Here is a 115,343-nt window from a genome sequence, read left to right on the forward strand (position 1 = left end):
GACGATCCAACGACGTTCCCAGGCGGACCAACAAGTGATCCAAACGATCCATGCGATCCGATAGGTATCAATACCACGGACAGCGATGGTGACGGACTTACAGACTGTGAGGAGACAACGGGTATCGACGATCCGAGTACACCAGACGATCCAACGACCTTCCCAGGTGGACCGACAAGCGATCCGAACGATCCATGCGATCCGATAGGTATCAATACCACGGACAGCGATGGAGATGGTCTTACAGACTGTGAGGAGACTACTGGTATCGACGATCCGAGCACACCTGACGATCCAACGACCTTCCCAGGTGGACCGACAAGCGATCCGAACGATCCATGTGATCCGATAGGTATCGATACAACGGACAGTGATGGAGATGGTCTTACGGACTGTGAGGAGACAACGGGCATCGACGATCCGAGTACACCAGACGATCCAACGACGTTCCCAGGCGGACCAACAAGTGATCCAAACGATCCATGTGATCCCATAGGTATCGATACCACGGACAGCGATGGTGACGGACTTACAGACTGTGAGGAGACTACTGGTATCGACGATCCGAGCACACCTGACGATCCAACGACCTTCCCAGGTGGACCGACAAGCGATCCGAACGATCCATGTGATCCGATAGGTATCAATACCACGGACAGTGATGGAGATGGTCTTACGGACTGTGAGGAGACTACTGGTATCGACGATCCGAGCACACCTGACGATCCAACGACCTTCCCAGGTGGACCGACAAGCGATCCGAACGATCCATGTGATCCGATAGGTATCAATACCACGGACAGTGATGGTGATGGTCTTACAGATTGTGAGGAGACAACGGGCATCGACGATCCGAGTACACCAGACGATCCAACGACCTTCCCAGGCGGACCAACAAGTGATCCAAACGATCCATGTGATCCCATAGGTATCGATACAACGGACAGTGATGGTGATGGTCTTACAGATTGTGAGGAGACAACGGGTATCGACGATCCGAGTACACCAGACGATCCAACGACCTTCCCAGGTGGACCGACAAGCGATCCGAACGATCCATGCGATCCGATAGGTATCAATACCACGGACAGCGATGGAGATGGTCTTACGGACTGTGAGGAGACAACGGGCATCGACGATCCAAACACACCAGACGATCCAGCGACCTTCCCAGGCGGCCCGACGAGTGATCCAAACGATCCATGTGATCCAATAGGTATCGATACCACGGACAGCGATGGTGACGGACTTACAGACTGTGAGGAGACTACTGGTATCGACGATCCGAGCACACCTGACGATCCAACGACCTTCCCAGGTGGACCGACAAGCGATCCGAACGATCCATGTGATCCGATAGGTATCGATACAACGGACAGTGATGGAGATGGACTTACAGATTGTGAGGAGACAACGGGCATCGACGATCCGAGTACACCTGACGATCCAACGACGTTCCCAGGCGGACCAACAAGTGATCCAAACGATCCATGCGATCCGATAGGTATCAATACCACGGACAGCGATGGTGACGGACTTACAGACTGTGAGGAGACAACGGGTATCGACGATCCGAGTACACCAGACGATCCAACGACCTTCCCAGGTGGACCGACAAGCGATCCGAACGATCCATGCGATCCGATAGGTATCAATACCACGGACAGCGATGGAGATGGTCTTACGGACTGTGAGGAGACAACGGGAATAGATGACCCTGGAACACCTGAAGTTCCGACTGGTCCGAGTGATCCAAATGATCCATGTGATCCAATAACTACTGGATGTGAAGCTTCGATTAGGGTTACTAAAGTAGCAGATGTAAGAGGTACCTCTTTAGGAGATAGGATTGATTATACTATAGAGGTTGAAAATACTGGTGATTTTGTTTTAACAGGAATTTCATTAACAGATACTTTTACTGACGCGAATGGTAATATCATATCATTAACCGAAGAACCAACATTTGTGGATGCTAGTTTAGGTAGCTTAGAAGGTACATTGTTAGTTGGAGAGATAGCAACTTATAGTGCAAGCTTTACAATAGATCAAGCTGCTATTAATGCAGGGGGAGTGAGTAATAGTGTTGTAGCTATTGGTACAAATACTGGTATTGGAACCGTGTCAGATGTTAGTGATGACGGTGATGATTTGGATGGTAACACTTCTGATGATCCAACATTTACAGAGTTAGGTTGCTTACTTGTATTTAATGAGTTCTCACCTAATGGAGATGGTGTAAATGATACGTTAATTATTAACTGCATTTCAAACTTCCCTAATAACAAGTTAGAGGTTTATAACAGGTGGGGTAATTTGGTTTATGAGAAACAAGGTTACAATAATGACTGGGATGGGACATCCAATGGAAGAGCTACTGTAAACGCAGACGAGAAACTACCACCCGGTACATATTATTATGTTTTAGACTTTGGAGATGGCTCTAAACCTAAAGTTGGATGGTTATATATAAACAGATAGTAAACAGTAAACGACTAATAAAGATTAAAAAAATGATACAGAATTCATCATTCTTAAAAGGTTTAAGTTTAGTAGTGTTTACTGCACTATTAAGTTTGGAAACAAATGCACAGCAAGACCCGCAATATACGCAGTATATGTATAATACAATGAGTGTGAATGCGGCATATGCAGGTCAACGAGATGTTTTGAGTGCTACCGCTCTCTATAGAACACAATGGGTTGGTATTGACGGCGCGCCTAAAACCATTACATTCGGCATTCATTCTCCATTAAAAAATGAACGATTAGGTTTGGGGCTTAATATTGTAAGTGACCAATTGGGGCCTGCAGAGGAGACCAATATTGATGCAAATTTTTCTTATACAATTCCAGTAAATGATTCTGGAGATTTAGAACTATCCTTTGGAGTGAAAGGTGGCTTGCATATTCTTGATACAGATTGGAGTAAAGGTTTATTTCAAAATCCTGATAGGTTGTTTAATGAGAACATCAATTTAATATCTCCTACATTAGGAGCTGCAATGTATTTGCATTCAGATAAATGGTATCTGGGTTTATCTGTTCCAAATATGTTAACCACAGAGCATTACGATGATTTTCAGGAGTCAATCGCAACAGAGCGTCTTCATTATTTCTTAATAGGAGGATATGTGTTTGATTTAAGTGATAGAACTAAGCTAAAGCCTGCATTTTTAGTGAAAGGTGTATCTGGAGCGCCATTAATAGCAGATTTATCTCTAAACGCATTGTTTAATGATAAGTTGACAATAGGTGCAGCTTACAGATGGGACGATTCTTTTAGTGGGCTTGTAGGATTTCAATTGAGTAGAGGTTTATTTGTAGGGTACGCATATGATGCGACTACTACAGCATTGAATAATTACAACAGCGGAACCCATGAGATAATGCTAAGATTTGAATTACAACAAATAGGTAGAATTTTATCACCAAGATTCTTCTAAAAAGCTACTGATATGAAAAAAAGAATATACATATTTTCTATTTTAACCATTTTTGTATTTGGGCTTACTCATGCTCAAAAAGGTAAAGTTTCAAGTGCAGTAAAGCAGTATGATAAGCTTGCATATATTGATTCTAGAAGTACGTTATTGGAATTAGCCAATAAAGATGAAGTATCGCCAGAAGTGATAGAAAAACTGGCAAACACCTTTTATTTTAATTCTGAAATGGAAGATGCTGCCAAATGGTATGCAAAACTTATTGAAGTTAACGCTCAAACCAATCCTGAAAATTATTTTAGATATGCCCAGGCATTAAAAGCACAGGAAAGGTACAAAGAAGCGGACGAAGCACTTAGAACTTTTGCAGCCTTGAGACCTGATGATTCCAGAGGTGTGGAGTTTTTAAACAATGCAGATTATCTTGAAGCCATTGCAACTATGTCTCAGGATTATGCGCTATCTAATTTGGATATTAACACCTCATTTTCTGATTTTGGAGCGTCTTTGCATAATGGGAATTTAGTTTTTGCATCATCTAGAGATCAAGACGAGAAACTATATAATTGGAATGCACAACCATTTTTAGATCTATTTGAACTTGATGCTGAAGGTAATGTTCAAGAAATAAAGGGTGATATCAATACCAAATATCATGAGTCTTCAACAGCTTACACGAAAGATGGTAAAACGGTGTATTTCACGAGGAATAATTTTTTTAACGGTAAGTTTAAAAAGAATAGTGAAAACACCCACGCACTTAAGATTTATAAAGCTACTATGATTGATGGTGAGTGGACGGATGTGGAATCTTTACCATTTAACGATGACGAATATAGTGTAGCTCATCCTACTCTAAGCGTAGATGAAAAAAAGCTGTACTTCGCTTCAGATATGCCAGGGACAAAGGGAAGGTCCGATATTTTTATGGTCGCTATAAATGAAGACGGGACTTATGGAGCTCCAATGAATTTGGGACCAAAAGTAAACACAGAAGGAAGAGAGAACTTTCCTTTTATTAGCGAAAAGGGAATGCTATACTTTTCGTCAGATGGTCATCAAGGTTTGGGAGGCTTAGACGTTTTTATGATTGAAGCGGCTAATATGAAGTCAGATATATTAAAAAACATGGGAAAACCTATTAACAGCCCTAAAGATGATTTCGCATATATCATTAATGAGTCTACCCGTAAAGGCTATATTTCTTCAAATAGAAAAGGAGGAAAGGGAGATGATGATATCTACAGTTTCGAAATTCCAGATTGCGAATATGATATAATAGGTACAGTTATAAATAAAAGAACAAAGGAAATTTTGGGTAATGCGGATGTTGTGCTTAAAGATGAAAATAATAATGTTTTAGAGTCTGTTAAAAGTGACAGTAATGGGAAGTTCCAATTTAACCTTAGTTGTAAAGAGCAAACATATATTGTAGAAGCTCAGAAAGAAAAATTTGAAGACGATTTTACTGATTTTACAGTAGAAACTGGTAACGGAGAAGATTTAAAATTACAATTGGCTTTAGAACCAAGTGCAGCAAAAATTGGTACAGATTTGGCTTTGTTATTAAATTTAAATCCAATTTATTTTGATTATGATAAGTCCTTTATTCGACCTGATGCAGAGATAGAGTTGGCTAAGGTTATTAAATATATGAAGGAGTATCCAACTGTAAAAATAGATGTTAGATCTCATACAGATTCTAGAGGTAGAGATGCTTATAACATGTCATTGTCGCAACGTAGAAATACTTCTACTAAAGAATATATCATAAATAAAGGAGAGATTTCTGCTGGTAGAATATCTGGAGACGGTTATGGTGAAACGAGATTAACTAACCGCTGTTCTAACGGTGTAAAGTGTTCTAAAACAGAGCATCAGGCAAACAGACGTAGTGAATTTATAGTAATTGAAAATTAATATTAACCATCAACCTAAAAAGGCATCTAAATTTATTTAGGTGCTTTTTTTATTGAACTCATTTTGAAAAACGGGTAAAGCAAGTAATTTTTTGTTCGTATTTTTGCTAAACTATGAAAGAAGAAAAAGTAATTCTTGTTAACGAACAAGATGAACAAATAGGATTAATGCCTAAGATGGAAGCTCATGAAAAGGCGTTATTGCATCGTGCATTTTCGGTCTTTATTTTTAATAGAAATAACGAATTAATGCTGCAGCAACGAGCCCTAGACAAATATCATTCTCCAGGGCTTTGGACAAACACATGTTGCAGTCATCAAAGAGATGGAGAATCAAACATTGAAGCTGGGAAACGCAGACTTCAAGAAGAGATGGGTTTTGTTGTAGATTTAAAAGAATCCATTTCTTTTATTTATAAGGCACCTTTTGATAATGGATTAACTGAGCACGAGTATGACCATGTTTTGTTGGGTAATTATGATGGTACGCCAGAGATAAACCCTGAAGAGGTGGCAGATTGGAAATGGATGCCTTTAGAAGAAGTTAAGGTGGATATTTCATTACACCCAGAACGATATACCGCTTGGTTTAAAGTTATTTTTGATAAATTCTACCAACATATAAATGTAAATTCATGAAAGTAACAGTTAGTAGAAAGGCACATTTTAATGCGGCGCATCGGTTGTATAGAAAAGATTGGAGTTTTGAAAAAAATGACACCATTTTCGGAAAGTGTAACAACCCTAATTTTCATGGGCATAATTATGAATTAATAGCAAGTGTAACAGGAGAAATTGATCCTGAAACAGGTTATGTTATTGATATGAAGGTGCTAAAAGACATTATTAAGAGTGAAGTTGAAGTAGCCTTCGATCATAAGAATCTAAATTTGGAAGTGCCTGAATTTGAAAACTTAAATCCTACGGCTGAAAATATAGCGGTGGTTATTTACAATAAAATGAAATCAAAACTGGATTCAGATTTGGATTTGGAAATAACCTTATATGAAACACCGCGTAATTTTGTGACCTATTCTGGAGGCTAAGTATGAATAATGAGACATTATACCCTATAAAGTTTACCCCGATTTTAAAGGAAAAAATATGGGGAGGTCAAAAATTAAGAGAAATACTTAACAAAAACTCAGAGTCCTCAAACATAGGGGAAAGTTGGGAGATAAGTGACGTTGAAGGAGATACTTCAATAGTTTCAAATGGTTTGTTAAAGGGAAAATCACTAAAAGATTTATTATTAAAATTCAAGGGAGATATTTTAGGGGAAAAAAATCATGAAGTTTTTGGCGATAAGTTTCCTTTGCTCATAAAGTTTATTGATGCGAAACAAGATTTATCCATACAATTGCACCCAAACGATGAAATAGCAGCAAAACGTCACAATTCATTTGGAAAAACTGAGATGTGGTACGTAGTTCAGGCGGATGAGAACTCCAATTTGATAGTAGGTTTCAATCAAAAAGTAACTCCGGAAATATATTTAAAGCATCTTAAAGAAAAAACGTTAACCGAGATTTTAAATTTCGATAAAGTATCCGAAGGAGACACTTATTTTATTGAAGTAGGACGTGTTCATACAATTGGAGCAGGAGTTATGGTTGCTGAAATTCAACAAACAAGCGATATCACTTATAGAGTTTACGATTGGGATAGAGTAGATGACGAAGGAAACAAAAGGGAGTTGCACAATGATTTAGCAATAGACGCTATAGATTTTGATATGCCTGATAATTTTCGTGTGAATTACTCAAAAGAAGAGAATATTTCAAATGAAATGGTAAGCTGTCCTTATTTTAATACAAGTTATTTAAAGGTTACTGAAACTTTGGATAAATTAAATAACAAAGATTCGTTTTTTATTTACATGTGTACTAGCGGAGAAGTAGAGATTGAAGCAAATGGTTTTACAGAAACTGTAGCAAAAGGAGAAACAATATTGTTGCCTGCTGCTTTAAAATCTTATCAAATTCGCTCTAAAAATGCTACATTATTGGAAGTATATGTTTAGATTTACAATTAATTAAAAAATATAATTATGGCAAGTGTAAGAGACCTTAAAAAGGATATAAATTATGTGTTGGGAGATATTATAGAAGCTGTTTATGTATGGGAATATGAGAATACTGATAAGGACACAAAAAAGAGCGAAGCAATTATAGATGAAGCTATTGAAACGTTTGACGAGTTAATTGCTAAAGTAAATGATAGAAGTGTAGAGAATAAAAAAGCACATTTTAAAGCTATTAACGAAGAGTTGGAAAATAGAGGAAAAGCATTAATTGAAAAGATTAACAAGCTAGGATAGCTTTTTTTCATATAATTCTCGTAAGCCAATAGTGGCTAAAAAAGCCTTAAAATTAAGTTTTAAGGCTTTTTTTGTTCTGCTTCATTTTTCTTTCGTGCTTCTAAAAACTTGCGTAGTTCCTTACCATATTTAGAATCTTTAATTTTTGGGGTTAAGGATTTATGTATAGTATCTAATAAATGGTTGTTGGCATCGTAAATTTCGGATAAAGCAAGATAAGCCGCAACTTCACTATCGCTATGGTTTAAGGCAAAGTTTACCGTTTGCAGATATCTGTTTCTTATAAGGCTGACCTGCTTTTTTTCTACACTATTTATTGCAGCGGTATCTCCGCTTTTTCCAGCTTCAAAACTTTCTTTTATCAAATCTAAATTCCTGTTGTTTAAACGAGACATTAGCTCCTGATAATCTTCTAAGACTTTTTGGTGCTCAGAACCTTTAATTTTCGCATCTGTTACAAAATTTTTCAAAGAAGTATTAATTTCAATAATACCTTTATCAGCAAAAAAGCTAATTCTATCCTCTTCTTTGGAGTTTTTATCAAGGTCTAAAAATAACAAATCTGGTTCGTCCAAATCAGCATACAATTCAAATTCAGAATTGCCGTTTACAACAATGGAATCCACAGTTACCATAACCGTATCTATTACTCGTTTTAGATATACAGTTCCTTTTTTTAAACCTTTTATATTGGTTTTTACTATTAAGTCCTTCGGAGTTTCAGAACACGCGAATAGTGATAAAATAATAAACAGAATGCTGAACTTTTTCATAAAAAATAAAGTGTAATTTGGTGCGCAAATATCTTAATAATTATTAAAAATATACTAACCTCCAGCGGCAATTTTCATGAGTTCTGCACATAGCATGGCACCATAGGTTCCAACAACATAACCAAAAACGGCTAATAGCACTCCAACTGTAGCTAAAGATGGATGAAATGCCGCGGCAACAACAGGAGCAGACGCTGCCCCTCCAATATTTGCCTTACTTCCAACAGCTAAAAAGAAATATGGTGCTCTTATAATTTTTGCAACAAGAAATAATAATCCAACATGAATGGCCATCCAAACTAGTCCAACGAAAATCAGCCCTGGGTTTTCCAAAATTTTAGTTAAATCCATTTTCATTCCGATACTTGCAACAAGAATGTAAATGAATACACTGCCAATTTTGCTTGCACCAGCACCTTCATATGTTTTAAATTTTGTGAACGACATTAAAATCCCAAGAATTGTTGCTATGGTAATCATCCAAAAAAATTGTGAACCGAAAGAAGACATGGCCGAAGATTTATCTCTAACAGCCTCAAAATTTGTTGTTAAAAATTCAGAAATATTATTTGCTCCAAAATGTGCAACGCCTACAATAGTAAATGCAATACCAAGAATAACCATTAAATCACTTAAGGAAGGGTTTCTTGAAATTTTATCAGCATAAGATGAGACACGCTCTTTCAAAACCTCAATGGCGCTATTATCAGCTTTAAGCCATTGGTCAATTTTTTCAGATTTACCAATACCCAATAGCAAGATGGCCATCCAAATATTGGCAACAACTATATCTACTATTACCATTCCTGCGTAGTTATCGGTATTAAACCTATAAATTTCGAGCATTGCCGCTTGGTTTGCACCACCACCAATCCAACTACCTGCTAATGTAGCTAAGCCTCTCCATACAGCATCAGGACCTGCGCCGCCAACGGTTTCTGGAGATACCATAGAGATCAATAAAATAGCAATTGGCCCCCCTATGATTACGCCAACTGTTCCTGTTAAAAACATAATCAATGCTTTTGGCCCCAAATTATAGATGGCCTTTAAATCTATACTTAATGTCATTAATACCAGTGCGGCAGGAAGTAAGAACCTACTGGCTATGTAATATACTTGAGACTGGTGTTCTATAATATCTCCTGCTTCATTTGTTGAGGTCCACTCTGGAGCAATGATACCTAGCGTGGTTAATGCACCTGGTAGCATATAGGCCATAAGGAGCGCAGGTATGTATTTGTAAAACTTTTTCCAAAATGCATTGGAGCTTGAGGATGTGTAGAATACAAATCCTAATGCCAGCATCAAAATCCCAAATACTATAGTGTCTTGGGTAAATATTGGTTGATTTTCCATATAAATCTGTCTTAGAAGATTCTAAGATAAATAAAATAAAAAAGGTACAAATAAAACTTTGGCACAGTAGTTGGTACGTACTAGATAGTTACACTTCAATTATAAGTTTATTGAGTGGTTACTTTAAACTTTTGAATTGTAATTTCATATTTTGGTTGGTTAGTTAGTAAAAAAGCACCTATTCTTTAGGTGCTTTTTTTATGCTCAAAAAACTAAAAACAATGTATTTCGTCGATAATATGCATTACATCGACGAAGTGTGTTAAAAAAATGTGTATTTCATCGATTATTTATGTTTTTTGTCGTTGTAATTTAAATCGGTTTTTATATTTGACTCGTACTAAATAACATACTTTTTAGTTCAATGGATTAATTAATTAATATTTGCGTTATGTTGTTGATGTGGAGACCCCAAATCTAGCACATAATATAAAAGCAAATTAAGAAAGAACCGAGTTTGAGGGAACTCGGTTTTTTTGTGGAATAATTCGAAATGTTAGGTTAATTCTAGGACCTATTTCACGTTTTGTTTTAGGAATTTGATGCAACCAATTTTCTTGTGTAAACCCCTGCATTAACAGTACACTTCCGTGTTTTAGTATCATCTTTTCTTTTAATAATTTGTTCTTTTTATGCTTAAAATGAAATGGGCGTTCTTCCCCAAATGTTACTGATGCAATTACCGGGTTTTTTCCAAGTGATTTTTCATCATCCGCATGCCAACCATTACTATCTTTTCCATCACGATAAAGGTTCGCTAAACAGCTTGTAAAATTGATATTTAATTCGCTTTCTATGAGATGTTTAACCTTTAAAATGTCCTTTTCAAAAACATGAGGATACATGGTAATATTACTATAGGAATAAGGTTCTTCATTTGTAGCAAAAAAAGAGGTTAATCTTGGTTGATTATACACTTTTCCAAACACTTTTATTTCATCTTGTTGCCAATTGATTTCAGCTTTTAAATTTTTAAAGAAAGTGTCTGCTTCATTTTTACTGAAAAAGTTGGGATAATATGTAACATCTGCATCCTTTAGGTTTAAATTTTTGGCATTCAATAGTCGCATGGTTTTTATTTTCTAAATTAGCATAAATCGTTTTGTAAATGAAACTAAGGCTATCTTTTTTATTTTTATTAAATACTTTTTTTGGTTTTTGCCAATTGCCAGAAGGGTTTGTTTATGCAAATGACCTAATCCCCGAATTAAATGTGGAACTTCGATATTTAGGAACCAATAATTTTGTTGGTAGACCAATAGAAGGTTACAATAATAATTGCCTCATTTTAACTGAAGAAACCGTAGAGGCTTTAAAAAAGGTTCAAAAAGAATTAAGAAAGAAAAATTTGGGATTAAAGGTTTATGATGGTTACAGACCCCAGCGAGCTGTTAACCATTTTATACGATGGGCAAAAAACCTGAATGACACCATAAATAAAGCACAGTTTTATCCAGATGTCAGGAAAATAGATTTGTTTAAAGAGGAATATATTGCATCCCGTTCTGGCCATACAAAAGGTAGTACAATAGATATCACAATAATCGATTTAACCACCAAAGAAGAATTAGATATGGGCAGTGCTTATGATTTTTTTGGTAAACAATCTTGGATAAATTACAGTAATATTTCAAATGAACAAAAAACGAATAGGCAGTTATTGCAAAGAGTCATGTTAAAATATGGTTTTAGAAACTATCCCAGAGAATGGTGGCATTTTACTTTAAGAGAAGAACCGTTTCCTAATACGTATTTTGATTTTCCAATAGAATAAAAAAACTGCTTTCAACAGAATCGAAAGCAGTTTTTTAAAGTTTGGTTTAGTTGAAGTTTTATTCTTTGTCCAAATCTTTAGTCATATTAAACCCTATAAATAATCCAATTCCCGCCATTAAGAAAATGGTTGCTGGATACACAGCATCTTCATCCAAAGTGGTGTAATTCTCCAATAAACTAGCAATAAAAACCCCTACACCAATCCCCATAAGCAAGAGTGCTAGATTTAAAATAAGCACTTTCCAGATTGGAGCCGTTTGCGTTTTTCCCTTTACAAAAATACTGGCGTCTGCACCTTTTTCTATTAAAGCCAACCGCTCTTTGTTCCTTGTTGAAAAATACAAATAGAATACACCGAAAATAGCTGCAAAAATTACTGGTATTATAATTAATTCTGATCCCATAACTGTTTGTTTTTAATTGATTAATTTTAATGTGTTCATTGGTTATGACGACAACTTCTCAATTATGGTTACACTTTCTTTTAAATATTTTATTAAAATACCTGTAACCAAGGTTATTAAATTGTCGTCTATAAAACAAATGACCATTAACAACGACCAACACATCATCAATCAAATTCTTGAAGGAGACGTTCAAGCATTTTCAATTCTTGTAGATAGGTATAAGAATCTCGTGTTTACGTTGGCCTTAAGAATGCTAAAACATAGAGAAGATGCCGAGGAGATATCTCAGGATGTGTTTATAAAAGTATATAAGTCGTTGTATAAGTTTAAAGGTGATTCTAAACTATCGACATGGATTTATAAGGTTACATACAATTCATGTTTAGATGCTATTAAAAGACAAAAACGTAAACATCAAGAGGTGAACATTGATAAGTATGATGCTTATGATATTGAAGTTATTGATGACGCTCTGGAAAAACTAGTGCAAATTGATCGAGAGAATGCGATAAAAACATGTATTGAAGCATTGGCCAGTGAAGATAGTTTTATACTCACATTATACTATTATGGAGAATTATCTTTAGAGGAAATATCAAAAATTACCGGCTTAAAAGCTAATAATATAAAGGTGAAATTACACAGAGCGAGAAAACGATTAGCTATTATAATGAAACAAAGGTTAGAACCTCAAATAATGCAGTATTATGGAAAATAAAAAGGATGAGCATTTAGATAAGCTTATGCAAAGCGTTTTTTCTGAAATTAATACAGAAGAGTTGGCTCCTGATTTTACTTTTGAAGTCATGTCTAGAATTGAGGCTGAGACAAAAAAAGAATTAGTCTACAAGCCTTTGGTGCCAAAAGTTGTTTGGGTAATAATTTTAGCAACTTTGTTATTTTGGGTGGGATACTTATTTAAGCATCATTTTGTTAGTGATTCAGGATGGTTTTCAAGCCTCGATATTACTGGTTTAGTTCCAAGTTTTCAACTATCAAAGTCAGTTACTTACACAGTGCTGTTGTTTGCTTTGATGATTTGCATTCAAGTGCCTTTGTTAAAATATTATTTTGATAAGAGGTTTGAGGTTTGACACTCTAAATTTAGTTTCTAACCCAAACTCCAGATTTTTTACCGATATCTTTCCTTTTTTTAAATTCGATGGGAATGGCCGTGTCATAATTACGCACTACAAAATGTAGATGCGGTTTTGTTGTATAACCCGTAAAGCCTGCAATACCTATAGGTTGTCCAGCTTCAACGTAATCATTTACTTCTACAAGCGTACCATTAGTGTCTAGATGGACATAGTAGGCAAATGTGGCATCGTCGTGAACAATGACGATCTGATTAGCTTTATCTCTGAAACTTTTACCGCCCCGTTCAGTAAAATGAGACACAACTCTTACAACATATCCGTTGCGAGCAGCGACTATGGTATCACCAATTGGAATTTTAAAGTCTATGGCATATTTAGATTGAACCGAACGATGGGAAAACTTACCATTAAACCCTTGCATGATTTTGTAACGCTTTCTTTTTTGAAACGGAAGTTCGTAGAGATGTTTTTTAATAGAATCTTTATGTAGGCGCTTTCCAAAAGAGTAGGATAGACCTATGTAATCCGAAGTTTCAAAAGTACTATCGTTCTCAAAGAGACGTTTAGGAATATTTACAACGTTAATAAGAGAGTCTTGAGGTTTGCACAAAGTCTCCCCCTCCAAAAATCGGATTTCAGAATCTTTTTTATGTGTAATTTTTAGTGTGATAGGAGCGTAGGTTTTATTTACAAAATTAAAGGTAGTTGCAGTATCACTTTTTATTTTAGAAAATTTAATATCCTGACCATTACTTTCAAAAAATAAAAGTGCAATCAGGATACTAAACATTACTCTTCTCATGATTTCTGAAAGTTCTGCTAATCCTCAACCAAAACCCAATCACCTTTGGCAATTAAAGGTTCGGCTTGTTTGTATTTCAGTGTTTTGTTTTCACCGTTTAATACATGTTTTATCGTAACACGATCATTACGCCCAATTTTTGGTCTGTCGCGAACAATGGTTTCCACTACTTGTTGTTGCTGGCGTTGGGTGTTTCCTGCAGCTCTACTTTGTGCAGAACGCTCATCTAAATTGGGGATTTCCTCTTTTGAAGTTTCTACCTTTTCACGTTTTCTTGCTCTGGCTTCTTGAATAGTATCCTGGGTTTCCTGAGGCAATTCACCTTTAAATAAGAAGGAGATGACATCTTTATTTACATCATCAATCATGGCCTTAAACAATTCAAACGCTTCAAACTTATAAATGAGTAATGGATCTTTTTGCTCGTGAACTGCTAACTGAACGGATTGCTTTAATTCATCCATTTTGCGCAAATGTGTTTTCCATGCATCGTCAATAATGGCGAGTGCGATGTTCTTTTCAAAATCAGTGATTAACTGTTTACCGTTGGTTTCATACGCTTTTTGTAAATCAGTCACTACATTTAAACTCTTAACGCCATCCGTAAATGGTACCACAATGCGTTTAAATTTATCACCTTGATTTTCATGTACATTTTTTATCACAGGGAATGCAATTTCAGCATTGCGCTCCATTTTCTCTCTGTAACTTTCAAATGCAGCTTTATAAATTTTTGAAGTGATGTCTTGTGCAGATAATTTTCCAAATTCTTCCTCGGTTATCGGAGAACTCATGGAGAAGTAACGAATCAATTCAAATTCAAAGTTTTTGAAATCGTTTGCACCTTTATTAGTTTCAGCAATGCCTTCAGAAGTATCAAAAATCATATTTGCTAAATCTACACGAAGGCGTTCTCCGTTCAGGGCATTGTAGCGACGTTTGTAAACAACCTCTCGTTGTGCGTTCATCACATCATCATACTCTAATAAACGCTTACGCACACCAAAGTTGTTTTCCTCAACTTTTTTCTGAGCACGTTCTATGGACTTTGAAATCATGGAATGTTGAATCACTTCACCTTCCTTTAACCCCATACGGTCCATCATTTTGGCGATACGCTCACTACCAAATAAGCGCATCAAATTATCTTCAAGAGATACATAAAATTGAGAACTTCCTGGATCTCCTTGACGTCCAGCACGACCACGCAACTGTCTATCTACACGACGCGAATCATGACGCTCGGTACCTACAATGGCTAAACCTCCAGCTGCTTTTACTTCATCACTTAATTTAATATCTGTACCACGACCCGCCATATTGGTTGCAATGGTAACCTGACCAGATTTACCGGCTTGATCTACAATTTCAGCTTCTTTTTTATGTTGTTTTGCGTTCAGGATATTATGCGGAATCTTTCGAATACTCAACATTTTTCCTAATAATTCCGAAATCTCAACCGAAGTAGTACCTATTAATACCGGGCGACCAGCTTGTGATAATTTGGTGACTTCATCAATAACAGCATTGTATTTTTCACGCTTGGTTTTATATACTAAATCCTCTCTATCATCACGTGCGATTGGACGGTTGGTTGGAATTTCAACCACATCCAATTTATAGATTTCCCAGAATTCACCTGCTTCAGTAACCGCTGTACCCGTCATACCAGATAGTTTGCGGTACATTCTAAAGTAGTTCTGTAAGGTAACGGTAGCAAAGGTTTGTGTAGCATCTTCAATTTTCACATTTTCCTTGGCTTCAATTGCTTGATGTAATCCATCAGAGTAGCGACGACCGTCCATGATACGTCCCGTTTGCTCATCAACAATCATTACCTTATTATCCATCACCACATATTGGGTATCTTTTTCGAATAGGGCATAAGCTTTTAACAACTGATTGAGGGTGTGTATGCGTTCTGATTTCACACCAAATTCCTTAAATAGCTCCTCTTTAAGTTCAGCCTCTTTTTCTTTTTCCAGATTTTGTTCCTCAATTTTAGCGATTTCAATACCTATTTCAGGCATTACGAAGAAATTAGGGTCGTCCTTTCCAGAAATATATTCAATACCCTTATCCGTCAGCTCAATCTGATTGTTCTTTTCTTCAATAACATAGTATAATTCCGCATCTACCTTAGGCATTTCACGGTTATTATCCTGCATGTAGAAGTTTTCGGTTTTCTGCAATAATTGTTTTACACCTTCTTCTGATAAAAACTTAATTAACGCCTTGTTTTTAGGCATACCACGATATACTCGTAACAATTGGAAACCACCCTCTTTAGCATCACCTTCCTTAATTAGTTTTTTTGCTTCTGCTAAAACTCCAGTTAGATATTTGCGCTGTACGGCAACAATATCATCAACTTTAGGCTTTAATTCGTTAAATTCGTGACGATCGCCTTTCGGGATTGGTCCAGAAATAATCAATGGTGTACGAGCATCATCTACCAAAACAGAATCCACCTCATCCACGATGGCATAGTGGTGCGGACGTTGTACCAAATCGTCTGGCGAGTGCGACATGTTATCACGCAGATAATCAAAACCAAATTCATTATTAGTTCCGTAGGTGATATCGGCGTTATATGCTTTTCTTCGTGCATCAGAATTTGGTTGATGGTAGTCAATACAATCTACACTCATGCCATGGAACTCAAAAATAGGAGCCATCCACGCGCTATCACGTTTTGCAAGGTAATCGTTAACTGTTACCAAATGCACACCTTTCTCGGCAAGCGCATTTAAATATACAGGTAGGGTTGCCACAAGTGTTTTACCCTCACCTGTTTGCATCTCTGCAATTTTACCTTGGTGCAAGGCAATACCACCAATCAATTGTACATCGTAATGCACCATATCCCAAGTAATGGGTTTTCCGGCAGCATCCCACGAGTTTGCCCATATAGCATCATCACCATCAAGGGTTACATACGTTTTTTCGCCAGATAAGGTTCTGTCAAACTCATTGGCTTTTACTGTAATTTCGGTATTATTTACAAAACGTTTAGCGGTTTCTTTAACTACGGCAAAAGCCTCAGGCAAAATAGCATTCAAAACACCTTCGGTTACCTCGTAAGCATTATCTTTAAGTTTATCAATTTGCTCATAAATATCCTCACGAATATCAATATCTTCTGTGTTTTCCGCCTCTTCGGTAAGCTTAGAGATTTCAGCATCAATATCAGCTGTTGCCTCTGCAATTTTGGCTTTAAATTCTGTAGTTTTTCCTCTCAATTCATCGTGAGACAGGGCTTCAAGGGCACTTTCAAACGTTTTAATTTGATCAACAATTGGCGAAATCGCCTTCACGTCTTGTTTCGATTTGTCTCCAACAAATACTTTTAAGACCGAATCTAAAAATCCCATACTGTAAGTTTTTATATTTTAACTAGGAAAACCCTAGGTTTTATCATTTCTATATGCGCTTTTAAAAGCGACTTTCAAAGATACATTTTGTTCTACTTTTTTCTGCTGTGTAGGACAAAAAAAAAGCCTCAAATCGAGACTTTTTTATCTGTGCTGCATGCTTTATTTCTAATATTCATCTTCATTCCAAAGATAATCCTCATCCGTTGGATAATCAGACCAAATTTCCTCAATAGAATCATAAGAGTCTCCTTCATCTTCTATCGACTGTAAGTTTTCAACAACTTCCAAAGGCGCTCCGGTTCTAATTGCGTAATCTATCAATTCGTCCTTTGTTGCTGGCCATGGTGCATCACTTAAATACGATGCTAATTCTAAAGTCCAATACATTTCTTAATGTTTAATTTTTTGCAAAAATAATTTTTTAGTTTAAACACACAAGAAAAAAGTGAAATATTTAATCATTAATTAAAAGAACGTATCTCTTAGTACATAAAACAGTAGAAATTATTCTTGCTACGTTAATAATAGCGCAACATAACAGCTTTTTTAATAATTTTTTGGGCGTTACCCACAAGGGGTCGGGCTTTCCGTTAAAAGTTTTGGCTCGATGCGCGCCTCGCCAAAAGCTACCACTACAATCCCTAACGCGAAGACAATTACGTCTATTAGCTGTAAATTTCGGATTTAAAAAGACTTTATGTCTTCTCAGGAATCCATTTAATTTCATTTGCTTGTAAGTCAGATGACAATTTCCGTGCCAACACAAAAAGGTAGTCAGAAAGGCGGTTTAGGTAAGTTAGCGCATTGGCCTCAAAAGGCTCGAGTTCGTATAACGCAGAAGCTAATCGTTCTGCACGCCTACAAACACAACGTGCTATATGACAGAATGACACCGTTTGATGGCCACCGGGCAATACAAAATGCGTCATAGGTGGTAAGGCATCATTCATAGTATCCATTTCCTGCTCTAGAAGTTCAATATCTGCAGCTTTTATTTTTTCAATGTTTAAACGTTCTTTTCCATTTTTCAGAATAGCTTTTTCTGGGTCAGTTGCTAAAATTGCTCCAACAGTAAAAAGTTTATCCTGTATAATCATTATCAATTCTTGGTAATGCTTATCAATATCCTGATCGCGAATTAACCCTAAATGAGAGTTTAGTTCATCTACAGTACCGTAGCTATCAATTCTAATATGATGTTTTGGCACACGCGTGCCACCAAAGAGCGCTGTTGTACCTTTATCTCCTGTTTTTGTGTAAATTTTCATTTTTCTTTTCTAATTCTTTTTTTAAAACCTTTTTAAACTTCTTATTGTTTAGTATCACAAACAAAAGTCCTATTATAATTGCTATAACGGTCCAGTTTAAATGCATTATTCAAATTTAAGATAAATCTAATTAAAGGACTAATTGCAAAAGTATTTTGGAACTGGAGTAAATCATTGCTTGGTATTATATTTTTCCATGCAATTTTTTAAACATATCATCTTTATGCCTTATTTCTTTCCTCTCGCTCTTTCTGTTTGGAATCATCTTGATGATAAGAAAAACCCACAATGAAGGAAATATCATTTAAATTTATTCTTGTTCTTCCTTTTACTAAAACCATCCTTAAAGGAGCGTCTTTTTTTGGTTGGGTTGCCAACAAAAAGTGCTATTACAATAAAGCCAATAATTAACAACAGTAACATAAGTAAAGGTTTATTTAAAGTTAAGAATTTAAGAATGTTTTTACAGGAAAAAAAATTACATTTGTTACTACAGCTATTAACAACCAATCTAACATGAAGAAAACTCTACTCTTTATAATTATTGTTTTATTGAGCCTTCCAACATATACCCAGTCATATGTAGGTTTCCTTACGGATAACTATAGTGGTGTAAATGCCACCATATTAAACCCTGCAAGCATTACAAACTCTCCATATAAATTAGATATAAACCTTACTGGAATCAGTGCTTTTGGAAGTAATGATTATTTTGGGGTTAATTTGTTCGATACGTTTAAGGACGGCTATAGTTTTGATTTGGAGTCTACCAAATCCCCTTCAAGTGATAATAGAGCTTTAGGAAATATGGATGTTTTGGGGCCTTCATTTATGTTTAATCTAAATGCAAAAAGCACGATAGCGTTTTTTACCAGAGGTAGAGTTTTTGTTAATGTTAACGAAATTGATGGGGCAACAATGCTATCCATTGATGACGATACAACTAAGGATTATAATATTAACGAAGAAAGTTTTAATGGTGTAGCTCATGCCTGGGTAGAGTTTGGTGTATCTTACGCGAGAACTATTTTAAGCAATAACCGTAATCGATTAGATGGTGGATTTTCTGTAAAATATCTAAAAGGTTTAGGCAATGCCTATGCATACGGAAAGGATGTAATCTTTACCTATGATGCTGACGGAACTGATCTTGGAGGTGGAGAAACAACAGGAAGTATCTCTTCTTCTGGAACTTTAAATTTAGCGCGTTTTGATGAATTTGATAGTGATGATTATGACTATAAATCTCCAGATAATTCAAGTGGATTTGGATTTGATATTGGACTGACATACCAATGGAACCCGAATAGTTTTAGCGATGACGAGGTAAACGATTACAAGCTAAAGATAGGTGTGAGTGTGACTGATATAGGTTTTATTAATTATAAAAATGGAATTAGGGAAATATATAGTATCAATAATACTAATGTAAGTGAGGAGGACTACCGGAACTCTGAAAGCATTAATGATTTCCTGAATAGCTTTTATAATAGACTTGAAGGCGATACTGGTTATAAAATTGATCTCCCAACCGCTGTACACGTAAATTTAGACTGGAATTTGAACTCTAAACTTTTTTTGAATTTAAATACTGATATTTCAGTGATGTCAAAAAGTAGAGTTACTGCAAATCGTATTGCTAGCACAGTGTCGTTAACCCCTAGATATGAAAGCAAATGGTTTAGCTTTTACCTGCCGCTAAGTGTTGTAGAGCGTAATGGTTTTAGAATGGGTGCTGGATTTAGAGCAGGTCCGTTGTATGCCGGTTCTGGGTCTATTATTTCAGCTTTTGCAAGTGATAATAACCAACAAGCGGATGTTTACGCTGGCTTGAAAGTTCCAATTTATAAAAACACACCTAAGGACAGAGACGAAGATGGCATTGTGGATAAAAAAGATGAATGTCCAGAAGAATTCGGACCAGAGGAAAATAATGGTTGTCCTTGGGGAGATAAGGACGAAGACGGTATTTTGGATAATGAGGACGCGTGCCCTGAAGAAGCTGGTGAAGTAGAAAATAATGGATGCCCTTGGAAGGATTCAGATGGTGACGGTGTTTTAGATAAAGACGATGAATGTATGTTTGAGGCTGGCACTATTCCAAATAAAGGTTGTCCTGAGGAGGAAGTTACTGTAGAGGTTCAAAAAACACTGAATGCTTTTGCAAGAACTATTTTGTTTGATTCTGGAACAGCTCAAATTAAAGATGAATCTAACGCAGTACTTTTAGAAATTGTTGAGATTCTTAAGCAATATCCAAGTTCTGGCTTTACTATTGAAGGACATACAGATAGTACTGGTGGAGATGATTTGAATAGGGAATTGTCAGAATTAAGAGCAAATTCAGTGAAAAACTTTTTAGTGAAGAATGGTATAGACCCAAACAGGCTACTAACGGTTGGTTATGGAGAAAGTAAACCAATTATGAGTAATAAAACACGCTACGGAAGATCCAGAAATAGACGGGTTGAGATAAACTTGATAGACTAATTAGGGTTTATACTCTAATTTTAAAATGTTCTTTGGCTTGTTCTCTTCTAAAAAACACAATGCCCCAGTAAAAGGTGTCGACTGTTACGGTTACTTTTTGATGTTGCTTAATGGTTTTCCATGCTTCCGTCATGTCATTGGTCCAATAGATGTCATCGAAAATAAAAACAGAGTTGTTGTGGGCTTTGGGAAGTAAACTTTCAAAATATTCCAATGTTGCTTGCTTGGTATGGTTACCATCAAAGAATATTAAGTCATACTGTTTTGATTCTAGTTGCTTTATGGTATCGCCAATATTCCCGGTAATAATATTGATATTATCTAACCGTAAAACTCTAAAATGCTTTTTAGTGTAGTCTGATAATTTGGGACAACCTTCAATAGTATCAATTTTTGCTTTGGGATTACCGTGGCTCATAGCTTGAGTAGCAAAACCAAGAGAGGTGCCAAGCTCTAAAATGTATTTTGGTTTAAAATAATTTACCATTCTGAAAAGTAGTTTTGCTCTATGTATTGTGGTGCCAGCATTTTTTGCTATTTCTGAAATTTTTCTTTCTGAGGATGTAACTTTTTTGCTTCCAGCTCCAAAATCAGTAACATTGATTTTTAATTTCACATTTCGAATTCGCTTAATAAAATCTTTTATGTTTCGATATTCTCGATATTTAGTTTTGTCATAAAAACATTTTGTAACCAAATTATAAACAAAAGGTGAGTGCACACCGTGTTGGTTGGTGGACTTAAAAAGGAATATTATGTATTGTTTGATTTGGTACAGCATTATGGGGAACTAGATAAGAGACGTAATTAAGGCTAATAACATAATCATTACAAACCAAAAAATATACCCATATTTCTTTATTTTTCTAGCTTGATAGAACTTTTTCTCAAAACCATGTTTTTTGAAACGTTCCATTTCAGATTCTGAAAAATGATGATCTCTCCCTTTAGAAAGGGACAGAAAAAGGAAAGTAAGCCATTCTTCCGCGGTAAGAGGCATTTCTTTTCTCAACTCTTGAAAAACTTTATACTGTTTGTAGTCAACCTCACTCTTTTTCATTTCCTCTTCACCTAGTTTTCTTGATTGAAGTTCTACTTCGGCTTTTTTAGCAAGCTCATTGTTCTTCGAGTTTCTTATGGTATCTAGAAGTTCAACATTTGTATATCGATATATTTTCTTGTCAATCATAAATACTTCAGTCTTCCAACTTAGCCGATAATTCAAACCAGCGCTCTTCCTTAGACTCTATCATTTCAATAATATGTTGTAATTCTTCAGAAAGTGTATTTATTTCCTCTTGAGTTAAATCAGGATTATTAAACTTATTTTCTAACTCTTTTTTGTCAAAAGCTAAAGCGTTCAGTTTACTCTCAATATTTCTCAGTTCCTTTTCCTCGTTAAACGACAGTTTTGAAGCTTCGTTTTTTTTCCAAGACTGTTTTTCTTTTTTATCTTCTGTTGTTTTCGCAATTACAGGTTGGCTATCTTCGTAAGTTCTGTAATCACTATAATTCCCAGGGAAATCGTCAATAACACCTTCGCCTTTGAATACAAACAGATGGTCTACAATTTTATCCATAAAATAACGGTCGTGTGATACCACGATAATGCATCCGGGAAAATCTAATAGGAAACTTTCCAAAACGTTTAAAGTCACAATATCCAAATCGTTGGTAGGTTCATCTAAAATCAAAAAATTTGGATTTTGAATTAAGACTGTACATAAATATAGGCGTTTGCGTTCGCTGCCACTTAGCTTTTCAACAAAATCATATTGCTTTTTTCTGCTGAAAAGAAATCGCTCCAATAATTGTTGAGCACTAATCTGGCGTCCCTTTTTTAAAGGGATATAATCTCCAAACTCCCTTATAACATCAATTACTTTTTGTTCTGGCTTTATAGTAATACCACTTTGGGTGTAGTAACCAAACTTTACAGTTTCCCCTTTTACTACCTTTCCAGCATCTGGTTTGTCCACTTGTGTTAAAATATTCAGGAATGTAGTTTTTCCTGTGCCGTTTTTCCCAATAATTCCAATACGCTCGCCTTTTTTAAAAGTATAATCGAAACTATTTAAAATCACCTTTTCTTTAAAAGCCTTGGAAACTTTATGGAATTCTAGAATTTTACTTCCTAGTCGCTCCATGTTAAGCTCCAATTGTATTTGATGCTCTTTTCGTCTCTGGTGGGCTATATGTTTTATTTCAAAAAAATCATCAATTCTTGACTTTGATTTTGTGGTTCTTGCTTTTGGTTGACGCCGCATCCATTCCAGTTCTTTCTTAAAAAGTTGTTTGGTTTTACCTGCTTCGGCCTCTTCTCGTTCTTTACGTTCTTGCTTTTTTTCTAGGTAATAAGAGTAGTTGCCTTTATAACTGTAAAGTATACCATTATCTAACTCAATAATTTCATTGCAAACACGCTCTAAAAAATAACGATCGTGCGTTACCATGAAAAGTGTAATGTTTTCCTTGGCGAAAAATTCTTCCAGCCACTCTATCATTTCTAAGTCTAAATGGTTGGTGGGTTCATCTAAAACCAATAAATCCGGTTTATTGATAAGTGCATCAGCGAGTGCCAATCTTTTTTTCTGACCTCCAGATAGCGTGCTCACCTTTTGCTCTAAGTTTTCAAGCTTTAATTTGAAAAGTATTTGCTTATAAAGTGTCTCAAAATCCCATGCTTGGTGGCGTTCCATGGCATCAAACGCTGCTTGATAATTCTCTGTGTTTTCTGGGTTTAAAAGTGATTTTTCATAATTTGAAATTACTTTTAAAATAGGATTTTCACTTGCTAGAATAGTGTCCTCAACTGTTAGCGATTTATCAAACTTTGGATCTTGCGATAAAAAGGAAACCTTAATGTCTTTCCTGTAAATAATATTGCCAGAGTCTGCTACATCTTCACCAGATAGAATGTTTAAAATAGAGGTTTTTCCGGTGCCATTTTTGGCTATGAATGCTATTTTTTGATCTTTATGGACACTAAATGAAATATTTTCAAAAAGTGTGAGTTCTCCATAAGACTTAGATATGTTTTCAACAGTTAAATAATTCAACGCGTATATTTTTTGAAAAATTGGATAAAAAACCAAAAAATCCGATTAAAGTTTTATTATTCACGATGAAAGGTTATATTTGTCGTATCTCAAACCCCATGGAATGAAGCAATTTGTTTGGTTTTATCTGCTAATTTTTGGCCTCTTTTTTAATTCATGTATTACCAATAAAGACCTTGTTTATTTGCAGGATAAAGGTACAACTGTTGATAATTCTGCGCAAATACAAAGTATGGCCACCCCATATAGGGTTCAAGTTAATGATATTCTTAGCATTAGCATTAAATCTACAGATAGTGAGCTTAAGAAATTGGTTGAGATTTTTCAACCTACAGAGCAAGCAAATGGATTTATAAATGCACAAAGCTTATATTTTAGCGGTTTTACGGTAGATTTACATGGTAATATAGAGTTTCCGATATTGGACAAAATCAATGTTCTTGGTTTTACTACGGATGAGATCGAGGGGAAGGTAAAACGGGCGCTTTTAGATAAATATTTAAAAGACGTATCTAAAATATTTATTACTGTAAAATTAGCAGGTTTAAGATATACCGTTACAGGTGAAGTTAATGGAGGAGGAGTGCTTACTTTGTTTCAAGACCGAGTAAATATCATAGAAGCACTCGCAAATGCAGGAGATATACGTGATACTGGAGATAGAACTGATGTTATGGTAATTAGACAATATCCTGACGGTCAAAAAATCCATCATATAGATTTAACCGATAAGGCTGCGATGAATTCACCATATTATTATATTAAGCCAAATGATATGATATTGGTAAAACCTCTTAAAAGAAAGGCTCTTGGAGCGGGACAAACGGCTTCACAAACTTTCACGACTATAGCTAGTGTATTCTCTGTTTTACTCTCAGCATATCTTTTAACGCAGAACTAATACAAGCTATGAACGACGAATTTGATATAATAGACTCTGGTCCAGCATTCGACATTAAGGCGTTCCTTTTTAAAGCACTTAGTTATTGGAAATTATTCGTCATTTGTGTTGGTATAGGTGTTTTTATAGTATATCAGCAAAACATACGCAAACAACAATCTTACAGACTGAGCACTAAAATTTCTTTAGAGGAGGATAAAAACCCTCTTTTTTCTTCAAACACTAGCCTTACATTTAATTATGGTGGAATTTCAGGAAAAGTGCAGACTATTATAAATACACTGCAGTCTAGAAGCCTTCATGAGCAGATAGTTGAAAATTTACAGTTTTATGTAACTTACCTGAAAGAATCGCGTTTTCGTAAAGATGATATATACAAGGATGCTTCCTTCAGATTTGAGATAGATACTGCGGCATATCAAGTTTTGAATTCACCAATTAAAATAAGCTTTAAAGATAGTAAGCAATTTGATTTAGAGTTTGATTTTGAATCCAATACTATTACGACACAAAAATATTCTAACCAATCGCTTAAAACGCAAGATGTTTCTTTGGGAGTTTCTACAACAACCCATAGCATAGGCGAATTTATAAATCTGCCCTATTTTAAAGGGCAAGTTACGTTGGCTGAAGATAGAACTGTAAAATCTGGCGATGTTTATTTTATTAAGCTTTTAAGTTTTGATGCTGTTGTGGCAACATATCGTGGAAAGTTAGCAATCGGTAATCCACGGAATTCTTCAATTATTAACTTGAGCATGGTAGACAATAATACCAAGAAGATTGAAGATTATTTAAATGAGACAGTTAGGGTATTGACAAAAGAGCAATTGGAAAGAAAGAACCAATTTGTTACCAATACCATTAACTTCATTGATAGTCAGTTGAGTAGAGTGAAAGATTCATTGGTAGGCAATTCAAATGCCCTGAATAGTTACCGTTCTAAAATGGGTATTTATAATTTGGATCAAGAAAGCGAATTAATTACACAGAAACTATCAGATTTAGAATTGCAGCGTGATGATATCAATCGTAAAAAAGCGTATTATACCAGTTTAAAATCATACTTAGAAACCAGTAAATCGTTTACTGAACTACCTGCACCATCTGTAGCAGGAATAGATGATGCTAACATATTGAGCAATATCTCAAAAATTAATGCATTGTCAGTTCAAAAGGCAAAATATGAAGCTACGGTTAAACCTGGAGCCTCAATTTTTGATGAGTTGAATTTACAGATAGATGGCTTAAAACAAGTGCTATTAGAAAATATTAAATCCTCAACCGCTGGACTCGATAGGGAACTAGGGGTTGTTAATGGAAAAATATCAAGGGAGAAAGCACAATTTAGCAGGTTACCAAAGGATCAACAGAATTTGTTGGATATCCAACGACAATATCTATTAAATGAGAAAACTTACAATTTATTCTTATCGAAAAGAGGTGAAGCTGATATCATAAAAGCAGCTACGGTATCCGATATTATATGGATAGATTCTGCAAAAAATACAGGGGCACAACCTATCGATTTAAAATTAAGTTCAAGATATATTTTTGCTGTTTTAGGTGGATTATTGCCTCCATTTTTGCTTGCACTTTTAGTTACTTTCTTTGATACTAGAATTCATAATCCGCAAAATCTAGATAGTCTCACAAATATTCCGATACTGGGGATTATAGGAAAAAATAATCTTGACAATAATTTAGTGGTTCATAGAAAGCCAAAATCTGCAGTTTCAGAAGCGTTTAGGGCAATAAGATCCAGTTTGCAATATATGTATAAACAGCATGATGTTGATAGCACCAAAACAGTTATGGTGACCTCATCGGTAAGTGGCGAGGGTAAAACATTTTGCTCTATAAATATTGCCACAGTATTTGCTTTAAGCGGAAAAAAAACAATACTAGTCGGTCTCGATTTAAGGAAACCTAAGATTTTTGGCGATTTTGATATTGAAAATGACATTGGTGCAGTAAATTATTTAATTGGTCAGAAAACATTGGATGAGGTTACTCAAAAAACAAAAGTTGAAAATCTTGATGTAATTACATCTGGTCCCATTCCACCAAACCCCTCGGAGCTTTTGATTAATGAGAGGATGGACGTGTTAATGCAAAACTTAAAAGATAAATACGATTATATTGTATTGGATACGCCTCCTGTTGGTTTAGTTGCTGATGCTATTGAATTGATTCAATATGCCGACGCGTCGTTGTATGTTGTTAGGCAAGATTACACCAAGAAAGAAATGCTTAATCTTATTAACGACAAGCATAAAAAAGGAGAAATTAAAAATTTAAGCTTGCTATATAACGGTTTCAATAAAAAAGGGCGATACGGCTATGGGTATGGCTACGGTTACGGCTATGGGTATGGGTATGGGAATTACACCAATGGTTATCATGAAGATGAAAAAAAATCATCTTTTTTCAATAAAGTTGTTGCGTTCCTTAATCCTTTTAAATAAAGTCACTCCAATTAAAAAGGTGTAAATCTTGAAAAACGAAAATTCAAATTCAGAGTGGTTATATACTATTTCTCCCAAGGGGAAGTTTGTTGATTTTAATTTTAAGGAGATTTGGCGCTACAGGGATTTATTGTTTTTGTTCGTTAAAAGAGACGTTATAACATTATACAAGCAAACCGTCTTAGGTCCGCTTTGGTACTTAATTCAACCTTTAATTACATCTGTAATTTTTACGATAATTTTTAACGGTATTGCTAATATTGATGTTGGTTCTAATGTGCATCCATTTTTATTCAATTTGGCAGGTGTAACTATATGGAATTATTTTGCTGAATGCTTAAAGGGCACAAGTGATTCTTTTAAAAAGAATCAAAATATATTCAGCAAAGTTTATTTTCCAAGGGTAATTATGCCAATAACGGTCGTTATTTCTGGCTTATTAAAATTCGTCATTCAGTTTTTAATATTTATTTGCTTTTACCTGTTTTTTGCGTTTCGGGATAAAGCAGGAACTATTGATTTTAGTGCTCTTGTACTGTTTCCATTTCTTGTGCTGTTGATGGGATTGTTAGGTTTGGGTTTAGGAATGATAATTTCATCCATGACAACAAAATACAGAGATCTTACATTTTTAGTAAGCTTTGGTATTCAGTTGTTGATGTATATATCTGCAGTAATGTACCCCATTCAGGATGCAGTTGAAAAAATTGAAAATAATTTTCCAAAATCAGCCTCTTACATCAATCCATTAATTGAAAACAATCCTTTAGCACATATAGTTGAAACGTTTCGCTTTATATTTTTTTCCCAAGGAGAGTTTTCAACTCAGGGCATTTTAATAACTTTAGTTGTTACCATGGGTATTACATTATTTGGGTTGGTTATATTTAACAAAACAGAGCGAAGTTTTATTGATACCGTATAAATATTATGGCTGATATTATTTTAAAAGTTGAAAATATATCAAAGCAGTACCGACTAGGATTAGTTGGTACAGGCACTATTAGTCATGATTTAAATAGATGGTGGTATAGAATAAGAGGAAAAGAAGATCCTTATTTAAAAGTAGGTGAGAGCAACGACAGAAGCACTAAAGGAAATTCTGAATACGTATGGGCATTACAGGATATAAATTTTGAAGTTGAACGTGGAGAGGTTCTGGGCATTATCGGCAAAAATGGGGCAGGAAAATCTACATTGCTTAAAATACTTTCAAAAGTTACAAGTCCTACCACTGGAGAGATAAAAACTAAAGGTCGTATAGCCTCATTACTTGAGGTAGGTACAGGGTTTCATGGCGAAATGACAGGCAGAGAGAATATCTTTTTAAATGGTGCTATTTTAGGTATGACAAAAAAGGAAATTGCTTCTAAAATTGATGAAATTATAGAATTTTCTGGATGTCAAAGATATATTGATACACCTGTAAAACGATATAGTTCTGGTATGACGGTAAGATTAGCCTTTGCTGTGGCAGCTTTTCTAGAACCTGAGATTTTAGTAATTGATGAGGTTTTGGCAGTTGGAGATGCTGAGTTTCAAACCAAAGCCATTGGCAAGATGCAGGATATTAGTAAAGGCGAAGGAAGAACAGTTTTGTTTGTGAGTCATAATATGGCATCCGTAAAGAAACTTTGTACTCGTGGTATTTTACTGGAGCATGGAAAAATAAAATTCTCTGGAGAAATAGATGAGGTGTTGAGTATATACCAAAAAGCGCAAACGTCAACTAAAGATTATTATGTCAAAGAAAGTTCGAAAGAGCTTTTTCTGGAGATGGTGAAAATAAAAAACGAAACTACTGCCTTTTACAGTAAAGAAGATATTCCTTTTGAATTGAAAATTCAAAGTAAAACATCGGATATAAGAAATAGATTTCTTCTAATTCGGGTTTTAAATAAACTAGACCAAGTTGTTTTAACTTGTGAAGCTCCGTTGAAAGAGAAAAATATTTACGAATTTAAGATTCCATCAGGTACGCTTGTGAAAGGAAATTATAAGCTAAATTGTATTATCTATCAACCAGCCGTGAGTCAGTATGACAATGTACAGGAATGCTGCGAGTTTCAAGTTTTAGATAATATTAAAGAATATGCACATCTGGAGAAGTTTGATATTGGTAATATGTATGTTCCAAAAAACTGGATACAATGATGTTGAAACGACTTTTAAAAAAACTTTTAAAACCATTCGTTAATAAAAACGAAAAAGGAACCCCTTCTGTTTTTACAAAAGATATCTTAAAAAACAGTAAGTTTCATATTGGAGAATATACTTACGGCAAGCCTTCCGTACTTTTTGAGAATGATGATGTAAATTTAACTATAGGGAAATTTTGTTCCATAGCTCAAAATGTAACCATATTTTTAGGAGGCAATCATAGAACAGATTGGGTAACAACATATCCGTTTAGCGTTTTAAATTCTGATTTTCCAAAAGGAAAAAATATCTCTGGTCATCCGGCTACTAATGGAGATGTTATTATTGGTAATGATGTATGGATTGGTAGAAATGCCACTATAATGTCTGGAGTTAAAATAGGAAATGGTGCCGTAATTGGTGCAGGAGCAGTTGTTACTAAAAATGTAGGAGATTATGAGGTATGGGCAGGAAATCCATCAGTTTTCATCAAGAAAAGATTTGATGACCGGACTATTGAATACTTGCTAAATTTAGAATGGTGGCATTGGGATATTGCAAAAATAAATGAGAACCTACATCTATTATGTTCAACAAATATAGAAGTTTTAAAAAATAGCTAGGTGAGTAATTTAAATACATCATATATAGGTTTAAGGGATGATCTTGTAAAGTATATTGAAGGTTCTCATCTCAAAATATTAGATGTAGGATGCGCTACTGGAACTAACGGAAAATATCTTTTAGATCAAAAAATTGCAGCAATGGTAGTTGGTGTGGAGTATAACGACCTTATGGCAAAAGATGCATCAAAGTACTATGATGAGGTGTTTGTAGGAGACCTAAATTCAGATGAATTTGTAGAACGTATAACCAAGCAGAAGGTGAAATTTGATTATATTCTATTTGGTGATGTTTTAGAGCATTTAATCAACCCTTTAGATGTTCTTAAAAAATTAAAGACTCTGCTCAATTCTGACGGGAAGGTTATTATTTCGGTACCTAATATTGCTCATTTAGAGCTTTTTATTCAGGTGTTTGTAAAAGGCACATGGCCAAAAAATAAGCGCGGTATTTTTGATAGTACGCACTTAAGATGGTTTACAAAGTACGATATTCACCAGTTAGTTAAAGATGCGAATTTGAATGTAATCCAATATGAGCCCAAGTTAAGGGCTAGAGATGCCATTGGCTCGAAATTTGGATTCTGGACGAAGATTTTAAGGTGGGTAAAGAAGGATTGGGTCACCTTTCAACATATTTTAGTCTGCGGTCATGTTAAATAAAGTTGCAGTAATTATCGTTACTTACAATGGCATGCAGTGGATACCAAAAACATTAGCTTGCATTCCTGAGAAATACCATATCATTGTAGTAGACAACAATTCTTCTGATGATACGGTGAGCTATATTCAGCAGCATTATAAAACCATTTCTCTTTTTCCACAGCAAAAAAATTTAGGATTTGGTGGAGGAAATAACCTAGGAATAAAATACGCTATTAAAAAAGGGGCAGATTATGTTTTTCTTTTGAATCAAGATGCCTATTTGAATTCGAATACCATAGATAGTCTTGTAAAAATGCATAAATCAAATGCAAACTATGGTATTTTAAGCCCGATACATTTAAATGGTATTGGAAATGAGTTAGACTGGAATTTTTCAACATACCTTGAAGATAAACATGTAAACGAGATTAATATAGCAGGATTCAACACTGAAGAAAAGCATAAAAATAGTGTTTATGAAGTACCGTTCGTTAACGCTGCTGCATGGTTATTGCCCCTTGAAACTTTAAATACAGTTGGAGGATTTGATCCTATATTTTTCCATTATGGCGAGGATAATAACTATTGCCAAAGAGTGTTGTATCATAATTTAAAGATTGGCGTTGTGGCAAGTACATTTGTAAGACACGATAGAATAAACCAAGAGCTTAATCCTAAGATTGCTCTGGAAGATGCTTTAAAAAAGCGCGAAAAGCAGCTCAAGGTAAATTGGGCAGATATAACTGAAAACAAGCTTTTTGAAGTATCTCAACGGAAAAAAAATCTTTTTAAAAAGTTTATGATTTCGTTAATAAAATTCAATTTTAAGAACGCGAAGCATAAGTGGGCAGAGATTAAACTGATTAATAGAATAGTGCCGCAAATTAAATTAAGTAGACAGAAAAACGTTGTTAAAGGAAGACTCTATATCGATGAATAATCCTTTGGTATCCATCATCATACCTGTGTTCAATAAGAGTGATTTGGTTATCGAAACCTTTAAAAGTATAGTTAATCAAAGCTATGCCAATTGGGAGTGCATTGTGGTTGATGATGGTTCATCGAAATATGATTTCAATCAGATATCTGAATATACTCAATTAGACCAAAGGTTTTCATTACATAAAAGACCATCAGATACACAAAAAGGAGCAAATGCCTGCAGAAACTTTGGCTTGTCTATTTCAAAAGGAAGATATATTCAGTTTTTTGATAGCGACGATTTAATGCTGCAAGATTGCCTGATAGGAAGAGTTCGTGCTATTCAAGAATTAAGCCTTGACTTGGTGATTTTTTCTATGGGTATACATAAAAACGATGGGTTTGTGAACGACGATACACCTGATGTTATTGTTGATGACTGGGAAGCGGCATTAAGCGCATTTATTGGTAAGGATAGATTACCTTGGAATTTACAGCGCACACTTTATAAATCTTCCTTATTAAAGGGTGAAATAAGTTTTAATGAAGCTTTATCAAGATTTCAAGACGTAGAATTTAATATTAGGCTCCTAAGTCGTTTAAAACCAAAGTTTAAAATTTTCACTGAAGTAGATTGTGTATATAGAAGGGCTAGCGCAAGTAATCCAAGGACACCAGATTTTAATCAAAATGTATTTAATTCTATTCCTGTTTTTTTAGATTCAATTTATTCTGAAATGCCTAAAGGCGTTTTGAATGAGAATGTATTAAACCTTCAAATGTGGTTATTTAATTTGATAGCGTTATATGCAGATAAATCAATAAAAACAAGTCAGTTAGATGATTTGATTCGTGTTTCTGAAAATAAATTGGAATTAAACTCTAAACAGAAACAAATACTAAGGTTGCTTTTTATCAGTAAAACAAAATTAAAAGGAATTAAAGGTGTGGTAAGACTAAATTCTTATCTTAGAAAAAAGTATATAAAGTTGCAAATAAGATGATATTTAATGCGTTTTTAGGCGTGAGAATACAATGAAAAAAATTATTAGGATAATAAGAGAGCAGATTAAACTACAGCGAAAATCTTATTTACAATTAAAGGAATTGGAGTGGGCGCATATTTACCACGATAGTATAAGAGGCAAAAAAGCTTTAGAAAATTTGCCATTAAATATTGGAAGATGGGCAGGCAATTATGCATTTTTTTATGTGCTACACAGAATACTTTCAGATTTTAAACCAAAGAGTATATTAGAGTTTGGTTTAGGTGAATCAACAAAGTTTATCTCAACATTTATTGATGATACTATGATAGAATGTGATCATTGTATAATTGAACATAATGAAGAATGGAAAGCTCTTTTTAATGAGAAATTTAGTTTATCAAATCAATCTGAAATCAAAGTTTTAGAGTTAGTAGAGAAATCATATAAAGGTTTTAACTACAAGAGTTATAACACTATTGAAAATCAGATAAACAAAACATTCGATTTATATATTGTGGACGGACCATTAGGAAGTCCAAGATACTCTAGATTTGATATTGTGAGTTTAGCTAAACGGTTTAAACAGGATGATCAATTTATTATCATGTTTGATGACTATGAGCGGCATTCTGAAAAAGAGACAGCACATGAGTTAATTGACGTATTGGAGAAAAACAATATTTCTATAAAAACTAAAGAATTTATTGGTAATAAAAGTGTACTCGTGATAGCTACTAGCAAGTATAAGTATGTAACTTCAGTATAAATTGAAAACTCAATTAATTTCAGTTATAATACCCATTTACAATAGGGAATCTATAGTAAAACCTACTTTAGAGGCTATTTTGAATCAGACATATAAAGATTGGGAATGTGTAATTGTGGACGACGGTAGCACTGATGAAACAGAAAAAATTATTTTAGACTATTGCTCAAAAGATAAGAGAATACAATTTTTTAAAAGACCAAAGCATCTTAAAAAAGGTGCAAACAGTTGCCGAAACTATGGATTTACAGTAGCCAAAGGCGAATACATTAACTGGTTTGATAGCGATGATATTATGAAGCCTGAATTTATTGAAACAAAGGTAAGGTCGTTTAATCCAGAATATGATGCCGTAGTACACCGAAACAATTATGCAAATTACCAACTCACAGCCTTTAGGGATAGTAAGTTTGAATATGAAAACCAGAAAAGTATGTTCTATAACTACGCCATGGAATTGATAGAACTGCAGACCTGCTGTTTCATGTGGAGGCGAAGTTTCCTTAAAGGGAAAATGCTATTTGATGAAAATATAATGCGCTATCAAGATAATGAGTTTCACATACGAATGTTAGCTTTAAAGCCAAAGTTAAAAATTATAGATACAGTGCTGGCGACAATTAGAAGTGGAGATGGACATGAAAGTCAAATTAGTGCAAAGATTAATATAACCAAGAAAAAGCTGTATGATGTATTTTATTATCGTTACCAATGCTTGAAATTAGCAAAAGATCACATCTTGGATGCCGATGCTAATTTTAATAAAACCATTGCAAAAAAAGCGCTTTGGGCGTTTTATGCGGGTATCAAATTTGAAAAAAGTATGGTAAAAAGATTAAAAGATTACATTAAGCATTATTTAAAACTACAGTATGTATATGCAAGTCCGCAATTAAATCTAATAGATGCTTTAAAATCTCAATTATACATCCTTAAAATCATATTGTTTAGATAATGGTATCCATCATCCTCCCTATATATAATAGAGCGCATCTAATAGAGGAAACCCTAAATTCTATTAAGTCCCAGATTTTTAAGGATTGGGAATGCATTATTGTTGATGATGGCAGTACGGATACTACCGTTAAAAAAGTAAACTTGCTAATTCAGGATGATAATAGGTTTAAATTATTTGAAAGACCTAATAATATAGCAAAAGGCCCAAGTGCATGCCGAAATTTTGGCTTTACAAAAATTAAGGGTGACTACTTACAGTTTTTTGATAGCGACGATATTATGCATCCAGATCACCTTAATTTAAAAATCAAAGCTATTGAAAAAAATGATGTAGTGGTTTGCAAGTTAAGGGCGTTTTCAGGAGCTTTCAATAAAAGTATTTTTTCTGAAGATGATAAATCCTCCAACCTCGTTGAGCCTGAAAACCTGTTTGAAGCATTTGCTACAGGAGTATTTCCTATGATGATGGTAGCGCCACTTTGGAAAACCTCTAGTATACAATCGTATTTTCCAATACGAGATGATATGCATATTCTAGAAGATCATGAGTTGTATGCGCGGGCCTTATTTCAAAAAAAATCTTTGGCAATTATTAATAGGGAACTCATTTATTATAGGGTAGGAGAGCAATCATCAACCAATAGTTTTTATTCTAATGTCGATTATGGTTTAACGTCGTATTTTAAAGCTAAAAATACTGTTCTAAAACTATCGCAATCAAATCCTGTTAAATTATCTGTTTTAAAAATGACACTTGGGTTTTTTAGGCAAGCTCTTGCAGAGCGAAACTTCGTAGCAGCAAGTAAATGTTTAAGTTTTATCAAAGAAAAAAAACTATGCTATAATTTTGTTTTGAAATTAAAGTACTTTCGAATTCACTTTTTCTATATCATATTTAAAGTAATTCGCAAGGGCGATACTAAATTTAAACCTTTATTTAAGCTATAATGAAGATTTTAATGGTAGCCATTCCCAATCATCATTTTTTTCAATGGGTAAACCAGCTGAAAGACTCTGGTTTTGAGGTGTTTTGGATTGATGCAAATGACGATGGGGTAGTATCACACAGGATACCATGGGTAAAACAAGTTAAGGGATGGAGGCTTAATTGGGATTATCCATTACGATTGACTTTAAAAAAGAGAGTTCCTGGATTGTATAAATTTTTGCAAAAATTTAATGAAAAAAGTCTAGCGACTGCTATCGGTGAAAGTATTTCATCCGTTAATCCAGACATTGTACATTGCTTCGAAATGCAGCTCACGGGCTTTTCCATTCTACCAATTATGAAGGGAAATAATATACCTTTTATCTATTCCTCTTGGGGAAGCGATGTGTACTATTATAAGAAAAGAGGAACAACAGATAAGGAAGTAGAAGATTTTATGAAGCGGGTGGACGTATTAATTTCCGATTGCCATCGGGATGTAAAAGCACTTAAGGATTTAGGTTTTGACAAAACATCCTACGTCTTTCCTGGTAACGGTGGCATTACTGTGGATACCACAAAAATTAAAGCACAAAAAGATAGAATTATCATCCTTTTTAAAGGGTATCAGTATGATGCTGGTGAAGCTCTGCAAATTGTAAAAGCCATAGAATTACTGAATTTAGAGCTAATTAAGAATGTTGAGTTTCATGTATATAGTACAGATAAAGAACTAGAAAATTATATCAAAGCCTCTCACGTTTTTAATCAACTATCTTATGTTATCCATCCAAGGCATGAAAGACTTAAAAATGAAGAATTATTAATGCTTATGGGGAAAAGTATCATTCATTTAGGCAATAATCTTTCCGATGGTATGCCTAATGCACTTTTAGAAGCTATGGCTATGGGAGCATTTCCCATCCAATCTAATCCTGGAGGGGCTACTGCCGAAGTTATAGAGGACGGAGTTAATGGTTTCTTAATTGAAAACCCTTTGGATTTTAAAGCAATTTCGAAATTAATGGAAGATGCCTTAAGCGATTTGCAACTAAGACAAAAAGCACAAGATTATAATGTTAGATTTATTGAAAATAATTATAAACGTGCTACCTTACAGCCTAAAATAATTCAACTTTACAAAGACACGATAGTATAAGGCTTAAGCTAAATGGAAGTATCTTTTTTAATAGTTACAAAACATAGGGCGAAAGATTTGGCATTTACGCTAGATAAACTAAAAGCTATTGTTGACACCTCACAACATGAAGTCTTAGTGTTTGTTGATGGGTGTACAGAAACTGAAGCTATAATTGATGATTATGATTGGGTAAAATGGACGGTTTCGCAAGAAAGTATCAGTGCATCTCCTGCACGAAATTTATTGTATAAGAAGGGAAAAGGCAAAGTTTTTATCGGTTTAGATGATGATGCCCACCCTATAAGTGCAGATTTTATTAATTCGGTTTTTCATTGTTTTGAACAAGATGCTAATCTGGGGATTATTGCGTTTCAAGAAGTGAGAGGTTTGTTTAAATCTGATGCAGTGGCACTAGAGAACTCAAAACAGTTGGAGTCTTATTACACTAACGATTTTGTAGGTTGTGGGTTTGGTATAAAGAAAAGTGTCTATGAGCTCACCAGAGGTTTTCCCAATTGGATGGATATTTATGGAGAAGAATCAGTGGTAGCTCTAGAAGTTTTAGATTTGGGGTACACTATTTTTTACCAACCAGAAATAAAAGTTAACCACAGAGTGGATGTTCAATTAAGAAAAAAGAGAGGTAGAAATTATTACAGGTTTCAGCGTCAACTAAAAAATAGTATCAATTTTTATATTGTATATTATAAAAATCCATTAAAAAAAATAGCAAAAGTACTTTGGCATAACTTTGTTAAATATGCCTTGAAAGACACCACATATTTTATGGATTATTTTAAGGCAATATTTAAAACCATTTTAGGTTTACCAAAAGTTTTAAAACACAGAAAACCTGTAAAACCTGAAACCATACAAAAAAAACTAAACTCGCAAGGTCTAAAATATTGATAAAAAAGAAGTTAATGCTAGTAAAAATTTGCAGATACTATCCCTATCCTGATATAAAACGACAAACTCCAAAGCAATCTTTTAAATGGAAACATATTACGTTTACCGAGGAAGATGTAAAGGAGTGCGATTTTTTGGTGATTCTAGACTATCCAAAAACTGATGTAAAGGTAAAAGTAAATCCTGATAATATCTTGCACTTATGTTTAGAGCCAGCAAATGAGATTTCAAAATACCGTCAATATGCAAATAAGAAGGTATCCGTAATTTATAATCAAATAAACCAAGGAGGGAAATATGTATTGGCGCAACCGGCACTACCTTGGCATTTAGACCAAGATTATGATTATTTTAAACAATTAAAGCCTAAAGATTTACAGAAAGAAGACAAAATAGTTTGGGTCACCAGCAACCAGCGCACATCTATTCAGCATAGTAAAAGGATGGATTTTCTAGAATCTATTTCAGATTTGCCTTTTGTACATTTATTCGGAAGAGGCATTAAGGAAGTAGATAGCAAGTGGGATGTGATGAAATCTTCAAAATATACCATTGCCTATGAAAACTTTCGCAATGATTATTACTGGACAGAGAAAATAGCCGATTGCTTTTTAAGTTACAATGTGCCTTTATATTTTGGATGTGAGCGTATTGAAGACTATTTTCCTGCAGAGGCTATAATCCAAATTGATCCAAAGGATAAGCATATCAAACAGTTTTTAAAGGAAACAGTGAATTCTAAAACTTATGAGCATAAATTGGAAGCTATTAAAGAGGCTCGAGAACTTGTTTTAGACCATTACCAAATGTTTCCATTTATTACCAATCAAATTGATGCAATACTATCAAAAAGAGGTGCGAATTCATGTGATAAAAAAGAATTAATCCACCTCAAGGGCGGTAATGCATATTATGATAATTACCCAAAATCGCTGGATGTTAAAAAATTCATTAGAAAAGTAAAACGCAAATTTAAACAATAGAAACACGTTCTTTAAATGCTGTTCAACTCCATAGATTTTGCTATTTTTCTGCCTATAGTGTTTCTGCTATATTGGTTTGTAGCCAATAGAAATTTAAAGCTGCAAAATATAGTATTGGTTTTGGCTAGCTACATATTTTATGGCTGGTGGGATTACCGATTTTTAGCGTTGATAGTTTTTAGCTCTTTGGTAGATTATGGTATTGGACTAAAGTTAAAAAAAGAAGAAAAGCTTACCACGAGAAAAACCTTATTATGGACTAGCATTCTAGTAAATCTCGGGTTCTTAGGCTTTTTTAAATACTATAACTTTTTTGTAGACAACTTTGTAACAGCATTTTCATTCTTAGGTCAAAGCATTCAACCCAATACGCTTGATATTATTTTACCTGTTGGAATAAGTTTCTATACATTTCAAACGTTAAGTTATACCATTGATGTGTACAAACGAAAATTAGAGCCTACCCAAGATTTCGTCTCGTTTTTGGCCTTTGTTAGCTTTTTTCCACAACTAGTTGCAGGTCCTATTGAGCGTGCTACAAATTTATTGCCTCAGTTTTACAAAAAGAGACATTTTGATTACTCCGAAGCTGTAGATGGCTGTAAGCAGATACTTTGGGGTTTGTTCAAAAAGGTTGTAATTGCTGATAGCTGCGCGGAATATGCCAACCAAATTTTTAATAGTTCCTTTGAATATTCTGGGAGTACATTGTTTTTGGGAGCATTGTTTTTTACGTTTCAAATCTATGGTGATTTCTCTGGCTATTCTGATATAGCTATAGGCACAGCGAGATTATTCGGTTTTAATTTAAAACAGAATTTTGCCTTTCCATATTTTTCAAGAGACATTGCTGAATTTTGGAGACGGTGGCATATATCTTTATCTACTTGGTTTAGGGATTACTTATACATCCCACTTGGCGGAAGTAGAGGTAGTAGTTGGAGCAAGGTTAGGAATACTTTCGTAATTTTTATTGTAAGCGGTTTTTGGCATGGTGCAAACTGGACATTTATAGCTTGGGGATGTTTAAACGCCCTTTACTTTTTACCATTGATGCTTGGTAAGCGCAATAGAAAGCATCTAAATACCGTAGCTCAGAATAGTGTTTTGCCAAACTTAAAGGAAAGCGTAAGTATGCTACTTACTTTTTTACTTACAGTTTTAGCTTGGGTGTTTTTTAGAGCCGATAATATGGATCATGCCATAAGCTACCTTAGCGAAATATTTTCTGAGACTCTATTTACATTGCCAACAATAAGACCGAAGGATGTCATCATTCTTATTGTTGTTTTCATGATTATTGAATGGATGGGTAGAGCACAGCAATATGCTATTGAAGCAATGTTCCTGAAAAAAAATAGGGTGCTAAGATGGAGTTTTTACATGATTTTAATTGCCTTAGTTTTAATGTTCAGTAACGAAACTTCACAAGAGTTTATTTATTTTCAATTTTAGATGAAGCTATTTTTAAAACGTATTCTTCTATTTGGTTTGTTGTTTTTCTTAGTTGAAAAAGCGAGTCTCTTTTTGTTGAATTGCGCTAAAAATAATCAGTACGATAAACGTTTAGAATATGTTTTAGAGGGGCAAATGAATAAGGATATTATCATTTTTGGCTCTTCTATCGGAGCAGGAAATATTTTGGCTGGAGATATTCAAAAAGCTCAGGATTTAGAAACATACAATTTGTCCTATCACGGGTCTGATATTATATTTCATAAGTTTTTATTAGAGACGCTATTGAAATTTAATAAGGCACCTGAAAAAATACTTCTGGTTGTTGATAACCCGTTTTACTTTAAAGAAGCCGCTTTATCTTTTAGGTATGATATTTTAAAACCATTATCAGAGTATAACTTTATTAACGACGCATTGATAGAAAAAGATAATCAACCATATTACAGCAAGTTTTTATATCTAGGAAGATTGAATAAGGATATGTTAAGCTTCAAAAAAGTATCTAATAATGATAGTAATCCACTAGACAGTTTTGGGTCACAACCTTTATTGGATCTTGAAAAATATCCTTCAACTATTGAAAAAACAAAAAGCAACTATCAAAAAGACATAGAAGATCTGCTTAAGGTTAAGGCCTTTAAAGATATTCAGGATATGTGTAAAGAACATGAAATTGAACTCATTTGTGTATTTCCTCCAAGTTTCAGAACACATAACTCAGTTTTTATTGAACGATTTGAGCAACTTATTGATAAAAATGTTGCTAAAATGTTTGTTTATGATACATCGCTTGAAGCATATCTTGATAAACTTAACTATTACGACAACGCTCATTTGAACATTACCGGTGCGAAGCTCTTTACTTCAGAATTGAATAACTATTTATCCTCGCTAGACTAGTTAAAAAATATTAGGAGCTATTTTTCTTAAAATATCAGATAACAAATTACTATCTGTAAAAATGAATTTTGCCTGATATAACAAAAGGAGTAGCAAATTGATGTTAAATATTAATTCTGGCTTAATTTTAAGGGTATTCCATTTAAAATCTTCAAGCAGTTTATGAAAAAACAAGATGCCCAAAAACACAAATGAAGTGTACCAGCGTATTTCCAAACTAGTTAATACCACAAAGCATAATAAAAAAGTATAGCTCCAAAAAAACAAGAAAAACGATTTTGAAAACTTAAGATTGTCGTTCAAAGCCTTTCTACTTTTCAACATATAAAAACTAAAAGCGAGTATCACAAAAAGCCCCAGCCCAAAGAATCTAAAAAATATACTGTGAAGCGTAAACCATAATTCATTAAAAAACTCGCGAATGCTGAAACCCCAATTAAAAGTAACGCTTTCAATAAATGTTTTTGGCAAATGTTCGCTTCCATTTTTGTCTATGTAGTCTTGCAGTTCCTCCCAACTTATTCGACTGTGTTCGGGTATTTTTTCTTCGTAGATATAGATTTGAGATACGTAATTTAATTGAGCCCATGTAAGCCCGTTCTCCGGGTCTTTATTAATGGATGAAAGTGTTTTATTTGAAATTAAGGATGGCGCATGCAAACAAAAGCCAATAATTAATGCTGTTATACCAACTTTAAAACCTGTTTTAAAATCTTTCAAAAAGAAAAAAATATAACCTGGAATTATGATAAAAGCCGAAATTCTTGTGCCTATTATCAAACCAATGATTACGCCTAAAAGCAATATATTCTTGTTGTTTTTCTTTTTACAGCTATCATAAAGTAGCACAATAGAATATATTACCAACAAATGTAAAAAGTCGTCATTTATACCTTGCCAAAATATTCTGTAGGCTAAAAAGTTGATGGTTAGTATTATACTGGAATAAAAAAAGACCCCCTCTAGTTTTAGTTTGTGTTTGGCAAAGTTGTAAAGTAACAAAAGAGTTATGATAGTGGAGCTCAATGAAAACACCCTAAAACCAATTAAAGGATTTTCAAATAATATAGCGAAAGGATATGATAGTATATAGAACGAAGGTGATAATCCACCATTCATCCATTCTGAAAAAAAACCATTTACTTGTATATTACTAAACGCTTTTAAAAAGCTTTGTTCATCTCCATAAGGTATTTGCAATCTCATGAACGTTTCGGTCCTAAGTACAAAGTAAATTATTGTAGAAATAAAGGATATATCAAGTAATCTTCTTGAGTTCCAAAAAGATGTTTCAAGTGCTTTACGCATTACCAAACATTTCTTCAAAAGTAATTAAAATATGTATAAAGTATTCTGATATCAGCCTTGAAAAGGTCGAGTAGGTGGCCTTTTATCCATAAAAACATTACTTTCATCCTAAAAAAAGTGTATTTTAGCGATAATTACAGAAGATTCAATGATTTGCCTCTATGAAAAAAATCGGTTTTATCCCTTTAAGAAAAAATTCTAAAGGAATTCTTGGAAAAAACAAGCGTAAAATGGTGGGAAGACCACTTTTTACATGGGTTTTGGGAGAAGCTATTTTATCTAGCCTAGATACTGTTTATGTATACACCGATGACGATTCTATCATCAGTTTTATTGAAAAGGAATATCATTACACCGATAAAGTAAAGGCTTTAAAACGCTCTGATATTTCAGCAACCGATTCGGCTTCAACAGAAAGTGCCATGTTGGAATTTGCAGAGAAAACAGATTTTGATTTTGATGTATTTTGCCTATTACAAGCCACGTCTCCCTTTACAAAAGCAATGGATATTGAGAATTGTTTAAATGAAATAGACAATGGTAAAGATTCAGCATTAACCGTAGTAAAAACACATAGATTTGTTTGGAATGAAGATGGTACACCAGTAAACTACAACTACGAGAAACGTCCTAGAAGACAAGATTTTGAAGGTTTATCGATAGAAAATGGTGCTGTGTATTGCTGTAAGAAACAGGTGCTTCAAAAACATAAAAACCGACTGGGAGGTGATATAGCAGTGGTAAAAATGCCAGAGGAAAGTCTTCATGAAATTGATTCTGAACAGGACTGGACCGTAGTTGAGAATTTATTAATTGAAAGGCAAAAGCACACAAAACGTCCTGAAAAAATAACACACTTTGTGTTGGACGTAGATGGTGTATTTACTGATGGCACAATTTCTTATACCAAAGAAGGTGAGCACACTAAGAGGTTTGATATGCGCGATGGTATGGGACTTGAAATTTTAAGACAATTTGGTGTTGAGGTTATGGTGATGACAAGTGAGCAGTCTGAATTAGTAGCAAAACGTATGCAGAAACTTCAAATTCCTAAAGTGTTTTTAGGTGTAAAGGATAAATTTACCTTACTGCAATCATTGGCTGTAAGTCAAAAATTCTCGCTAAACAATGTGGCTTACATCGGTGACGATGTAAATGATATGACCAATATTTGTAGTGTTGGTTGGTCCTTTGCTCCAAATAATGCAATGGATGAAATAAAGCGAGTGGCAGATATAGTCCTGTCTAAAAACTCAGGATCAGGTGCCATACGAGAGGCGTGTCAATTCATTAAAAACTACAATAAACGTTTTTAGTTATAAACTCTATGAATACCTACAAACCCCCTTATGTTATAGCAGAGATTGGTTGTAATCACAAAGGAGATATGGAAATAGCCAAGGAGCTGATAAAAGTGGCTAAAATATTTTGTGATGCAGATGCTGTAAAATTTCAAAAGCGGAATAATAAAGAATTATTAACTGAAGCGCAGTATCATCAACCGCACCCTAACCCCGCAAACTCTTATGGAAAAACGTATGGTGCACATAGAGAGTTTTTAGAATTCAATTTAGAGCAACACAAGGATTTAAAAGCATTTTGTGAAGATATTGGTATTGACTATTCTACATCTGTTTGGGATGTAACATCTGCAAAAGAAATAGCATCTTTAAATCTTAAATTCATAAAAATCCCATCAGCTTGCAATAACAATGTAAAATTGTTAGAATGGCTTTGCGAAAATTATAAAGGTGAGATACATATTTCAACGGGTATGACAACCAAATTGGAGATTGATGATTTAGTGTCGTTTTTCAAAAATCATAAAAGAAATCAGGATTTGGTATTGTACAATTGCACATCAGGATATCCTGTACCGTTTGAAGATGTTTGTTTATTAGATATTAATTTGCTTATTGACAAATACGGTAGCGATGTAAAGCATATTGGCTTTTCGGGGCATCATTTAGGCATTGCAGTGGATGTTGCTGCATATACTTTAGGAGCCAATATTATAGAGCGTCATTATACTTTGGATAGAACGTGGAAGGGAACAGATCATGCTGCTTCTTTAGAGCCTATGGGGCTTAGAAAGTTATCACGGGATTTAAGGGCAGTTCATAAAGCTTTGAGTTTTAAGCGTCAAGATATTTTACCAATAGAACAAATTCAGCGCGATAAGTTAAAAAACCAAAAAGGCTAATTTGAAAGGTTTATGAAAAAAAAGGTCTTTGTTTTTTTTCCTGATGGTGTTGGATTAAGAAATTTTGCCTTTACCAATTTTAAGGATATTGGTGAAAAGATGGGTTTTGATATTACCTATTGGAATAATACAGTATTCTCGCTAAAAGACAATTTAGGATTCAACGAAGTAAAGATTGAAAATCATCAGTTACATCCTTTAACACCTATATATTCAAGGGCTAGAAAAAGATGTGAACTAAATGTGTCAAAAAGCAAGTTCAAGGATGATGTGTATCCTACCTACAAGTTTCCTTTTAATTACAAGGGTTTCAAAAATAGTTTTAAAACGCTATATACTAAACTTTTAATAGGGTTCTACAGTTCAGAAAAAGGTATAGAAAACATAAGAAAAAAAATAAATAATCTTGAACGTAAAAATCCCAAGTATGCTTATTGTAAGGCACAACTAGAAGAGCATAAGCCAGATTTAATTTTTTGTACAACTCAACGCGCTACACAATCTATTAGTGCCTTATTGGCTGCGAAGGATTTAGGAATTCCAACAGTGGCTTTTGTATATTCTTGGGATAATGTGCCAAAGGCGATGCAAGTTGTTGAGACCGATTATTATTGCGTGTGGAGCGAACACATGAAGCGCGAAGTCTTGCAGTATTATCCATTTGTAAAGGACGAGCAAATTTTTGTGACTGGTACCCCCCAATTTGAGCCGCATTACGATAAAAGTTTAAAATTGAGCAGAACAGAATTCTTTGAAGCCTATAATTTAGACATAAATAAAAAATATATTTGTTATTCAGGTGATGATGAAACCACCTCGCCTTTGGATCAGTATTATCTTGAAGATTTAGCAAATACCGTTAGAAGTTTAAATTCAAAAGGGTATAACTTGGGCATAATTTATAGAAAGTGTCCTGTTGATTTTACCTCAAGGTATAATGCTGTAATTGAAGCAAATAAAGATATTATTGAAGTTGTAGACCCCATTTGGAAACAGGTAGGAGAACATTGGAACGAAATATTGCCGGCTAAAGAGGATTTTAAGATGCTGTATAATGTTTGTGAGCATAGTGAATTTGTAACCAATGTGTGTTCATCAACAGTTTTTGATTTTGTGGCGCATGATAAACCTTGTATCTATTATAATTACGAGCAACCACAACTGAAAAAAGGCATTCGTGATATTGGTCAGAATTACAAATACGTGCATTTTAGAAGTATGCCTAGTGATAAAGCTGCAGTATTTTGTACTGATAAAAAGGATCTTGAAGGTTTGGTTAAAAACATTCTTGATGGCGAACTATCAAATGTAGCAGAAGGGAAAAAGTGGTACGAGGTTATTGTAGGTAAAACACCAACCAAAGCTTCTGAAACCATTTGGAAATCAATAGATACCATATTAAAATAAATGTTGGATAACTATTATAAAAATATAAAAGACAAGTTTTTAGTTGAAGACAATGCGCTTTTCAGGTTTGGCAGTATAGACGATGGTGGTTATTACTTAAATCCTAAGACGATTAAGGCTTCGGATATTCTGTTTAGTGGTGGTATTTCATATAATGTTGAATTTGAATATGACATATTTCGGTTTAACAAAGAGATTGACATTGTTATGGTAGACCCTACTGTTTCTGGTATAAAGTTGATATCTAAAGGCTTAGCTCGACTGTTTTTTAAAAAGCTAGATAAAACAAGATATTTGTTTAACACGCTCATTTTTAACTATCTTATTAAGCAGAAACGTTGCAGCCATTTAAAACTATGGTTAAAGAAGCCAGAGCGGATATTCAAACTAATAGAACCTAAAATTAATAGAGATAGCAAAGTTTTATTAAAACTAGATATTGAAGGAGGGGAATACGACTTTTTAGATGAAATAATAGAAAACTTAAATAGGTTTTCAGCATTGGTTTTTGAGTTTCATGATATGCATTTGCATCACGAAAAAGTATATAACTTCATTGAAAGATGCAGTACATTATTTAATTTAGTCTTTATTGAAGAAAATCCTTCTGGAGGATATGCAAGTAATGGCGAGCCAAAATGTGTTGAAATGACCTTAGAAAGACAATAAATGAATCATAATCAGCCAGAAATATCATTTGTCAGTCCTGTATATAGAGCTGAAACCATAATTGAAGAACTTGTAGAAGCGATTCAAAAAGTTATGGTAAAGTTGGGTAAGTCTTATGAGATTATTCTTGTTGATGACCGAAGTCCTGATGATAGCTGGAGCGTTATGACATCCTTGTCAACAAAACATACCGAAGTTAAAAGTATTAGGTTAAGTAAAAACTTTGGACAACACCCAGCAATTATGGCGGGATTGTCTCTAGCACAAGGGAATTGGGTTGTGGTTATGGATTGCGATTTACAGGATCAACCAAAAGAAGTAGAGAAACTGTATAATAAAGCACAGGAAGGATTTGATGTTGTGTTAGCCCAAAGAAAAGATAGAAAAGATGGTTTTTTCAAAAGATTAACTTCAAAAGTCTATGCCAAGATATATAGTTTTTTTACAGATACTAATTACGATAATACTGTGGCTAATTTTGGTATTTATAAACAAAAAGTTATAGCTTCTATCTTAGAAGTGAACGATTATATAAAGTATTTTCCGCTTTTTGTAAAGTTTGTTGGGTATGATACCACTGCCATTGAGGTAGAGCATGGCAGAAGAGAGGATGGTAAGTCTTCTTATTCCGTTTCAGCATTAGTATCATTGGCATTTAATACAATTATTTCGTTTTCTAATAAACCCTTAAAAATATTTGTGAAATTTGGAATGTTAATTTCCTTGCTATCATTCGTCTCAGGAATTTATACCATCTATCAGTATTTTCAAGGAAATATTGAAGTTTTAGGTTATAGTTCGTTAATTGTTTCTATATGGTTTTTATCAGGTGTTATCATCACCATCATTGGGGTAACGGGTATTTATGTAGGTAAGATTTTTAATCAAACTAAAAATAGACCAGTTTATATTATTGATAAAACGATAAACATAGAATAATGGGAATTACACTGTTTTTAATGTCAAAAAAAGGTTTAGCTGTTTTAAATTGTTTGATCGAAAACGCTTATTTAAAAGATATTGACGCTGTAATAGTAGGAACAGACAAAAATGTAATTAATGATTATAGTGAAGAAATTGTAGAGCTTTGCAAAAAAGAAAAGCTAACCTTTTATTATAGAACAGAAAATTTTACTGTAAAATCAGCATATAATATTGCCGTTTCATGGAGGTGGTTAATAGATTTGCCAGATAATAAAAAGTTAATTGTTTTACACGATTCTATTTTACCAAAATATAGAGGTTTCGCTCCTTTGGTAAATGCTTTGAAAAATGGTGAACAATATATAGGTGTAACTGCTTTATTCGCTTCAGAAGCATATGATACCGGAGATATAATATGCAATGAAAAAATTGAGGTACAGTATCCTATAACAATAGCTGATGCTATATCAAAGATAAGTACTTTATATCAGCGAATTGTTTTAGATATTTTCAAAGAAATAAAAGAGAATAGTAGTTTAGAAGCTACAGCTCAAGATGAAAGTAAAGCGTCTTATAGTTTATGGCTTGATGAGCAAGACTATAAGATAGATTGGAAAAAAGAGGCTTCTTATATTGAAAGATTTGTAAATGCTACAGGTTACCCATATAAAGGCGCACAAACTACTTTAAAGAATGAAAGTATAACAGTAAAAAAAGTTAAAGAAATACAGGATGTTGAAATAGAAAATAGAGACGTTGGTAAAACAATTTTCTTGAAGGAAGGTAAACCTGTAGTTGTTTGTGAAAAGGGGCTATTGCTAATAGAAGAGGCAAGTTACAATAGTACCAATAAAAGTATCTTTCCTTTAAAAGTATTTAGAAATAGATTTGAATGAAAATACCGTTTAATAAACCATATTTTACTGGAAAAGAAACCACGTATATAAAGGATGCTGTTGAGCGCGGTATGATTTCAGGAAATGGATATTATACAAAAAGATGTCAAACCTTTTTTGAGAACAATTTTGGGTTTAAAAAAGCACTACTTACTACCTCATGCACAGATGCTTTAGAGATGTGTGCAATATTGGCTAATATAAGCCCAGGAGATGAAGTTATTGTTCCAAGTTATACCTTCGTGTCCTCGGCATTGGCTTTTGTTAGGCAAGGTGCAAAAATAGTTTTTGCTGATTCTAAAGCTGATAATCCCAATATTGATGAAACAAAGCTTGAAGGGCTTATAAACGATAAAACTAAAGCAATAGTGGTAGTGCATTATGCTGGTGTATCCTGTAAAATGAACACTATTATGGCTATTGCTAATACATACAATTTATTGGTAATTGAAGATGCTGCCCAAGCTATTGGTTCAAAATTTAATGGTAAATATTTAGGGTCTATTGGGCATATGGCGACCTTTTCATTTCATGAAACAAAAAATATAATTTCGGGAGAAGGCGGATTATTGGCAATTAATGATGATCGATTTGTAAATCGTGCCGAAATTATTTGGGAAAAAGGAACAAATAGAGCAGAGTTTTTTAGAGGAGAAGTCAACAAATATGGTTGGGTAGATACCGGATCTTCTTTTTTACCTTCTGAAATTATAGCAGCTTTTCTTTGGGCTCAAATTGAGAATATTGATACTATTCAGAAAAGGAGATTGGAACTTTGGCATTTTTATAATGATTCTTTAGGAGACTGGGCTAAAAAACATGAGATCCAATTAATGCCAGAACCAAAAAGGGAAACCAATAATGCTCACATGTTTTATTTGGTTTGTAAAACAATAGAACAGCGCGATGCAATTATTCAACATTTAAAAACAAAAGATATCCTATCGGTTTTTCATTATTTAAGTTTACACAGTAGTGAGTTTTATAAGGATAAGCATGATGGTAGAACATTACCAAATAGTGATAAATTTTCAGAAAGATTATTACGTCTACCTATGTTTTATGAGCTTGATATAGCCAAAGTGGTAGAGCATTTAATTTCATATTAAATACAATATTTAGTGAAAATAGCCTTTTTAACACCAGAATATCCACATCCAAAAGTATCCTCGAGTGCAGGAATTGGTACAAGTGTAAAAAACTTAGTGGAGGCTTTGGTAGAGAAGGGGATTCAAGTAACCATTTTCGTATATCATCAAAATACATCAGCTGTTTTTGAGGAGAATGGTGTTGTTTTTCATATCGTACCCAAAAAAAAATTTAAAATTGGTACATGGTATTTTTATCGAAAATTTCTTCAAAATTATATTAACGCAACTGTTTCAAAAGAAAATATTGATATCCTTGAGGCACCGGATTGGACAGGTATAACTGTTTTTATGAAATTTAAAATACCACTGGTTATCAGATTTCATGGTACCGATGCTTATTTCTGTAAGCTGGAAAACAGAAAACAAAAATTCAAGAATTTTGTATTTGAAAAGGTAGCATTAAAAAAAGCGGTGGCTTTTATATCCCCAACCAATTTCACAAAGCAACAAACAGCTACATTATTTTCTTTAAATGAAAGCAAAATATCAGTAATTCCCAATGGTGTAGATCTTGATTATTTCAATAATGGAAACCCACATAGCTTCGAAGAAAAAACACTGTTATATATTGGTACACTTATTCGAAAGAAAGGTGTTTTAGAATTAGCGAAAATCTTTAATGCTGTAATCGAAGAGGAACCCGATGCTAAACTAGTGCTAATTGGAAGTGATAGTTTTGATATAAAAACAGGTTCTAATTCTACTTATAAATTGATGCTAGAGGCGTTTTCGGATGCAGCTAAAGCTAATACCAGATATTTAAGGAAAATACCATATTCCCAAATCAAAAATCATATTAAAAACGCTCATGTTTGTGCGTTTCCTAGTTTTGCTGAAACTTTTGGTATGGTAACAGTAGAAAGTATGGCATTACAAAAACCTGTGGTAAACACAAATATTGGTTGGGCAAATGAAATAATTGACGATGGCATCAATGGTTATCTAATTCATCCAACTGAAACAAAAGTCTATGCTGAACAAATCGTGCATCTTTTTAAGGATAAATCCTTATGTTTAAACATTGGAAAGTCCGCAAAACAAAAAGTAGAATCCACTTTTGATATAAAGAACATTGCAATCGAAAATATAAATTTTTATAAGGCAGTAATTTCAGAAAGCAAAGCATAAATGACTTTAAAAAGGCTAAAACAATTTTTGAGTAAAAAGAAGAAACAGATTATGCTGTTTTTATATTATTCAAAGCATTTTAGTTTAAAGCCTATTAAAACTAAGCAAATAGTTGTTTGCTTTGATGGATTGTTTCCTCATGGCGGGTTGGTAGATAGATTAAAAGGAATTGTCTCGTTTTATTTAATAGCAAAGGCATTGGGGTATGATTTCAAGATTTTGTTTGATACGCCATTCGAATTAGATGTTTTTTTGCAACCCAATGCTATAGATTGGAAGTTTAAAAGAAGCAATGTAAAATGGCATCCTACCAAAACTAGATGTCTATATTTTATCAATAATTTTAACGCAAACCCATTGGCCGTCATAAAGAAATCAAATGCGAGTCAGTTTTACGTTTATGCAAATATCGATTACTCCAAAAGTATTTTTCCTGAATTAAATCAAGACGATTTAGAAAAAAAATGGCGAGAAGGTTTCAACCAATTATTTAAGAAAAGTGATTTCCTGGAGGAAAAACTCAATACAATTTCAACAGAACCTTTTATAGCATTTCATTCTCGGTTTACAAGTTTAATGGGGGATTTTAAAGATACTACAAGCAAAAAGCTTTCAGCAGAAGAAAAAAATAGGCTATGCGATGTGCTATTGCAGATTATCAATAGAGTAAAGGCAGAAGAGCAACAAAAGGCTTATTTGTTCTCTGATAGTATTAACTTTATCAAGCACATAAAACAGCAAGTAGAGATTAATACAATTGAAGGCAACCCGTTTCATATGGATAATTTCGAAATGCGTTCAGGTATTGAAGGTCATTTAAAAACAATGATAGATTTTTTTATGATTTCAAAAAGTAAAAAAGTGTATTTTTTGAAGGTAAAGCCAATGTATAATAGTAGTTTTTCTAAATATGCTGCCATAATTGGAAATGTAAACTTTGAGTGTTTAGAGGTATGATGATAATTGTACATCAAGATAAAGTAACTACGGAAATATTAGATGCTAACCTGCATCCTATTGACGTTTCATGTGGAGAACGACCAGTTACTGAATCTCTGAAAATACTTTCCGAAAAATGTCCTGATGAGCTGATTGTTTGGTGCCATAAAAGCTACTTACAAGATTTAAATATATCTGAATTCCCTACTATTTTCCATCATAATCGAGTTTTGGCTTCATACAATCCTTCTGAGATAACTACTTTGCCAAAACAGATAGGATATATTGAACGTTCGTTCTTTCTAAAAATCAATAAAACTGTTAGCTATCCCACATGGTTAATGCATAGTTCTGTAGGCGGAGTGCATGCAAGTGTTATACATAATTTAAAAGACGACTTAAATTTCAATTTGGATTTTGACTATTTTTTAAACTCGTTGGCTAAAAGATCTATGGCGGAGGGTTTGTTTTGCTATTCTGAACCCAAGCTTATAGTGAAAGGTGCGCTTTTACAATATAAAGGCGAGAGAGCCTCGTCTTTTCAACTGTTCAAATTTGTAAAACAACATTACAAATGGGTTTGGGTATTTTTTCTATTTGCTTGTTTTTTGATTTATGAGAAAAAGTTGAAATTATTACCTCTTATAAAGTCATTGATTTACAAACAACTAAACACCAATTTTTCTTTAGAAAATATAGCCGTTAATTCAACCAAAACTGTTGTTAAAAACCGAGAAATAGATGTTGTAATCCCTACCATTGGTAGAAAACAATATTTGTACGATGTTTTAAAGGATTTGTCAAATCAAGCTTTAGTACCTAAAACTGTAATTATTGTAGAACAAAATCCTGTGATGGGTTCGGTTTCTGAACTAGACTACATAAAAAATGAAGATTGGCCATTTAAAATAAAGCACATCTTTACACATAAAACAGGTGTTTGTAATGCACGTAATGTTGGGATGGCACTTGTAGAAAGTGAGTGGACGTTTCTGGGGGACGATGATAACAGATTTAAACCTTCATTACTCAAAGATATTTTTGAAAATATAGAAAAATATGGAGTAACTGTAGGAACTACGGTTTATTTGCAACAAAATGAGCAACAAACGTATTTAAAAACGGCTCAAACTAGTATTTTTGGCGCAGGAAATAGTATTGTTAAATCTAGTATTTTAGACAAAGTTAAATTCAATTTAAAATATGAATTTAATTACGGAGAGGATAATGATTTTGGAATGCAATTGAGACATCTAGGTCATGATGTAGTTTACTTTGCAGATATAAAAATTACACATTTAAAGGCACCAATAGGCGGTTACAGAACTAAAGTGAAACAACTATGGGAGACTGACGAAGTGCAGCCAAAACCATCGCCTACCATTCAATTATTGTATCAAAATTATTTCACTGAACAGCAAATACTGGGTTATAAATTATTGTTAGGTTTACGTCTTTATAAAAGCGGCAAAATAAGAAGTCCTTTCAAGTTTATAAAACAGTATAATAAACAATGGCAGCAGAGTATGCATTGGTGCCATAAAATCCAGTCTTAGATTGATGTTAAAGCTTTTTACAGATACATCCTTTTTAACCGAACAATACAGATCCAAGTTGTTTCCGTTATTATTTGAATTGGTTTTCAAGGAAAATGAAAGTTTAATGCAATGCTATAAAATTGTCGATGATATAAAATCTGCTCATATTGTAGTGCTACCTATTGATTATAGCACTTTTTACAGTACATCCAGAAAGGCATTTACAGAACTAAACACAATTGCAAGAGCGCATCATAAAACTATTTGGACTTTTACTGCAGGAGACTATGGTTTTACTACCCATATTCCAAATATGTATACATTCAGGTCAGGGGGTTTTGATAGCAAGCTAAATAATAAAACATTTATTCTGCCAGCTTTTATTAACGATCCGTACAATTCATTTTTAAAACAAGGTTTTTCTCCACTCAAAAAACAAACTAAACCAAGTATTGGGTTTGTAGGGCATGCCAAATCAGGAATACTAAAGTATTTAAAAGAGTATATGAATTTCTTGAAATTTAAATTTGAGAGAACTTTCAAAAATAAACTTGCTGATAAACAATCGTTTTATCCATCAAGTGTTAAACGTGCCAAGTATTTAAGAGAGATAGCACAAAATAAGAACTTAAATACTCAATTTGTTCTTAGAAATAAGTACCGTGCAGGCTTAAATTCTAAATTAACACAAACTGAAACCTCTAAAGTGTTTTATGAGAATATTTATGAAAATGCCTATACGTTTTGTTTGCGCGGTGTAGGGAATTTTTCAGTGAGATTTTATGAAACTTTAGCTGTTGGTCGCATCCCTGTTGTTATAAATACTGATTGTAGATTTCCATTAGATCACAAAGTCGACTGGTTCAAACATTGTTTGATAATAGATAAAAATAGTAAAAAACCTGTATCACAACATATCTTAGAATTCCATAATAGTTTAACAGACAATCAATTTGAAGCTATGCAAGTTTCTAATAGAAATATGTGGTTAAATACTTTAAATAAAGAAGCGTTTTTTTTAGAGATTTACGAGCTTTTTAAATCCGAGTTAAAATAATGAGTTTACCGTTTTCACTAATAATATGTACTTATATGAGACCAGGAGCGTTGGTTGCACTCTTAGATTCGGTAAAAAAACAAACGCTCTATCCAAACGAAATTTTGATTATTGATGGATCAAAGAACAAGGAAACCAAAGCGCTTCATTTGGAGAGTAAATATAAATTCTTAAAGTATTTTAAGGTAGATGATGCAGTAAGAGGTTTAACAAAACAGCGAAATTTTGGTATAGAACAAAGAAGTAAAACCTCCGAAATTATTTGCTTTTTAGATGATGACGTCATCTTAGAACCTAATTATTTTAAGAATTTAATAGGGACATATAATGCTTATCCTGAAGCGCTTGCCGTTGGTGGATACATTACCAATGAAGTATTATGGAAGCCAAGAGATAAGAAAAATAACAAAGCAAAATTCTATTATGATGGATGGATGCGCAACGAACCCTTAAGGTTTAGAATAAGGAGGAAATTAGGTTTACAACCAGATGTCCCACCAGGTTATCTACCTACATTTGCACATGGGCGTTCGGTTAGTTTTTTGCCACCTTCAGGTAAAATTTATCAGGTGGAGCAGATAATGGGAGGTGTTTCTAGCTATAGAGTAAAAGTGTTTAAAAAACTAAAATTCTCTGCTTATTTTGAAGGTTATGGCCTTTATGAGGATACAGATTTTTCTTTACGTATTTCTAAATTGGGAAAGCTATATATTAATACAAAGGCAAAATTAGCGCATTATCACGATAATTCAGGTCGTCCAAGATACTTTAAGTATGGCAAAATGGTTGTGAGGAATGGGTGGTACGTGTGGCGTGTTAAGTATTCTAATCCAAGTTTTAAAACAATTTTAAAATGGGTTTCAACGTCTCTTTTGCTTACCTTTATTAGAGGCTTAAATATAATTAGTACCAAGCAAAAAAGACAGGCGCTTTTTGAAACATTAGGAAGGCTTTATGGTATTTTTACACTAGTTTTCACAAAACCAAAACCATATGTCGATGAATAATGTAAAGGGTTTTTTTTATAAGTTTTTGCCAAAATCTTTTATAGAAATTGCAAAACTAAAATATTACAACTTTCAAAATAGGAAGTATGTGTTTTCAAAAGAGTTAGACAATTATCATACTTCTGAAGAAGGGAAGTGGAATGCAATTACAAAAAAGCCATTATACTTTTTAGTTCATGACATTGATAAATATGAAAAATATTATAAAATTGAAAAAGACAATGTCGTTTTTGATGCTGGAGCAAATGAGGGGGCGTTGTCCATCATTTATTCACAAAAAGTTGGAGTAAGAGGAAAGGTGTTTTCATTTGAACCAGACTCGGTCAATACAGGGCTGTTAAAGAAAAATTTAGATTTAAACACTGAGGTTGAAAACATAGACGTTGTAAAAAAAGGACTTTGGAATAAGAGTGAAACGTTACAATTTTTTGAGGCTGGAAATGTAGGTTCCTCTATCTTTTATGAAGATGAAAAATCAAAACAAGTTACGATTCAAGGTATTTCAATTGATGATTTTGTAGAACTTCAAAACCTAAATAAATTAGATTTTATAAAAATGGATATTGAGGGAGCAGAAATAAAGGCATTGGAAGGCGCTGTAAAAACCATAGAAAAGTTAAAACCCAATTTTGCCATAGCTAGTTATCATATGGTCGATAAAAAGTTAACATATATTGCTGTAGAACGTTTTTTCAAACATCTGAATTATCCATTTAAAACAGAGTTTTTTGATGATGGAGAAATAATAGTGTATGCAGGAAATAGTGTAAAATAATAAATCCAGATAATGCGCTTTTTAATCATTACTCATGTCGTGCATAAACCTAAAAATAAGGTATGGTATGCGTATGCGCCTTATGTGAGAGAAATGAATTTATGGCTAAAGTACGTTGATGAGGTTGAAATTGTTGCACCAATAACGAATGAGCCGCCTTCTGTAATTGACATGGCTTACAAACACGACGATATTACATTCACTAAAATACCGTCAATAGCATTTATAACCTTAGGGAGAAGTCTTCTGTCATTACTTTCTTTGCCTTTAATTTTTTTGAAATTGTATAAAGCTTGCAAAAGAGCAGATCATATCCATCTACGATGTCCTGGTAATATTGGCTTATTGGGATGCTTGGTGCAAATTTGCTTTCCCAAAAAAGTTAAAACCGCTAAGTATGCGGGTAATTGGGACCCAAAGGCTTCCCAACCCTTGAGTTACAGATTCCAAAAGCGAATATTATCAAGTACAGGTTTTATAAAAAATATGACGGCTATTGTGTATGGCAAATGGCAAAACCAATCAAAAAACATAAAACCTTTTTTTACAGCTACATATAGCGAAACCGACAAAATTGAACCAAAAAATAGAAATTATTCAGGTGAAATTAAATTTGTGTTTGTGGGTAGTCTTGTAGAAGGAAAGAGACCTCTACTAGCAATTCATATAGTGGAACAGTTGGTAAAAAAGAACTGTAAAGTTACCCTAGATTTATACGGAGAAGGTGTTTTGAAACAGGAATTGATAGAATATTGCAATGCAAATCATCTAGATAAAAGTGTAGTATTTCATGGCAATCAAAAAAATGAAGTCATCAAACAGGTACTGCAAACAGCTCATTTTAGCATTTTGGCTTCAAAATCTGAGGGTTGGCCAAAGGCCATTGCAGAGGCTATGTTTTTTGGCGTTATACCAATCGCTACTTCCATTTCATGTGTACCTTTTATGTTGGATTATGGTAAGAGAGGTATTTTAATTTCTAGTAAATTGAATGAAGCTGTAAGTGCCATAGAAAATCATTTAAGGCAACAAGATGTATTGTTAAAAATGTCTAAATCTGCTGCGGTATGGTCGCAAAAGTATACTTTGGAGGCTTTTGAAGAAGAGATAAAAAAACTAATTATAACCTAATGAGAATACTGCAACTTATTGATACTATGGAGGCTGGTGGAGCGGAGCGTATTGCAGTAAATTTCGCCAATGCACTAGTTGGTGCTGTTGATGCGTCATTTTTATGCACAACAAGAAAAGAAGGCCCATTAAGGCAAAGTTTGAGCATAGAGGTAGGATATCTTTTTTTAAAAAGGAAATCTACATTAGATTTAAAAGCAATCAAAAGGCTAAATAAATTTATAAGAAATAACGGTATAACACACGTTCATGCCCATGCCACTTCATTTTTTATTGCCACTGTAGCAAAAATTTCACGTCCTAAATTGAAGGTTATTTGGCATGACCATTACGGACAAAGTGAGTTTTTGGATTCAAGACCAAAAACCGTTTTAAAGCTTTGTTCAAAATATTTTGATCATATTTTTTGCGTGAATTCTAAATTAAAAGCGTGGTCAGAGCATAATTTGAAAACAAAATCCATAGCATATTTACCAAATTTTGCGGAACTAGATGATTCTGAAACCCTAGTAACAGAATTAAAAGGTGTTTCAGGTAAACGCATTTTATGTTTGGCAAACCTTAGACCTCAAAAGGACCATTTAACGCTTTTGAAGGCATTTAAGGAAATAAATAAGGGTTTTAAGGATTGGAGTTTACATTTGATAGGCAAAGATTTTGAAGATGATTATTCTGAAACTATAAAGGCGCATATTGAAAACCAAGAACTTAAGAATAAAGTGTTTCTTTATGGTTCATGTCCCGATGTGTCAGCGACCCTAAAACAGTGTGAAATTGGCGTTTTATCTTCAAAATCAGAAGGTTTGCCAATCGCTTTATTAGAATATGGACTTGTTGGATTACCGGTAGTTGCTACAGATGTTGGTGATTGTAGCTTGGTAATATCAAACAATAGGGAAGGGCAGTTGGTAGAGCCACAAAATAGTTTTGAATTAAAAAATGCGATTGAATTATATATTAATAACCCTGAAAAAGCTAAATTGGCAGGAGAACATTTGAAATTAAAGGTATTAAAGGATTTTTCAAATCAAACTATTATTAAAAAAGTAATAGATACCTATCAATCTATTTAAGAATTGATGACCAAATCAGAATATATTAATAAGCGAATAGAGCTTCTATTTAAATCGGTTTACGTTAAAATAGCTCTTGCGTTAATGGTCATTTCATATTTCTATAATCTGCCTGCTTTAAAGTATAGTGCCATAGGCGAAAACGAGCTTAGACTCTATGATATTACAGGTTTGGTAATATTGTTTATTGTATTTAATAATCTCAAGCTATTTAGGGTTTATATTAAATCTAAGTCTTATTTTAAATACATGCATACCTTCATTTTATGGGCTGGATTTAGTTTAATATTCAACTTAATATTTAGCCTATATAAGGCGAGACCTTTGTGGTTTGTTCAAACCTGTCTGTATTACTACCACCTTATAGTGTTTTTTTATACAGCTATACTTATGGCGATGTATTTACGAAAACGCTCTAATTATAAAACTGCGGCGAGCTTAGTGCTTATATTGGCGATTGCCGAAGGGCTCTTAGTTTTTGCTCAACATGCAGGTCTTGTACCATTTTTATGGAATGACGTTTATAAAATGTCCTATGGAGGTTTTTTATCTGGCGCATTGGGTCCCAATAAAATAAACCTTGGTATGAATATGTTATTCTCATTCGTATTTGCCACAGGTCTTTTATTACAACCTCAATTAAAAATCAATAAAATATTAAATATTAGTGCTTTGCTAATTTCATTTGCTACAATTGGGGTTTCAGGTTCAAGAACAACATATTTAGCTCTCATAGTTTTTATTTGCTATTTATTTGTGTTAAGAACAAGGAAGTTTTTTGGACTATCGTTAATCATTTCTTTGGGAGTAATAGTAGCATTCTTCCTAAATTTAGAACTTATTGAAACCATTACTACTACAATAGAAAACAGGGTGGTTAATAAAGTGAGCGACCCGCGTTTACTTACAGGTCAAAACTTGGATGTAGGGGAGCTTTATGAGGATTTAGGCTCAGGACGAAAACAGTTATCTATACGTTATTTGTATTATCTTTTAGAGAATCCATTAATCATACCTTTAGGCATCGGATTAAACAATAGACTACTCATACAATTTTCAGCTCATAATATTTATTTAAGTCTAATTAACGAAGTAGGTTTGGTAGGCCTATTCTTTTATTTTAAGTGGATAAGTAATTATTTGTTCCTTAAATTTGGAAGAGCAAAGTCATTAAAATCAGTTTTAAATGGCTTAATAGTTGCCATGTTGGTAACCTTGTTTTTTGGCGAACATTTATATATTTACCGTTCGTTATTTACTATTTTAGGATACTTTTTGTTAATCACAGTGATGTTGATAGCACCACGTTATTATTTTTTGAATGCTAGAAAAAAGTAAAATAGCCGTAGTTATACCTTACTACAATGCCGCCCAACATATACAAAATGTGGTTAATAAGTTGCCAGACTTTATAAGCACTATTTATATAGTAGATGATTGCGGTAATGAGCCGATACCTAATATTTTGAATGAAAACAATAAAGTTGTTATTATTAAAAATGAAACCAATTTAGGTGTTGGAGGTGCTACAAAAGAAGGTTTTAAAAAGGCTATTGCCGATAAGATGGATATAATTGTAAAAGTTGATGCAGATGACCAAATGGATACCAGCTACATAAAGGATTTAGTGCAGCCGTTAATTGATGAAAAATCTGAGTATGCCAAAGGAAATAGGTTCAGGGATTTTAAGGCATTACATAGTATGCCATTTACCAGGAAAATAGGGAATCTGCTATTGTCATTTTTAGTGAAAGCAGCCACCGGATATTGGAATAATTTTGACCCAACCAACGGTTTCTTTGCTGTTGAAGTTAAAACCCTCAAGAATTTAAACTTCAAGAATATTTCAAATCGTTATTACTTCGAAACATCTTTAATTGCTGAATTATATTTTCAAGAGGCTAGAATAAGTGATGTTCCCATGCCTGCTATTTATGCAGATGAAACCTCTAATATGAGCGTTTGGAAAATGCCTTTTGTATTTTTACCAAGGCTTTTTAAAACATTCGTGAAACGTATCGTGAAAACTTATTTTGTTTATGATTTTAACATGTCATCAGTGTATTTGCTTCTAGGAATACCGTTATTTTTATTTGGATTCATTTACGGGATTTATACATGGTGGTTTTATAGTTCAAAAGATATCTTCGCACCAACAGGAACCATAATGCTAGTAACGCTTACCATAATTTTAGGATTTCAATTATTGCTTCAGGCCATACATTATGATATCATAAAAGCTCCTAAATCTGCAAAATGAAAACGCTAAATAAGCAAAAAATAGCTCTGGTAATTGGTTTAAATTTAACCATAGCAGTTGCTTATTATTTAGACAATTTGAACGCAAACTATAGCGAGTTGTCTTCTGATATTCAAAATATTATTCCGGTAGCCCAAAAGTTTGATAATCCAGAGCTTTTTAAAAATGACTTGTATGTAAACGATATTAATAATGTGAAGTACTACACTCCGTTTTATGTTCAAACACTTAGGTTTATTGCAAAATTCACAAACAATAACTATGTACAAGCTATAAACGTTTTAGGTTTTATTTGTCATTTGCTTTTTGGCATTCTTTGGTTTTTTTTATTGTATAAATTTGTTAACAATTATTGGGCGGCTCTTCTGGTATCTGTTATGATTAGAGGAGTTGTGTGGTTGCCAGGACTAGAAATTTGGGGTATTTCAGATTTGTGGACTATCATGCCCAGAACTGTCTACATTACATTACTACCCATACCTTATTTATTAATTTCAAAAAAGTTTCAGAATTTAGTTTTGGCAAGTTTTGCCATTGGATTAATCTTTAATTTTCATCCTATTACAGGTCTTGGAGGCGTTTTAGCTTTTATATTGTTTGTAGGGCTTTTATTAAAATATTATTCAGATTATAGAGGCGTCTTCTCATTTTCAAAATTACTGCTTTTAATTACAGCACTATGTTTAGGAGTTTTGCCATTTGTTCTTACCTATTTTGGAAAAACATCAGCTGAAGTAACCTATGATTTGAATGCTTTTAATGAAGCATTTATTATTAGAATCCCAGAGTATTTCAGGAATCCTATTTTGTTCTTAAAGCAATGGCTTAGTTTTAAAAGCTTATTTTTCATTGTACCATTAATATGCTTTTTGATTATTGCAGTCAAGACAAAATCAGATATTAGAAAGCCTAAAATACTGTTGATGTTGACCATTTTACTCGTTGTAATTCCTAGTTTAAGTATTCCCGTAGAGCGAGCTATCAATAGCACGTTTGATATGAATTTAAGAATGTCTTTTCAATTAATACGCATGCAAAAAGTTGCTATTATTCCTGGTTTTTTTGCTTTAGCGTATGTGTTAGACTATCTATTTTCTAAAGCAGTACCTCAAAAAGTGTTACCCGTAGTTTTTGCATTATATATGTGCTTATTAGTATTTAGTGAAAGTGATGCATTTACATCAATACCTTTTTTTGGTGATGACATTTCAAAATCAATTTTACCTCATAACCTAAGTGCATTTACTACAGAGAAAGATAAGGAATTAGCAATAGATAAAATGGCAAAATTTATTGCTGAAAACACTAATATTGATGACGTTATCTGTGGTAGCTACATATTAAGAGGTGCCACCAAAAGATCTATAATTTTTGATGGAAAAGGAACTTCAATGCTTATTGAAGGTAACCCAAAACGTTTTATGGAGTGGCAAGAACGTCTGCAAAAAATCAATAATTTTAAAACCATGGATGAGGTCATAAATTATCTCAAATTATTTGGGACAGATTATTATGTAACACCCAATAAGATTGAACAATGTGAACTAATCCATACGGAAGGAAAATTAAAACTATATAAGCTCTAGTTTCAATTGAAGAACATTCTTTACATAGGCAATCAGCTATCAAACAAAAATAAAACAGCTACAACCATAGATACGTTGAGTGTTTTATTGCGTTCTGAGGGTTTTAATGTTACAATAGCTTCAAGTAAAAAGAATAAGTTTTTGCGATTGTTGGATATGCTATATCATATCATCAATTATAGAAAATCTATCGATTATGTACTGATTGATACCTATAGTACTTATAATTTCTACTACGCCTATTTATGCAGTAGATTGTGCAAGTATTTTAAGTTGAAATATGTTCCTATTCTTCACGGTGGTAACTTGCCAAATCGATTAAAGAGATCTCCAAAGTTTTCATCACAAATTTTTAAAAATGCACATGTTAATATTGCGCCCTCAAGGTATTTATTGTCCTTTTTCGAAAAAGCAGGGTATAAGAATATTAGTCATATCCCCAATACAATTGAACTACAAAATTATGGTTTTAAGGAACGCAAATTGAACGACATTCATTTACTATGGGTGCGTTCGTTCTCAAATTTGTACAACCCTAAATTAGCGGTTAAAATCCTAAAACTACTTAAAGATGATGATATAAACGCTAGTTTATGTATGATAGGGCCTGATAATGATGGAAGCCTTAAAACAGTAAAGGCATATGCAGACAGTTTGAATCTGGATGTGGAGTTTACCGGAAAATTATCAAAAGAAGAATGGCATAAAAAAGCAGAAAGTTTTAATATTTTCATAAATACCTCTAACATTGATAATATGCCCATTAGCATAGTTGAAGCCATGGCTTTAGGTTTGCCAGTAGTATCAACAAATGTAGGTGGATTGCCCTTTTTGATTAAAGACTATATTGATGGAATTTTAGTAAAACCTGACGATGTTGAGGCATTTATGGCTGCTATTTTAAGATTGAAAAATGATGCCTCTCTAGTTGAACAAATCACAATTAATGCAAGAGAAAAAGTGGAACAGTTTGATTGGAAGGTTGTAAAAAACCAATGGATTTCTATTCTTTCTTAACATTATATAAAATTACTTGTTATATTTGGAAGGCTATTAAGCCTCTCCCGTCCAATGCCTAAGAATAGTATACATTTTAATATTTCAGAACGTAAAATCTTATTGCGGATTTTTGATGTTGTTGTGGTACTGTCATTACTATATCTTGTAGGTAATTTTTTTGAGTTTGATTACTTTTCAGTCACTAAAGAAAATTGGACATGGATACTCGTTTTGGTATTATATATTGCAGTCTTTGGTTCTATTTTCGAATTGTACGATTTGCAGAATTCCAGTAAGTTTGAAAAAGTTTGGGTAAATGTATTGCTTACCACATCTACTACAGTATTATTCTATTTGTTAACCCCTTTTTTAACGCCAGTATTACCAGAAAACAGATTACAAATACTGTATTTTTTTGTTTCTATCCTGGGGGCATTGCTTATTTGGCGCTTTGCTTACATAAACTTTGTTACTTCCCCTAGGTTTTATAAAAAGGCCTTATTGGTAGGCGAAACCTCAAATATTACCACAATTTTAAAAACGTTTAATGATGCCGATCCTAATTATAAAATAGTGGGCTTCATTAATTGTGAGATCAATAAAAGTGAAAAAGTGAAGTTTAAAGGGTTACGAGAATATCACCCAAAGCAAATTTACCAAATCATAAAAGATGAGAATATTTCCGAAGTTGTAGTGGCGAGTTACAATTCAGAAAATATTACTCCTGATATTTACACAGATTTAATTACACTTCTTGAAGGTGGATTGCCAATTAAGGAATACACTCAAGTTTATGAGGAATTAACGCAACGGGTTCCAGTGCAGTTTGTTGGAAAGGATTTTTATAAGTATTTCCCTTTTAGTCGCAGTAATCAAAATAAGATGTATTTATTTTTTCATCGCTTTTTTGATATTTTGATTTCTACTCTTGGAATAATTCTGGGTTTATTATTTGTACCAATTGTACTTTTAGGAAACTTAATTGCCAATAGAGGGCCGTTACTTTATACGCAAGAGCGCATAGGAAAAAATGGAAATCTTTTTAGTATTATTAAGTATAGAACCATGGTTAAAGATGCAGAAAAGGATGGTGCTGTTTGGGCCAAGAAAAACGATGTTAGGATTACACCATTTGGAAAGTTTATGCGAAATACGCGAATTGACGAAATACCTCAATTTATTAATGTGATAAAAGGTGAAATGAGCCTTATTGGGCCAAGGCCCGAGCGTCCGCATTTTGTTAGGGAATTATCCCAAATTTTGCCATTTTATGAAACCAGACATATAGTAAAGCCTGGTTTAACTGGTTGGGCACAAGTAAAAACCAGATATGGCTCGTCAGTTGATGATAGCTTGCTAAAACTTCAATACGATTTGTTTTATATTAAGCACAGAAGCTTTGTACTGGATGTTAACATTTTGGTAAAAACGTTGAGTACGGTAATATTTTTTAGAGGGCAGTAGCGCTTTTTGTTCTAGAATATTTCATTAAATAGAGATACCTAATAAAAAGGGCGATTAGCAAGGGTATTAATCCTATTGCAAACACCTGAACTCCAGTTATCCAATGAAAAGCCATAAGACAAAGCAAAATCAAAAGAAACTTTGAATACTTGTTAAACCAATTGCTCATTTTGTTCTTAAAAACTTGAAACAGTACTATAAGATTTAATGGATTAGCCCATAACAAATTATAGTTGTTTTGTGTAGTTTGATGATCGGTTGCAAACCATAATAATAAAATAATGATGCCCGCTAAACCGGTAAAAACAACAATAAGTATGTCTAATAATTTTGTGCGTTGTTGGTTTTTTTTGTCTTTGTAAGTGATAAAAATGATAATTAATCCTAGAATTCCAAATACAAATAACGGACTGAGTATAAAGTTTGAATTTGAATCTTGCTTATATGCGGTAAACAATACGCTGCTTTTTTTAACCAGAGGTTCTTGTTTGATACCTTTTGTGGCTTTTTCAAAAAACGCATGAATGTTTTTAGGCAGAAACATATGCTGTTCAGGAGTGGCTTTTCTATCAATAACTGCACCTAAGGCTAAATCTATTCCAAGACTTCCCCATGAATTACGGTTTAAGTTTTCTTGTATGAGTGTTCTAAAAGTCACTTCCTCATAACTATTAGGGATATTAAACTTTATGGAATTATTACAAGTTATATTCGTAACATCTTTAATTTTTGTAGCACAGTTATCAAATAGAAAATCGTATAAATACCTTCTGTTTTCTGGCTTGTAATTGTCTAATAGGTAATCAAAAAGCTTTTGTTTTTCAGCTTGTGATAAATTTAGGGTTTGCTGTTTAATACCTCTGTTTTCATTAGTATAAACTCTATAAAAATCATCAAATCGATTTAACCCGATTAAATAATTAAGCTTGCCTTGAGCAAATTTTAATATGAAATTTGGAGCCTCAAAATCGTAAACACCATAGTTAAATACTAGATCTAAGCCTTTTGCGCTATCTTGAATCCTAAATCCACTATGGCCAAATGCATCGTTTAAGGATTTACCTGGGCCTATAGTGAGCACACTTATTTCGGCACTTTCTGAAAGTTCTTGGGCCTGAAGAAAAAAGGAAAAGAAGAAGGCTAGTAATAAGAAATAATATCGCATCATCTAAAGATACTAAAATCAAGTTTTAAGGAAAACACATTGGAGTACAATGCGATACTTTGATCGCCAATATCTGTGAATGCATAGTCAATTTGTACACCATTATATTTAAACCCTACGCCAAAACTTGGTTGAAAACTTAGCTGTTCAGAATTGTCAATCTGTAGTTCATTTTGAAAATTGCCCACACCTCCGCGAAGATACACCATGCCAACATATCCAAATTCAAAACCTAAAGCAGGATTTATACTAGCAAATGATGATGAAAATATATCATTGTTTTCTTCAAACCTAACGTTCAAATTAGCTGATGCTAAAAGTGTGTAATCGTAATGAAATGTTATTAACTTAGAAATCCCTATTTGCAATTTAGGAATGGTGATTTCGGTTGTCTCCGGAAGTTCTTGGTTTTGTCCTTCAACAGCATCTCTTATGGTTGCAAATTCACCTTCATCAATGGCCCAAGCATTAAAAGTAGTGGTGATATCTCTAGCCATAACACCAAATCTCCAATCGTTGTTGGTTTCAAATTGTATGCCCGCATCTAAACCAAAACCCCAAGAAGATGCAAAATCACCAATAATTCTACGAATTACCTTAGCATTTACGCCATAATTCAAGCCTTGTACGGGTAATTTTCTAGCATAGGAAAACGTCAATCCATAATCGGCAGTAGAGAATAAACTTATTCTATCATAATTGATATTCCCTTGTTCATCAATAAGTTGAGTTGTGTTTAAAATATCATCTACGGCAAAACGTATTAGGGAAATACCAACGGCACTTCTATCGTCCAATGGCATAGCGAAACCAGCATAATCGTAATTAGCAATATTTGCAAAATAACTTGAATGCATCAAAGCCAATTGATTGTCTTCTATATTGACCAAGCCTGCAGGATTCCAATATCCAGAATTTACATCAGCGGAATGAGCTGTAACGGCACTACTCATGCCTAAAGCGGCAGCGTCCACACCTATATTCATAAATTCGTTGGAATACTTTCTAACGGTTTGACTGGAGGCGGACAACGCTATTACGCTAAATAATACAGTAATGTAATGTCTCAATCGCAATTTTTTTACAAAGATGCACATTATACCAGTTTTATCATAAAATTTAGTTTGAAAAGGAGGCATCACGCGCGTACATATAACGATTGTCGGTATTATTTGTTGTTTAGAGCTACAATTTTGTGGATAAATTTTGTTTCTTGCAACTAAGAAAAATAGTTTGCTATTTTTACCAAAATATTTCACTCTATGAAGCAATACATACCTAATGCACTTACACTTCTTAACTTATTTTGTGGTAGTATCGCAGTGATTTATGTTTTGAACGATAATTTCGTTGGTGCCGCATTATTCGTTTTTTTAGGGATATTTTTTGATTTCTTTGATGGTTTTGCAGCCAGGGCTTTAAATGTACAAAGTGAATTAGGGTTACAATTGGATTCTTTGGCAGATGTTGTTACAAGTGGTTTGGTACCAGGTTTGGTGATGTATAAATTATTTCAAATTGCAGAATTAGATTGGGTTGAAAGAGATAGTGCAGATATTCTGTTTGGTGTTACAACTTTTTCTATCATAGGACTTGCGATTACACTAGCCTCGGCTTATCGTCTAGCAAAATTCAATATAGATACAGAGCAACAAAGCTATTTTAAAGGATTACCAACACCTGCAAACGCGCTATTAATCATTTCTCTACCTCTAATTCTAGAATTTCAAAATAATGACACCATTAACGGTATCATATTAAATAAATGGTTTTTAATAGGTGTTACAATTTTTAGCTGTTGGATTTTAAATTCAAATATTAAGTTGTTTACCCTAAAATTTAAAGACTATAGTTTTAAGACCAACGCCACACGATATATCTTTATCATTTTGTGTGTGGTATTGCTTATCGTACTTCATTTTGCAGCAATTCCAGTAATTATTTTGCTATATATTGCAATGTCGGTTTTAGATAATTTAACCTCAAAATAATTTCACAGGGAATATGGCATCAGGTTTTTTCGCATTGTTAGATGATATCGCAGCTTTAATGGACGATGTTGTGGTAATGAGTAAAATTTCCACAAAAAAAACAGCAGGTATTTTAGGAGATGATTTAGCTGTAAATGCAGAAAAGGCCACAGGTTTTGTGTCTTCTAGGGAATTGCCAGTTTTATGGGCCATCACCAAGGGTTCTGCACTTAACAAACTCATGATATTACCGATAGCCTTCTTACTCAGTGCTTTTGCTCCATGGGCAATAACGTTGTCCTTAATTTTAGGGGCCATTTATTTGGCTTTTGAAGGCGCAGAGAAAATATTTGAGTTTTTTGTACCACACGACCATGAGGAAGAGAATACTATAGATCTAAAAGCAGAACTATCAGATGAGGAACGCGTACAAGCTGAAAAGAAGAAGATAAAGTCGGCTATTTTTACAGATTTTATTTTATCTGTTGAGATTGTAATTATTGCGCTGGGAACGGTTTTAGAAAAGCCGATACTGTTCCAAATTCTTGTCGTTTCAATTGTGTGTGTTATTGCAACCGTTGGTGTTTACGGTATTGTGGCGCTTATTGTAAGAATGGATGATTTTGGCTATAGATTGGTGAAGTTTGGCAAAAATGAAAAAAGTATATCCACTTATATTGGTAATTTTTTGATTAGGGCGTTACCTATTGTTATTAAAAGTTTAGCTGTAATTGGTACTATTGCTTTAATTCTTGTTGCTGGTGGTATTTTTATTCATAATTTAGATTATATACACCATTTGATTGAAGACATAAAACTACCTTCCATATTAAAAGAATTTGCAGTTGGGTTAATTGTAGGCTTTGTTGCCCTAATCGTAATTAAGGGCTTTAAATTTTTATTAAAAAAAATAAAAGGGGAAAAGAAGGATTAATCCCGAATCTTCTTTTTGCGCAACTCGAAATTCTGTCCTAAATAAACTTTTCGCACCATTTCATCGTTGGCTAAATCTTCAGGAATACCATGTTTTAAAATACCACCTTCAAACATTAAATAGGTTCTATCGGTAATTGCTAAAGTTTCCTGTACGTTATGGTCGGTAATTAAGATGCCAATATTCTTTTTCGTGAGTTGTGCTACAATGCGCTGAATATCTTCTACGGCCACAGGGTCTACACCTGCAAAAGGTTCATCTAGAAGAATAAAATTAGGGTCCGTAGCCAATGCACGTGCAATTTCTGTACGGCGACGTTCTCCACCTGACAGTAAATCACCTCTGTTTTTGCGGATATGGCCAAGACCAAATTCTTCAATTAAAGATTCCATTTTCATGCGCTGTTCTTTTTTGCTCAACTTGGTAAGCTGCAGCACGCTTAAAATGTTATCTTCTATACTAAGTTTTCTAAATACCGAAGCTTCCTGGGCCAAATATCCAATACCATTTTGTGCACGCTTGTACATTGGGTATTTCGTGATTTCCGTATTATCTAGGTAGATATGGCCGCCATTAGGTTTTATCAATCCTACGATCATATAAAACGATGTGGTTTTTCCCGCTCCGTTTGGTCCAAGAAGACCAACAATTTCGCCTTGATTTACTTCAAGAGAAACGTCTTTTACCACTTTTCGTCCGCTGTAGGACTTCATCAAATTTTCGGCTCGTAGAATCATGGGTGCAATTACGGGAATTTTAATTAATTGTGGAAATTGAACTGCAGGTATAACGTTTCGTTAACGATTTTTGTTGTTTTTTTGGTAATAAACCTTTGCAAATAGCTACTATAGTTTGGTAATGCTTTTTACTAGCGGATAGGTGCGCTAGGGATTGCAGCGGCAGCTTTTGGTCCCGCTGCAGCGGGAAGCCAAAACTATTAGCGTAAAGCCCGACACCGCGATAGCGGGGTAGCGCCCTAAATTATATCATACCCTTTTTTTCTTTTTTAAGCTGATTTTTAACGACTACTTTAGAAATGTAGATGCTTATTTGATAAAGTATTAGAATAGGAATTGCTACTATTACCTGACTTGCAATATCTGGCGGTGTGATAATTGCTGAAAGTATCAATACGATAACTAGAGCATACTTTCTGTATTTTTTAAGAAACTCTGGTGTTACCAAACCTACTTTGGTTAAAAAATAGATGATAATAGGAAGCTCGAATACCAAACCTGATGCCAATACTGAGGCTCTTACTAAACCTATGTAGGAGCTAATATCAATTTGGTTATCTACTTTAGTAGAAATGCTATAATTAGCCAAAAAGTTGATGGATAGCGGACAAATAATGTAATACCCAAATAAAACACCTAAGAAAAATAAGAAAGAGGATATAATGATAAAACCTCTAGAGTGTTTGCGTTCGTTGGCATGCATAGCTGGACTGATAAAGCGCCACAATTCGAAAATAACATAGGGAAATGAAATTATGAAGCCACCTAGGATGGCTGTCCAGATATCGGCAGAGAATTGTCCTGCCATGGTCCTGTTTTGTAATATTAAGGGTATTTTTTCTCCACAGAAAGTGGTTTCTACGTTAATAAAATTGGCACATTTACATAAAAAGTCGTACGTGGGAAACGTCATTTCTAAAGGAGCAAAGATAATCTCCTCAAAAATAAACCTGCTTGATATAAAAGCTATTGATCCCACAATAACAATAGCTAAAACAATACGTATTAAATGCCATCGCAGTTCTTCAAGATGGTCTAAAAAAGACATCTCGTTTACATCTTTCTTTGCCATTATATTATGCCTTCTTTTACGAGATCGTGTAAATGAATTACACCATCATATTTTCCATTGTTTTCCACCAATAATTGCGTAATGCCGAAGTCTTCCATAATTTCCTTTGCATCAATAGCCATAGCATCAGGTGAAATACGTTTTGGGTTCTCACTCATGATATCTTTTGCGGTTAAAGTTGTAAAGTCATCTGTTTTGCTTAACATTCTACGTAAATCGCCATCCGTAATTACACCTACTATTTTATCATTTTCAACAACTGCAGTAACACCAAGTAATTTTTCAGATATTTCAACAATAACATCTTTAATACTAGCGCCAGTATTTACTCTTGGTTTTTGGTTTACAGATGAAATATCATTTACTCTTAAATACAGTTTCTTGCCCAAAGAACCACCTGGATGGTATTTTGCGAAGTCGTTGCTAGAAAATCCACGTTTTTCCAACAGGCAAACCGCTAAGGCATCTCCAATTACCAATTGGGCAGTTGTACTGGTTGTTGGCGCCAAATTATTTGGGCAGGCCTCTTTTTCAACAAAAGCATTTAAAACATAATCTGCTTGAATTCCTAAAAAAGACGCTTTATTGCCAGTAATGGCTATCATTTTATTGTTCGCACTTTTTATAAGTGGTACCAAAACTTTAATTTCGGGAGTATTGCCACTTTTAGAAATACATATCACTACATCATCTTTCAAAATTAATCCTAAATCTCCATGAATGGCGTCAGCGGCGTGCATAAAAATTGCTGGTGTGCCCGTTGAGTTAAGTGTGGCCACAATTTTACTAGCAATTATGGCGCTTTTACCAATACCTGTAATTACAACGCGCCCTTTAGAATTAAAAATAAGTTCTACAGCATTTGCAAAATCGTCATCAACTAAAGTGGACAAATTTAAAATGGCCTTAGCCTCCATTTCCATGGTTTTTCTTGCCACATCAATAATTTCTGCTTTGCTAGTCAAAATATATAAGTTTTATAGTAATTGGACTCAATTAAAGATTTTGTTATCTTTAACAATAGCCAATTTAAAATTTTATTGTAAATTCAAATTTCGTTTACAAAACTAACGAAAAAAAGAATGAGGGCTCTCCATATCGATTGCTAAATTAATAGCCTGCAGCAACAACGTATGATAATTAATTAGTTAACAAATTTTAAAAGTTTTATGTCCATTGCAAAAGCCAATTTGCACGATGCATTAAAGAGGTATTTCGGATTCAATAAATTTAAAGGACTTCAAGAAGACGTCATAAAAAGTATTTTAGAAGGCAACCACACATTTGTAATAATGCCAACTGGAGGAGGTAAGTCGTTGTGCTACCAATTACCAGCATTAATGCAAGAAGGTACAGCCATAGTAGTTTCTCCGCTTATTGCTTTGATGAAAAATCAAGTTGATGCTATTAGAGGTGTTTCTAATGAAGACGGAATTGCGCATGTGTTAAACTCCTCTCTCAATAAAACGGAGGTAAAGCGTGTAAAGGAAGATATTACAAATGGTGTTACGAAACTGCTTTATGTTGCACCAGAATCATTAACCAAAGAAGAAAATGTAGATTTTTTACGTTCGGTAAAAATCTCGTTTATGGCTATTGACGAAGCACACTGTATTAGTGAATGGGGTCATGATTTCAGACCCGAATATCGCAACCTTAGACATATCATTGGGAGAATTGGAGACAATATCCCGATTATTGGTTTAACGGCTACAGCAACGCCCAAAGTGCAGGAAGATATCATTAAAAATCTTGGTATTTCTGGGGCTACAACATTTAAGGCATCTTTTAATAGACCAAATTTATTTTATGAGGTACGGCCTAAAACTAAAAATGTTGATGTAGATATTATTCGATTCATCAAACAGAATGAAGGCAAATCTGGTATCGTGTATTGCTTAAGCAGAAAGCGTGTTGAAGAACTAGCGCAGGTATTGCAGGTAAACGGTATAAAGGCAGTGCCTTACCATGCAGGATTGGATGCTAAAACGCGTTCCAGCCATCAGGATATGTTTCTTATGGAAGATGTAGATGTAGTTGTGGCTACAATTGCCTTTGGGATGGGCATTGATAAACCCGATGTACGTTTTGTAATTCATCATGATATCCCTAAAAGTATTGAAAGTTATTACCAAGAAACTGGGCGTGCTGGTAGGGATGGAGGAGAAGGCCATTGTTTGGCCTATTATGCTTATAAGGACATTGAAAAGTTAGAGAAATTCATGTCTGGAAAACCTGTGGCAGAACAAGAAATTGGTCATGCCCTTTTGCAAGAAGTAGTGGCTTTTGCGGAAACCTCAATTTCAAGGCGTAAATTCATTCTTCATTATTTTGGGGAAGAATTTGACAACAAAACAGGCGAAGGTGGAGATATGGATGATAACGTTCGTAATCCTAAAAAACAGACCGAAGCCAAGGACAATGCTAAAATTCTATTGGATATCGTAAGCGGTACTAATGCCAAATATAAATCCAAGGATCTTGTTAATGTTATTGTTGGTAAGGAAAATGCACTTATAAATTCCCATAAAACCAATGAACAGCCTTTTTTTGGAAATGGTAAACACGAAGATTCTAAATACTGGATGGCTTTGTTAAGGCAATTGCTCGTTGCGGGATATTTAAAGAAGGATATTGAGAGCTACGGTGTGATAAAATTAAGTAAGGAAGGCGAAGCGTTTATCAAAAAACCAACATCTTTTATGATGACGGAAGATCATGTTTTTGATGAAAACACAGAGGATTCGAGTATCATAACAGCCGCAAAAGGCGGTGGCGGTGTTGCAGATGATAAACTCATGGGAATGTTGAAGGATTTAAGAAAAAAGAACGCCAAAAAAATGGGTGTTCCTCCCTTTGTGATTTTTCAGGATCCCTCATTGGAAGACATGGCGTTAAAATATCCTATAAACCTTTCAGAATTGAGTAACGTTCATGGTGTGGGTGATGGTAAAGCCAAAAAATATGGAAAGGATTTTGTTGCGCTTATCGCTAATTATGTTGAAGAAAATGATATTACCAGACCAGACGATTTAGTAGTGAAATCCACTGGTAGTAATTCTGCCAACAAATTGTACATTATCCAAAATGTGGACAGAAAACTTCCTCTAGACGATATAGCCTCATCAAAAGGAATGGAAATGCCAGATTTTATTAAGGAAATGGAAGCCATTGTCTATTCTGGTACAAAATTAAACATCAACTACTGGATTGATGAAATTCTGGATGAAGACCAGCAAGAAGAGATCCACGAGTATTTTATGGAATCTGAAACTGATAATATTGAAGACGCCATGGAAGAATTTGATGGCGATTACGACGATGAGGAATTGCGCTTATATAGAATTAAGTTTATAAGCGAGGTAGCTAATTAATTAGGTTATGCTATTTGGACGTTCCCCTGTAGTATTGGGCTTTTACTAATCAATCCCTACAATTTCGGGGTTTCAAACATACAGCCTTTGATGAGTAGAGTTGAAGTATTCAATCCCTAACGCAAGTATGTTTTTTGGTATAGTTTTTTCCTTATTTTTATTAGATATTCCAAACTACTATCATGAAGAAATTTTTATTCAATCTTTTGTGCTTTCTTTTCTGTACATATTCTTATTCACAAGTGATAAATTTTCCTGATGCTAATTTAAAATCTAAATTACTAGAACAAAATTTTGGTGGATTCGCTTTTCTTGATGCAAACAATAATAATGAAATTGAAGTTTCTGAAGCATTGAATTGGACTTACTCTTTACAGTTGGGTTATGCTAGTATTTCTGACTTAACAGGAATTGAGTATTTTACCAATGTAGATTACTTATATGTTCATAATAATAGTTTAGTAGAAGTGGATTTGTCATCTTTGGTTAATTTGAAATTTTTAAAAATTAATGACAATTCTTTGATTAGCCTTAATGTTTCTGATTTAGTAAACCTAGAATCAATACAGTGTTACAACAATCAATTGGGTTCACTAGACTTTTCTGGATTGACAAATATTACGATTATTAATTGTGATAATAATCAATTATCTTCATTAATACTAAGTGATAACTTTGAACTTGTACACCTTTATTGTGAAAATAATTTATTAACTAGTTTAGATGCTAATGATTTACCAAATTTATTACAAATCCAATGTTCATCTAATAATCTAACAACATTGAATATTAAAAATGATTCTGTTGAATTCATTGATTTTTCTAACAATAGTAATTTGGAATATGTATGTGTTGATGGAGCTCAACTTATTGAGGTTGAAGATCAAATTGCACAATATGGCTATACTAACTGCTTTGCTAACTCATTGTGTTCATTTAATCAAGGTGAAACTGTTTATACTTTATCTGGAAATGTGAAATATGATGAAAATAATGATGGTTGCTCTTCAATTGACATAGATTATAAGGATTTGATTTTGACAGTTTTTGATGGCACTAATTCAGGAGATTTGTATTCAAATTCCAATGGAGATTATCATTTCAATGTCCAGGCTGGAAATTATTCCATAACTCCAATAGTACCAAATACGACTTATTTTAATATTTTCCCAACAACTACTTCGGTTTCATTTCCAGATATAAGTAGTCCTTATGTTCAAGATTTTTGTATTACTCCGACTGGTTCATATCCTGATTTAAAAATTTCTATTGAAACGATTGATTCTGATTTTGACTATACAGCTACTTATAGGATTAATTATAGTAACCAAGGGACTATGACACAGTCTGGACTGGTAAGTTTTAGTTTTGATGACAGTGTAATCGATTTTATTTCAGCTAATCCAATGATATCAGAACAAAATACTAATGAGTTAATTTGGCAATTCACAGATCTTAAGCCTATTGAAACAAGATCAATTGATGTTATAGTAGATTTTAATGTTCCACCAATTGATAATGGAGATGTTTTAAATTTTACTGGAACTATAAGTTCTAATTTGACTGATATAACACTTAATGATAATATTTTTAATTTAGATCACACATTCCAATGTTGTTTATTAGATATTCCTAGTTTTGAATTTTCTGATTATTTTAATCAATACCCTAACCCAACTAATGATTATTTAAATCTGAAGATTAAAAAACAAATTGATGTTGAATCGATTATTATATTTAATCTTTTGGGACAGGAAGTGAAAAAAGTAACAACAAAGAACGAGCATATTAAAATTGATGTCTCAAATTTGAAATCTGGTCAATATTTCATTAAAATATTAGCTTCTCAAAAAGAGTTTTTCACGAGGTTTATTAGAAAGTAATCAAGTTTTGCGCAAATTACATCTAATAACTAGATACGGTCACGTTTTAATAAACTACAGCGTTCGATAAACGAATTTATCTTTTTTTCTGACAAAATCAAGAATCTGAAGCGAACTAAAAACTCGTTGATAACTCCTAATAACTCCCTTTTTAAAAACATAGGTAAATGGTTATTTTGCGATGCCAAATTTTGTAATACATAGAAATCTATCTTGAAAGTCTGTATCGCCGAAAAACCAAGTGTTGCTAGGGAAATTGCTGCCGTATTGGGCGCAAATAGCAAGCGTGATGGCTATTTTGAAGGCAATGGCTATGTGGTTACTTACACCTTTGGACATTTATGCACGCTTAAAGAGCCTGTGGACTATAAATCCTATTGGAAAAGCTGGGATTTAAACAATTTGCCCATGCTACCTGAAAAGTTTGAGGTAAAAGTGTCTTCAAATTCAGGGATTCAAAAACAATTCAACATTATAAAAGGGCTATTTGAAAAAGCTGAAGTCATTATAAACTGCGGTGATGCAGGGCAGGAGGGAGAACTCATTCAACGTTGGGTGATGAACGAAGCCCATTACAAAGGTGAAGTGAAACGTTTATGGATATCTTCCTTAACTTCAGAGGCCATTAAAGAGGGTTTTGAAAACCTTAAACCAGCTTCAGATTATGATAATTTGTATTACGCTGGTTTTTCTAGGGCAATTGGCGACTGGTTGCTTGGGATAAATGCTACCAGATTATTTACCGTTAAGCACGGTGGTTACAAACAGGTACTTTCTGTTGGGCGTGTGCAAACCCCAACTTTGGCAATGGTAGTCAACCGATTTAAGGAGATTGAAAACTTTAAACCACAACCCTATTGGGAATTGCAAACACTTTACAGGGACACGCTGTTTAGCTATGAAGAAGGACGTTTCTTTAAAAAAGAAGAAGGTGAACCCTTAGCTAATAAAGTAAAAGAAAGTGAGTTTGAAATTACCTCAGTAACTAAAAAGAAAGGGAAGGAATATGCACCAAAACTGTTTGATTTAACAGGATTGCAGGTGTATTGCAATACAAAATTTGGGTTTTCGGCAGATGATACGCTTAAAATTGTGCAAGGGCTTTACGAAAGAAAAGTGGTAACCTATCCGAGAGTAGATACCACATTTCTACCCAGTGATATTTACCCTAAAGTGCCAACCATACTAAAGAAGCTAACAGACTTTTCACGGTTGACACAACCGATTCTTGGAAAAAAAATCAAGAAATCCTCTCGGGTTTTTAACGATAAAAAGGTTACTGACCATCACGCCATCATACCTACGGGCATGCAAACCACGTTGCAATACAACCAGCAACAGGTGTATGATATTATTGTAAAACGATTTATTGCAGTGTTTTATGATGATTGTAGTGTGGCAAATACCACTGTAATTGGAACAGCTGCTGATGTGTCCTTTAAAACTACTGGAAAGGAAATTTTGGATAAGGGTTGGCGCGTAGTTTTTGAAAGTCCTGATAAGAAAGTAAAAGAACCAGGTGTTTTGCCAACGTTTGTTAAAGGTGAAAAAGGGCCTCACGAACCCTCTTTCTTAGAAAAAGAAACCAAGCCGCCAAATCAATTTACAGAGGCCTCATTGTTAAGGGCAATGGAAACCGCTGGAAAACAGGTGGATGATGATGAGTTACGGGATTTAATGAAGGAAAACGGTATTGGAAGACCATCAACACGCGCCAATATTATTGAAACCTTATTTAAGCGCAAATACATAAAGCGTAATAAAAAGCAGGTGCTGCCAACAGAAACGGGAATACAGCTTATTGAAACGATTCAAAACGACTTATTAAAATCTGCTGAGCTTACTGGGAAGTGGGAAAAGCAGTTAAAAGATATTGAAAGAGGGAAGTATAGTGCTGGTGCATTTATAAAGAACATGAAACGTATGGTAGATGCCCTAGTTTATGAAGTTAGGAGCGAAACAAAACGCGCCAACATTTCTTATGAGGCGAACCAAAAGAAAAGGGTTGCCAAGGCTAGGGCTAAGGTGCAAGCAGGAATTACTATAGAGCAATGTCCAAAGTGTAAAAAAGGAAACATTGTAAAAGGTAATTCGGCTTATGGGTGTAGTGCCTATAAAGCAGGATGCAATTTTGTAATGCCTTTTAAGTTTGAAGGAAAGAAAATTTCAGAAAAACAGTTTGTTAGGTTGCTTCAAAAAGGGTCTACAGTCAATTTGAAAGGGTTTAAGACAAATTCTGGAACTGCTGAAGGGTTAGTGCGTTTTGATGATAATTTCAAGCTTAAATTAGAGCCTAAGCAAAATGGTGAAACACCAAAACAAGACACCTTGTTATGTCCCAAATGCCAAAAAGGAACGGTGCTAAAAGGTAAAACAGCTTATGGATGCAGTGACTACAAAGAGGGTTGTGATTTTAAAGTGTCTTTTGATGTTGTTAGGCAAAAAATAAATGGACAAAAGCCGACAAGAGCGTTAATTGCCGAAATATTGAATTCTTCTGTTTTAAGTGAAACATAAACACTTTATAATCTATAAACCATACGGATATTTGAGTCAGTTTACGAGCAACGATTCAAAGCAACAATCCAAACGATTTTTAGGAGAATTATATGATTTTCCAGAAGGTATAATGCCTATCGGGAGGCTTGATGAAAAGTCCGAAGGCTTATTATTGCTCACTACAGATGGTAAAATGAGCGATTTTATTAACAGCCAAAAAGTGGATAAAGAATATTGTGCTCTTGTGGATGGTGATATTTCAGAAGAAGCTATTGTGGGGTTAAAAAATGGGGTGGAAATAGGTTTTGATGGAAAGAAATATAAAACAAGACCTTGTAGAGCGTTTAGGCTTGAAAGCAACCCCAATTTGCCTGAGCGTTCTAAAAAGATAAGAGATGCCCGCCATGGACCAACCTCGTGGATATCCATAACCTTAAATGAAGGTAAGTTTAGGCAAGTGCGAAAAATGACTTCTGCTGTTGGGTTTCCAACGCTAAGATTGGTTCGGGTTAGGGTAGGATCAATTCATTTAAACACCATGAAGGTTGGTGATGTTATTGAGGTTGGAAATTTTACTGTTTAAGTTCCGTTTTTCTTATAACAGGCAAGCGTCCAAAAAGTTAGTCTTCTAGTTTTTTCAGTTCAGCGTAGTTTCGTTTTAAGCGTTTAAGGAGAATACCATAGAGCAAATAGTATATACCATAAATGATACCCAAAAATAATATGGTAACAAATAGAATTACAATAATAACTACAACGTACTTGGTTGTGCTTGTTGCTTCATTAAATGCAGCAATTCCACCTTCTAGTTGAGTGTAAGCAATAAAACTGGCTACAGCGAAGAAAATGCCACCAAATATGAGATTAAATAAAATGTAATAGCGTACTGTTTTTCTTGTTCTTAAGATGTTTTGCATTAATACTTTTGCATTATCGGTAGCGCTAATTTTCTTGTAATTCTTATGGAAAAGGTAAATAAAATAGAAAATGACGGGAAACATAAGGTATGAAAATGTGTCTAGCCATTTTGGATATTCGATTTTGTGCTCAAAGGATGGATTTAAAATTGCCAAGATTAGTCCAAGGCTTAATTCAATAAGGCTTATAATAAATATCCATTTCACAATAGAAGATGACTTTTTGAGTATCATCTTATAAATCTCGTCGTATGAAAGTTTTGGGTATTTGCTGTCGCTATTGTCCCAGTCTTTCTTTAGTAAATCTAGTCTATCCATAGGTTTACTGATTTAGTATGTTTCTTAGTTTAGTTTTAGTTCTATTCATTTTCACTCGCGCATTTACTTCGCTAATACCAAGTGTTTCACTTATTTCTCTATAATCTTTGTCCTCCAAATAGAGAAAAACAAGTGCTTTTTCAATATCATTAAGTTGATGTATAGCCTTATACATTAACTTTAATTGTTCTTCTTCTGTGTCATCATATTCGTCCGCCTTCATCTTAAAAGCTACACCTTCAAAATCTTGGGTATTAACGCGACGTTTAGATTTTCGGTAAAGGGTAATTGCGGTATTTAATCCTACCCTGTACATCCAAGTGCTAAACTTTGCATCTCCGCGAAACTTCGGATAAGCCTTCCAGAGTTGTATGGTTATTTCCTGAAATAAATCATTATGCGCATCGTAATTATTAGTGTACAACCTGCATACTTTATGTATGATGTTTTGGTGTTTTTCTAACAATTCAACAAAGCTATGTTCCAGTTCTGTATTCAAATATTTTGATGGTTTAGTTATAGTATAAGTAGCTTTTAATTTTGATTCGTTACACTATTTTTTAAATTTATTTTGAATTTCATTTGATATAAAATAGGCGTTTTTACAGGAATTAATACAATTGTAATGATAAAAATTTTGAAGTAAATTAAAAGTTTATATAAGTATGTGTAATAATTTGGTTATTAATTAAATAAAGTATTAGTATAGATAAAATCTATGAGTAACATTTTAATGTTTTTAGTGATTTTTTTAGGAAGGACTTATGCTAATATAGGAAAAAAATAATTGTTAAGATTTTAGAATACGTTTGGTTTGATTGCCAATAATTTTCTTCGGTTTTTAATTGAAAAAAATTGACTCTACTCTTTCCCTATTTGGAGTTTTTAAATTTAAAAAATGAATGTATTTCTGTCATACTTTTTAAAGTCACTATTTTGAAAATACAGTTCATCTTGAAAAAATTACAGTTCGGTAATTGTGAATTTTTTTTGCTGTAGTTCTGTTGCAATTTTGTGTCATCAAAAAACGAATAGATGACTATCATGAAAATTTCACTTACCATTTTTATCGCACTTTTAGTTATTCAAATACATGCACAAACCACAATAAGTGGTGTAGTAACAAGCACAAAAAAAGAACCAATTGCTGGTGCCAATGTTTATTTGGATGGCACTTATGATGGAAGTACTACCGATGATAATGGAAAGTTCTCTTTTACAACTTCAGAAACAGGCACCCAAACTTTAATAGTGTCATTCTTGTCTTATGAAACATTCACTATGGCCGGAGATATATCGTATATGAAAGATGTGATGATAAAACTAAAAGACGATGTAAATACATTGGATGCCGTAGTATTGTCTGCTGGTACATTTTCTGCTGGGGATAATAGTAAAGTTAACGTGTTGAAACCCATGGATGTGGTAACCACGGCGAGTGCATTGGGAGATTTTGTAGGGGCATTACAAACCTTACCTGGTACAACAACTGTTGCTGAGGACGGCCGTTTATTTGTTCGTGGGGGTGATGCTAACGAAACCCAAATATTTATTGATGGTATTCGTGTGTTTACGCCATATACACCTACAACTAATAATGCGCCTACACGGGGGCGTTATAGTCCGTTTTTATTTGATGGTATAACGTTTTCAACTGGCGGTTATTCTGCTGAATACGGGCAGGCATTATCTAGTGTTTTGTTGCTAAACACAATTGATGAGCCAGATCAAGAAAAAACCGATATAGGTATCATGAGTGTTGGGGCAACCCTGGGTAACACCCAGAAATGGGAGAAGAGCTCTATTAGTGTAAATGCGTCATACATTAATCTGGCACCCTACAATGCTATCTTTCCAAACAGGAACAATTTCATAAAACCATTTGAAACGGCCTCAGGAGAGGCGGTTTATAGAAGAAAAACAAGTTCTGGACTTTTTAAATTGTATGGTGCTTTTGATGCTAGTGGTTTTGAGCTCACACAAGAAGACATCAATCGTCCTGAAGGGCAATATATCAAGCTGAACAATAATAATTTTTATTTAAACGGATCATATAGCGGGGTTTTAAGTGATACTTGGAGTATGCAAACAGGATTTAGTTATACGTACGCTAAAAACAAGATAAACTTTGGAGAAAGGGATATAAGAGATAATGAAAAATCGGTGCACTCTAAATTGAAGTTTAAAAACCGCATCAGCAATAGATTCAAGCTTTATTTTGGAGCAGAGTATTTTAAAACTGATTTTGAAGAACAATACAGTGATGACATTATTGATAACGTGAAGTATGGATTTAATAATAATATTGCCGCTGCATTTGCCGAAGCTGATATTTTTATATCTAAGAATTTAGCCTTTAAAACTGGGTTAAGAGCTGAATATAGTGAGCTTTTTGAAGATTTCTCACTCGCACCACGATTGTCGGTTGCCTATAAGATATCCAACAGAAGCCAGCTATCGTTAGCGTACGGTGATTTTTACCAAAACCCCACTAGCGATGTGCTGAAATTTAATCAAGATTTTGAACCAACCAATGCCAAACACTATATTTTGAACTACCAATACAATGGAGAGGGAAAAATATTTAGAGCTGAAGCCTACTATAAAGATTATGATAACCTAACGAAGTTTGATACGCAGTTTCCTAATTTTGACAGCAATTTTAGTAACGATGGCTATGGTTTTGCTCGTGGGATAGACTTCTTTTGGCGCGATAATAAGAGTATCAAAAATGTAGATTATTGGTTGAGTTATTCATTTTTAGATACAAAACGCGATTACAGAAATTTTACCGAAAAGGCGCAGCCTAATTTTGCAAACACCCATAATTTCTCTGCGGTAATGCGTTATTGGATAGACGATTGGAAAAGTCAAGTAGGCTTCAGTTATACCTATGCCTCTGGTAGAACCTTCACCAATCCCAATAAACCAGGGTTTTTGAACGAAAAAACTAAGGATTTTAATAGTTTAAGTGTGAATTGGGCCTATTTAATAAGTCCGCAAAAAATACTGTATGCCTCGGTAAACAATGTTTTAGGTTTTAGAAATGTAAACGGCTATCAATATGCAAATACACCAGATGTGAATGGTAATTTCAACCGTCGTGCTTTACGTCCGGCCTTAGATCAGTTTTTCTTCGTGGGCTTCTTTTGGACTATTAGTGAGGATAAAACTAGTAATCAGTTGGATAATTTGTAAACAACGATTTTAAATTTGGGCGTTCCCCTCCTGCGTCGGGTCAGGCTTTCGGCAGTCGCTCCCTCCTGCGTCGGGGAGCTTCAACAATGCCTCTATCCTTAACGCGGGCTTATTTGCTGGCTTTAGTACTAATATCAAAATTATGCTAATTTTTAATTTGATTATTGATGCTTATTTCTTCCGTCTCCCTCCGCGCTTTGCTTTTTCCTTATTCTTAATGTAAATATGTTTGTATCTGGCGTTGTTAGGTGCGTTGCGCTCTTCAATATCAAACATTCCCGTAGATTTTATTAATGGCGTTAGTTTTTGAAAGCCATAGTTTCTAGAGTCAAAATTAGGTCGCTTTTTCTGTATCAAGCTACCAACATCACCAAGAAATGCCCATCCATCCTCATCGGAAAGATCTTCAATGGATGATTTTATTAAATTAATTTCTTTCGCGGTAATAGTGTCCACAGATGGCTTTTTAGAAGCTTTATTCCCGTCATCTGCATCGCTATCGTCTTTTTCGTTGTCTCTACTCTTTAAGATTTCAATGTAAATAAACTTATCACAGGCTACGATAAACGGATTGGGTGTTTTCTTTTCTCCAATACCAATCACTTGCATACGAGCCTCTCTTAACCTAGTGGCCAAACGTGTAAAATCGCTATCGCTGGATACTAAGCAAAACCCTTCAACTTTATTGGAATACAAAATATCCATAGCATCAATTATCATGGCAGAATCTGTTGCGTTTTTTCCAATGGTGTAGCTGTATTGCTGTACAGGTGTAATGGCATTTTCAAGGAGTACTTTTTTCCATTTGTTTAGATGCGGTTTTGTCCAGTCGCCATAAATACGTTTTATAGTAGGATTGCCGTATTTTGCAATTTCCTCCATCATCTCTTTTACGTTACCTGCGGGTATGTTATCTCCGTCAATTAAAACAGCAAGGTTTATGTTCATAATAGGTGTTTAAAATTAGCCTACAAGTTACAGGATAGTTGCTCGAGAACCAAACGTACGTCATATTTGTTTAAAGGCTAATATTTTGAAGATATTCACTTATACCTATTTATAATTTTCATATTGTTAAAATTTTAATCATATTTTGAGAATATGATAAAAGTCATAAATAATAAGGGGCGTAATATTTAATTTTACAGCGACAAAAAGATGGTAAATAATAAAATTCAAAAATTTTATTATTAGAGAGAATACAAACTTTAAAACTGGTAAACATGAGACCTAAAAAGAACCCAGAATTAGAGGTTGGCCGGAATAGCAGCCTTTATTTCGCTATCGGACTTAATATTATGCTATTTTTTTCATGGCAAGCCATTGAATATAAAACATACGAAGATGAGGCGATAGTATTAGACATGATTGTGATGGACAATGAAATAGAAGAGGAGATTCCATTGCTTAGTATGAATACACCTCCACCACCTCCACCACCTGTGGCTATTTCTGAAACTGTTGAGGTAATAGAAGATACGGAGGAAATAGAGGAAACAATTATCGAAAGTACAGAGGTAAGTCAAGATGATGTAATTGCCGAGGTTGTGCGAGTGGAAGATGTTGAAGTGGGTGAACTAGAAGAGGAAGTTGAGGTGCCTTTTGCACTCATCGAAGATGTGCCGTTGTTTCCCGGATGTGAGAACGTTAAAAAATCGGAGCGTCGTAATTGTTTTCAAATGAAAATGAATGCACATGTCACGAAAAACTTTAGATATCCCGAAATGGCATTAGACATGGGTATATCAGGACGTGTGTTTGTAATATTTGTGATAGCTCCAGATGGGAACATCACAAAAATTAGAACCAGAGGACCAGATAAGATGCTGGAAGAAGAAGCACAGCGTATAATAAAATTATTGCCAAAAATGATTCCTGGAAAACAACGTGGCAAACCTGTAAGCGTACCATTTAGCTTACCAATCAATTTTAAAATGGCAGAACAATAAACAAACGCATAACAAACTTTTTAGGGTTAATTCCCAGTTATCATGTTTGGATAGTTAAGGATACTTTATCGCTAAGTGTCCTTAACTTTTTTTATGCCTATTTGTAACTGTTTTTTGTGAAGTTTACAATTCGGTAGTTGTTTTTTACATTTCGGTCAATTCAATTTTAAAAAATAGCACTTTGATAAGATATTTGAACTGTAATTAAAAAATAATACAGTTATGCAACATCTCATCAAAATTATCTGCGCTTTCATCATAAGTACATCGTTTGCCATGGCACAAGAAGCTACAGGCAATGATGTAACCGTAACAGTCTCTGATTTGGAGAGCAACGATGGAAAAGTTTACATATCACTTTACAACACAAAAGACAGTTTTTTAGGAAGAGGTTTCAAATCAACATTTTCAACAATAGAAAACAATAGTTGCGAGGTTGTTTTTAAAAACATACCAAACGGCACTTATGCGGTGTCCTTATATCACGACGAAAACGACAACAACAAAATGGATACGGGCATGTTTGGTATTCCAAAAGAAGACTATGGCTGCTCAAACAATGCCAAAGGCTTTATGGGCCCACCAAAGTGGGAAGATGCCAAATTCACAATCAATAGCGAATCAGTAACACAACATATTAAATTATAACACTTAAAACCATGAAACAATTATTTATCATCGTAGCACTTTTAATTTCAGTAGCTACTACAGCACAAACAAATTACGAAAAAGGAATGCAGAAAGCATTTGAACTTTGGGGAGAAAACAAACCTGAGGAAGCGGCTAATATGTTTGAACGTATTGCATCAGCAGAACCAGACAATTGGTTACCTCCATATTGGGCGGCTCAAATAAATATAGTAACCAGTTTTGGCGAGCAGGATAAAGATAAACTTGCAGCTAAATTAAAAAAAGGACAAGATTTATTGAATGACGCCACAGCTATTTCAAAAAACAATCCTGAGATTATGGTGATGCAAGCGTTGTTGCACACAGCTTGGATAGCTTCAGATGGTGCTACTTATGGTATTACGCTATCTCCTAAAGTTGTAGAATTATATGCCAAGGCAGAAGTTCTTGCGCCAGAAAATCCAAGGGTTGTAGCTTCAAAAGCAGAATGGAATATTGGTAGTGCGCAATATTTTGGACAAGATACGGCACCATTTTGTAAAGACTTAGAACGTGCCTTGGAACTTTTTGCTAAATTTAAACCAGAAACGCAGTTTCATCCAAAATGGGGAAAAGACCGTGTTGAGCAATTATTGGAATCTTGCAAGAAGTAAAAAACAACCTAGAACCATCTTAAGTTATGAAAAAATCGATTAGACAAATCATCATCACATTCGCTATAGGTTGCATTGTATATGTTATCGGTAACATATTATCAAATGGATTTGCCTATGAGAATGTAAACGATTTTTTAATCGATTTTGGATTATATCAACTATATGCTTTTCTACTTGGGTACACAAACATGTACTTTTTTGATAGAATGAATAGCTTCAAATGGAAAAAGAATACTACGCTAAAGCGCATTGTTGTTGGGGTTGTTGGTTCTACCGTAATTACATTAATAGGCCTGTTTTTATTAAGATTGCTTACCTATTTTATGTTTGGAGGCAATTCTATTGAAGAGTTTTTGCAAAGAGATAGGTTTGAGTATTACTATTTTGGCCTCTGGATAACCCTTGCCATTGTATCGGTATTTCATATCATATACTTTTATAACAGGTACCAGCAAAACAGATTAAAGGAACAAAAGGTTATTGCAGGTACGGCAAGTGCAAAGTTCGATGCCTTAAAAAATCAGTTAGACCCTCATTTTCTATTTAATAGTTTAAATGTTCTAACAAGCCTAATAGAGGAAAACCCAAACCAAGCACAAAAGTTCACCACGTCACTTTCAAAAGTGTACAGATATGTGCTAGAGCAAAAAAATAAGGAGTTGGTAACGGTGGATGAAGAGTTACAGTTCGCTAAAACCTACATGTCCTTACTCAAAATGCGGTTTGAAGATAGCATTGTATTTACCATGCCAGAACAGTCGCAAAACCCTGAAAGTAAGGTAGTGCCACTATCATTACAGTTGCTATTGGAAAATGCCGTAAAGCATAATATGGTTACCTCAAGTAAGCCGCTACATATCAAAATCTATGAGGATGAAGGTTACCTCGTTGTAGAAAATAATTTGCAACCCAAACAAATAGTAAAAAAGAGCAGTGGCGTTGGCTTAACCAATATCATGCAACGTTACAAACTGCTCACAAAGAAAAAAGTAGACATTAATAAAGAAGCAAACAGTTTTGCTGTAGCAATACCAATGCTTACCAAACAAATATCAGTCATGAGACCACAAACATCAAATCAAATAGACGACAGTTATTTACGTGCCCGCAATCACGTAGAAGAACTTAAAAACTTTTACTACAGCTTAATATCGTATTGCTTGGTAATACCCTTTCTAATCTTTATCAATTACAGAACATATTGGGGCTTCCAATGGTTTTGGTTCCCGATGATAGGTTGGGGCATAGGTTTAACCATACAAGCTTTTAAGGTATTTGTAAGCGATAAAACCTTTGGAGGCAATTGGGAACGCCGAAAAATAGAACAATTTATGCGCGAAGAGGAAGAAAACAAATGGAGTTAATATTACAATCATGAAACGATTAGCAAAACCACATCAAAACGATAGCTTTATTAAGGCAAAACGGCGAGTAGAAGCGCTTAAGGGATTTTATTTCAATGTACTCGCATATTGCTTGGTTATCCCATTTCTCATCGTTGTGAATTACAAAACCTACTGGGAATTCAAATGGTTTTGGTTTTCGGCAATAGGTTGGGGTATTGGCATCGGGTTTCACGCCTATCGTGTATTTGTAAGAAACCCAATATTCGGCGAACGCTGGGAACAGCGAAAACTAGAACAGTTTATGCGCGAAGAACAAAACAGATCAATTTAAAATTTAAAAACAATGGAAAAGTACGATATAGAACCCTATAAGGAAAGAAATTACAAAAACGAAGACGCCTATTTACGCGCCGAAAAACGCTTAAAGGAACTTAAAGGCTTTTATTGGCACTCCTTCTGGTATGTGGTGGTAAACATTTTTATCATCATTATGATAGTTAGTAATGGCGGAGATTTATTGCATTACGGCACATGGTCTACACCATTCTTTTGGGGCATAGGCCTAGGCTTTCATGCCATTGGCGTATTCGGAAAACGATTCGCCTTCAACAAAAAATGGGAAGAACGCAAAATACGAGAGTATATGGAAAGGGAAGAACGTAACCAACGCCAATTTGAATAAGTATTTGGGCGTTACCCACAAGGGGTCGGGCTTTCGGAAGTCGCTCTCTCCTGCGTCGAGGAGCTTCAACAAATGCCTCAATCCCTAACGCGGGATCAGTCAGCAAAAACCAGTATAAAGCACTAGCATAAAGTCTATCAACCAAAAACAGTCAACCAAAAAAATGAACATCATAATTATAGAAGACGAAAAACCATCAGCAAGACGTTTACAGCGCATGCTACAAACGTTAAATTTAGAAACCCAGGTCATGTTGCATTCCGTAGAGGAATCCATAGAATGGTTTCAAAATAACGCACATCCCGATGTTATCTTTTTAGATATTCAGTTAAGCGATGGCTTATCATTTCAAATTTTCGAAACTATTGATATCAAATCTGCCGTTATTTTCACAACCGCTTATGATGAATATGCCTTACAAGCCTTCAAGCTAAATAGTATCGATTATTTGTTGAAACCTATTGACGAGGACGATTTAAAAGTAGCCGTAAAAAAATACCAAGAGCGATTACCCAAAAACCAAGCCGTAACATTAGATTTTAACGATATTAAAAAACTATTGGTAAACCCTATAGACCGCGAGTACAAAAAACGGTTTTCGGTAAAGGTTGGGCAACATTTAAAGCTGGTAAATATCGATGAAATAGAATGTTTTTATAGCGAAAACAAAGGCACCTACTTACACACTACAGAAGGTAGAAATTATTTAATCGACAATACGTTAGAGCAATTGGAAGAAGAGCTAGAGCCACAAATCTTTTTCCGTATTAATAGAAAGTTTTTCGTCAATATCGATGCCATAAAAGATATGGTAAGCTATACTAATTCGCGTTTACAAATAAAATTAAATTCCTATAACGAACAAGAGGTTATCGTAGCAAGAGAGCGGGTGAAGGATTTTAAGAACTGGTTGGAATAATTTTAATATCGGATAGAATTATTTTTAATTATATCCGATATTTAGTATATTTGTGGTGTGTGGGATATAGATGTTACATACAGGCAAGACTTAAATGAAACGTTTCAGCGGTTATTTGATAAAGTAGCTACTCTAGAAAGAGCTAGACCGCTGCCTAATATAGCTTTGCAAAAAATTAAGGAAGCTTTATCTATTGAATGGACTTACAATTCCAATAGTATCGAGGGTAACACATTGAGTTTACGGGAAACCCAAATGGTATTGCAAGAGGGCGTTACAATTAAAGGAAAATCTTTAAGGGAACATTTTGAGGCTAAAAACCACGAAACAGCCATAAACCATCTGTATACTTTAGTTTCTAAAGGTTATAAGCTTAATGAAAAGGATATTTTAGCGCTTCATGCATTAGTGTTGCGTTCCATAGAAGATGACTTCGCAGGAAGATTAAGAAACGCTGGTGTTAGAATTTCTGGTGCCAATTTTATACCTCCAAACGCTCGTAAAGTATCTCAATTATTAGACGATCTTGTACATTTCGTAACAACAAATCCGTTGGGTTTAAATGTTATAGAATTGGCTACAGTATTTCACCATAAGTTTGTGTGGATACATCCTTTTTTTGATGGTAATGGTAGAACGGTACGTTTAGCCATGAACTTAATTTTAATGGCGCATGGTTTTCCTCCTGCTATCATTTTAAAAAATGATAGAAAGAAGTATTACGATGCTTTAAATATGGCTAATAAAGGCAACTATTCTAAGTTAATGCTTTTAATATGTCAGTCTTTAGAACGTACCCTGAATATTTATTTAAGTGCCTTACCTGATAGCACAGAAGAGTATCAAATAATCTCAGATATCGTGGAAGAGCCCGATGTACATTACGGGCAAGAATATATTAGTTTATTGGCAAGACAAGGCAAAATTGATGCCCATAAAGAAGGGCGCAATTGGTACACTACCAAAAAGGCTATTGAGGATTACATCAAAAAAAGAAAGCGTAAACGTTGAAACTAAAACTCCTATAGCGAACAAAACGTTATTGTGGCCAGAGAGGGTGTTAAGGATTTTTAGGGGTGATTTGGAGTGGTTTTTTTATTTTTCGTTAACGAGTTCAAGGATATGCCTCGTTGTTAATGACTTATATCCCCCGTTAACGAAGGTAGCTGAAAATTTTCACAAAGTCAATTATAAAATTACTCGTCCACCCGATTTTCATCAAAGGCAGAGGGTAATAATTTTGGTATAAATTTTACTACCAAAGGCAATAGTAAAGCACCTCCAGGCAACATAAAAATAGCCAAACTTGGTATGGATTTAAAAATATCCAAAAGTTGCTCCTGCACTTTTTGCTGTTCTTCTTTGTTTAAATCCCGCACTGTAGATTGTGTGAGCAACACCATCAATTCTTTGCTGTCCTTTAGCTCTTGGTACAAGCGTTTGCTGTTTCGTGTAATCAGCTTTTTTACCATTTTGCTAGAGTTATTGTAAAAACTCTGCACTACGTTTTTTGAGCTTAAAAGTGCAATATTGTCCTTGTTTAGCGTATAAAACAGGTTTACAATTTTAATGGCGTGGTTTATTCTAGATATGGGCAATTGCAAATCCATACCTAGCTTTTCCAAGAAATGTTGCTCGTCAATATCAATGGTTTGGTCGCTCCAGGTCGCCATACATGCCAAATCAAGAATATAGTAACGCTCTTCTTCGGATGATACATAACTTACGGCCTTCTCATAACCTAAATTTGCGTTGGCATTAAACCGTAATGATGATTGAAACAACTTAATTAAACTCTCATCATAATCGTTCTTCTCCTCCTTTGAATTTAAAACATCCAATGAAATCGTAACGATTGCTGCTTCCAATTTTTTGATATAGTCAATAGAGAACGCATTTTTGGATAGATACTGCTGATATGCCAAAACATCTACATACAGTAGGGCATTTATAATAAAATAATTAAAGTTTTTAGTGAGAATATTGGCATCAATTTGAATGCGCTTATGGATGATTTTTTCAAGTTGCTCACTAGATTTTGTACCGCCCAACAAATCTTTAAAAAACGATAGTTTTATATCGCTTATCTCTGAATAAAAATTGATGACACTTTCTACAAAAGGCAGTTTGCAACTGGAATTATAATGGGCATAATATAATGCTAAGCATAGGTTGACCTTGCATATTTCCTCTTCTTGTAGGTCGCCTTTGGGAACTATTTGGGTAACAATATCTTGATTACTGCCATAAATGAAGCCACAACTCCTGAGCGCATCATAAAACTCCTCGCGAGTAAACTTTAAAAAAAGGTTATTTAAAGCTAACTCGCTTTCAAGTTTTTTTATCCAACCTGATGCTGATGGGTTCATTGTCTTCTATTAGGAAAAGTAAAAGTAAACTTTTATTGAAAACTAAAGAATGCCTTTTTAATTGAATTAGTCAATTAATATTTCTAAAATCTTTATCGCAGCTTCACCAATTTTGGTACCAGGGCCAAAAACTGCCAAGGCACCAGCATCAAATAAAAACTGATAATCCTGTTTAGGAATAACACCACCAACAATAACCATAATGTCATCACGTCCATAATTCTTCAATTCCTCAATAACTTGCGGTACTAAGGTTTTGTGTCCTGCAGCTTGGGAAGATACTCCCAGAATATGCACATCATTTTCAACGGCTTGTTTGGCAGCTTCTTTTGGTGTTTGGAATAACGGACCAATATCAACATCAAAACCAATATCTGCATAACCCGTAGCCACTACTTTTGCACCACGATCATGACCATCTTGTCCCATTTTTGCTATCATAATACGAGGTCTGCGACCTTCTTGCTCAGCAAAAACATCGGCTAGTTGTTGCGCTTTTTTAAATGTGTCGTCGTTTTCTATGGCTTTACTGTACACCCCTGAGAATGATTTTATTTGTGCTTTGTGTCTTCCAAATTCTGCTTCAAGCGCATCGCTTATTTCACCTAAAGTGGCACGTTCTCTTGCAGCTTCAACAGCTAAAGCTAATAAATTTTCTTGTCCCGTTTTAGCAGCTTCAGTTAATTTTGATAGAGCAGCCTTAACTTTATCTGAGTTTCTAGTAGATTTAATATGCTTTAAACGTTCAATTTGCGAATGTCGCACGGTTTGATTGTCTACTTCCAAGGTAGAAATAGCATCTTCTTTTTCTAGTTGATATTTATTAACGCCAACGATAATATCTTGTCCAGCATCAATTCTAGCTTGTTTTCTTGCCGCAGCTTGTTCAATTCTTAATTTAGGAATACCCGCTTCAATGGCTTTGGTCATGCCTCCTAAATCTTCAATTTCTTGAATAAGCGCCCATGCTTTTTCGGCAATATCATGTGTGAGCTTTTCAACATAATAGCTACCTGCCCAAGGGTCGACAGTCTTGGTTATTTTGGTTTCTTCCTGTAAATATATTTGTGTATTTCTAGCAATACGCGCTGAAAAATCAGTTGGTAATGCGATAGCTTCATCTAAGGCGTTGGTATGTAAACTTTGGGTGCCGCCAAAAGCTGCAGCAGCTGCTTCAATAGTGGTTCTGGCAACATTGTTAAACGGATCTTGCTCTGTTAAACTCCAGCCTGAAGTTTGACAGTGCGTGCGCAACGCCAATGATTTGGGGTTTTTAGGGTTGAATTGCTTTACAATTTTTGCCCATAACATTCTAGCAGTACGCATTTTGGCAATTTCCATAAAGTGGTTCATGCCAATGGCCCAAAAGAACGATAGGCGAGGGGCAAAGGTATCAATATCCATACCTGCTTTAAGTCCGGTTTTTAAATACTCCAAACCATCTGCCAAGGTGTATGCCAACTCTATGTCACAGGTTGCACCAGCTTCTTGCATGTGGTAACCAGAAATACTAATGCTATTAAATTTGGGCATGTTTTTACTGGTGAATTCAAAAATATCAGAAATGATTTTCATGGAAGGCGTGGGCGGATAGATATAGGTATTACGTACCATAAATTCCTTTAAAATATCATTTTGAATAGTGCCCGAAAGTTGTTCCAGTTGTACACCCTGTTCTTCTGCAGCAACAATATAAAACGCCATAATGGGCAGAACTGCACCATTCATGGTCATGGAAACCGACATTTTATCCAGAGGAATTTGGTCGAAAAGTATTTTCATATCCTCAACAGAATCTATGGCAACTCCAGCTTTTCCAACGTCGCCTACTACACGTTCATGATCGGAATCATAACCGCGATGTGTTGCCAAATCAAAAGCCACGGAAAGTCCTTTTTGTCCTGCTGCTAAATTTCTTCTGTAAAATGCGTTACTCTCTTCAGCAGTACTAAAGCCAGCGTATTGGCGGATAGTCCATGGTCGGCGTACATGCATGGTACTATATGGCCCGCGCAAATAGGGTGGAATACCAGCTGCGAAATCCAAATGATGAACACTCTCAAGATCATTTTTTGAGTAAACTGACTTCACATCAATACCCTCGGCAGTAGAAAATGTATTGACATCCGACTTGTGTTTCAAACCATTTGACTTAATCTCGATATGTTGCAGGTTTTTGCGCATTATCTAATTACGGTTTTCTCAATAAATTGATTGTAATTTTCGAGTGTATTTGAATATATATTCATGCTCAAAGTTTTAGAATTTGAAGATATAATATACATCGTGTTGTAATAAGTATAATTGTCTTCTTTCGAAAGTTCGTAAACAGCTTTAAAAACTTTGGTTTTAGCATTTCCAGAATATCTACCTTGAAGTTTTTTACATTCGCTACCTAAAGCAAAAGCATAATCGGCGCATTGATTAGATAAAAAACCCAATAGAAACGAAGATTCATTTTTACTGAATGGCATATACTTGTGCATCTTAACCGTTATTAAAGTAGAAGACGCGATATCTTTAAAGTAGTATGTACTGCCTTTTGAGAATTTTAAGTAATTAAACCGTTTTTTCTCTATTTGTTTTTCGTTAGAATCAGGTAATGCATCTATCAATTCACCATATGTTTCTTCACTAAATTCTTGAAAATACACAGGTAGAAATAGTTTTATATTATCTTCTTTTAGTTCAAAATAATCCCCTGGTAATGTTTCCTTGTCAATTTGAGACTGGGTTTTCTCTTTACACGATGTCGAACTGATGACACATATAAATAGAACTAGAGTTTTATTAAAAACATCTAATATTGATTTTGCTATATGTTGGTTGCATGTTCTCAAAACTATTAATGGTCATGTCCAGCATGTGGATCATTTTGCTGTGTTGGTGGTGGGATTTTATTAAAATCAACCGGTGGTTCTGGTTTTTCAGAAACTTGTGATAAATCTACATCAAATAATTTTCCATAATAAAACTCTAAAGCCACATAAGCCGATAAATACTTGTCGCGAATAGCAGCTCCATAGTTAGATTGTAGGGCAGGTCCAAATAATTTCGGGCTCATGCTATTGGTTTCAATTAATGCATTAAATGTTGTCTTTAGGCTTTTATCAATCATGTTATTCGAGATACATTCCACAACAGCGCTGTTGTAATTTAAGCGTGTATCTGGGTTGCTGGTATCCCATAACTCTGATCTAGATTTTAATACCTCAAAAATTTTGGCAGAATGTGGGGATACCACGTCCGTATATTTTATTCGGTTGTATAAGACATTACGAATAAATTGTGAATACGCTCGCGTTAGATTAGGATTGGTTTTTCCGTAGGCTTTTAAAATATCATCTTCAAAAGAAAAAAGGGCTTCGTTTAATAGTTTTAAATCAAATTGATCACAGTTTAATATAATGCCTTTATCAGAAAATTTATAATCCTCTAGGGTTTTCTCTTCTGCCTCTTTTTTACAACTAAACAAAGCGATGATCGCGAAAAATGCAACAAATTTTAATTTCATAATACTTACTCTTTTTTTAATCGTTCTTGTTCTAAACTTTCGGTTAAACGTTTTTCTATTATTGGTGTTATTAAGGTTTTTCTCTTTTCAATTTTTAAAAAAGGAGAGATTTCTAAATCGCCCTTCATTTTATCATTGGGATTTGGATGTTTATTACTGCCAAGAATAACTTCACTTCCGTTATCAAATTGCTCTTGTTCTTTAGTAGCACTTTCTTTTATTTTTCGTTGAATTGTCCCGTCTTTTAATTGTTTTAAAAACCCACCATTGGCTTCTATGTGTTTGAACAGTTTAAGCGCTTTTTCTGCTAGTTGCTGTGTGATTGATTCAATATAATAACTACCGTCGGCGGCATTATCAACTGCATCAAAATAACTTTCATGCTTTAAAATCAGCAATTGATTTCTCGCAATTCTCGACCCAAATTCGTTGTTCTTATGAAATAGCGCATCATATGGTAAATTACTAATGGTATCGGCTCCTCCTAAAACAGCGCTCATGCATTCCGTGGTAGTTCTTAGCATATTAGTGTTGTAATCGTAAATAGCCTTATTGCGCTTTGAGGGTTTTGCAAAAATAATACACTCATAGGGTTGCTCATAGGCATCGTTTAGCGTTTCGAAAAGTATGCGCAACGCTCTTAATTTTGCAATTTCAAAAAAATAATTTGAGCCTAAAGCAACATTAAAAACAACATTGTATTTTGATGTTTTGTCTAGTGTGGTGTTTTCCAAATGATTGAAATATTCATTAGCATGTGCCATGGCATAGGCCAATTGCTGCACCATATTAGCTCCAGAATTTTGGGATAATTGAGTGTTTACCGTTATTGTTTTGGTGTGAGCTGTACAATCTTCAAATTTTGAAAAATCTTCTTTTAAGTTTGAATACCAATTACCGGTTTTAGCTAGATTGCCGATGATATCATTTTGAATAAAAAGACCTGCTTTTGCTGATAATGAATTAAGTTGTTTGACGACATCCACTGATAAAAACTGAAGCTCCACATAAATAGAAATATCATCTAAATTGATATCGGATAATAGATGTTTAACAGAAATATTTTCAGAAGCACATATAAACTTTAAACTTTCCGCACCGTTTGCAATTGCAGAAAGCGCCAATTTATTTGCTTCTTTTTCATTTTCAACAACTATCGTTTCACATATTTTAAATTCTTTTGGAGTGGCTTTTAAACCTTTTGATGTTGTTTTAACATCCTCAGAATGATAAAACGGTTTTACTTGAATACCTTCGTTGCTCGTCCAAACAAGCGCGTCATTATAATCCGCGCCTTTTAGGTCAACTTGTATTTTTTGTTTCCATTGTTTAGCGGAAACAGGTTCAAATTCATTAAATAACGAGTTACTCATTATCTTTTGTTTTTAAACTGTCTTCGTATTCAATAATAAAAATTTCCTCGTTCTCTCGTTTCATGTAGTATTCCTCACGAGCAAACTTTTCCAAACCTTGTTCTGAGCTTAATTTTTTAAACTCTTTATCGTCTTTCTCTTTTCCTTTTCGGTAGTATTCTTTTTCAGCCTTTAAATTCTTAATCTCAGTATTTAATTCATTATGAATAAACCAAGAATTGTCATCAAGAAAAATCATCCAAATTGCAAAAATCACCAATCCAAGAATGTAGATATTCTTAAAAGGTTTTAAAAAGCGATGATTTAAATTGAATTTCTTCATTTATAATTTTTCATTGATAATAGTGCGAACGATATCTATAGCCACGGTATTGTAATGGTTGTTTGGTATTATGATATCAGCATATTCTTTCATTGGTTCTATAAACTGGTCGTGCATGGGCTTTAATGTGGTTTTATAACGTGTTAAAACTTCATCCAAGTCCCTGCCGCGTTCTGAAATATCACGTTTTAAACGTCGTATCAACCGTTCATCACTGTCGGCATGCACAAATATTTTAATATCGAACATATCCCGAAGCTCTGGATTGGTAAGGATTAAAATCCCTTCAATAATCATTACTTTTCGCGGGTGCGTTAAAATCGTGTCCCCAGTTCTATTATGTTTAACGAATGAATATACAGGTTGGTGTATAGATTCGTTGTTTTTTAAGGCTTTTAAATGCTGAACCAGTAAATCAAAATCGATACTTCTAGGGTGATCGAAATTAATTTTTACGCGCTCGTCATAACTTAAATGCGATGTATCCTTGTAATAAGAATCTTGGGAAATGACACCCACTTCACCTTCAGGAAGTTCTTTTAGCAACTGATTTACAACCGTGGTTTTACCGCATCCAGTACCTCCCGCAATTCCTATGACCAACATATAATTCTTAGATTTTTAGGCTGAAAACAAAGTTAGTAAATGTAACATTATAAGATTGAAATTTCTACTGTTTTTTTACAGCAGCTACTTCTTCTTCTGTTACAATTTTAGTGTTAGAATTTCCCCAGCTATTATTAATAAAGTTCATAACATCTGCAACTTCTTTATCATCTAAACCCATAGGGGTCATATTGCCATTGTAAGCCTTTCCATTTACGGTTATTTCACCTCTTTGACCGTATTTAATCGCTCTAATACTAGCTTCTCTGTTGTTTTGTAGATAATCTGACTTTGCCAATGGTGGATATGTTTTTTCTACGCCTTCACCATTTGCCATGTGGCAGTTGATACAAAAATCAGTATAAATTTCTTGCCCTCTTGTAATGCTCTCTTGTAAAGAATCTTGTTGGGTTATTGTAACAGCACCAAATATGGTTAAGCCACTAAATACAATTAATAGAAATATTTTCATTGGATAATTTTTTTAAAATGAATCAGGAACAATTTTCACAATACCAACGCCTTCAACACCAGCATATAAATATCCATCAGGCGCTTGTTTTATGTTTCTGAATCTGCCCAAACCTTCAAATAACTTTTCGCGTTTAGTGACTTTGTTATCTTTTACAACTAAACGTTCTAAATATTGAAATTTAAGAGAACCAACTAACACACTACCTTGCCAATCTGGATAGTTATCCGAATACACAATTGCTATTCCACTGGGCGCAATGGAAGGCACCCAATAAAATAGAGGCTGCTCCATGCCCTCTTTTTCGGTGATTTCGGTGAATTTTGTACCACTGTAGTTAATGCCATATGAAATTACCGGCCAGCCGTAATTATTACCTTTTTTAACAATATTTATTTCGTCGCCACCTTTAGGTCCATGCTCGTTTACCCAAATTTTACCAGTTTTAGGATGCATCACCATACCTTGTGGATTACGATGCCCATAGCTAAAAATAGCACTTTTGGCATCAGCATTACCTACAAACGGATTGTCTTCTGGAACAGAGCCATCGTCATTAAGTCGGTAAATTTTGCCTCCGTCTCTTGTAATATCTTGCGGATTCACGTCACGATTTCCTCGGTCTCCAATTGAAAAATATAAATAACCTTCTTTGTCAAATTCTATCCTAGAGCCCCAATGCTGCCCTTTTTTTGTGTTAGGCACCCCTTTGTAGAGATGTTCAATATCTGAAAGTGTACTTCCGTTAAGTTTCGCGCGAATAATTGCTGTATTGCCACCATCACCATCTCCTTCCGCAGAACCATAAGAGAAGTAAATCCAGCCGTTATTTTCATAATCTGGATGAAGTTTAATATCCATTAAACCACCTTGACCTCTTACATATACTTCTGGTAATCCTTCAATAGTGTTTTTTTTACCATCTTTAAAATGAATGAGCGTTCCTGTTTTTTCTGTAACAAGCATACTGCCATCTGGTAGAAATTCCATACCCCAAGGAATATTTAAATCTGGAACAACAACTTCAGTAACATAGTTAATTTTTGTAGGTGTTTCGGCTGAAATTTCAGAAGGTTGTTGTTGCGCACATGAGTATAAGCACATTAAGGTAAAAACTAAAATTGAGGTAAACTGTTTCATTTTCATTAATTTATTAAGGTAAATATACATTAAAAAGAATAATTTAAAGCCACGGCAGCATAATAGTTTACCGGATTTCCAGGGTAAAAATAGCGAGGTGCATTTCCTCCAAAACTGCTAGCATTGATTAATATTTGCGAAGCGTACTTCGCATCAAATATATTGTTGATACCAAAAAACACATTGGTGTTTAGTTGCGAATAAAGCGTTTTTTGATACCCTAATTTAAAATTTGTGATAGTGTACGATTCGCTGTAAAAACTATTACTATCGGTAATTGGCATCTCTCCAACTTTTTGAATATTGAGATTCCCATATAGTCCGAAATCAGCGTTAAAATCCAAACCCAAATTTAAAATGTGAGAAGGAACACCTGTTAAATCATTACCAGAGAAATCATTAGTATCATCCACAAAATTTTTAAACTTGTAGAGATGGAGCGAATAACTTCCAAATGCTGAAAGTTGAGTTTTATTAGAGTTGATGATGTTGTACTGCAGGTCAACCTCTAAACCATCATGATGGGTTTTTCCAGCATTAACGCCTATAAATTCATCTTGAGCAGTACGTCTGGCAACCAAAAGATTTTTGATGGCAAGTCGGTATATTGAAATATTATATTGCAACCTGTTTTTTAAAGCGACTCCTCTGGCGCCTAGCTCAAAATTCCATCCTGTTTCTGCATTTAAACTATTGTTAATTTGTCCATCAGGCAGCAATGTTTCTTGCAATGAAAGTGGAGAAAATCCATGGCTAATGTTTGAGTAGATGTTCGAATTTTTATTTAAACGATATAATACGCCTAGTTTTGGAGAAAATATACCGTTGAAACTAAAGCTTCCGGATTGGTCGGGGTTGGACGTTGAGGTCGGAAATTCATCTTCCAGATTGTAATTTGTTTTATTGTAATTCAGTCCAAGAACCACATCGGTTTTTGAGGAAATGTTATATCTACCCTCAAAGAATAGATTGTAATACTGTCGTTCTTCTTTAAAGTTTGATAGAGCAACACCTTGAACGCTGCCAGTGCCTTCCGGGAAATCTCGGTACCGGTTTTCAAAAGTTTGGTAGTCGTAGTTATCTCTAAAAAATTCAATTCCAGACGTCCACTTCACCATTCTATCCTTAATAGCAAAATTGCCAACCAAACGATGTCTTACGCCATAACCAAAAACTGATTCGTCTAAAATATTGAAAGGCCTCGTCTCATAGGAGTTTCTAAAAGAAGTAAAAACACTGGTGTTTTGAGAAAGATTGTTATTGAATTTATGGTGCAATGACACACCTAAAATACTGCGTTTTGTGTCCTCGAAGCCTTTAGATTGTGCCCAGGTAAAGGCAGCACTTTTTGGTTTATTTCTAAAATCACTTTCATTTAAAGCACTCGGGATAAATGCCTTTAAATCAGAAAAGACCCCAAAAAATGAAAGCTCGTTTTTAGTATTGATTTTGTGCGTGGTGCTCAGGGTTACACTTTGTCGGCTATACTGGTTGTTGTCTCTATAACCGTCGCTATCGGTATTGCTGTATACTAGTTTTACATTGTGTTTTGAGTCGCCATAATTAAATTGTGAAAGATTCTTTATCAGTCCAAAAGACCCGATTGTGGTCTCATTTTCAATGCTTAAGTCATTTGAAATAGCCTTCTTGGGGATAAGTTGAATTACACCACCTAAACCCGCCCCATAAATGCTAGAGGTTGCTCCTTTGGTAATTTCAATTCTAGAAATGGCACCAAGTTCAAAATCTTCTAGACTTGTTTCTCCGCTACCATTGGTTAAGGGAATATCCTTAAAATAAGCCCTTATTTTAGCTGTTCCAAACAAGTTTCTAGAGCCAACACCTCTTATGGTGATACGATTGGTATTAAGCGCTCCAGTTTGCATAAATATACCTGGGATTCTATTTAAAGCTTCGTTAATATTAATGTTATTGCCTCTTTCTATGACTTTAGTCGATATTAACGCTGTACTTGTTGAAGATAACTTTAATCGGGTTGGTAAATGAGAGGCGTTAACCACCACCTCATTTAACAATGCAGGTCTTTTTTTAAGTGCAATAGTATATGCTTGTTTTATATTGAGTTTAATTTTTTTAGAGATATAGCCTTCTTTACTAAAGCTATAAAAACCAGATGAATTGATTATGAAATAACCACTAACGCTAACAAAAGTTGAATCATTTTTAATTTTTGTAATGCTGATATTTGATAATAAATCGCCGCTTTCGCCATCAATTATTTTGTTTTTATTGGAGGCTTGGGAGTAATAGATTTGTTGAAAAACAATACCAAAAACAATGGAAAGAAATAACTTTTTTTTCACCCCTGCAAAGTAGATGTTTTGTTAAAATTAAAAAAGTTTGAAAAACTAAACTTTTCTTAAAAAAATCATTTTTAAACTGACTAAAATACCTATATTTGCACCCGCTTAGATAACTATATCGGGGTGTAGCGTAGCCCGGTTATCGCGCCGAGTTTGGGACGCGGAGGTCGTCACGCTTGAGGCGTGACCACCCTAACAAAGGAAAAATGAATACTGTTTATATCCTTTTTAGTGAGAAACGTTCAAGATATTATGTGGGACAAACACAAAATATCAAATTAAGATTGGAAAGACATAACCAAGGCGTAGTTCCTTCAACAAAACAAGGAGCTCCTTGGAAATTGGTTTTGCAAATTGAAGTTAATTCGAGATCAGAAGCAATGATACTAGAGCGAAAGATTAAGAAGAGAGGTGCAAAACGATTTATAGATAACTATATCGGGGTGTAGCGTAGCCCGGTTATCGCGCCGCGTTTGGGACGCGGAGGTCGCAGGTTCGAATCCTGCCACCCCGACTTAAAGACTTTTCATTTTAATGGAAGGTCTTTTTTAGTTTACAACATTTACAGGGTTCCCTTCTAGATAACTTTTTAAATTATCGATAGTAGTTTGCATTAAACGCTGGCGTGCTTCTTTTGGCGCCCAGGCTATGTGTGGTGTGATGATACAGTTTTTTGCATTCAATAGCGGATTATTTGTCTTCATAGGTTCAGCTGAAATTACATCAAGGGCTGCACCAGCTAATGTATCATGGTTTAAGGCTTCAGCTAAGTCTATTTCATTCACTAAAGGACCTCGCGATGTATTGATAAGAAAAGCGCTATTCTTCATTTTATCAATGGAGCCTTTATTAATCATGCCATTTGTTTCTGAAGTTAAAGGGCTATGTAAACTCAAAAAGTCAGAATTATGCAATACATCATCTAAAGGCATGAATTTTAAATTAGCATTTTCAAACTCAGGATAAACAGTTCTATTGTAAACTAAAATATGCATACCAAAAGCTTCGGCAAGTTTTGCTGTGGCTCTACCTATTTTGCCAAAACCTATTATTCCAAGGGTTTTACCAGCCAATTCTATTAAGGGGTAATTCCAAAAGGAGAAGTCTTTACTTTTTATCCAATCACCCTGCTGTACTGCTTTATTATGAGCGCCTACATGATGGCATAGTTCCAAAATTAAAGCCATTGTGAATTGTGCTACCGATACAGAGCTGTAGTCTGGTACATTCGTTACTACTATGCCTTTTTGTCTTGTAGCTTCAATATCTACGACGTTATAGCCCGTAGCCAAAACACCAATATATTTTAATGCCTTGGATTTTGATAAAACAGTTTTGTTAAGAGGAGTTTTATTGGTGAACACTATTTCTGCATCTCCAATATTTTTAATAATGTTTTTGTCATCGTATGGTGTTCTGTCAAAAACTTTTAAATCTCCAAACTGGCTTATGCCTTTCCAGTTTAAATCGCCAGGGTTAAGCGTATGGCCATCTAAAACTACTATTTTCATGAATCAAATTTTGTTTATAAAGATACTATTTGAAATTAAGCATAGCGTTAGAAGATTACATTATTCCATTTTAATATAGTTTTCTGCAAAAAGAGGGCCTCTGAATTTATTTGAATTTGGCTATGCCTACCACGTTGAATTCCGATTTTATAGATTCATGTTTAATAAGAAGTCAATTAAAATATATACAAAACGCATTCTTGCAGTGATTTTATTTACCAGAAGACCAAGAGGTCTTAGAAGCTATAAAAACCAATTATTGAAAATGTTGTAGATATGTTTGGCTTAAATAATTAATCTACTCTAATATAGTTTTCAGCATAAATGTAGTTTCCTAAACTATCTACTATAATTTGAGAATATCTATCTTTTGTAACTTTAATATTAAAGATCCACTTATTACGTGTTTTTAATTGCTCGTTTACAGGTTTAGAACCATAATCTAATACTTCAGTTAAAATACCGTCTTTAAAAGTATAATCTCCTACTCCAAACCAATCTAGAGAATCCCAAGCTCGCAGTTTGCTCCACATGACCTTGCTTTTAGAAAACATTTTTCTTTGTTTTAACTTGCTGGAGGGTCTGATGGTGTCATAAGTTTCTCCACCATAATTTACATAACTATCTATTTCCCAGACTCCCTCTAGGGTGAGTTCCTTAGTTTCCTTTTGTTCTTCAACATTGATTTCTTTAGTGTTGTTTTTGCAGTTTACAACTGCAAGAAGAACTATCAACATTAGGCTTAGTTGTTTTTTCATGACGTATTTGTTTGTTTAGTTACTCTTAAATTTACAAAAAAAACTCACACAGCGCCTTGTTTTTAACAAGGGATTACTAAAAAGAAAATTAAGGCTGTTTTTCGCTAAGGTACTTCCAATAGCGCTTGGGAACATGCTGCACATGTAGTTTCGTGTTGACACGCTCTTCTATATTTGTGCTTTCAAAATAGTCTTTCCAAAGGGTTTCGTATGCTTTTTCGTCTAGGGTAAACCAGTCATTTTTTGAATTTTTTATATTGAAGTCAATGTGGATGATTTCGGTTTTATCCAAATTATAGAATAAGCCATACTTGCGCTTTAAATCATAAATAATCCATTTTTGATCCGCGTACCTTCGGGTAAAATGGTTATTGATAAGGGGTAGAACATTAAAATCTGGTTCAATATTCGCAAAATATATATTGTCTTTAGTTTGTTGAAATCTCACAAAAGCTTCCATTCTATGCTTCTCTCTTCCAACTTTTATTGCTGTTTTGGAGAGTAATAACACGTGAGGATTTCCATAATCTGAAATGATGTTTCGTTGTGTATCAAAAGCTAATTTTATCACTTTAAAAAGGATATCTTCAATACCGATTATTTCACTTAAAAAAGTGTAATATACAATCCTAATACCTTTAGATTTGAGTAATTTTTCAATACCACTCCAAACACGTTGAGCCTTTTTTTGATCTGAAATAATAACTTCTTTTTCACTGAAAAATTCACTTTGAAATTCGCTTTCTTTTTTAATTGAAGGCTTGTTAAGCTTTCTTTCGTAAATTTCAAAAACACAGGTTAAAAACCCATCAAAAGATCCATCGTATAGTAAATGTGTTGATTCCATTATGAGAAAAGAGTAAGCTGTCCTGTGAATGCTTTTTTGTATTTGCTATTAGAACTATTTACAATAATGTGTTTCAATTGTGAAGCCGAATAATCTTTAGTTTCAAAATATCTGGAATTGCAAGTGATGAAATATTTGGCCCTATTTAATTTCACACCAATGGATTTTAAGTGTTCCCAGTTTAAATTTCGAAATCGGCGAGCACTTAGTATTTTATTGACTGAGGTTATACCTAATCCAGGAACACGAGCTAGCATCATTTTATCTGCTTTATTAACGTCCAAGGGAAATTGATTTAAGTTTCGTAGTGCCCAAGACAATTTAGGGTCTATATCCAAGTCTAAATTTGGATGTTTTGAATTTAATATTTCCCGAACGTCAAAACCGTAAAAGCGCAATAACCAGTCGCTCTGATACAATCTGTTTTCGCGGAGTACAGGTACTTCAGTGCCTATCATTGGTAAGCGTTTGTCATGGCTCACAGGGATATATCCCGAATAGTACACACGTTTTAAATCAAATTTGTTGTACAAATAATTTGACGTGTACATAATTTGCATATCGCTTTCACCACTAGCACCAATAATCATTTGTGTACTCTGTCCCGCTGGTGCATATTTTGGTGTGCTTTTAATAATTTTCTTTTCAGATTTATATTGAATAATTTCATTTTTAACCTTTTTCATAGGTTTGATAAAGTCATCATGATTTTTATCTGGTGCTAGTTGCTTTAATCCCTCTTTTGTTGGGATTTCAATATTTACACTTAATCTATCAGCGTATAAACCTGCTTCTCGCATTAACTCGTCTGATGCTCCTGGGATGGATTTCAAATGGATATATCCATTAAAATTTTCTTCTAATCTTAGTTTTTTTGCTACTGCTACTAAGCGTTCCATGGTATAGTCGGCATTCTTAAAAATCCCTGAACTTAAAAAGAGCCCTTCAATGTAATTTCTTCTGTAAAAATTAATAGTTAAATCTGCGACCTCTTGCACCTTAAAGGCAGCTCGTTTAATGTCATTACTTTTTCTCGTTACACAATAGGCACAATCAAAAATGCAATGATTGGTAAGTAGAATTTTTAAAAGTGAAACACAGCGCCCATCTCTGGTATACGTATGGCAAATGCCCATTCCTGTGGAATTCCCTAAGCCTTTATTGGTATTGTTTCTATTGCTTCCACTTGAAGCGCATGATAAGTCATATTTTGCGGCATCAGCTAGTATATTGAGTTTTTCTCGAATGCGTTCGAAAGACATAGGTTAAATTAATTAAAAAAGATTGCTTGTAGATTTGGAAAACCTGAATACTCAAATATAAAAAAAATACCCCCGAAATATGTTAAAATTGGATGGACTTTTTATGATAAAACAAGTTTATTGCTTCATAAAGACTGTTAATAACTTATGTGTAAGGTTTGCCCCAAAAATTCTACTTTTGTTCTACTAAATTGATAAGATTATGGCAGAAGAGATAGAAAGATTAAAGTGTTTAATAATAGGCTCTGGACCTGCTGGTTATACAGCAGCAATATATGCAGCAAGGGCTAATATGAAACCCGTGTTATATCAAGGAGCACAACCTGGTGGGCAGTTGACAACAACTAACGAGGTTGAAAACTTCCCTGGTTATCCCGAAGGTGTTACCGGACCAGAAATGATGATGCAGTTACAGGCTCAAGCCGAAAGGTTTGAGACCGATGTGCGCAACGGGTGGATTACAAAAGTAGATTTTTCAGGTGATGTGCATAAAGTTTGGGTGAATGATGAAAAAGAAATTCATGCGGATACTATCATTATTTCAACAGGAGCATCAGCAAAGTATTTAGGTTTAGATTCTGAGCAGAAATATTTAAAATTAGGTGGTGGCGTTTCAGCATGTGCCGTTTGTGACGGATTCTTTTACAGAAATCAGGAAGTTGTGATTGTTGGGGCAGGAGATTCAGCCTGTGAAGAAGCACATTATTTATCCAAGCTTTGTAAAAAAGTGACCATGTTGGTAAGACGTGATGAGTTTAGAGCGTCTAAAATTATGGAAGCCCGTGTTAGGAACACAGAGAATATCGAAATACTGTTCAATACTGAAACCGATGAGGTTTTAGGAGATGGACAAGTGGTAACAGGTGTTCGTGTTTTTAACAACAAAACAGACGAAAAGCATGTGATTGATGCGACAGGTTTTTTCGTTGCTATTGGGCATAAGCCAAATACTGATATTTTTAAAGATTATTTAGATTTAGATGAAACGGGATACATCATCAATGTGCCTGGAACTTCTAAAACCAATGTTGAAGGTGTTTTTGTTTCTGGTGATGCGGCAGACCATGTATACAGACAAGCAGTAACCGCTGCAGGAACTGGTTGTATGGCAGCTTTGGATGCAGAACGCTATTTGGCAGCAAAAGATGCAACGTTCGAGGTGTCTACTTCAACATATAATTAAGAGAGATATAGTATGATAAAAAGCCAAAGTAATTTGCTTTGGCTTTTTGTTTTGCATTTATTTAAAAATATGTTTTCTTTGAAAACTGTTTAAAAACGGGATGTGGCGCAGTCCGGTTAGCGTACACGGCTGGGGGCCGTGTGGTCGCAGGTTCAAATCCTGTCATCCCGACTTAATAGAAGCTTTGGTTTTTGTAGAAAGTCTGCTTTCTTAAGAAAATCGAAGCTTTTATTTTTAAATAAAGCAAAGCTTTATTTGCAATGATTTTATAGGATTATCAAAATCCTGTCATCCTGTCATCAATTCAAAACCATTCATTTTTATGAGTGGTTTTTTTAGGTTTATTTTCTTGAGTAGATTAGCCATAACAAAACTAATCTATCGGTTTTGGAATGTATTCTTCTATTTAAATATCAAGCTTTTACACTAAATTATTTGGAATATTAAAAAATATCAATATATTTGGAAAACCAAATTGGTTAACCAGATTGGAAAACCAAATAAAACTATCTGAACTAAATAATTTTTAAAAGGCAAATTTGATTTTTGGATTTACCTTTAGAGAGCTTCTCAAGGAATAATGTTTAGGTTTGTTTGATTTAGCTGAGTAAGAAGGTCTTTATCTCACATAAAGACTTTCTTTTTATATTAACCATATTATTGAGTAATTGTATGAAAAGAATTTTCTTTCTTGTTTTCGCTTTCGCTTTAGTTTCATGTAGTAAAATATCAAAGAATTCTGAGGTTATAGTTACAAATTTTTCTGAATTGAAGATATCGATCGAAAATGCCAGACCTGGTGATATTATAACCATGGCTAATGGGGTATGGAAAGATATTCAAATTATATTCAATGCGGAAGGCACAGAGCAAGCACCTATTATCTTAAAAGCGGAATCTCCTGGAAAAGTTTTCATAGAAGGCGTTTCAAATTTGAAATTTGGAGGAAAGTATTTAGTGGTAGACGGTTTGCACTTTAGAAATGGATTCTCTCCAGATAAAGCGGTTGTTGATTTTAGAGTTAATGATAGTATTATAGCAAACCATTGTATATTCACTAACAGCGTAATTAAAGCTTTTAATAAGATGCAACGCGATGATGCCGACCATTGGATTCAGTTTTGGGGGAGACATAATACGCTGAGTAACTGCTACATCTCAGGAAAGACCAATAGGGGGCCAACTATTAGGGTTTTTTTAAAGGGAAATGAACATATTTACAACGAACATAAAATTTTAAATAATCATTTTGGACCAAGACCGCCGAAAGGAGGTGCTAGTGCGGAAACTATTCAAATAGGCGATAGTTCATCATCTATGTCGCCCAGTAGTACATTGGTAGCTAAAAATTTATTTGAAGAATGTAACGGTGAAGTTGAGATTATTTCTAGTAAAACCAATTTCAATGAGTTTAGAAATAATGTGTTTTATAAAAGCGAAGGGTCTCTGGTGACACGCCATGGTAATTACTCAGTTATAGATTCTAATTATTTTATTGGTGATGGTAAAAATGAAAATATAGGAGGTATTAGGATTATAAACACAGGTCATAAAGTTACCAACAACTATTTCTATAATCTTAAGGGAAAGAATTTTAGAAGTCCTTTGGCTGTAATGAATGGTATTCCAAAATCACCTTTAAATCGATATGGACAGGTAACCGATCTTGTATTGGCCTATAATACATATATAAACTGTGAGTCGCCATGGCAGTTTGGGGTTGGGGTTAACATCAATCAAAAAGAAGTTCTACCACTTTCAGAAATCCGCTCTGCTAGACCCAAAAGATGTATTGTGGCAAATAATCTGGTTTTTAATGAAATAGGTAACAAATCAATAGTAGTAGAACACGACAAAGTAGATGGTGTCATTTTTAAAAATAACGTAGTTAATAAACGCGGTGTTGATTTTAAGGATTATGCAGGTATTAAGCTTTTAGACTTCCAATTAAAGCAAGTAACAGAACATATTTATTTGCCATCATCGAGTATAGAGATAGAGCCTTTTATAGGTTTTGAATTTGAGAATATTACCAAAGACCTTTTTGGAAATTCAAGAACTTCAACAAATGGTATTGGGGCAGTAGTAAATCAAAATGCCAATGCCCCCGACATTTTAGATAAATCCAATTATGGTCCTAGTTGGTATTCTGACGAGGCTAAATTGAGAGAATCTAAGACAATAAATGTTACAACAAATGAAAATCTTCAAAATAAAATTGATGAAGCTAAAAATGGTGATATTCTAGTTTTAGAAGGAGGTTTATTTTCAATAAAAACATCTTTAAGCATTTCAAAGACTATTTATATCAAATCAAAAGAAGGTGAAAAAGCAATTTTGAATTATTCTGGTGAGAAAAATACGCCTATGTTCCAATTAAACCCAAATGGGGTTTTGAGTTTAGACGGTGTAGTTTTGAAGGGCAGTGGATCGCAATACGCTTTTTCTTCATTAAAAGAAAACATGTATTCTCATTTTGAACTAAAAGTGTTTAATTGTGAAATCAGTGATTTTTATTATGCTTTGAAAGTTTATAAGCAATCTTTTGCAGAACGAATTAGTTTTGAAAACACATCTATTTTAAACTGTGAAAATGGTCTGGAATTATCCGAAGAAACTAATGATAAAGGCGATTATAATACCGAATATTTAACTGTAAAGAATTGCTATTTCAATAATGTAGAACAAAATGTTATTGACTACTATCGCGGTGGTTACGACGAGTCTACTGTTGGAGGTAATCTGGTTTTAACTAATAGTGAATTCACAAATTGTGGGGTGAAAGAAAAAAATGGAATTCTTATAAATACGAGGGGAATAATAAATGTTAATATATCTGATAACATTTTCAAGAATAACCCTGTAAAACTTGTTGCACTACTTTGGGGGGCTAAAAATAATTTTCATAGAAACAACGAGATTTCCAATTCAGGAGATATAGTTGTAGAACAAAATTTGAAATTAAAGGTTATTTATTAGCTTATTTTGGTACTATCAAACTAAGGGAAGACACGCTTTTAAGAGTTGTATTTGAATACAGTATCTTAATAAAACTGGAACAATGGCACTATATACAAAGTCAGGAATATTATTTTTATTGATGTTATTAGCATTTTCTTGTGATGAAAGTGATAGTAGTAAAAAGAATTTGAAATTAGCTTCCGAACGCCCAAGCTTAATTCTAACTTCAAAGGGTGTTGCTAATATCAGAGCAAATCTAGGAAGCATTCCACTTTTTGATAAGGCTCTAAAGAAAACTAAAGCTGAGGTAGATGCTGAAATAGAAAATGGTATTGAAGTGCCCATTCCTAAAGACTATTCTGGAGGCTACACGCACGAACAGCACAAAAAAAACTTTTTCGTGATGCAAAAAGCAGGTGCCTTGTATCAAATATTGGATGACGGAAAATATGCCAAGTTTGTAAAAGATATGCTTATACAATATGCCAAAATGTACCCAACGTTACCTGTTCATCCCAAACCACGATCTTATGCTAGGGGGAAATTATTTTGGCAATGCTTAAACGATTCTAACTGGCTGGTTTACGCAAGTCAAGCTTATGACTGTATTTATGATTATTTATCTAGTGAAGAAAGAAACAAGCTTGAGACAGAATTGTTTAGGCCTTTTGCAGATTTTATTTCAAGGGGAAATCCTCAGTTTTTTAACCGTGTTCACAATCATAGTACATGGGGCAATGTTGCAGTGGGTATGATTGCTTTAGCAATGGATGATGATAGTTTGTTGCAACGTGCGCTTTACGGTTTAAAAGATGTAAAGATGGATGCAAACATGAAGGACAATGATGGTGGCTTTATAAACAAAGATGGGAAAATAGGTTTTTTTGCAAATCTTGATGAACCGTTTTCTCCAGATGGTTATTTTACCGAAGGGCCTTATTATCAACGATACGCTTCCTATCCTTTTTTAATCTTTGCTCAGGCATTAGAAAACAAAAAGCCAGAATTAAGAGTATTGCAATACAAAGATAGTGTGCTTTTAAAAAGTGTGACCGCCTTAATTAATCTTTCAGATGCTGATGGTGATTTCTTTTTGTTGAATGATGCGCAGAAAGGGATGTCATATTATTCCAGTGCTTTGGTTGCAGCTGTTGATATTGCCTACCATTTTGGAGGTAATAATCCTGAATTGTTAAGTATAGCGCAAAAGCAAGGAGAAGTAACATTGGATGACGCAGGTTTAGCAGTAGCTCTGGGCGTTAAAGAAGTTAAGGCAGAACCATTTATAAAGAAATCTATAGAACTATCTGACGGTCCGGAAGGCGATCAAGGCGCTGTTGGAATCATACGTAGTGGCGATTTGGAGTTGGTCTGTAAATATACCGCACATGGTTTAAGTCATGGGCATTATGATAAACTGTCATATTCATTATTTGATGAAGGCGATGAAGTGGTTCAAGATTATGGACTCGCTCGTTTTGTAAATATTGAACAAAAAGGAGGCGGTAATTATTTAAAGGAAAATAAAACTTGGGCGAAACAAACCATATCACATAATACCTTGGTTCAAAATGAAACCTCTCATTTTAAAGGGAAGTATGATATTGGCAGTATGCATCATTCACAGCAATATCTTTTTAGTTGTGAGGATGAAAACCTTCAAGTGGTAAGTGCAAAAGAAGGCAATGCTTATCCAGGAACTGAATTGCATCGTACTATGGTGGTGATTAAGGATAAGGCATTTGAGAATCCTTATGTGTTGGATATCATGAGAGTAACATCCGATAGCTTCAATCAATACGATTTACCATTTTATTATTTAGGGCACATTATGCAGACTAGTTTTGAATACTCAAAATTAGCTACTCCAGAAATTTTGGGAAGTAAAAATGGCTATCAACATTTGTATAAAGAAGCTGCAGCAACTACAGATGGAGTTAATATCAAATTAAATTGGTTGCTAAACAATAAGTTTTATACGTATTCTGCCGTAACATCTCCAAATGATGAGGTGATTCTTGCACGTATAGGGGCTAATGATCCTGAGTATAATTTAAGAAATGAACCAACTTTGATTCTTAGAAAAAAGAATGCCAAAGATGCTTTGTTTGTTTCTACTATAGAATCTCATGGTACTTATAGCCCAGTTTCTGAATCTGCAGTTAACGCTTACGGTAATATCAAAACTATTTCTGTATTCTATAACTCTAAGGAATACACAGCTGTTCAAATTGAAATGAAAGACGAAACAAAAAAGCTATTCATTATTTCAAATCAAAATAATGATAAGAATACAGAGCATGAATTAACAATAAACAATAAAGAGTATACCTGGAAAGGGCCTTATAAATTAATAGAAAACATATAATTATGAAACGATTCAGTGAAAAGTATATCATCACGAAAGACATGGAATGGGAAGAACTTGGTGGAGGTGTATCAAGAAAATTCTTAGGTTATGATAACCAAATCATGATGGTAAAAGTAAAATTTGAAAAAGGAGCATTAGGGTCTCCACATCAGCATTTCCACACGCAAGCTACCTACTGCGTCTCCGGTAAATTCGAATTTGAAATTGATGGCGTTAAGCAAATTGTAGAAGCTGGAGATGGCGTGTATATTGAACCTAATTTGTTGCACAGTGCAATTTGTTTGGAACAAGGCATGCTAATTGACACATTTAGTCCAGTAAGGGAAGATTTTTTAAGCGGGGGCGGAGTGTCTTATTTTGGAGACAAAAACTCATAAAAAAGATAATTGCTCATCACAATAAGTTAGGTTTTAGTCTAACTTGAAATTCAAAAAAGGGATGGAAAGAGTTATCAGTGTAATACTGGAGTTAAAAAACAAAATATCATGGGTTTATTGTTACTTAATGGTTATGGCTTTATCGTGTTCTAGTTCGCCAGATATTGTTGTAGAGCACCTAACAATGCAGATGCCTTCTCATGAGCAGGTTTTCAATGAATAATTGGTTTTTACAGGAAGAATTATAGGTTTAATTATGTGAAGACACCTTAAAAACAATGCAATTTAATCGATTATCTATTTCTTCTATATCATTACACTGCCTTTTTGTAAATACTGTAAATAGTTTAATCAGTTTTTACATCATAAAGTTCAAAATTAATTTGTTTTAACAAAAAAATTAGCATACATTTGGATAACCAATCTGGTTAACCAATTTTTTGAAGGATAAGTTAATCGAGGTTTCATTGATACTGATCTAAGTGCTAACTGTACAGAAAATAAATTATTCTTTAAAAATAGATTTATTTTATTTTTAAAATGGGTTTTTCAATAAGATGGAATCAATATAAGTTACCGAGTTTTTTTGATTAAATTTATCGATTAGGATAGATCAAATAGTTCAAGGAAGAAAATAGATGAAATTAGAATCATTAATAGTAAGTGATAGTCAAAAAGTACAAAACGGAATAATCTCAAAGATTAAAGAGTTAATAAATTATAAAAATCTCGAGCCTGGAGATAAATTACCTTCTGAGAGAATGTTATCTGAGAGATTTGGTGTAAGTAGAGGGAATGTTAGGGAAGCGATTCAAAAGCTAGAGTTCTATGGTCTACTAAAATCTATTCCTCAAAGCGGAACTTTTGTTGCCAATATTGGTGTTGTTGCAATGAACGGAATGATTGACGATATTTTAAGACTGGATTCACCTGATTTTAAATCTTTGGTTGAAACTAGAATTTTATTGGAGCTTAAAGCGGTAAAGTTGGCTTCTTTAAGGCGAACAGAAGAGTATTTAAAACATATAAAAGAAACACTTGATGCTTACGAGCAAAAAGTATTGTCTGGTGAGGATGCTGTACAGGAAGATTTACTTTTTCATTTGGCAATTGCCAAAGCAAGTGGGAATAGTACCTTGAATACTTTTATGTTAACCATTACACCGCAAATCATAATAGATTTCGGAAAGTATCATGTTTGTGATAAGAACCAAGCTGTTTTAGCTATTGAAGAACATAAGCAAATTTATCAGGCCATAAAAGCTCAAAACCCAGACTTAGCTAAACAAAAAATGAAGGAACATTTTAATGTACTTTATCAATATTGTTATAATAGTAAATCGGTATAAATTTAGTTGAAAAATAGATTATTAGCTTTTATTTTTTAGCTTAAAAACTTTTGGAAGGAAGGAACTATTCAAACTAAGGTTTCTTCAAAATCATATAATTGAAATATTACTAATGTACTTATTTACAGGATCATATGTGGTTCTGGAAGCATTGTATTGAAAAAACTGAAGCATTATGAAACTAAAAGGATTGAGATGGTGGATAATTGGGTTAATATTTTTAGCAACAGTCATCAACTATATTGATAGAAGTGCATTGTCAATCATGTGGGGAAATGAAAACCTCGAAGGTTCAATATCAAATTCATTGGGAATGGATAAGAACGATTATGGTTTAATACTAAATATTTTTATGGTGGCCTATGCTCTAGGGCAATTGTTTTCGGGAAAAATATTTGATAAAGTGGGGACCCGCATAGGATATGTCTTAAGTATAGGTATATGGAGTTTGTCAACACTATTACATGCAACGGTTAGAGGTTTTTATTCATTAGCGTTTTTTAGAACCACATTAGGCTTGTCTGAAGCTGGAAATTGGCCTGGTGCTGTAAAAAGTAATGCGGAATGGTTTCCAATAAAAGAACGGGCAATAGCCCAAGGATTGTTTAATGCAGGTGCTTCAATTGGTTCGGTGATAGCTCCACTTTTAATAGCTACATTGTTTGTAGCATATGGGTGGGAAATTACATTTGTTATCGTTGGCGCAATGGGGCTTTTATGGATAATACCTTGGCTTTTAATCAATAAATCAGGGCCAAAAAAGCATCCTTGGATTACAAGTACTGAGCAAGAATTTATACTGGCTGGACAAAGTGAGGCTGACCAAAATGCTACTGAGGAGACCAAGGGGAAAAGCCTAAAACAGATTTTGTCTTACAAAGAATCTTGGTCCATAGTTGTTAGCAGGTTTTTCCTTGAACCTATATGGTGGTTGTTCGTCGGCTGGATGCCTATATACTTATTTGATGTATATGGCTTTAACGTAAAGGAGGTTGGTATGTTTGCATGGGTACCCTATGTTGGAGCTGCCTTAGGAAGTATAATTGGAGGTTATGTTTCTGGGGCAATTATCTCTAAAACAGGTTCCATCGATAAAGGAAGAAAAACTACAATTCTAATTGGAGGCATTTTGATGGTGGCTGGTTTAGTAGCAACGGTACTATTTGGTGATACTGCTGAAAAGTTTGTGGGTATTGTATTTGTAGTGCTATTTGGTTTTCAGTTTGCCATCGGAAATGTGCAAACACTACCAAGTGATTTGTTTAGTGGGAAATCTGTAGGTTCATTAGCAGGCTTAGGAGGGATGATAGGAGTATTCTCCGTAATTATAATGAACTTTTTAGTTCCAATAGTAGTTGATAATTTTTCATATACACCAATATTTATTGCCATTGCAATATTTGTTCCTCTTGGTGTTGGCGCGATATATTTCTTTGCGAAAAACATTAAGTCAGTAGAGTAATAAAGTAATAAGAACAAGTAATAAAAATTAAAGAACATGAGTAATTTAAAAGATAGAGTAGCGGTAATTACTGGAGCTACCGGTGGAATTGGTTTTCAAGTAGCCAAAAGACTTGGAGAAGACGGTTATACAGTAGTTTTAAATGGTATTGATGATGATGCAGGAGCAGATAGAATTAAACAACTAACAGCAGCCGGAATTACAGCAGAATATTATGGGTTTGATGTTACAAATGAAGATGAGGTAAACTCAAACATCAATAAAATAGGCGAAAAGTATGGTAAGATAGATGTGCTTATCAATAACGCTGGTGGCTTAGGCGGAAGGTCTAGATTTGAAGATATGACCACCGAATTTTACAGGTTTGTTATGGCATTAAATTTAGATTCAACATTTTTTGCATCAAGAGCGGCTATACCTTTCCTTAAAAAAAGTGACAAGGCATCCATTATAAACTATACATCTATAGCAGGTTGGAATGCAGGGGGCCCAGGAGCGGGTATTTACGGCACATCAAAAGCAGCAGTACATGCTATTACTAGGGCTTTGGCGAAAGA

The 115,343-nt window shown here is 34.2% G+C and carries 104 protein-coding genes and 2 tRNA genes (1 of these 106 running past the window's edge); 72 read left to right on the forward strand and 34 right to left on the reverse strand.

The features are described 5' to 3' along the window. From EYD45_RS08585 to EYD45_RS08615, 7 genes are all read left to right on the forward strand, one after another. On the forward strand, positions 1 to 2,481 hold a 2,481-nt coding region (locus EYD45_RS08585; protein ID WP_130964133.1), incomplete at its 5' end, for a T9SS type B sorting domain-containing protein. A gap of 32 nt (positions 2,482 to 2,513) precedes the next feature. Next, positions 2,514 to 3,446 (forward strand): PorP/SprF family type IX secretion system membrane protein, encoded by a 933-nt coding sequence (locus EYD45_RS08590; RefSeq protein WP_130964134.1) that lies wholly within the window; start codon positions 2,514 to 2,516, stop codon positions 3,444 to 3,446. A 12-nt stretch (positions 3,447 to 3,458) separates the two neighbouring features. Next, positions 3,459 to 5,363 carry an OmpA family protein gene (locus EYD45_RS08595; protein WP_130964135.1) on the forward strand — a complete coding sequence of 635 codons (1,905 nt, stop codon included), beginning with the start codon at positions 3,459 to 3,461 and terminating at the stop codon, positions 5,361 to 5,363. A gap of 113 nt (positions 5,364 to 5,476) precedes the next feature. After that, positions 5,477 to 6,001 (forward strand): isopentenyl-diphosphate Delta-isomerase, encoded by a 525-nt coding sequence (gene idi / locus EYD45_RS08600; protein WP_130964136.1) that lies wholly within the window; start codon positions 5,477 to 5,479, stop codon positions 5,999 to 6,001. After that, complete coding sequence (locus tag EYD45_RS08605; RefSeq protein ID WP_130964137.1) at positions 5,998 to 6,408, forward strand: 6-pyruvoyl trahydropterin synthase family protein; 411 nt, start codon at positions 5,998 to 6,000, stop codon at positions 6,406 to 6,408. Before idi ends, EYD45_RS08605 begins: the two co-directional genes overlap by 4 nt. Before the next feature lie 2 nt (positions 6,409 to 6,410). Next, positions 6,411 to 7,385, forward strand: a complete 975-nt coding sequence (locus tag EYD45_RS08610) for a type I phosphomannose isomerase catalytic subunit (RefSeq protein ID WP_130964138.1) — start codon at positions 6,411 to 6,413, stop codon at positions 7,383 to 7,385. A 27-nt stretch (positions 7,386 to 7,412) separates the two neighbouring features. Further along, a complete protein-coding gene (locus tag EYD45_RS08615) occupies positions 7,413 to 7,682 on the forward strand; it encodes a hypothetical protein (RefSeq protein WP_130964139.1) in 270 nt (89 codons plus the stop codon). Positions 7,683 to 7,741: 59 nt separating this feature from the next. Here EYD45_RS08615 and EYD45_RS08620 read toward each other — a convergent pair whose 3' ends face one another. The 3 genes from EYD45_RS08620 to EYD45_RS08630 form a co-directional block, all read right to left on the reverse strand. Further along, positions 7,742 to 8,455 carry a DUF4369 domain-containing protein gene (locus EYD45_RS08620; protein WP_130964140.1) on the reverse strand — a complete coding sequence of 238 codons (714 nt, stop codon included), beginning with the start codon at positions 8,453 to 8,455 and terminating at the stop codon, positions 7,742 to 7,744. Between the two features lie 54 nt (positions 8,456 to 8,509). After that, positions 8,510 to 9,814, reverse strand: coding sequence for a DUF819 family protein (locus EYD45_RS08625; RefSeq protein WP_130964141.1), 1,305 nt, complete (start codon positions 9,812 to 9,814; stop codon positions 8,510 to 8,512). Positions 9,815 to 10,254: 440 nt separating this feature from the next. Next, complete coding sequence (locus tag EYD45_RS08630) at positions 10,255 to 10,884, reverse strand: alpha-ketoglutarate-dependent dioxygenase AlkB family protein (protein ID WP_130964142.1); 630 nt, start codon at positions 10,882 to 10,884, stop codon at positions 10,255 to 10,257. Between the two features lie 38 nt (positions 10,885 to 10,922). Here EYD45_RS08630 and EYD45_RS08635 point away from each other — a divergent pair, with 38 nt between their 5' ends. After that, positions 10,923 to 11,588 (forward strand): M15 family metallopeptidase, encoded by a 666-nt coding sequence (locus tag EYD45_RS08635; protein WP_130964143.1) that lies wholly within the window; start codon positions 10,923 to 10,925, stop codon positions 11,586 to 11,588. 58 nt (positions 11,589 to 11,646) lie between these two features. Here EYD45_RS08635 and EYD45_RS08640 read toward each other — a convergent pair whose 3' ends face one another. After that, complete coding sequence (locus EYD45_RS08640; RefSeq protein ID WP_130964144.1) at positions 11,647 to 11,994, reverse strand: DUF6249 domain-containing protein; 348 nt, start codon at positions 11,992 to 11,994, stop codon at positions 11,647 to 11,649. 16 nt (positions 11,995 to 12,010) lie between these two features. Between EYD45_RS08640 and EYD45_RS08645 the strand changes: the two genes are divergently transcribed. After that, positions 12,011 to 12,715: an RNA polymerase sigma factor gene (locus EYD45_RS08645; protein WP_317127933.1), complete on the forward strand. Its 705-nt coding sequence runs from the start codon at positions 12,011 to 12,013 to the stop codon at positions 12,713 to 12,715. Next, complete coding sequence (locus EYD45_RS08650; RefSeq protein ID WP_130964145.1) at positions 12,705 to 13,091, forward strand: hypothetical protein; 387 nt, start codon at positions 12,705 to 12,707, stop codon at positions 13,089 to 13,091. The genes EYD45_RS08645 and EYD45_RS08650 overlap by 11 nt, the downstream gene beginning before the upstream one ends. 10 nt (positions 13,092 to 13,101) lie before the next feature. Here EYD45_RS08650 and EYD45_RS08655 read toward each other — a convergent pair whose 3' ends face one another. The 4 genes from EYD45_RS08655 to EYD45_RS08670 form a co-directional block, all read right to left on the reverse strand. Beyond that, complete coding sequence (locus EYD45_RS08655; protein ID WP_130964146.1) at positions 13,102 to 13,899, reverse strand: M23 family metallopeptidase; 798 nt, start codon at positions 13,897 to 13,899, stop codon at positions 13,102 to 13,104. Between the two features lie 17 nt (positions 13,900 to 13,916). Continuing rightward, entirely contained in the window at positions 13,917 to 17,273 is a 3,357-nt protein-coding gene (gene secA / locus EYD45_RS08660; protein WP_130964147.1) for a preprotein translocase subunit SecA, read from the reverse strand. Between the two features lie 168 nt (positions 17,274 to 17,441). Further along, complete coding sequence (locus EYD45_RS08665) at positions 17,442 to 17,663, reverse strand: DUF2795 domain-containing protein (RefSeq protein ID WP_019387375.1); 222 nt, start codon at positions 17,661 to 17,663, stop codon at positions 17,442 to 17,444. A gap of 308 nt (positions 17,664 to 17,971) precedes the next feature. Next, positions 17,972 to 18,544, reverse strand: a complete 573-nt coding sequence (locus EYD45_RS08670; RefSeq protein ID WP_130964148.1) for a cob(I)yrinic acid a,c-diamide adenosyltransferase — start codon at positions 18,542 to 18,544, stop codon at positions 17,972 to 17,974. A gap of 516 nt (positions 18,545 to 19,060) precedes the next feature. On the opposite strand from EYD45_RS08670, the gene EYD45_RS08675 reads away from it, so the two are divergent. Further along, complete coding sequence (locus EYD45_RS08675; RefSeq protein WP_130964149.1) at positions 19,061 to 21,034, forward strand: DUF5723 family protein; 1,974 nt, start codon at positions 19,061 to 19,063, stop codon at positions 21,032 to 21,034. 7 nt (positions 21,035 to 21,041) lie between these two features. Here the strand turns inward: EYD45_RS08675 and EYD45_RS08680 are convergent, their stop codons facing one another. The 3 genes from EYD45_RS08680 to EYD45_RS08690 all read right to left on the reverse strand — a co-directional run bounded on the left by EYD45_RS08680 (position 21,042) and on the right by EYD45_RS08690 (position 24,093). Continuing rightward, positions 21,042 to 21,650: an O-methyltransferase gene (locus EYD45_RS08680; protein ID WP_317127934.1), complete on the reverse strand. Its 609-nt coding sequence runs from the start codon at positions 21,648 to 21,650 to the stop codon at positions 21,042 to 21,044. A 174-nt stretch (positions 21,651 to 21,824) separates the two neighbouring features. Continuing rightward, positions 21,825 to 22,223, reverse strand: a complete 399-nt coding sequence (locus tag EYD45_RS08685) for a hypothetical protein (protein ID WP_130964151.1) — start codon at positions 22,221 to 22,223, stop codon at positions 21,825 to 21,827. A 7-nt stretch (positions 22,224 to 22,230) separates the two neighbouring features. After that, a complete protein-coding gene (locus tag EYD45_RS08690) occupies positions 22,231 to 24,093 on the reverse strand; it encodes an ABC-F family ATP-binding cassette domain-containing protein (protein ID WP_130964152.1) in 1,863 nt (620 codons plus the stop codon). Between the two features lie 103 nt (positions 24,094 to 24,196). Here EYD45_RS08690 and EYD45_RS08695 point away from each other — a divergent pair, with 103 nt between their 5' ends. Genes EYD45_RS08695 through EYD45_RS08770 form a run of 16 tightly spaced genes read left to right on the forward strand, consistent with a single transcriptional unit; the run spans position 24,197 to position 40,821 of the window. Further along, positions 24,197 to 24,994, forward strand: coding sequence for a polysaccharide biosynthesis/export family protein (locus EYD45_RS08695; RefSeq protein WP_130964153.1), 798 nt, complete (start codon positions 24,197 to 24,199; stop codon positions 24,992 to 24,994). 8 nt (positions 24,995 to 25,002) lie between these two features. Beyond that, entirely contained in the window at positions 25,003 to 27,462 is a 2,460-nt protein-coding gene (locus EYD45_RS08700; protein ID WP_130964154.1) for an exopolysaccharide transport family protein, read from the forward strand. 28 nt (positions 27,463 to 27,490) lie between these two features. After that, positions 27,491 to 28,387, forward strand: coding sequence for an ABC transporter permease (locus tag EYD45_RS08705; RefSeq protein WP_130964155.1), 897 nt, complete (start codon positions 27,491 to 27,493; stop codon positions 28,385 to 28,387). 5 nt (positions 28,388 to 28,392) lie between these two features. Beyond that, a complete protein-coding gene (locus tag EYD45_RS08710; RefSeq protein ID WP_130964156.1) occupies positions 28,393 to 29,616 on the forward strand; it encodes an ABC transporter ATP-binding protein in 1,224 nt (407 codons plus the stop codon). Beyond that, positions 29,613 to 30,224, forward strand: coding sequence for a CatB-related O-acetyltransferase (locus EYD45_RS08715; protein ID WP_233702587.1), 612 nt, complete (start codon positions 29,613 to 29,615; stop codon positions 30,222 to 30,224). Before EYD45_RS08710 ends, EYD45_RS08715 begins: the two co-directional genes overlap by 4 nt. Further along, positions 30,225 to 30,887: a class I SAM-dependent methyltransferase gene (locus EYD45_RS08720; RefSeq protein ID WP_130964157.1), complete on the forward strand. Its 663-nt coding sequence runs from the start codon at positions 30,225 to 30,227 to the stop codon at positions 30,885 to 30,887. After that, positions 30,877 to 31,809, forward strand: a complete 933-nt coding sequence (locus EYD45_RS08725) for a glycosyltransferase family 2 protein (RefSeq protein WP_130964158.1) — start codon at positions 30,877 to 30,879, stop codon at positions 31,807 to 31,809. Before EYD45_RS08720 ends, EYD45_RS08725 begins: the two co-directional genes overlap by 11 nt. Next, on the forward strand, positions 31,802 to 32,794 hold the full coding sequence (locus EYD45_RS08730; protein ID WP_130964159.1) for a glycosyltransferase family 2 protein: 993 nt from the start codon (positions 31,802 to 31,804) through the stop codon (positions 32,792 to 32,794). The genes EYD45_RS08725 and EYD45_RS08730 overlap by 8 nt, the downstream gene beginning before the upstream one ends. A gap of 31 nt (positions 32,795 to 32,825) precedes the next feature. Beyond that, the gene (locus EYD45_RS08735) at positions 32,826 to 33,545 is read left to right on the forward strand and encodes a hypothetical protein (protein ID WP_165453910.1); all 720 of its coding nucleotides are present in this window, start codon (positions 32,826 to 32,828) and stop codon (positions 33,543 to 33,545) included. A gap of 1 nt (position 33,546) precedes the next feature. Beyond that, entirely contained in the window at positions 33,547 to 34,500 is a 954-nt protein-coding gene (locus EYD45_RS08740) for a glycosyltransferase family 2 protein (protein ID WP_130964161.1), read from the forward strand. Further along, positions 34,500 to 35,450, forward strand: a complete 951-nt coding sequence (locus tag EYD45_RS08745) for a glycosyltransferase family 2 protein (protein WP_130964162.1) — start codon at positions 34,500 to 34,502, stop codon at positions 35,448 to 35,450. Before EYD45_RS08740 ends, EYD45_RS08745 begins: the two co-directional genes overlap by 1 nt. Next, positions 35,450 to 36,589: a glycosyltransferase family 4 protein gene (locus tag EYD45_RS08750; RefSeq protein WP_130964163.1), complete on the forward strand. Its 1,140-nt coding sequence runs from the start codon at positions 35,450 to 35,452 to the stop codon at positions 36,587 to 36,589. Before EYD45_RS08745 ends, EYD45_RS08750 begins: the two co-directional genes overlap by 1 nt. 12 nt (positions 36,590 to 36,601) lie before the next feature. After that, positions 36,602 to 37,480 carry a glycosyltransferase family 2 protein gene (locus EYD45_RS08755; RefSeq protein WP_130964164.1) on the forward strand — a complete coding sequence of 293 codons (879 nt, stop codon included), beginning with the start codon at positions 36,602 to 36,604 and terminating at the stop codon, positions 37,478 to 37,480. Between the two features lie 14 nt (positions 37,481 to 37,494). Beyond that, positions 37,495 to 38,463: a glycosyltransferase family 10 domain-containing protein gene (locus tag EYD45_RS08760; protein ID WP_130964165.1), complete on the forward strand. Its 969-nt coding sequence runs from the start codon at positions 37,495 to 37,497 to the stop codon at positions 38,461 to 38,463. 15 nt (positions 38,464 to 38,478) lie between these two features. Next, positions 38,479 to 39,918 carry an MBOAT family O-acyltransferase gene (locus EYD45_RS08765; protein ID WP_130964166.1) on the forward strand — a complete coding sequence of 480 codons (1,440 nt, stop codon included), beginning with the start codon at positions 38,479 to 38,481 and terminating at the stop codon, positions 39,916 to 39,918. After that, positions 39,919 to 40,821 carry a hypothetical protein gene (locus EYD45_RS08770; RefSeq protein WP_130964167.1) on the forward strand — a complete coding sequence of 301 codons (903 nt, stop codon included), beginning with the start codon at positions 39,919 to 39,921 and terminating at the stop codon, positions 40,819 to 40,821. It abuts the gene before it with no gap. Here the strand turns inward: EYD45_RS08770 and EYD45_RS08775 are convergent, their stop codons facing one another. Next, entirely contained in the window at positions 40,822 to 42,027 is a 1,206-nt protein-coding gene (locus EYD45_RS08775; protein WP_165453911.1) for a glycosyltransferase family 39 protein, read from the reverse strand. It abuts the gene before it with no gap. A 263-nt stretch (positions 42,028 to 42,290) separates the two neighbouring features. On the opposite strand from EYD45_RS08775, the gene EYD45_RS08780 reads away from it, so the two are divergent. From EYD45_RS08780 to EYD45_RS08875, 20 genes are read left to right on the forward strand one after another with little or no spacing between them, the layout of a single operon-like run. After that, positions 42,291 to 43,445 carry an acylneuraminate cytidylyltransferase gene (locus EYD45_RS08780; RefSeq protein ID WP_130964169.1) on the forward strand — a complete coding sequence of 385 codons (1,155 nt, stop codon included), beginning with the start codon at positions 42,291 to 42,293 and terminating at the stop codon, positions 43,443 to 43,445. Between the two features lie 11 nt (positions 43,446 to 43,456). Continuing rightward, positions 43,457 to 44,332, forward strand: a complete 876-nt coding sequence (locus EYD45_RS08785; RefSeq protein WP_130964170.1) for an N-acetylneuraminate synthase family protein — start codon at positions 43,457 to 43,459, stop codon at positions 44,330 to 44,332. A gap of 12 nt (positions 44,333 to 44,344) precedes the next feature. Further along, on the forward strand, positions 44,345 to 45,739 hold the full coding sequence (locus EYD45_RS08790; protein WP_130964171.1) for a glycosyltransferase family protein: 1,395 nt from the start codon (positions 44,345 to 44,347) through the stop codon (positions 45,737 to 45,739). Then, positions 45,740 to 46,408, forward strand: a complete 669-nt coding sequence (locus EYD45_RS08795) for a class I SAM-dependent methyltransferase (protein ID WP_130964172.1) — start codon at positions 45,740 to 45,742, stop codon at positions 46,406 to 46,408. Then, positions 46,409 to 47,347 (forward strand): glycosyltransferase family 2 protein, encoded by a 939-nt coding sequence (locus EYD45_RS08800; RefSeq protein WP_130964173.1) that lies wholly within the window; start codon positions 46,409 to 46,411, stop codon positions 47,345 to 47,347. It begins immediately after the preceding gene. Then, entirely contained in the window at positions 47,347 to 48,228 is an 882-nt protein-coding gene (locus tag EYD45_RS08805; protein ID WP_130964174.1) for a methionyl-tRNA formyltransferase, read from the forward strand. The genes EYD45_RS08800 and EYD45_RS08805 overlap by 1 nt, the downstream gene beginning before the upstream one ends. Beyond that, entirely contained in the window at positions 48,225 to 49,337 is a 1,113-nt protein-coding gene (gene rffA / locus EYD45_RS08810) for a dTDP-4-amino-4,6-dideoxygalactose transaminase (RefSeq protein WP_130964175.1), read from the forward strand. The genes EYD45_RS08805 and rffA overlap by 4 nt, the downstream gene beginning before the upstream one ends. A 12-nt stretch (positions 49,338 to 49,349) precedes the next feature. Further along, complete coding sequence (locus EYD45_RS08815; RefSeq protein ID WP_130964176.1) at positions 49,350 to 50,507, forward strand: glycosyltransferase family 4 protein; 1,158 nt, start codon at positions 49,350 to 49,352, stop codon at positions 50,505 to 50,507. A gap of 27 nt (positions 50,508 to 50,534) precedes the next feature. After that, complete coding sequence (locus EYD45_RS08820; protein ID WP_130964177.1) at positions 50,535 to 51,464, forward strand: hypothetical protein; 930 nt, start codon at positions 50,535 to 50,537, stop codon at positions 51,462 to 51,464. After that, positions 51,461 to 53,002 (forward strand): glycosyltransferase family 2 protein, encoded by a 1,542-nt coding sequence (locus tag EYD45_RS08825; RefSeq protein ID WP_130964178.1) that lies wholly within the window; start codon positions 51,461 to 51,463, stop codon positions 53,000 to 53,002. The genes EYD45_RS08820 and EYD45_RS08825 overlap by 4 nt, the downstream gene beginning before the upstream one ends. 4 nt (positions 53,003 to 53,006) lie before the next feature. Further along, the gene (locus EYD45_RS08830; RefSeq protein ID WP_130964179.1) at positions 53,007 to 54,041 is read left to right on the forward strand and encodes a hypothetical protein; all 1,035 of its coding nucleotides are present in this window, start codon (positions 53,007 to 53,009) and stop codon (positions 54,039 to 54,041) included. After that, entirely contained in the window at positions 54,041 to 55,048 is a 1,008-nt protein-coding gene (locus EYD45_RS08835; protein ID WP_130964180.1) for a glycosyltransferase family 2 protein, read from the forward strand. The genes EYD45_RS08830 and EYD45_RS08835 overlap by 1 nt, the downstream gene beginning before the upstream one ends. Beyond that, a complete protein-coding gene (locus EYD45_RS08840; protein WP_165453912.1) occupies positions 55,041 to 55,823 on the forward strand; it encodes an FkbM family methyltransferase in 783 nt (260 codons plus the stop codon). Before EYD45_RS08835 ends, EYD45_RS08840 begins: the two co-directional genes overlap by 8 nt. Before the next feature lie 12 nt (positions 55,824 to 55,835). Beyond that, positions 55,836 to 56,954: a glycosyltransferase family 4 protein gene (locus EYD45_RS08845; protein ID WP_130964182.1), complete on the forward strand. Its 1,119-nt coding sequence runs from the start codon at positions 55,836 to 55,838 to the stop codon at positions 56,952 to 56,954. Then, positions 56,954 to 58,027 carry a glycosyltransferase gene (locus EYD45_RS08850; protein WP_130964183.1) on the forward strand — a complete coding sequence of 358 codons (1,074 nt, stop codon included), beginning with the start codon at positions 56,954 to 56,956 and terminating at the stop codon, positions 58,025 to 58,027. The genes EYD45_RS08845 and EYD45_RS08850 overlap by 1 nt, the downstream gene beginning before the upstream one ends. Before the next feature lie 6 nt (positions 58,028 to 58,033). Next, on the forward strand, positions 58,034 to 59,365 hold the full coding sequence (locus EYD45_RS08855; RefSeq protein WP_130964184.1) for an O-antigen ligase family protein: 1,332 nt from the start codon (positions 58,034 to 58,036) through the stop codon (positions 59,363 to 59,365). Then, positions 59,349 to 60,287, forward strand: a complete 939-nt coding sequence (locus EYD45_RS08860; RefSeq protein WP_130964185.1) for a glycosyltransferase family 2 protein — start codon at positions 59,349 to 59,351, stop codon at positions 60,285 to 60,287. Before EYD45_RS08855 ends, EYD45_RS08860 begins: the two co-directional genes overlap by 17 nt. Beyond that, positions 60,284 to 61,873, forward strand: a complete 1,590-nt coding sequence (locus EYD45_RS08865; protein ID WP_130964186.1) for a hypothetical protein — start codon at positions 60,284 to 60,286, stop codon at positions 61,871 to 61,873. Before EYD45_RS08860 ends, EYD45_RS08865 begins: the two co-directional genes overlap by 4 nt. Before the next feature lie 6 nt (positions 61,874 to 61,879). Further along, positions 61,880 to 62,890: a glycosyltransferase family 4 protein gene (locus EYD45_RS08870; RefSeq protein ID WP_130964187.1), complete on the forward strand. Its 1,011-nt coding sequence runs from the start codon at positions 61,880 to 61,882 to the stop codon at positions 62,888 to 62,890. 54 nt (positions 62,891 to 62,944) lie between these two features. Beyond that, positions 62,945 to 64,336: a sugar transferase gene (locus EYD45_RS08875; RefSeq protein ID WP_130964188.1), complete on the forward strand. Its 1,392-nt coding sequence runs from the start codon at positions 62,945 to 62,947 to the stop codon at positions 64,334 to 64,336. On the opposite strand, the gene EYD45_RS08880 is transcribed toward EYD45_RS08875, so the two are convergent. Beyond that, a complete protein-coding gene (locus EYD45_RS08880) occupies positions 64,323 to 65,504 on the reverse strand; it encodes a lipoprotein N-acyltransferase Lnb domain-containing protein (RefSeq protein WP_233702591.1) in 1,182 nt (393 codons plus the stop codon). The genes EYD45_RS08875 and EYD45_RS08880 overlap by 14 nt on opposite strands. Continuing rightward, positions 65,501 to 66,571 (reverse strand): putative type IX sorting system protein PorV2, encoded by a 1,071-nt coding sequence (locus EYD45_RS08885; RefSeq protein WP_233702593.1) that lies wholly within the window; start codon positions 66,569 to 66,571, stop codon positions 65,501 to 65,503. Before EYD45_RS08885 ends, EYD45_RS08880 begins: the two co-directional genes overlap by 4 nt. 192 nt (positions 66,572 to 66,763) lie before the next feature. On the opposite strand from EYD45_RS08885, the gene EYD45_RS08890 reads away from it, so the two are divergent. Both EYD45_RS08890 and EYD45_RS08895 read left to right on the forward strand, forming a co-directional pair. After that, positions 66,764 to 67,492, forward strand: a complete 729-nt coding sequence (locus EYD45_RS08890) for a CDP-alcohol phosphatidyltransferase family protein (RefSeq protein ID WP_130964190.1) — start codon at positions 66,764 to 66,766, stop codon at positions 67,490 to 67,492. A 13-nt stretch (positions 67,493 to 67,505) separates the two neighbouring features. Next, positions 67,506 to 68,405 (forward strand): DUF808 domain-containing protein, encoded by a 900-nt coding sequence (locus EYD45_RS08895; protein WP_130964191.1) that lies wholly within the window; start codon positions 67,506 to 67,508, stop codon positions 68,403 to 68,405. Here EYD45_RS08895 and lptB read toward each other — a convergent pair. The 3 genes from lptB to EYD45_RS08910 all read right to left on the reverse strand — a co-directional run bounded on the left by lptB (position 68,402) and on the right by EYD45_RS08910 (position 71,131). Further along, entirely contained in the window at positions 68,402 to 69,142 is a 741-nt protein-coding gene (gene lptB / locus EYD45_RS08900; protein WP_130964192.1) for an LPS export ABC transporter ATP-binding protein, read from the reverse strand. The two genes, EYD45_RS08895 and lptB, sit on opposite strands and share 4 nt — an antisense overlap. 244 nt (positions 69,143 to 69,386) lie before the next feature. After that, positions 69,387 to 70,214 carry a twin-arginine translocase subunit TatC gene (gene tatC, locus EYD45_RS08905; RefSeq protein ID WP_130964193.1) on the reverse strand — a complete coding sequence of 276 codons (828 nt, stop codon included), beginning with the start codon at positions 70,212 to 70,214 and terminating at the stop codon, positions 69,387 to 69,389. Further along, a complete protein-coding gene (locus EYD45_RS08910; RefSeq protein ID WP_207303302.1) occupies positions 70,214 to 71,131 on the reverse strand; it encodes a KpsF/GutQ family sugar-phosphate isomerase in 918 nt (305 codons plus the stop codon). The genes tatC and EYD45_RS08910 overlap by 1 nt, the downstream gene beginning before the upstream one ends. Positions 71,132 to 71,383: 252 nt before the next feature. Between EYD45_RS08910 and EYD45_RS08915 the strand changes: the two genes are divergently transcribed. The 4 genes from EYD45_RS08915 (at position 71,384) to EYD45_RS08930 (ending at position 78,553) form a co-directional block, all read left to right on the forward strand. After that, on the forward strand, positions 71,384 to 73,588 hold the full coding sequence (locus EYD45_RS08915; RefSeq protein WP_130964195.1) for an ATP-dependent DNA helicase RecQ: 2,205 nt from the start codon (positions 71,384 to 71,386) through the stop codon (positions 73,586 to 73,588). A 182-nt stretch (positions 73,589 to 73,770) separates the two neighbouring features. Continuing rightward, on the forward strand, positions 73,771 to 75,471 hold the full coding sequence (locus EYD45_RS08920; RefSeq protein ID WP_130964196.1) for a T9SS type A sorting domain-containing protein: 1,701 nt from the start codon (positions 73,771 to 73,773) through the stop codon (positions 75,469 to 75,471). 213 nt (positions 75,472 to 75,684) lie between these two features. Beyond that, entirely contained in the window at positions 75,685 to 77,988 is a 2,304-nt protein-coding gene (locus tag EYD45_RS08925; protein ID WP_130964197.1) for a type IA DNA topoisomerase, read from the forward strand. Then, positions 77,978 to 78,553, forward strand: a complete 576-nt coding sequence (locus tag EYD45_RS08930) for a pseudouridine synthase (protein WP_130964198.1) — start codon at positions 77,978 to 77,980, stop codon at positions 78,551 to 78,553. The genes EYD45_RS08925 and EYD45_RS08930 overlap by 11 nt, the downstream gene beginning before the upstream one ends. Before the next feature lie 37 nt (positions 78,554 to 78,590). Here the strand turns inward: EYD45_RS08930 and EYD45_RS08935 are convergent, their stop codons facing one another. After that, positions 78,591 to 79,205 carry a hypothetical protein gene (locus tag EYD45_RS08935; protein WP_130964199.1) on the reverse strand — a complete coding sequence of 205 codons (615 nt, stop codon included), beginning with the start codon at positions 79,203 to 79,205 and terminating at the stop codon, positions 78,591 to 78,593. Between the two features lie 4 nt (positions 79,206 to 79,209). Next, complete coding sequence (locus EYD45_RS08940) at positions 79,210 to 79,704, reverse strand: RNA polymerase sigma factor (RefSeq protein ID WP_130964200.1); 495 nt, start codon at positions 79,702 to 79,704, stop codon at positions 79,210 to 79,212. 545 nt (positions 79,705 to 80,249) lie between these two features. On the opposite strand from EYD45_RS08940, the gene EYD45_RS08945 reads away from it, so the two are divergent. Continuing rightward, positions 80,250 to 82,403: a TonB-dependent receptor gene (locus EYD45_RS08945; RefSeq protein WP_130964201.1), complete on the forward strand. Its 2,154-nt coding sequence runs from the start codon at positions 80,250 to 80,252 to the stop codon at positions 82,401 to 82,403. Between the two features lie 171 nt (positions 82,404 to 82,574). Here EYD45_RS08945 and EYD45_RS08950 read toward each other — a convergent pair whose 3' ends face one another. Continuing rightward, entirely contained in the window at positions 82,575 to 83,351 is a 777-nt protein-coding gene (locus EYD45_RS08950; protein ID WP_130964202.1) for an NYN domain-containing protein, read from the reverse strand. A 275-nt stretch (positions 83,352 to 83,626) separates the two neighbouring features. Between EYD45_RS08950 and EYD45_RS08955 the strand changes: the two genes are divergently transcribed. The 8 genes from EYD45_RS08955 (at position 83,627) to EYD45_RS08990 (ending at position 89,596) form a co-directional block, all read left to right on the forward strand. Beyond that, positions 83,627 to 84,352: an energy transducer TonB gene (locus EYD45_RS08955; RefSeq protein WP_130964203.1), complete on the forward strand. Its 726-nt coding sequence runs from the start codon at positions 83,627 to 83,629 to the stop codon at positions 84,350 to 84,352. A 222-nt stretch (positions 84,353 to 84,574) separates the two neighbouring features. Further along, positions 84,575 to 85,000 carry a DUF2141 domain-containing protein gene (locus EYD45_RS08960; RefSeq protein ID WP_130964204.1) on the forward strand — a complete coding sequence of 142 codons (426 nt, stop codon included), beginning with the start codon at positions 84,575 to 84,577 and terminating at the stop codon, positions 84,998 to 85,000. Between the two features lie 11 nt (positions 85,001 to 85,011). Continuing rightward, positions 85,012 to 85,635 (forward strand): hypothetical protein, encoded by a 624-nt coding sequence (locus EYD45_RS08965; protein WP_130964205.1) that lies wholly within the window; start codon positions 85,012 to 85,014, stop codon positions 85,633 to 85,635. Positions 85,636 to 85,661: 26 nt separating this feature from the next. Then, on the forward strand, positions 85,662 to 87,002 hold the full coding sequence (locus EYD45_RS08970) for a 2TM domain-containing protein (RefSeq protein WP_130964206.1): 1,341 nt from the start codon (positions 85,662 to 85,664) through the stop codon (positions 87,000 to 87,002). Positions 87,003 to 87,012: 10 nt separating this feature from the next. Further along, entirely contained in the window at positions 87,013 to 87,315 is a 303-nt protein-coding gene (locus tag EYD45_RS08975; protein WP_130964207.1) for a 2TM domain-containing protein, read from the forward strand. 12 nt (positions 87,316 to 87,327) lie between these two features. Next, positions 87,328 to 87,666, forward strand: coding sequence for a 2TM domain-containing protein (locus EYD45_RS08980; RefSeq protein ID WP_130964208.1), 339 nt, complete (start codon positions 87,328 to 87,330; stop codon positions 87,664 to 87,666). Positions 87,667 to 87,829: 163 nt separating this feature from the next. Further along, positions 87,830 to 88,585, forward strand: a complete 756-nt coding sequence (locus EYD45_RS08985) for a LytR/AlgR family response regulator transcription factor (protein ID WP_130964209.1) — start codon at positions 87,830 to 87,832, stop codon at positions 88,583 to 88,585. Between the two features lie 57 nt (positions 88,586 to 88,642). Beyond that, a complete protein-coding gene (locus tag EYD45_RS08990) occupies positions 88,643 to 89,596 on the forward strand; it encodes a Fic family protein (protein WP_130964210.1) in 954 nt (317 codons plus the stop codon). Positions 89,597 to 89,781: 185 nt separating this feature from the next. Here the strand turns inward: EYD45_RS08990 and EYD45_RS08995 are convergent, their stop codons facing one another. From EYD45_RS08995 to EYD45_RS09040, 10 genes are all read right to left on the reverse strand, one after another. Then, complete coding sequence (locus tag EYD45_RS08995; protein ID WP_130964211.1) at positions 89,782 to 90,954, reverse strand: LETM1-related biofilm-associated protein; 1,173 nt, start codon at positions 90,952 to 90,954, stop codon at positions 89,782 to 89,784. A gap of 66 nt (positions 90,955 to 91,020) precedes the next feature. After that, positions 91,021 to 93,141 carry a methylmalonyl-CoA mutase gene (gene scpA / locus EYD45_RS09000; RefSeq protein ID WP_130964212.1) on the reverse strand — a complete coding sequence of 707 codons (2,121 nt, stop codon included), beginning with the start codon at positions 93,139 to 93,141 and terminating at the stop codon, positions 91,021 to 91,023. Then, positions 93,138 to 93,794 (reverse strand): hypothetical protein, encoded by a 657-nt coding sequence (locus tag EYD45_RS09005; protein WP_130964213.1) that lies wholly within the window; start codon positions 93,792 to 93,794, stop codon positions 93,138 to 93,140. Before EYD45_RS09005 ends, scpA begins: the two co-directional genes overlap by 4 nt. 5 nt (positions 93,795 to 93,799) lie before the next feature. Beyond that, positions 93,800 to 94,468 carry a hypothetical protein gene (locus tag EYD45_RS09010; RefSeq protein WP_130964214.1) on the reverse strand — a complete coding sequence of 223 codons (669 nt, stop codon included), beginning with the start codon at positions 94,466 to 94,468 and terminating at the stop codon, positions 93,800 to 93,802. Positions 94,469 to 94,473: 5 nt separating this feature from the next. Next, positions 94,474 to 95,841: a methylmalonyl-CoA mutase subunit beta gene (locus EYD45_RS09015; protein ID WP_130964215.1), complete on the reverse strand. Its 1,368-nt coding sequence runs from the start codon at positions 95,839 to 95,841 to the stop codon at positions 94,474 to 94,476. Beyond that, the gene (locus EYD45_RS09020) at positions 95,834 to 96,163 is read right to left on the reverse strand and encodes an FtsB family cell division protein (protein WP_130964216.1); all 330 of its coding nucleotides are present in this window, start codon (positions 96,161 to 96,163) and stop codon (positions 95,834 to 95,836) included. Before EYD45_RS09020 ends, EYD45_RS09015 begins: the two co-directional genes overlap by 8 nt. Beyond that, positions 96,164 to 96,769 (reverse strand): uridine kinase, encoded by a 606-nt coding sequence (gene udk, locus EYD45_RS09025; RefSeq protein ID WP_130964217.1) that lies wholly within the window; start codon positions 96,767 to 96,769, stop codon positions 96,164 to 96,166. A 64-nt stretch (positions 96,770 to 96,833) separates the two neighbouring features. Beyond that, positions 96,834 to 97,241 (reverse strand): c-type cytochrome, encoded by a 408-nt coding sequence (locus EYD45_RS09030; protein WP_130964218.1) that lies wholly within the window; start codon positions 97,239 to 97,241, stop codon positions 96,834 to 96,836. Positions 97,242 to 97,253: 12 nt separating this feature from the next. Continuing rightward, the gene (locus tag EYD45_RS09035) at positions 97,254 to 98,381 is read right to left on the reverse strand and encodes a PQQ-dependent sugar dehydrogenase (RefSeq protein ID WP_130964219.1); all 1,128 of its coding nucleotides are present in this window, start codon (positions 98,379 to 98,381) and stop codon (positions 97,254 to 97,256) included. Positions 98,382 to 98,410: 29 nt separating this feature from the next. Then, the gene (locus EYD45_RS09040; protein ID WP_165453914.1) at positions 98,411 to 100,705 is read right to left on the reverse strand and encodes a TonB-dependent receptor family protein; all 2,295 of its coding nucleotides are present in this window, start codon (positions 100,703 to 100,705) and stop codon (positions 98,411 to 98,413) included. Between the two features lie 206 nt (positions 100,706 to 100,911). Between EYD45_RS09040 and EYD45_RS09045 the strand changes: the two genes are divergently transcribed. Both EYD45_RS09045 and EYD45_RS09050 read left to right on the forward strand, forming a co-directional pair. Beyond that, positions 100,912 to 101,154 carry a GIY-YIG nuclease family protein gene (locus tag EYD45_RS09045; protein WP_130964221.1) on the forward strand — a complete coding sequence of 81 codons (243 nt, stop codon included), beginning with the start codon at positions 100,912 to 100,914 and terminating at the stop codon, positions 101,152 to 101,154. After that, a tRNA-Pro gene (locus tag EYD45_RS09050) sits at positions 101,145 to 101,219 on the forward strand. Before EYD45_RS09045 ends, EYD45_RS09050 begins: the two co-directional genes overlap by 10 nt. A 34-nt stretch (positions 101,220 to 101,253) precedes the next feature. Here EYD45_RS09050 and EYD45_RS09055 read toward each other — a convergent pair. The 4 genes from EYD45_RS09055 to EYD45_RS09070 all read right to left on the reverse strand — a co-directional run bounded on the left by EYD45_RS09055 (position 101,254) and on the right by EYD45_RS09070 (position 105,083). After that, positions 101,254 to 102,216, reverse strand: coding sequence for a D-2-hydroxyacid dehydrogenase (locus EYD45_RS09055; protein ID WP_130964222.1), 963 nt, complete (start codon positions 102,214 to 102,216; stop codon positions 101,254 to 101,256). A gap of 293 nt (positions 102,217 to 102,509) precedes the next feature. Then, complete coding sequence (locus EYD45_RS09060; protein ID WP_130964223.1) at positions 102,510 to 102,953, reverse strand: hypothetical protein; 444 nt, start codon at positions 102,951 to 102,953, stop codon at positions 102,510 to 102,512. A gap of 109 nt (positions 102,954 to 103,062) precedes the next feature. After that, complete coding sequence (locus EYD45_RS09065; protein ID WP_130964224.1) at positions 103,063 to 103,821, reverse strand: TIGR03915 family putative DNA repair protein; 759 nt, start codon at positions 103,819 to 103,821, stop codon at positions 103,063 to 103,065. After that, positions 103,821 to 105,083 carry a putative DNA modification/repair radical SAM protein gene (locus EYD45_RS09070; RefSeq protein WP_130964225.1) on the reverse strand — a complete coding sequence of 421 codons (1,263 nt, stop codon included), beginning with the start codon at positions 105,081 to 105,083 and terminating at the stop codon, positions 103,821 to 103,823. The genes EYD45_RS09065 and EYD45_RS09070 overlap by 1 nt, the downstream gene beginning before the upstream one ends. A 202-nt stretch (positions 105,084 to 105,285) precedes the next feature. On the opposite strand from EYD45_RS09070, the gene trxB reads away from it, so the two are divergent. The 8 genes from trxB to EYD45_RS09110 all read left to right on the forward strand — a co-directional run. After that, positions 105,286 to 106,266, forward strand: coding sequence for a thioredoxin-disulfide reductase (trxB, locus tag EYD45_RS09075; protein WP_130964226.1), 981 nt, complete (start codon positions 105,286 to 105,288; stop codon positions 106,264 to 106,266). A gap of 96 nt (positions 106,267 to 106,362) precedes the next feature. After that, positions 106,363 to 106,437: transfer RNA gene (locus EYD45_RS09080), tRNA-Pro, on the forward strand. Positions 106,438 to 106,938: 501 nt separating this feature from the next. Next, positions 106,939 to 109,245 carry a chondroitinase-B domain-containing protein gene (locus tag EYD45_RS09085; protein ID WP_130964227.1) on the forward strand — a complete coding sequence of 769 codons (2,307 nt, stop codon included), beginning with the start codon at positions 106,939 to 106,941 and terminating at the stop codon, positions 109,243 to 109,245. A gap of 82 nt (positions 109,246 to 109,327) precedes the next feature. Beyond that, complete coding sequence (locus EYD45_RS09090) at positions 109,328 to 111,595, forward strand: heparinase II/III domain-containing protein (protein WP_130964228.1); 2,268 nt, start codon at positions 109,328 to 109,330, stop codon at positions 111,593 to 111,595. Positions 111,596 to 111,597: 2 nt separating this feature from the next. After that, positions 111,598 to 111,975, forward strand: a complete 378-nt coding sequence (locus tag EYD45_RS09095; RefSeq protein WP_130964229.1) for a cupin domain-containing protein — start codon at positions 111,598 to 111,600, stop codon at positions 111,973 to 111,975. 638 nt (positions 111,976 to 112,613) lie between these two features. After that, entirely contained in the window at positions 112,614 to 113,324 is a 711-nt protein-coding gene (locus EYD45_RS09100) for a FadR/GntR family transcriptional regulator (protein ID WP_130964230.1), read from the forward strand. Between the two features lie 175 nt (positions 113,325 to 113,499). Continuing rightward, positions 113,500 to 114,786, forward strand: a complete 1,287-nt coding sequence (locus EYD45_RS09105) for an MFS transporter (protein ID WP_130964231.1) — start codon at positions 113,500 to 113,502, stop codon at positions 114,784 to 114,786. 36 nt (positions 114,787 to 114,822) lie between these two features. Continuing rightward, positions 114,823 to 115,343, forward strand: partial view of an SDR family NAD(P)-dependent oxidoreductase gene (locus EYD45_RS09110; protein WP_130964232.1) — the 5' portion only. Its footprint extends 244 nt past the window's final position; only the first 521 of its 765 coding nucleotides appear in the window; it begins with the start codon at positions 114,823 to 114,825; the stop codon falls past the right edge of the window.

It is taken from the genome of Hyunsoonleella flava, assembly GCF_004310325.1.
Lineage (GTDB): Bacteria > Bacteroidota > Bacteroidia > Flavobacteriales > Flavobacteriaceae > Jejuia > Jejuia flava.

Bases quoted from the DNA above. Each gene is read 5' to 3' on its own strand.
- EYD45_RS08590 (WP_130964134.1), top strand. From the start codon at position 2,514: ATGATACAGAATTCATCATTCTTAAAAGGTTTAAGTTTAGTAGTGTTT.
- EYD45_RS08595 (WP_130964135.1), top strand. From the start codon at position 3,459: ATGAAAAAAAGAATATACATATTTTCTATTTTAACCATTTTTGTATTT.
- idi (WP_130964136.1), top strand. From the start codon at position 5,477: ATGAAAGAAGAAAAAGTAATTCTTGTTAACGAACAAGATGAACAAATA.
- EYD45_RS08605 (WP_130964137.1), top strand. From the start codon at position 5,998: ATGAAAGTAACAGTTAGTAGAAAGGCACATTTTAATGCGGCGCATCGG.
- EYD45_RS08610 (WP_130964138.1), top strand. From the start codon at position 6,411: ATGAATAATGAGACATTATACCCTATAAAGTTTACCCCGATTTTAAAG.
- EYD45_RS08615 (WP_130964139.1), top strand. From the start codon at position 7,413: ATGGCAAGTGTAAGAGACCTTAAAAAGGATATAAATTATGTGTTGGGA.
- EYD45_RS08620 (WP_130964140.1), bottom strand. From the start codon at position 8,455: ATGAAAAAGTTCAGCATTCTGTTTATTATTTTATCACTATTCGCGTGT.
- EYD45_RS08625 (WP_130964141.1), bottom strand. From the start codon at position 9,814: ATGGAAAATCAACCAATATTTACCCAAGACACTATAGTATTTGGGATT.
- EYD45_RS08630 (WP_130964142.1), bottom strand. From the start codon at position 10,884: ATGCGACTATTGAATGCCAAAAATTTAAACCTAAAGGATGCAGATGTT.
- EYD45_RS08635 (WP_130964143.1), top strand. From the start codon at position 10,923: ATGAAACTAAGGCTATCTTTTTTATTTTTATTAAATACTTTTTTTGGT.
- EYD45_RS08640 (WP_130964144.1), bottom strand. From the start codon at position 11,994: ATGGGATCAGAATTAATTATAATACCAGTAATTTTTGCAGCTATTTTC.
- EYD45_RS08650 (WP_130964145.1), top strand. From the start codon at position 12,705: ATGGAAAATAAAAAGGATGAGCATTTAGATAAGCTTATGCAAAGCGTT.
- EYD45_RS08655 (WP_130964146.1), bottom strand. From the start codon at position 13,899: ATGAGAAGAGTAATGTTTAGTATCCTGATTGCACTTTTATTTTTTGAA.
- secA (WP_130964147.1), bottom strand. From the start codon at position 17,273: ATGGGATTTTTAGATTCGGTCTTAAAAGTATTTGTTGGAGACAAATCG.
- EYD45_RS08665 (WP_019387375.1), bottom strand. From the start codon at position 17,663: ATGTATTGGACTTTAGAATTAGCATCGTATTTAAGTGATGCACCATGG.
- EYD45_RS08670 (WP_130964148.1), bottom strand. From the start codon at position 18,544: ATGAAAATTTACACAAAAACAGGAGATAAAGGTACAACAGCGCTCTTT.
- EYD45_RS08675 (WP_130964149.1), top strand. From the start codon at position 19,061: ATGAAGAAAACTCTACTCTTTATAATTATTGTTTTATTGAGCCTTCCA.
- EYD45_RS08685 (WP_130964151.1), bottom strand. From the start codon at position 22,223: ATGATTGACAAGAAAATATATCGATATACAAATGTTGAACTTCTAGAT.
- EYD45_RS08695 (WP_130964153.1), top strand. From the start codon at position 24,197: ATGAAGCAATTTGTTTGGTTTTATCTGCTAATTTTTGGCCTCTTTTTT.
- EYD45_RS08700 (WP_130964154.1), top strand. From the start codon at position 25,003: ATGAACGACGAATTTGATATAATAGACTCTGGTCCAGCATTCGACATT.
- EYD45_RS08710 (WP_130964156.1), top strand. From the start codon at position 28,393: ATGGCTGATATTATTTTAAAAGTTGAAAATATATCAAAGCAGTACCGA.
- EYD45_RS08715 (WP_233702587.1), top strand. From the start codon at position 29,613: ATGATGTTGAAACGACTTTTAAAAAAACTTTTAAAACCATTCGTTAAT.
- EYD45_RS08725 (WP_130964158.1), top strand. From the start codon at position 30,877: ATGTTAAATAAAGTTGCAGTAATTATCGTTACTTACAATGGCATGCAG.
- EYD45_RS08730 (WP_130964159.1), top strand. From the start codon at position 31,802: ATGAATAATCCTTTGGTATCCATCATCATACCTGTGTTCAATAAGAGT.
- EYD45_RS08735 (WP_165453910.1), top strand. From the start codon at position 32,826: ATGAAAAAAATTATTAGGATAATAAGAGAGCAGATTAAACTACAGCGA.
- EYD45_RS08745 (WP_130964162.1), top strand. From the start codon at position 34,500: ATGGTATCCATCATCCTCCCTATATATAATAGAGCGCATCTAATAGAG.
- EYD45_RS08750 (WP_130964163.1), top strand. From the start codon at position 35,450: ATGAAGATTTTAATGGTAGCCATTCCCAATCATCATTTTTTTCAATGG.
- EYD45_RS08755 (WP_130964164.1), top strand. From the start codon at position 36,602: ATGGAAGTATCTTTTTTAATAGTTACAAAACATAGGGCGAAAGATTTG.
- EYD45_RS08760 (WP_130964165.1), top strand. From the start codon at position 37,495: ATGCTAGTAAAAATTTGCAGATACTATCCCTATCCTGATATAAAACGA.
- EYD45_RS08765 (WP_130964166.1), top strand. From the start codon at position 38,479: ATGCTGTTCAACTCCATAGATTTTGCTATTTTTCTGCCTATAGTGTTT.
- EYD45_RS08770 (WP_130964167.1), top strand. From the start codon at position 39,919: ATGAAGCTATTTTTAAAACGTATTCTTCTATTTGGTTTGTTGTTTTTC.
- EYD45_RS08775 (WP_165453911.1), bottom strand. From the start codon at position 42,027: ATGAGATTGCAAATACCTTATGGAGATGAACAAAGCTTTTTAAAAGCG.
- EYD45_RS08780 (WP_130964169.1), top strand. From the start codon at position 42,291: ATGAAAAAAATCGGTTTTATCCCTTTAAGAAAAAATTCTAAAGGAATT.
- EYD45_RS08785 (WP_130964170.1), top strand. From the start codon at position 43,457: ATGAATACCTACAAACCCCCTTATGTTATAGCAGAGATTGGTTGTAAT.
- EYD45_RS08790 (WP_130964171.1), top strand. From the start codon at position 44,345: ATGAAAAAAAAGGTCTTTGTTTTTTTTCCTGATGGTGTTGGATTAAGA.
- EYD45_RS08795 (WP_130964172.1), top strand. From the start codon at position 45,740: ATGTTGGATAACTATTATAAAAATATAAAAGACAAGTTTTTAGTTGAA.
- EYD45_RS08800 (WP_130964173.1), top strand. From the start codon at position 46,409: ATGAATCATAATCAGCCAGAAATATCATTTGTCAGTCCTGTATATAGA.
- EYD45_RS08805 (WP_130964174.1), top strand. From the start codon at position 47,347: ATGGGAATTACACTGTTTTTAATGTCAAAAAAAGGTTTAGCTGTTTTA.
- rffA (WP_130964175.1), top strand. From the start codon at position 48,225: ATGAAAATACCGTTTAATAAACCATATTTTACTGGAAAAGAAACCACG.
- EYD45_RS08825 (WP_130964178.1), top strand. From the start codon at position 51,461: ATGATGATAATTGTACATCAAGATAAAGTAACTACGGAAATATTAGAT.
- EYD45_RS08830 (WP_130964179.1), top strand. From the start codon at position 53,007: ATGTTAAAGCTTTTTACAGATACATCCTTTTTAACCGAACAATACAGA.
- EYD45_RS08835 (WP_130964180.1), top strand. From the start codon at position 54,041: ATGAGTTTACCGTTTTCACTAATAATATGTACTTATATGAGACCAGGA.
- EYD45_RS08840 (WP_165453912.1), top strand. From the start codon at position 55,041: ATGAATAATGTAAAGGGTTTTTTTTATAAGTTTTTGCCAAAATCTTTT.
- EYD45_RS08845 (WP_130964182.1), top strand. From the start codon at position 55,836: ATGCGCTTTTTAATCATTACTCATGTCGTGCATAAACCTAAAAATAAG.
- EYD45_RS08850 (WP_130964183.1), top strand. From the start codon at position 56,954: ATGAGAATACTGCAACTTATTGATACTATGGAGGCTGGTGGAGCGGAG.
- EYD45_RS08855 (WP_130964184.1), top strand. From the start codon at position 58,034: ATGACCAAATCAGAATATATTAATAAGCGAATAGAGCTTCTATTTAAA.
- EYD45_RS08860 (WP_130964185.1), top strand. From the start codon at position 59,349: ATGCTAGAAAAAAGTAAAATAGCCGTAGTTATACCTTACTACAATGCC.
- EYD45_RS08865 (WP_130964186.1), top strand. From the start codon at position 60,284: ATGAAAACGCTAAATAAGCAAAAAATAGCTCTGGTAATTGGTTTAAAT.
- EYD45_RS08875 (WP_130964188.1), top strand. From the start codon at position 62,945: ATGCCTAAGAATAGTATACATTTTAATATTTCAGAACGTAAAATCTTA.
- EYD45_RS08880 (WP_233702591.1), bottom strand. From the start codon at position 65,504: ATGATGCGATATTATTTCTTATTACTAGCCTTCTTCTTTTCCTTTTTT.
- EYD45_RS08890 (WP_130964190.1), top strand. From the start codon at position 66,764: ATGAAGCAATACATACCTAATGCACTTACACTTCTTAACTTATTTTGT.
- EYD45_RS08895 (WP_130964191.1), top strand. From the start codon at position 67,506: ATGGCATCAGGTTTTTTCGCATTGTTAGATGATATCGCAGCTTTAATG.
- lptB (WP_130964192.1), bottom strand. From the start codon at position 69,142: ATGATTCTACGAGCCGAAAATTTGATGAAGTCCTACAGCGGACGAAAA.
- tatC (WP_130964193.1), bottom strand. From the start codon at position 70,214: ATGGCAAAGAAAGATGTAAACGAGATGTCTTTTTTAGACCATCTTGAA.
- EYD45_RS08910 (WP_207303302.1), bottom strand. From the start codon at position 71,131: ATGGAGGCTAAGGCCATTTTAAATTTGTCCACTTTAGTTGATGACGAT.
- EYD45_RS08915 (WP_130964195.1), top strand. From the start codon at position 71,384: ATGTCCATTGCAAAAGCCAATTTGCACGATGCATTAAAGAGGTATTTC.
- EYD45_RS08920 (WP_130964196.1), top strand. From the start codon at position 73,771: ATGAAGAAATTTTTATTCAATCTTTTGTGCTTTCTTTTCTGTACATAT.
- EYD45_RS08935 (WP_130964199.1), bottom strand. From the start codon at position 79,205: ATGGATAGACTAGATTTACTAAAGAAAGACTGGGACAATAGCGACAGC.
- EYD45_RS08945 (WP_130964201.1), top strand. From the start codon at position 80,250: ATGAAAATTTCACTTACCATTTTTATCGCACTTTTAGTTATTCAAATA.
- EYD45_RS08950 (WP_130964202.1), bottom strand. From the start codon at position 83,351: ATGAACATAAACCTTGCTGTTTTAATTGACGGAGATAACATACCCGCA.
- EYD45_RS08955 (WP_130964203.1), top strand. From the start codon at position 83,627: ATGAGACCTAAAAAGAACCCAGAATTAGAGGTTGGCCGGAATAGCAGC.
- EYD45_RS08960 (WP_130964204.1), top strand. From the start codon at position 84,575: ATGCAACATCTCATCAAAATTATCTGCGCTTTCATCATAAGTACATCG.
- EYD45_RS08965 (WP_130964205.1), top strand. From the start codon at position 85,012: ATGAAACAATTATTTATCATCGTAGCACTTTTAATTTCAGTAGCTACT.
- EYD45_RS08970 (WP_130964206.1), top strand. From the start codon at position 85,662: ATGAAAAAATCGATTAGACAAATCATCATCACATTCGCTATAGGTTGC.
- EYD45_RS08975 (WP_130964207.1), top strand. From the start codon at position 87,013: ATGAAACGATTAGCAAAACCACATCAAAACGATAGCTTTATTAAGGCA.
- EYD45_RS08980 (WP_130964208.1), top strand. From the start codon at position 87,328: ATGGAAAAGTACGATATAGAACCCTATAAGGAAAGAAATTACAAAAAC.
- EYD45_RS08985 (WP_130964209.1), top strand. From the start codon at position 87,830: ATGAACATCATAATTATAGAAGACGAAAAACCATCAGCAAGACGTTTA.
- EYD45_RS08995 (WP_130964211.1), bottom strand. From the start codon at position 90,954: ATGAACCCATCAGCATCAGGTTGGATAAAAAAACTTGAAAGCGAGTTA.
- EYD45_RS09010 (WP_130964214.1), bottom strand. From the start codon at position 94,468: ATGAAATTAAAATTTGTTGCATTTTTCGCGATCATCGCTTTGTTTAGT.
- EYD45_RS09015 (WP_130964215.1), bottom strand. From the start codon at position 95,841: ATGAGTAACTCGTTATTTAATGAATTTGAACCTGTTTCCGCTAAACAA.
- EYD45_RS09020 (WP_130964216.1), bottom strand. From the start codon at position 96,163: ATGAAGAAATTCAATTTAAATCATCGCTTTTTAAAACCTTTTAAGAAT.
- udk (WP_130964217.1), bottom strand. From the start codon at position 96,769: ATGTTGGTCATAGGAATTGCGGGAGGTACTGGATGCGGTAAAACCACG.
- EYD45_RS09030 (WP_130964218.1), bottom strand. From the start codon at position 97,241: ATGAAAATATTTCTATTAATTGTATTTAGTGGCTTAACCATATTTGGT.
- EYD45_RS09035 (WP_130964219.1), bottom strand. From the start codon at position 98,381: ATGAAACAGTTTACCTCAATTTTAGTTTTTACCTTAATGTGCTTATAC.
- EYD45_RS09045 (WP_130964221.1), top strand. From the start codon at position 100,912: ATGAATACTGTTTATATCCTTTTTAGTGAGAAACGTTCAAGATATTAT.
- EYD45_RS09055 (WP_130964222.1), bottom strand. From the start codon at position 102,216: ATGAAAATAGTAGTTTTAGATGGCCATACGCTTAACCCTGGCGATTTA.
- EYD45_RS09060 (WP_130964223.1), bottom strand. From the start codon at position 102,953: ATGTTGATAGTTCTTCTTGCAGTTGTAAACTGCAAAAACAACACTAAA.
- EYD45_RS09065 (WP_130964224.1), bottom strand. From the start codon at position 103,821: ATGGAATCAACACATTTACTATACGATGGATCTTTTGATGGGTTTTTA.
- EYD45_RS09070 (WP_130964225.1), bottom strand. From the start codon at position 105,083: ATGTCTTTCGAACGCATTCGAGAAAAACTCAATATACTAGCTGATGCC.
- trxB (WP_130964226.1), top strand. From the start codon at position 105,286: ATGGCAGAAGAGATAGAAAGATTAAAGTGTTTAATAATAGGCTCTGGA.
- EYD45_RS09085 (WP_130964227.1), top strand. From the start codon at position 106,939: ATGAAAAGAATTTTCTTTCTTGTTTTCGCTTTCGCTTTAGTTTCATGT.
- EYD45_RS09090 (WP_130964228.1), top strand. From the start codon at position 109,328: ATGGCACTATATACAAAGTCAGGAATATTATTTTTATTGATGTTATTA.
- EYD45_RS09095 (WP_130964229.1), top strand. From the start codon at position 111,598: ATGAAACGATTCAGTGAAAAGTATATCATCACGAAAGACATGGAATGG.
- EYD45_RS09100 (WP_130964230.1), top strand. From the start codon at position 112,614: ATGAAATTAGAATCATTAATAGTAAGTGATAGTCAAAAAGTACAAAAC.
- EYD45_RS09105 (WP_130964231.1), top strand. From the start codon at position 113,500: ATGAAACTAAAAGGATTGAGATGGTGGATAATTGGGTTAATATTTTTA.